89 protein-coding genes and 2 pseudogenes (1 of these 91 running past the window's edge) are annotated in these 115,343 nt (G+C 72.7%); 48 read left to right on the plus strand and 43 right to left on the minus strand.

Going from position 1 to position 115,343, the window contains the following annotated elements; all coding sequences use genetic code 11:
• The 9 genes and pseudogenes from AAFN69_RS06260 to AAFN69_RS06300 form a co-directional block, all read right to left on the minus strand.
• Positions 1-166 (minus strand): annotated as a pseudogene (locus AAFN69_RS06260) (sulfate adenylyltransferase small subunit); the annotation flags it as partial.
• The gene (cysC, locus tag AAFN69_RS06265; protein ID WP_347727292.1) at positions 163-723 is read right to left on the minus strand and encodes an adenylyl-sulfate kinase; all 561 of its coding nucleotides are present in this window, start codon (positions 721-723) and stop codon (positions 163-165) included. The gene cysC and the pseudogene AAFN69_RS06260, both read right to left, overlap by 4 nt.
• 44 nt (positions 724-767) lie before the next feature.
• Positions 768-2,144 (minus strand): MFS transporter, encoded by a 1,377-nt coding sequence (locus tag AAFN69_RS06270; RefSeq protein ID WP_347727293.1) that lies wholly within the window; start codon positions 2,142-2,144, stop codon positions 768-770.
• Between the two features lie 60 nt (positions 2,145-2,204).
• Positions 2,205-3,062, minus strand: a complete 858-nt coding sequence (locus tag AAFN69_RS06275) for a methyltransferase domain-containing protein (protein ID WP_347727294.1) — start codon at positions 3,060-3,062, stop codon at positions 2,205-2,207.
• 130 nt (positions 3,063-3,192) lie between these two features.
• Complete coding sequence (locus tag AAFN69_RS06280) at positions 3,193-4,341, minus strand: hypothetical protein (RefSeq protein WP_347727295.1); 1,149 nt, start codon at positions 4,339-4,341, stop codon at positions 3,193-3,195.
• 98 nt (positions 4,342-4,439) lie between these two features.
• A complete protein-coding gene (locus AAFN69_RS06285; protein WP_347727296.1) occupies positions 4,440-5,171 on the minus strand; it encodes an SDR family oxidoreductase in 732 nt (243 codons plus the stop codon).
• Positions 5,168-5,920 carry a hypothetical protein gene (locus AAFN69_RS06290; protein ID WP_347727297.1) on the minus strand — a complete coding sequence of 251 codons (753 nt, stop codon included), beginning with the start codon at positions 5,918-5,920 and terminating at the stop codon, positions 5,168-5,170. Before AAFN69_RS06290 ends, AAFN69_RS06285 begins: the two co-directional genes overlap by 4 nt.
• 64 nt (positions 5,921-5,984) lie before the next feature.
• On the minus strand, positions 5,985-7,211 hold the full coding sequence (locus AAFN69_RS06295; RefSeq protein WP_347727298.1) for a transaldolase family protein: 1,227 nt from the start codon (positions 7,209-7,211) through the stop codon (positions 5,985-5,987).
• 47 nt (positions 7,212-7,258) lie between these two features.
• A complete protein-coding gene (locus AAFN69_RS06300; RefSeq protein ID WP_347727299.1) occupies positions 7,259-7,939 on the minus strand; it encodes an HAD-IA family hydrolase in 681 nt (226 codons plus the stop codon).
• 344 nt (positions 7,940-8,283) lie between these two features.
• Here AAFN69_RS06300 and AAFN69_RS06305 point away from each other — a divergent pair, with 344 nt between their 5' ends.
• From AAFN69_RS06305 to AAFN69_RS06315, 3 genes are read left to right on the plus strand one after another with little or no spacing between them, the layout of a single operon-like run.
• On the plus strand, positions 8,284-9,108 hold the full coding sequence (locus AAFN69_RS06305; RefSeq protein WP_347727300.1) for an AfsR/SARP family transcriptional regulator: 825 nt from the start codon (positions 8,284-8,286) through the stop codon (positions 9,106-9,108).
• Between the two features lie 52 nt (positions 9,109-9,160).
• Positions 9,161-10,585 (plus strand): MFS transporter, encoded by a 1,425-nt coding sequence (locus AAFN69_RS06310; RefSeq protein WP_347727301.1) that lies wholly within the window; start codon positions 9,161-9,163, stop codon positions 10,583-10,585.
• A gap of 7 nt (positions 10,586-10,592) precedes the next feature.
• Positions 10,593-11,687 carry a transaldolase family protein gene (locus tag AAFN69_RS06315; protein ID WP_347727302.1) on the plus strand — a complete coding sequence of 365 codons (1,095 nt, stop codon included), beginning with the start codon at positions 10,593-10,595 and terminating at the stop codon, positions 11,685-11,687.
• 1,000 nt (positions 11,688-12,687) lie between these two features.
• Here the strand turns inward: AAFN69_RS06315 and AAFN69_RS06320 are convergent.
• Entirely contained in the window at positions 12,688-13,452 is a 765-nt protein-coding gene (locus AAFN69_RS06320; RefSeq protein WP_347727303.1) for a methyltransferase domain-containing protein, read from the minus strand.
• Positions 13,453-13,724: 272 nt separating this feature from the next.
• Between AAFN69_RS06320 and AAFN69_RS06325 the strand changes: the two genes are divergently transcribed.
• The gene (locus tag AAFN69_RS06325) at positions 13,725-15,689 is read left to right on the plus strand and encodes a helix-turn-helix domain-containing protein (RefSeq protein ID WP_347727304.1); all 1,965 of its coding nucleotides are present in this window, start codon (positions 13,725-13,727) and stop codon (positions 15,687-15,689) included.
• Here the strand turns inward: AAFN69_RS06325 and AAFN69_RS06330 are convergent.
• Positions 15,629-16,798, minus strand: coding sequence for a transposase (locus tag AAFN69_RS06330; RefSeq protein ID WP_347727305.1), 1,170 nt, complete (start codon positions 16,796-16,798; stop codon positions 15,629-15,631). The genes AAFN69_RS06325 and AAFN69_RS06330 overlap by 61 nt on opposite strands.
• 209 nt (positions 16,799-17,007) lie before the next feature.
• Positions 17,008-17,622, minus strand: a complete 615-nt coding sequence (locus AAFN69_RS06335) for a CGNR zinc finger domain-containing protein (protein ID WP_347727306.1) — start codon at positions 17,620-17,622, stop codon at positions 17,008-17,010.
• A gap of 601 nt (positions 17,623-18,223) precedes the next feature.
• Between AAFN69_RS06335 and AAFN69_RS06340 the strand changes: the two genes are divergently transcribed.
• The 7 genes from AAFN69_RS06340 (at position 18,224) to AAFN69_RS06370 (ending at position 25,961) form a co-directional block, all read left to right on the plus strand.
• Complete coding sequence (locus tag AAFN69_RS06340; protein WP_347727307.1) at positions 18,224-19,066, plus strand: methyltransferase domain-containing protein; 843 nt, start codon at positions 18,224-18,226, stop codon at positions 19,064-19,066.
• 627 nt (positions 19,067-19,693) lie between these two features.
• Positions 19,694-20,158, plus strand: a complete 465-nt coding sequence (locus AAFN69_RS06345; protein ID WP_347727308.1) for an NUDIX domain-containing protein — start codon at positions 19,694-19,696, stop codon at positions 20,156-20,158.
• Positions 20,159-20,301: 143 nt separating this feature from the next.
• Positions 20,302-21,276, plus strand: a complete 975-nt coding sequence (locus AAFN69_RS06350; protein ID WP_347727309.1) for a Gfo/Idh/MocA family oxidoreductase — start codon at positions 20,302-20,304, stop codon at positions 21,274-21,276.
• Positions 21,277-21,353: 77 nt separating this feature from the next.
• On the plus strand, positions 21,354-22,643 hold the full coding sequence (locus AAFN69_RS06355; protein WP_347727310.1) for a DegT/DnrJ/EryC1/StrS family aminotransferase: 1,290 nt from the start codon (positions 21,354-21,356) through the stop codon (positions 22,641-22,643).
• Positions 22,640-23,413, plus strand: a complete 774-nt coding sequence (locus AAFN69_RS06360) for a methyltransferase (RefSeq protein ID WP_347727311.1) — start codon at positions 22,640-22,642, stop codon at positions 23,411-23,413. The genes AAFN69_RS06355 and AAFN69_RS06360 overlap by 4 nt, the downstream gene beginning before the upstream one ends.
• 51 nt (positions 23,414-23,464) lie before the next feature.
• Positions 23,465-24,310, plus strand: coding sequence for a histidinol-phosphatase (hisN, locus tag AAFN69_RS06365; protein WP_347727312.1), 846 nt, complete (start codon positions 23,465-23,467; stop codon positions 24,308-24,310).
• A gap of 85 nt (positions 24,311-24,395) precedes the next feature.
• Positions 24,396-25,961 (plus strand): carbamoyltransferase C-terminal domain-containing protein, encoded by a 1,566-nt coding sequence (locus tag AAFN69_RS06370; RefSeq protein ID WP_347727313.1) that lies wholly within the window; start codon positions 24,396-24,398, stop codon positions 25,959-25,961.
• 27 nt (positions 25,962-25,988) lie between these two features.
• Here AAFN69_RS06370 and AAFN69_RS06375 read toward each other — a convergent pair whose 3' ends face one another.
• The gene (locus AAFN69_RS06375; protein WP_347727314.1) at positions 25,989-26,936 is read right to left on the minus strand and encodes a LysR substrate-binding domain-containing protein; all 948 of its coding nucleotides are present in this window, start codon (positions 26,934-26,936) and stop codon (positions 25,989-25,991) included.
• Positions 26,937-27,132: 196 nt separating this feature from the next.
• On the opposite strand from AAFN69_RS06375, the gene AAFN69_RS06380 reads away from it, so the two are divergent.
• The 11 genes from AAFN69_RS06380 (at position 27,133) to AAFN69_RS06430 (ending at position 38,760) form a co-directional block, all read left to right on the plus strand.
• Entirely contained in the window at positions 27,133-28,548 is a 1,416-nt protein-coding gene (locus AAFN69_RS06380; RefSeq protein ID WP_347727315.1) for a 2-hydroxymuconic semialdehyde dehydrogenase, read from the plus strand.
• On the plus strand, positions 28,545-29,390 hold the full coding sequence (locus AAFN69_RS06385; protein ID WP_347727316.1) for a fumarylacetoacetate hydrolase family protein: 846 nt from the start codon (positions 28,545-28,547) through the stop codon (positions 29,388-29,390). The genes AAFN69_RS06380 and AAFN69_RS06385 overlap by 4 nt, the downstream gene beginning before the upstream one ends.
• Positions 29,387-30,139: a fumarylacetoacetate hydrolase family protein gene (locus AAFN69_RS06390; RefSeq protein WP_347727317.1), complete on the plus strand. Its 753-nt coding sequence runs from the start codon at positions 29,387-29,389 to the stop codon at positions 30,137-30,139. Before AAFN69_RS06385 ends, AAFN69_RS06390 begins: the two co-directional genes overlap by 4 nt.
• Positions 30,136-30,555: a RidA family protein gene (locus AAFN69_RS06395; protein ID WP_347727318.1), complete on the plus strand. Its 420-nt coding sequence runs from the start codon at positions 30,136-30,138 to the stop codon at positions 30,553-30,555. The genes AAFN69_RS06390 and AAFN69_RS06395 overlap by 4 nt, the downstream gene beginning before the upstream one ends.
• Positions 30,552-31,124, plus strand: a complete 573-nt coding sequence (locus AAFN69_RS06400; RefSeq protein ID WP_347727319.1) for a 3-hydroxyanthranilate 3,4-dioxygenase — start codon at positions 30,552-30,554, stop codon at positions 31,122-31,124. The genes AAFN69_RS06395 and AAFN69_RS06400 overlap by 4 nt, the downstream gene beginning before the upstream one ends.
• Complete coding sequence (locus AAFN69_RS06405) at positions 31,121-32,143, plus strand: amidohydrolase family protein (RefSeq protein WP_347727320.1); 1,023 nt, start codon at positions 31,121-31,123, stop codon at positions 32,141-32,143. Before AAFN69_RS06400 ends, AAFN69_RS06405 begins: the two co-directional genes overlap by 4 nt.
• Complete coding sequence (locus AAFN69_RS06410) at positions 32,140-33,054, plus strand: acetaldehyde dehydrogenase (acetylating) (RefSeq protein ID WP_347727321.1); 915 nt, start codon at positions 32,140-32,142, stop codon at positions 33,052-33,054. The genes AAFN69_RS06405 and AAFN69_RS06410 overlap by 4 nt, the downstream gene beginning before the upstream one ends.
• Positions 33,051-34,139, plus strand: coding sequence for a 4-hydroxy-2-oxovalerate aldolase (gene dmpG / locus AAFN69_RS06415; RefSeq protein WP_347727322.1), 1,089 nt, complete (start codon positions 33,051-33,053; stop codon positions 34,137-34,139). The genes AAFN69_RS06410 and dmpG overlap by 4 nt, the downstream gene beginning before the upstream one ends.
• Positions 34,133-35,368: a kynureninase gene (gene kynU / locus AAFN69_RS06420; protein ID WP_347727323.1), complete on the plus strand. Its 1,236-nt coding sequence runs from the start codon at positions 34,133-34,135 to the stop codon at positions 35,366-35,368. Before dmpG ends, kynU begins: the two co-directional genes overlap by 7 nt.
• Positions 35,369-35,444: 76 nt before the next feature.
• Complete coding sequence (locus AAFN69_RS06425) at positions 35,445-37,211, plus strand: hypothetical protein (protein ID WP_347727324.1); 1,767 nt, start codon at positions 35,445-35,447, stop codon at positions 37,209-37,211.
• A 100-nt stretch (positions 37,212-37,311) separates the two neighbouring features.
• Positions 37,312-38,760 (plus strand): amino acid permease, encoded by a 1,449-nt coding sequence (locus AAFN69_RS06430; protein WP_347727325.1) that lies wholly within the window; start codon positions 37,312-37,314, stop codon positions 38,758-38,760.
• A 91-nt stretch (positions 38,761-38,851) separates the two neighbouring features.
• On the opposite strand, the gene AAFN69_RS06435 is transcribed toward AAFN69_RS06430, so the two are convergent.
• The 8 genes from AAFN69_RS06435 to AAFN69_RS06470 form a co-directional block, all read right to left on the minus strand.
• Positions 38,852-39,115 (minus strand): Trm112 family protein, encoded by a 264-nt coding sequence (locus AAFN69_RS06435; RefSeq protein WP_347727326.1) that lies wholly within the window; start codon positions 39,113-39,115, stop codon positions 38,852-38,854.
• Positions 39,112-40,059, minus strand: a complete 948-nt coding sequence (locus tag AAFN69_RS06440; RefSeq protein WP_347727327.1) for a hypothetical protein — start codon at positions 40,057-40,059, stop codon at positions 39,112-39,114. Before AAFN69_RS06440 ends, AAFN69_RS06435 begins: the two co-directional genes overlap by 4 nt.
• A 3-nt stretch (positions 40,060-40,062) precedes the next feature.
• Positions 40,063-40,830 (minus strand): class I SAM-dependent methyltransferase, encoded by a 768-nt coding sequence (locus tag AAFN69_RS06445; RefSeq protein WP_347727328.1) that lies wholly within the window; start codon positions 40,828-40,830, stop codon positions 40,063-40,065.
• Positions 40,827-42,188 (minus strand): condensation protein, encoded by a 1,362-nt coding sequence (locus tag AAFN69_RS06450; RefSeq protein ID WP_347727329.1) that lies wholly within the window; start codon positions 42,186-42,188, stop codon positions 40,827-40,829. The genes AAFN69_RS06445 and AAFN69_RS06450 overlap by 4 nt, the downstream gene beginning before the upstream one ends.
• Positions 42,185-46,543, minus strand: coding sequence for an alpha-(1->3)-arabinofuranosyltransferase family protein (locus AAFN69_RS06455; protein WP_347727689.1), 4,359 nt, complete (start codon positions 46,541-46,543; stop codon positions 42,185-42,187). The genes AAFN69_RS06450 and AAFN69_RS06455 overlap by 4 nt, the downstream gene beginning before the upstream one ends.
• On the minus strand, positions 46,540-47,325 hold the full coding sequence (locus tag AAFN69_RS06460; RefSeq protein ID WP_347727330.1) for a class I SAM-dependent methyltransferase: 786 nt from the start codon (positions 47,323-47,325) through the stop codon (positions 46,540-46,542). The genes AAFN69_RS06455 and AAFN69_RS06460 overlap by 4 nt, the downstream gene beginning before the upstream one ends.
• Before the next feature lie 6 nt (positions 47,326-47,331).
• Positions 47,332-48,597 (minus strand): glycosyltransferase family 4 protein, encoded by a 1,266-nt coding sequence (locus AAFN69_RS06465; RefSeq protein ID WP_347727331.1) that lies wholly within the window; start codon positions 48,595-48,597, stop codon positions 47,332-47,334.
• Between the two features lie 587 nt (positions 48,598-49,184).
• Positions 49,185-50,180 carry a DUF3068 domain-containing protein gene (locus AAFN69_RS06470; protein WP_347727332.1) on the minus strand — a complete coding sequence of 332 codons (996 nt, stop codon included), beginning with the start codon at positions 50,178-50,180 and terminating at the stop codon, positions 49,185-49,187.
• A gap of 317 nt (positions 50,181-50,497) precedes the next feature.
• Here AAFN69_RS06470 and AAFN69_RS06475 point away from each other — a divergent pair, with 317 nt between their 5' ends.
• Complete coding sequence (locus tag AAFN69_RS06475; RefSeq protein ID WP_347727333.1) at positions 50,498-50,650, plus strand: hypothetical protein; 153 nt, start codon at positions 50,498-50,500, stop codon at positions 50,648-50,650.
• 75 nt (positions 50,651-50,725) lie between these two features.
• Positions 50,726-51,967, plus strand: coding sequence for a helix-turn-helix domain-containing protein (locus AAFN69_RS06480; protein ID WP_347727690.1), 1,242 nt, complete (start codon positions 50,726-50,728; stop codon positions 51,965-51,967).
• Positions 51,968-51,991: 24 nt separating this feature from the next.
• On the opposite strand, the gene AAFN69_RS06485 is transcribed toward AAFN69_RS06480, so the two are convergent.
• Both AAFN69_RS06485 and AAFN69_RS06490 read right to left on the minus strand, forming a co-directional pair.
• Positions 51,992-54,643 (minus strand): SpoIIE family protein phosphatase, encoded by a 2,652-nt coding sequence (locus AAFN69_RS06485; protein WP_347727691.1) that lies wholly within the window; start codon positions 54,641-54,643, stop codon positions 51,992-51,994.
• A gap of 225 nt (positions 54,644-54,868) precedes the next feature.
• A complete protein-coding gene (locus AAFN69_RS06490; RefSeq protein WP_347727334.1) occupies positions 54,869-55,327 on the minus strand; it encodes an STAS domain-containing protein in 459 nt (152 codons plus the stop codon).
• 441 nt (positions 55,328-55,768) lie between these two features.
• Here AAFN69_RS06490 and AAFN69_RS06495 point away from each other — a divergent pair, with 441 nt between their 5' ends.
• Positions 55,769-56,626 (plus strand): GAF and ANTAR domain-containing protein, encoded by an 858-nt coding sequence (locus tag AAFN69_RS06495; protein ID WP_347727335.1) that lies wholly within the window; start codon positions 55,769-55,771, stop codon positions 56,624-56,626.
• A 28-nt stretch (positions 56,627-56,654) separates the two neighbouring features.
• Here AAFN69_RS06495 and AAFN69_RS06500 read toward each other — a convergent pair whose 3' ends face one another.
• The 6 genes from AAFN69_RS06500 to AAFN69_RS06525 all read right to left on the minus strand — a co-directional run bounded on the left by AAFN69_RS06500 (position 56,655) and on the right by AAFN69_RS06525 (position 64,756).
• On the minus strand, positions 56,655-58,976 hold the full coding sequence (locus AAFN69_RS06500; protein ID WP_347727336.1) for a N,N-dimethylformamidase beta subunit family domain-containing protein: 2,322 nt from the start codon (positions 58,974-58,976) through the stop codon (positions 56,655-56,657).
• Positions 58,977-59,031: 55 nt separating this feature from the next.
• Positions 59,032-60,261, minus strand: a complete 1,230-nt coding sequence (locus tag AAFN69_RS06505; protein WP_347727337.1) for an aminotransferase class I/II-fold pyridoxal phosphate-dependent enzyme — start codon at positions 60,259-60,261, stop codon at positions 59,032-59,034.
• An 80-nt stretch (positions 60,262-60,341) separates the two neighbouring features.
• A complete protein-coding gene (locus AAFN69_RS06510; RefSeq protein ID WP_347727338.1) occupies positions 60,342-60,953 on the minus strand; it encodes an HAD family phosphatase in 612 nt (203 codons plus the stop codon).
• Complete coding sequence (locus AAFN69_RS06515) at positions 60,946-62,499, minus strand: GMC family oxidoreductase N-terminal domain-containing protein (RefSeq protein WP_347727339.1); 1,554 nt, start codon at positions 62,497-62,499, stop codon at positions 60,946-60,948. Before AAFN69_RS06515 ends, AAFN69_RS06510 begins: the two co-directional genes overlap by 8 nt.
• Positions 62,500-62,795: 296 nt before the next feature.
• Positions 62,796-63,587, minus strand: a complete 792-nt coding sequence (locus AAFN69_RS06520) for an SDR family oxidoreductase (RefSeq protein WP_347727340.1) — start codon at positions 63,585-63,587, stop codon at positions 62,796-62,798.
• Positions 63,587-64,756: a sedoheptulose 7-phosphate cyclase gene (locus tag AAFN69_RS06525; protein WP_347727341.1), complete on the minus strand. Its 1,170-nt coding sequence runs from the start codon at positions 64,754-64,756 to the stop codon at positions 63,587-63,589. The genes AAFN69_RS06520 and AAFN69_RS06525 overlap by 1 nt, the downstream gene beginning before the upstream one ends.
• A gap of 895 nt (positions 64,757-65,651) precedes the next feature.
• Between AAFN69_RS06525 and AAFN69_RS06530 the strand changes: the two genes are divergently transcribed.
• On the plus strand, positions 65,652-66,902 hold the full coding sequence (locus tag AAFN69_RS06530) for an ROK family transcriptional regulator (RefSeq protein WP_347727342.1): 1,251 nt from the start codon (positions 65,652-65,654) through the stop codon (positions 66,900-66,902).
• An 84-nt stretch (positions 66,903-66,986) separates the two neighbouring features.
• Here the strand turns inward: AAFN69_RS06530 and AAFN69_RS06535 are convergent, their stop codons facing one another.
• Entirely contained in the window at positions 66,987-68,282 is a 1,296-nt protein-coding gene (locus AAFN69_RS06535) for an MFS transporter (protein ID WP_347727343.1), read from the minus strand.
• 462 nt (positions 68,283-68,744) lie between these two features.
• Between AAFN69_RS06535 and AAFN69_RS06540 the strand changes: the two genes are divergently transcribed.
• On the plus strand, positions 68,745-71,600 hold the full coding sequence (locus AAFN69_RS06540; RefSeq protein WP_347727344.1) for a BTAD domain-containing putative transcriptional regulator: 2,856 nt from the start codon (positions 68,745-68,747) through the stop codon (positions 71,598-71,600).
• A gap of 226 nt (positions 71,601-71,826) precedes the next feature.
• On the opposite strand, the gene AAFN69_RS06545 is transcribed toward AAFN69_RS06540, so the two are convergent.
• The 3 genes from AAFN69_RS06545 to AAFN69_RS06555 all read right to left on the minus strand — a co-directional run bounded on the left by AAFN69_RS06545 (position 71,827) and on the right by AAFN69_RS06555 (position 74,565).
• The gene (locus AAFN69_RS06545; RefSeq protein WP_347727345.1) at positions 71,827-72,369 is read right to left on the minus strand and encodes a hypothetical protein; all 543 of its coding nucleotides are present in this window, start codon (positions 72,367-72,369) and stop codon (positions 71,827-71,829) included.
• Positions 72,370-72,949: 580 nt separating this feature from the next.
• Positions 72,950-73,492, minus strand: coding sequence for a class I SAM-dependent methyltransferase (locus AAFN69_RS06550; protein ID WP_347727346.1), 543 nt, complete (start codon positions 73,490-73,492; stop codon positions 72,950-72,952).
• Positions 73,493-73,578: 86 nt separating this feature from the next.
• The gene (locus tag AAFN69_RS06555) at positions 73,579-74,565 is read right to left on the minus strand and encodes a LacI family DNA-binding transcriptional regulator (RefSeq protein ID WP_347727347.1); all 987 of its coding nucleotides are present in this window, start codon (positions 74,563-74,565) and stop codon (positions 73,579-73,581) included.
• A gap of 129 nt (positions 74,566-74,694) precedes the next feature.
• Between AAFN69_RS06555 and AAFN69_RS06560 the strand changes: the two genes are divergently transcribed.
• From AAFN69_RS06560 to AAFN69_RS06580, 5 genes are all read left to right on the plus strand, one after another.
• On the plus strand, positions 74,695-75,615 hold the full coding sequence (locus AAFN69_RS06560; RefSeq protein WP_347727348.1) for a ribokinase: 921 nt from the start codon (positions 74,695-74,697) through the stop codon (positions 75,613-75,615).
• Positions 75,616-75,657: 42 nt separating this feature from the next.
• Positions 75,658-77,004 carry an NtaA/DmoA family FMN-dependent monooxygenase gene (locus tag AAFN69_RS06565; protein WP_347727349.1) on the plus strand — a complete coding sequence of 449 codons (1,347 nt, stop codon included), beginning with the start codon at positions 75,658-75,660 and terminating at the stop codon, positions 77,002-77,004.
• 34 nt (positions 77,005-77,038) lie between these two features.
• Positions 77,039-77,563: a flavin reductase family protein gene (locus tag AAFN69_RS06570; protein WP_347727350.1), complete on the plus strand. Its 525-nt coding sequence runs from the start codon at positions 77,039-77,041 to the stop codon at positions 77,561-77,563.
• Positions 77,556-78,014, plus strand: a complete 459-nt coding sequence (locus AAFN69_RS06575) for a riboflavin kinase (protein WP_347727351.1) — start codon at positions 77,556-77,558, stop codon at positions 78,012-78,014. The genes AAFN69_RS06570 and AAFN69_RS06575 overlap by 8 nt, the downstream gene beginning before the upstream one ends.
• A 120-nt stretch (positions 78,015-78,134) precedes the next feature.
• Positions 78,135-78,920 carry a nicotinamide mononucleotide transporter family protein gene (locus AAFN69_RS06580; RefSeq protein ID WP_347727352.1) on the plus strand — a complete coding sequence of 262 codons (786 nt, stop codon included), beginning with the start codon at positions 78,135-78,137 and terminating at the stop codon, positions 78,918-78,920.
• 125 nt (positions 78,921-79,045) lie between these two features.
• Here the strand turns inward: AAFN69_RS06580 and AAFN69_RS06585 are convergent, their stop codons facing one another.
• The 5 genes from AAFN69_RS06585 to AAFN69_RS06605 form a co-directional block, all read right to left on the minus strand.
• The gene (locus AAFN69_RS06585; RefSeq protein WP_347727353.1) at positions 79,046-79,915 is read right to left on the minus strand and encodes a phosphatase PAP2 family protein; all 870 of its coding nucleotides are present in this window, start codon (positions 79,913-79,915) and stop codon (positions 79,046-79,048) included.
• Complete coding sequence (locus AAFN69_RS06590) at positions 79,905-82,478, minus strand: FtsX-like permease family protein (RefSeq protein ID WP_347727354.1); 2,574 nt, start codon at positions 82,476-82,478, stop codon at positions 79,905-79,907. The genes AAFN69_RS06585 and AAFN69_RS06590 overlap by 11 nt, the downstream gene beginning before the upstream one ends.
• A gap of 94 nt (positions 82,479-82,572) precedes the next feature.
• Positions 82,573-83,340, minus strand: coding sequence for an ABC transporter ATP-binding protein (locus tag AAFN69_RS06595; protein WP_347727355.1), 768 nt, complete (start codon positions 83,338-83,340; stop codon positions 82,573-82,575).
• A 185-nt stretch (positions 83,341-83,525) separates the two neighbouring features.
• Positions 83,526-84,254: a response regulator transcription factor gene (locus AAFN69_RS06600; protein WP_347727356.1), complete on the minus strand. Its 729-nt coding sequence runs from the start codon at positions 84,252-84,254 to the stop codon at positions 83,526-83,528.
• Positions 84,251-85,978 carry a histidine kinase gene (locus AAFN69_RS06605; protein WP_347727357.1) on the minus strand — a complete coding sequence of 576 codons (1,728 nt, stop codon included), beginning with the start codon at positions 85,976-85,978 and terminating at the stop codon, positions 84,251-84,253. Before AAFN69_RS06605 ends, AAFN69_RS06600 begins: the two co-directional genes overlap by 4 nt.
• Before the next feature lie 221 nt (positions 85,979-86,199).
• Here AAFN69_RS06605 and AAFN69_RS06610 point away from each other — a divergent pair, with 221 nt between their 5' ends.
• The 3 genes from AAFN69_RS06610 to AAFN69_RS06620 all read left to right on the plus strand — a co-directional run bounded on the left by AAFN69_RS06610 (position 86,200) and on the right by AAFN69_RS06620 (position 89,032).
• Positions 86,200-86,883, plus strand: coding sequence for a response regulator transcription factor (locus AAFN69_RS06610; RefSeq protein ID WP_347727358.1), 684 nt, complete (start codon positions 86,200-86,202; stop codon positions 86,881-86,883).
• 80 nt (positions 86,884-86,963) lie between these two features.
• Positions 86,964-88,400, plus strand: a complete 1,437-nt coding sequence (locus AAFN69_RS06615; protein WP_347727692.1) for a HAMP domain-containing sensor histidine kinase — start codon at positions 86,964-86,966, stop codon at positions 88,398-88,400.
• Positions 88,397-89,032 (plus strand): hypothetical protein, encoded by a 636-nt coding sequence (locus AAFN69_RS06620; RefSeq protein ID WP_347727359.1) that lies wholly within the window; start codon positions 88,397-88,399, stop codon positions 89,030-89,032. Before AAFN69_RS06615 ends, AAFN69_RS06620 begins: the two co-directional genes overlap by 4 nt.
• 85 nt (positions 89,033-89,117) lie before the next feature.
• Here the strand turns inward: AAFN69_RS06620 and AAFN69_RS06625 are convergent.
• Positions 89,118-89,713, minus strand: a pseudogene (locus AAFN69_RS06625) (TetR/AcrR family transcriptional regulator); the annotation flags it as partial.
• Here AAFN69_RS06625 and AAFN69_RS06630 point away from each other — a divergent pair.
• Positions 89,708-90,328, plus strand: a complete 621-nt coding sequence (locus tag AAFN69_RS06630; protein WP_347727360.1) for an SRPBCC family protein — start codon at positions 89,708-89,710, stop codon at positions 90,326-90,328. The pseudogene AAFN69_RS06625 and the gene AAFN69_RS06630 overlap by 6 nt on opposite strands.
• A 106-nt stretch (positions 90,329-90,434) precedes the next feature.
• Here the strand turns inward: AAFN69_RS06630 and AAFN69_RS06635 are convergent, their stop codons facing one another.
• Positions 90,435-90,686 carry a DUF4190 domain-containing protein gene (locus AAFN69_RS06635; RefSeq protein WP_347727361.1) on the minus strand — a complete coding sequence of 84 codons (252 nt, stop codon included), beginning with the start codon at positions 90,684-90,686 and terminating at the stop codon, positions 90,435-90,437.
• Positions 90,687-90,939: 253 nt separating this feature from the next.
• Here AAFN69_RS06635 and AAFN69_RS06640 point away from each other — a divergent pair, with 253 nt between their 5' ends.
• From AAFN69_RS06640 to AAFN69_RS06650, 3 genes are all read left to right on the plus strand, one after another.
• Positions 90,940-91,290: a PRC-barrel domain-containing protein gene (locus AAFN69_RS06640; RefSeq protein WP_347727362.1), complete on the plus strand. Its 351-nt coding sequence runs from the start codon at positions 90,940-90,942 to the stop codon at positions 91,288-91,290.
• A gap of 310 nt (positions 91,291-91,600) precedes the next feature.
• A complete protein-coding gene (locus AAFN69_RS06645; protein WP_347727363.1) occupies positions 91,601-94,972 on the plus strand; it encodes a S8 family serine peptidase in 3,372 nt (1,123 codons plus the stop codon).
• Positions 94,973-95,241: 269 nt separating this feature from the next.
• Positions 95,242-96,327, plus strand: coding sequence for a M4 family metallopeptidase (locus AAFN69_RS06650; RefSeq protein ID WP_347727364.1), 1,086 nt, complete (start codon positions 95,242-95,244; stop codon positions 96,325-96,327).
• 139 nt (positions 96,328-96,466) lie between these two features.
• Here AAFN69_RS06650 and AAFN69_RS06655 read toward each other — a convergent pair whose 3' ends face one another.
• Positions 96,467-97,786: a hypothetical protein gene (locus AAFN69_RS06655; protein WP_347727365.1), complete on the minus strand. Its 1,320-nt coding sequence runs from the start codon at positions 97,784-97,786 to the stop codon at positions 96,467-96,469.
• A gap of 418 nt (positions 97,787-98,204) precedes the next feature.
• Between AAFN69_RS06655 and AAFN69_RS06660 the strand changes: the two genes are divergently transcribed.
• The 7 genes from AAFN69_RS06660 to helR all read left to right on the plus strand — a co-directional run bounded on the left by AAFN69_RS06660 (position 98,205) and on the right by helR (position 109,734).
• Positions 98,205-99,137, plus strand: coding sequence for a hypothetical protein (locus AAFN69_RS06660; protein WP_347727366.1), 933 nt, complete (start codon positions 98,205-98,207; stop codon positions 99,135-99,137).
• A gap of 53 nt (positions 99,138-99,190) precedes the next feature.
• Positions 99,191-99,559 (plus strand): hypothetical protein, encoded by a 369-nt coding sequence (locus AAFN69_RS06665; RefSeq protein ID WP_347727367.1) that lies wholly within the window; start codon positions 99,191-99,193, stop codon positions 99,557-99,559.
• A 43-nt stretch (positions 99,560-99,602) separates the two neighbouring features.
• Complete coding sequence (locus AAFN69_RS06670; RefSeq protein WP_347727368.1) at positions 99,603-100,910, plus strand: hypothetical protein; 1,308 nt, start codon at positions 99,603-99,605, stop codon at positions 100,908-100,910.
• Between the two features lie 3 nt (positions 100,911-100,913).
• A complete protein-coding gene (locus tag AAFN69_RS06675; RefSeq protein WP_347727369.1) occupies positions 100,914-101,942 on the plus strand; it encodes a polyprenyl synthetase family protein in 1,029 nt (342 codons plus the stop codon).
• A gap of 67 nt (positions 101,943-102,009) precedes the next feature.
• Positions 102,010-103,716, plus strand: coding sequence for a hypothetical protein (locus tag AAFN69_RS06680; RefSeq protein ID WP_347727370.1), 1,707 nt, complete (start codon positions 102,010-102,012; stop codon positions 103,714-103,716).
• Between the two features lie 67 nt (positions 103,717-103,783).
• Positions 103,784-107,329 carry a hypothetical protein gene (locus AAFN69_RS06685; RefSeq protein ID WP_347727371.1) on the plus strand — a complete coding sequence of 1,182 codons (3,546 nt, stop codon included), beginning with the start codon at positions 103,784-103,786 and terminating at the stop codon, positions 107,327-107,329.
• A gap of 254 nt (positions 107,330-107,583) precedes the next feature.
• A complete protein-coding gene (helR, locus tag AAFN69_RS06690; RefSeq protein WP_347727372.1) occupies positions 107,584-109,734 on the plus strand; it encodes an RNA polymerase recycling motor ATPase HelR in 2,151 nt (716 codons plus the stop codon).
• A 73-nt stretch (positions 109,735-109,807) separates the two neighbouring features.
• Here helR and AAFN69_RS06695 read toward each other — a convergent pair whose 3' ends face one another.
• Positions 109,808-112,891, minus strand: a complete 3,084-nt coding sequence (locus AAFN69_RS06695) for a BTAD domain-containing putative transcriptional regulator (protein ID WP_347727373.1) — start codon at positions 112,889-112,891, stop codon at positions 109,808-109,810.
• Between the two features lie 141 nt (positions 112,892-113,032).
• Here AAFN69_RS06695 and AAFN69_RS06700 point away from each other — a divergent pair, with 141 nt between their 5' ends.
• Positions 113,033-113,941, plus strand: coding sequence for an NAD(P)-binding domain-containing protein (locus AAFN69_RS06700; RefSeq protein ID WP_347727374.1), 909 nt, complete (start codon positions 113,033-113,035; stop codon positions 113,939-113,941).
• Complete coding sequence (locus tag AAFN69_RS06705) at positions 113,934-114,854, plus strand: NAD(P)-binding domain-containing protein (protein WP_347727375.1); 921 nt, start codon at positions 113,934-113,936, stop codon at positions 114,852-114,854. The genes AAFN69_RS06700 and AAFN69_RS06705 overlap by 8 nt, the downstream gene beginning before the upstream one ends.
• A gap of 20 nt (positions 114,855-114,874) precedes the next feature.
• Here AAFN69_RS06705 and AAFN69_RS06710 read toward each other — a convergent pair whose 3' ends face one another.
• Positions 114,875-115,343 carry the 3' portion of a siderophore-interacting protein gene (locus AAFN69_RS06710; RefSeq protein WP_347727376.1) on the minus strand. The gene runs 422 nt beyond the window's last position, so only the last 469 of its 891 coding nucleotides appear in the window; its start codon lies off the right edge, out of view — the gene reads right to left on this strand; its stop codon occupies positions 114,875-114,877.

The raw sequence follows: 115,343 nt of genomic DNA on the forward strand, positions 1-115,343 counted from the left end.
GCGCCAGATGGAGCATGACGATGGAGTCCTTGCCGCCGGAGAAGAGAATCACCGGCCGCTCGAACTCACCCGCCACCTCACGGAAGATGTGCACCGCCTCGGATTCGAGCGCGTCGAGGTGGCCGAGGGCGAAGGACCCGCTCTCGGTGGTGACAGTGATCGTCATGCCAGACCCCTCACCGTGAGCAGCGCGTGCAGTGCCGCCGCGGACTCCTCGACGGACTGCGTGTGCGACGCGATGCGCAGATCCGGGTGGGTGGGGGCCTCATAAGGGTCGTCGACCCCGGTGAGCCCCGATATCTCCCCGGCGGCCTGCTTGGCGTACAGGCCCTTCACATCGCGTGCGGAACACACTTCGACCGGCGTCGCCACATGTACCTCCAGGTAGGGAGTGTCACTGCTCCGGTGCCGCCGGCGGACCGCTTCACGGCTGTCGGCGTACGGGGCGATCACCGGGACCAGGGTGGTGATGCCGTTGCGTGCCAGCACTTCCGCCACCAGGCCGATCCGCTGCACGTTGGCATGCCGGTCCGCGCGGCCGAAGCCGAGCCCGGCGGAGAGGACGTGGCGGACCTCGTCCCCGTCCAGCACCTCCACACGGCGCCCCTCGCCGCGCAGCCGCCCGGCGAGTTCGCGCGCGAGGGTGGTCTTGCCCGCGCTGGGCAGCCCGGTCAGCCATACCGTGGCGCCCGGCCGGCAGGTGCAGATCGCTTGCTGTTCCATCGGTTCCCTTCCGATTACGGTCGCTTCGCCCGCGGTGCGGTGCCTCAACCGCGCTGCGCGGCGGCCTCCTTGTGGGACTCCGGTGCTGCCGGCTTCCCGCCGATGACGCTCTCCGCCGATCCCTCGCGGGGCAGTTGAAGGGTGAGGAAGACGAGAATCACCGCGACCGCTGCGACCACGACGTAGTACCACATGAAATCTCCGGTGACGTTCTTGAGGAATCCAGCGGTGTAGTTGCCGACGATTCCGCCGACTCCCTGCGTCACATTGGTGACGCCGAAGACGACCGTGGCCGCCGCACCCGATGCCATCTTCGACACATAGGCGGGAACCAGTCCGTAGATGGGGTAGAACGCGAGCGCGAAGAGAACGCCGGAGATCATCGGAAGGAATCCCACCGGAGCGAGAACCAGCAGCATGGAGGAGATGAAGAACATGATGTAGCACATCACCAGTGAGGCGCGTACACCGATCCGGTCGGAGAGCCAGCCGACGGCGAATCCGGCGAACATTCCGATGACGCCGATGGCACCCCAGACCCGGGCGGCGAAATCGATGTCGAACCCCAGGCCCTCACGCAGATACGGCGAGAGGTAGTTCTGAAACGGCATGCAGGCGAAGCCGTTGAGGAACTTCATCGTCCAGACGATCACCACCCAGCGCACCAGCACCATGCGCCAGCCGGCGCGGGCGCTGTCGTCCCCGACCGGATCGGCCGCGGGCGGGGTGTGCCCGTCCCCGGCCGTGCCGGCGGGCCCGGGCGCGCCGGTGCCGTCGCGCGTGCCGCGGGCCGCCTCGGCGGCCACGGCCTCCTCGCCCCGGAACAGCCCCAGCCGGTGGAAGGTGAAGGCGGCGACCGCGGTCACCATCAGAGTGCCGAGGCCCACCGAGAGCCACAGCCCGCGCCAGTTGTCGTCCCGGACGAAGCCCGGCACGAGGAGGCTGTTGACGAAGACTCCGTAGCTGGTTCCGCTGGACACGAGCCCCAGCACCTTGCCGCGGTGCCGGTAGTCGATCACCCGGCCCACGATCTCGACCAGCGGCACATACACGGAGGCTGCCGTACCGCCCATGATCGTCAGCAGTACGGCGATCAGGACGATGCTGTCCGTCGCCGGCAGCAGCACCAGGCACAGACCGCACAGCGCGACCGAGCCGATCATGACCTGGCCGCCGCCGACGCGGGTCGACAGCCAGGTGCCCAGGAGGGCGAACACCAGGAAACCGAGCTGCCCTGCCGCGGTGATGGTCCCGACCATCGTGTAGTCGAATCCGAGATCCCTGCGCATATCGGTGACGAGCTGCGCGAAGAGGTAGAAGCCGAATCCGTAGGTCGCCGCCACGAAGCTGGTCAGCAGTACGGTGGTGGCGAATCCGGCGATCGTACGGCTTCGCTTGCTGTTGGTCTGCTCGGTACTCACTGCCGTTGTGGCCTTCCTGGCTGTTTCATTTCGGCCGGATCGAATCGGGCGCTCCGCGGTTCACGGCTTCCTGGCGACATGGATGACGAAATCCACCCCGGTGATGTCGAATTTCTCCTGGAAGTCGCCGAAGGTCTGAATGGTGTCGAATCCGGAGTCCATGAGCAGGGACACGAGCTCCGCCGAGAGAATGGGGTAGACCTCCAGGTGGTGTGTGCCACCGTCCTCGAACGCGTACTGGAATCGGCAGAGTTCCTCGTCGACGTGGGCCACGGTCACGGTCGCCCCGGTGCCGCAGTAGTAGTAGTTCCCGGTGCTCCGGTACCGGTGCCGGCGGATCGCGTCGAAGTTCCGGTGGTCGACGATGAGGATGCCGCCCGGGTTCAGCGCCTCGTAGAACTCCGCGAGCACCGCCCGGCGGTCGGCCTCGTGGAAGAGGTGCGGGAACGAACTGCCCAGACAGACGATCGCGTCGTAACGGCCGTCGATGTGCCGGCGCAGGCCGCGCCAGTCGGCCTGGAGGACCTCGAAGGACTGCCCGTGCCGCTCGGCATTGCGCCGGGTGCGCTCGATCATCCGGGCGCTGCCGTCGGCCGCGGTGACATCGAAACCCTGCTGGGCGAGGGTGACCGCGTGGTAGCCGGTGCCGGTGGCCACGTCCAGCACCCGCCGGGCCTCGGCGCCGTTCAGGATCTCGACGAAGAAGTCCTGCTCGCTCGCCCTGCGCCGTTCCCAGTCGATCAGCTCGTCCCAGACGTCCACGAGCGTGGGGATGTACTGGCCCTCGAAGTCGTCGGGGGCGGTGCTCCGCGGACCGGCCGGTACGGGCGTGCCGGGCGTGCCGGCCGCACTCCGAGCGCCGTGCGCGCTCCCTGTGGCGGGGATCGTGCTGCTGACCCGGGTTGCGGGCGTGGTCATGGTGGTCCTCCGGCTCTCTTGGGCGGTTGGGGTCCGCGCGGCCCCGCGAGCGGGTCGGGGGCCGTGCGGACGGAGGGCGGGCGTGCACAGGGGGGCGGCCGGGGACGGAGGCTTCCGCCGCCGCGCGCGTTCAGCGGTGCTTCGCCGCGAACGCCGCGTACTTCCGGCCGAGCTCGTCGGCCCATGCGCCGGCGTCGTCGAGCCGCATGCGCCGGCACTCGTAGCCGAGCAGCCGTTTCATGACGGCCATCTCCGGTTCGGTGAAGTGCACCGTCCCGTCGTCGTCGATGTGGTCGATGCCGTCGGCGCGCTGGCACTCCTCGTTGAGCCGGATCGCCTCGTCGCGGTCCAGCCCCTCGGGGAGGTCGAGCGTCCCGCCGTCACGGCTGACCCGGACCGGATAGCCGCCCGGCAGGCCGTCCGGGGCGGGGGCGTGCGCGAGGACTCCGCTGTCGGTCGCCATGCCCCTGAGCACTCGTACGGCGGAGGAGGCGGTCAGCAACTGGCCGTCGATGCCGCCGAGCCGCTTCAGCCGGCCGCCGAGTTGGGCGAAGAGCGCGCCGTGGTCCAGCTCCGCGGTTCCGGGCCGGCCCCGTACCGTCGCCGCGAGGTGGTACGCGCCCCGTCCCGCGTCGCCGAAGCGCGGCACATAGTGACTGAAGTAGTGCTGTGCGGTGAGCCGGAGTTCTACCCGCGAGGGGTGCGTGTCCAGCAGGTGCGCGGCGCCCAGGGTGAGCGCGGGAACGATGTTGGCCACATTGCCCACGCCGATCGCGGGCGCCAGACCCACCTTGCCGAGGATCGGGCCGACCGCGTCGGGAAACGCCGCGTTGACCACCCTGGTGTCGACGCCCGAGTCCCGCACCGCCCGCATCAGCAGATGATTGAGCGTCAGATGCATCGGCAGCCACGGCCCGAACTGTGCCTCGTCGAGATCCTTGAAGACCGCCTCGGGCAGTGCGGTGATGACGCGCCAGGACTGGAGCGAACCGCCCATGAAGATGATGTCGGGGCGGACTTCCGCGAGGGTCTCGGCCGTCGCGCCGACATCGCGCAGATCGATGTGGACGGTGTCGACCGTGCCGTGCAGGCCGAGGTTGGCGGCGGTGAAGAGGGCCAGGTTGCCGCGCCTGCGGATGGCCTCGGTGTCCCGTCCTGCCAGGACGACCCGGTTGGTCGCCGGGTCGCCGAGGAGCATGCTGAGCACCCTGGCGCTCAGGTCGCCCATGCCCAGCAGCATGATGCGGGGCTTGTCGGAGCCGTCGGTCGGGGGAGTCAAGGGATGCCTCCATGGCGTGCGGAGAAGGAGAGCCGCGGCGGGGGAGCGGGGTGCGCGGCGGGGCGCGGGTGCCGGGGCCGGACCGGAGTGGTCCGCGGTCAGCGCGGGTAGCAGCCGTTGTCGGCACGGAGCAGGGCGCCGGTCAGGGTCCGGGCCCCGTCGCCGAGCAGATAGGCGCACACATCGGCCACGTACTCGGGCAGGATGTCGCCGTCCAGCTGTTCCTGGCGCTTGTACTCGGCGTAGCGGTAGTCGGGTATCCGGTCGGCGATGGCGGTGTTGACGATGAGACCGGGGGAGACGGCGTTGACCCGGATGTACGGGGCGAAGTTCATGGCGTTGGACTTGGTGAGGCCGATGACACCGGCCTTGACCGTGCCGTAGAGCGCGTCGGAGCTGCCGACCTCGCCCGCGACCGAGGCGAGGTTGACGATGGCACCGCGCCGCCCGGCCGGCAGCAGGTGGTCCGCGAACCGGCGGGAGAGCCACACCGGGCCCTTGATGTTCACGGCGATGACGCGCTCGATGGTGGCGTCGTCGTAGTCCCAGACGGGCTGTCCGAGGTAGAGACCGGCGTTGTTGACCAGACCGTCCACCTCGGGGTGCGCGGTGACGACCCGGTCCATGAAGGCGTCGCAGTCCTCGTGCGAGGCGACGTCGGCGATGTGTGTCTCCAGGGCGCGGCCGGCGTGCTCTTCGGCCAGCGACTTCAGTCCCGGCCCGTCGATGTCGCAGGTGATGACGGTCTTGCCCGCGTCCAGCAGGCGGCCCGCCAGGGCCCGGCCGACGCCGCTCGCCCCGCCGGTGACGATGACCGTGTTGACGCTCATGCGGTTGCCTCCTCGGCCGGCTGGAGCCGGTACTGGTCCAGGTGTTCGTAGAAGGGACGGCAGTGGCGTTCGAAGTCGCGCAGCTCGGGCCGGCTCTCGTAGGTGAACCGGTAGGAGCGCTGCGGCCTGGTGAAGCCGCTGCTGGCGGCGACGTCCGTGTGCCAGCCGCTCCAGGTGGCCCACTGGGGCTGTTCGCCGGCGTCCCACCGCAGGGCCTCGGGTACGAAGGGGATCCCGGCCGCGGCGCAGTAGGCGGCGACGGTGGCCTCGGGGCGGGCGGCGAGATCCGCGGCGTTGATGACCACCGGTGTGCTGCCGGTCAGTTCGCGCACGAGATCGAATGTCCTGGCCAGCTGCTCGTAGCCGAGCACCTCGCGGGTGAGTCCGGGGTGCACCGTGGCATGCGAGAGGACGGCTTCCCCGGGATCGCGGATGAGGAAGGTGTTCGTCTGCCCCAGCAGATAGCCGGGGTCGTCCAGCAGATGATCAAGGCAGTGGTAGGGGAAGTCCTTGTGGAAGACCGGGCCGTCGAGCCGCGCGTCCTCCATCATCGCCTTGACCTCCGGATAGGTGCGCGGGTGCGCGGGGTCCGGGTTCTTGTGCGGGATGGCGGCCCGCTCCTCGTGCATGAAGAACACATAGGCGAAGGCTTCGTGGAAGACCGTGAAGTCGCGCCGCTCGATGAACGAGCGCTCCAGCGCGGTCGACATCGACCGGGGATGGCTCCAGAGTGCGATGGACTTGTGCATGACACCACCTTGTCGAGGGGTGCGGGGCGGGGGCCGCCCGCGGAGAGGCCCTGAACCGGATGGCTCAGACCAGCAGCAGGGGCCGCGCCGGGGAGGTGACGGCCTGGAACTGATGGGCGACGAAGTCGATCAGCCGCCGGGTGTTCGACATGACCTCGGCGTATGTCGACACGAACGGCCCGTAGTGCGCGAACTCCTCGGGGCGCATGCCCTCCGGGTCGTACGCCCGGTGGAAGGACGGGAGCCACATCAGCTTCTCCAGGACATCGGCCGGCACCTCGTGGTCGATGGCTCCGGGGTCGAAGACCGGCAGTTCGCTCTCGCGGCGCATCACGTCCGCGATGAACTGCGGCTTGCAGGTGTAGGCGACCGCGCCTCCCGCGCTCTGCTCCAGATGCATGCTCAGCGTGCCGCCGTCCCGGCGGGGTTCGTCGACCTCCAGGCTGGACAGCAGTGGCTTGAGGGGATGACCGTTCTCCCGGATGAGCCGGTGGATGCGCTTGAGGACGGCGATCTCGGCCCAGCGCAGGTCGGTCGCGGTGAGCTCGATGTCGCGGATGGCCGCTTCCCACCGCAGATCCTTGCTGGCGCCGAAACGGCCGATCATGTGGGTGAAGACGGCACGCCAGCGTCCGGTGCCGATGCCCTGGGCGTGCGCCTCCGCGAGCCCCGCCTCCACGGCCCGGGCGCAGGCGGCGAACTGGGGGACGGTGTAGGAGAGGGTGGAGTTGACGGAGATGCCGCGAGCCACCAGTTGGCGTATCACCTGGTATCCCTGCCTGGTGCCCGGGACCTTCACCATCAGGTTCGGTGACACCCGTGCGATGCGCAGGGCCTGCTCCAGCATGAGATCGGCGTCGAGCACATGGCGGGGGTCGAGCTGGCCCGACACCCAGCCGAACCTGCCGCCGGTGGCGTGCCACATCGGCAGCATCTCGCGGGCCGCCCGGCGCAGGGCCTCCTCGTAGACGAGCGCGAAGGTGCTCTCCACGCCGGGGCTCAACTGGTACCGGATGAGCTCCTGGATGTCGTCGCGCCAGCTCTCGGGGGAGGCCAGGACGCTCTGCGCGACCAGGGAGGGGTTGGTCGTGATGCCGCGTACCAGGGACTGGCCGGGCGTCGAGGGACACAGGAACCGCTCCAGCTGCTCCTGCCACCGGTTCCTCGTCTCCTGGTCGGGTGCGCTGTCCAGCTGGCGCCGGCGCCAGCGCGGGAAGTCCAGGGGGGAGGAGTCCCACCAGATCTCCGCCGACTCGCCGGTCTGCTGCAGCTCGTGAAGAACGCTCGGCATGGGGATCGTGCCTTTCGACTCGGTCTCTCGGGAGGACGGGGCAGTGATCACCGGAGGGCGCGGGCGGACGGCATCGCGGCGGCCCGCTCCTCCAGCAGCGAGGGGAGTTCCCTCATCGAGCCGAAGGTCACCGCTCCCTCGGCGGCGAGCTCCGCCGCCGTTCCGTTCCGCGGCGGGGCGTACCCGAACACCGGCATGCCGGCCGCTACGCCCGCCCGGACGCCGACGACACTGTCCTCGACCACCGTGCAGTGCTCGGGGAGCACTCCGAGATCGGCCGCCGCATGCAGGAAGAGGCCGGGGTCCGGCTTCCACGCACCGACTTCGTAGGCGCTGTAGACGCGGCCCCGGAAGTGGGGCAGCAACCCCGTCAGTCCGAGAGTGCTGAGGATCTTCTCGCGCGGTGCGCTGGACGCCGTGCAGAAGGGCTGCGCGAGCCCCTCCAGGACCTGCCGCACCTGGGGGACCGGCCGCAGTTCGGCGGTGAACAGCTCCGCGCATCTGTCCCGGAACTCCGGGACGAAGCCGGCCGGCAGCGCCCGGCCCAGCAGCACCTCCAACTGCCCCACCCATTCGGCCACCTTCCGGCCGCGAATGAACGCGAGTGCCCGCTCCGCGGAGAGGACATACCCTTCGCCGGCGGCCATCTCCCGCATCACCCGCGCACTCAGTATTTCGCTGTCGACCAGGACTCCGTCGCAGTCGAATATGACCAGACCCTTCGTCATGAGGATTCCTTTCGTCTTCGTGCGTGCCGGTGCCGATGTTCTGCGCACGGGCCCCGGTGCAGGATTCCGGGACCTTCCGGCGGTGGGTTTCTCCAGTGAAGCAAGCCGTTCTTACGATTCGCTCACCACTCGATACCGAGGAATCCGAAACCATGGCCATATGGGGGCGATTCGGACGCGTGTGACAGAGTGCGGGATCCTTGCTGGATCGATGGCCACCGTAGGGATAGCTTCATCGCAGGGGAATGCGGAGATCGCCCGGCAAGCGTGCTCCGCCCCGCTGTCACACAGATCATCGTGGCCGTTGGATTCTTTGATCAGGCATCCTGGCGAGAGGGAGTTCAATGAAGTTCGCAGTTCTGGGCCCGCTGTCCATGACCGGCGGAAACGGTTCCCCGCTTCCGACCGCCCCCAAGACGCGTCAACTGCTGGCCCTGCTGCTGCTCCATGCGAACTCCCTGGTCACGCTGGACACCTGTGTGCACGAGCTCTGGGGTGAATCCTCGCCGCGCAGCGCCGTGCAGAGCGTGCACACCCGGGTCTTCCAGATCCGGCAGGCACTCGCGGGCGACCCGTCCGGGCGGACGACGGACGAGAGCAAGCGCATCCTGGAAACACACCACCAGGGCTACTCGCTCCAGGTCGAAAAAGGCTCGCTGGATCTGGATGTACTCGAAACATATAGGGCGGAGTTCCGCCGTGCTCAATCGGACAAGGACGACGCCGAAGTCTCCGCGGTGCTCCGGTCCGCACTCGGTCTGTGGCGCGGGAAAACGCTGCTGGACATTCAGCAGGGGCCGAGCATCCGGGCCTGTGCGGCCGGGCTGGACGATCTCCGTGCGACCCTGCTGGAGCAATGCATAGAAGCGGAATTGCGACTCGGTATGCACCACCGATTGCTCTCGGAATTGAGTGCGCTCGTCTCCCGGCATCCGGTGCGGGAGAATCTCCACGCCCAGTACATGATCGCCCTGTACCGGTCGGGCCGTACCGCCGAATCACTCCAGGTCTACCACCGGCTCCACAAGACCCTCGCGGAGGAACTCGGCATCGAGCCCTCCCACCGCATCCGGCAGTTGCAGACGGCCGTACTGACCGAGAGCACGGAACTCGATGTGGTCGCCCAGGAAAGGTCGGTCCTCTCGATGGACCTCATGACGAGCCGATAGCCGGGACCCGCCCCTCTGGCGGCCCGGGGTCCTTCGACGGAGGGGAACGTACATGTCAGCCGTGGATGTGCCCCCGGCGCCGGGCCGCGGGTCCGGCCTCTCCAAGGCCGAGGACAGGCGGGTCCGGCGGTTCGAGACCCGCATCGCGGTCTGCGCGGGCGGCGGCGAGGTCTGCGACGGCTGGGTGCTCGGCGTCGTGGGAGCGGCGCTGCCACTGGCGCGCGACGACCTCCACCTCACCCCGGTGTGGGCCGGACTGATCGGCTCGGCGTCGCTGATCGGCATCTTCTTCGGCGGGCTGGTCTTCGGATGGCTCACCGACAAGGTGGGCCGCCAGAAGATGTACCTCATCGACCTGCTGGTCTTCCTCCTCGGCTCCCTGCTGCAGCTCGTGGTCCAGGACCCCGCCCAACTGCTCGCCGTACGCCTGGTCATGGGCGCGGCGGTGGGCGCCGACTACGCCATCGCCGGGGCGCTGGTCGCCGAGTTCGCGTCGCCCGCGCGACGGGGACGGCTGCTCTCCTCCCTCATCGTCTTCTGGTACGTCGGCTACACCCTGGCCACCGGCCTCGGACTCCTCATGACCTCGCTCACCGACGACCCGTCCGCATGGCGGTGGATACTCGCCAGCAGCGCGGTCCCCTCCCTCGTGGTGTTGCTCGCCCGGCTGGGCACCCCCGAGTCACCGAGCTGGCTGGCGAGCAAGGGACGGATCGCGGAGGCGGAGGCGATCAGCCGGCGCAGGCTCGGCCGCGGTCTGGAACGGGCCGCCGCCGGCCACACACCGGTCCGCACCGGCCATGCCGCCCTGTTCTCCCCCGTCCACCTCCGCCGCACCCTGTTCACCAGCCTGTTCTGGTTCTGCCAGGTGACGCCGTTCTTCGCCATCTCCACCTTCGCGCCCCAAGTGCTGGAGCTGCTGGGCGAGTCCGGCGCCGGCCTCGGCGAGCTGCCGCTGAACATCTTCCTGCTGCTGGGCTGCGTGACCGGCATGGCCGTCATCAACAAGGTGGGGCGCCGTGCCCTGCTCATCCCGCCGTTCTGGGTCACGGCCGCCGCTCTGCTCGTTCTCGGGCTCTGGCCCCGGGCGCACCCGGGCGTCATCGCACTCTGCTTCGGCGTCTTCGCCCTCTTCCACGCGGGGTCGAGCGTCCTTCAGGCCGTCTATCCCAGCGAGGTGTTCCCCACCGAGATCCGGGCCACCGGCATCGGATTCGCCGCCGCGGTCAGCCGGATCGGAGCGGCCGCCGGCACCTTCCTCGTACCGCTGGTGCTCCAGACCCGGGGTGTCGGCGCGGTGATGCTCTTCGGCTGCGCCCTCTCCGTGCTGGGCGCGCTGGTGTCGGTCATGTGGGCACCGGAGACCGGGACCCCGGACCCGCCGAAGCCCGGCCGCCCGGCCGCCGGCACTCGCGCGCACGCCGGCGACGCCGGGGCCGCGATGCCCGCGCCGGCCGCGGGGCGAAGGGAAGAGTGAGCGACCGGTGGCCGAGGCAGGGACGGCTCGTGGCGGCTCCGCGCTGGTGGATCTGGCGCACGAGGGGGTCTCCGTCTGGCTGGACGGAGTCACCCGCCGGTCTCTCGTGGACGGAACCCTGAGCCGACTGGTCACCAGGGCCCCGGTGACCGGCGCCCTGCTGCCGCTGCGGGACCTCGGGCGCGAGGTGCGGGAGGGCACCGCCTACCGCGAACAGCTCGACGCGCTCGGCGAGCGGGGCGCCGGTGCCGAGGCGGCGCTGTGGGCACTGCACCGGCACGACGTCCGCTTCGCCTGCGACGTGCTCGCGGAGCGGTTCGCGTCGACACGGGGCGCGGACGGCTGGGTCTGCGCCGAACTCGACCCGAGGTCCGCCGACGACGTCCCCGGCTCGCTCGCCGGGGCACGGGCCCTGACCGACGCGGTGAACCGCCCCAACATGCTCATCACGGTGCCCGGCACAGCGGCCGGCCTGCACGTGGTGAGCGGCTGCCTGGCGCAGGGGATCGCGGTCAACATCAGCCACCTCTACTCGCCGCGTGGTTACGAGGACGCCGCCGACGCCTACTTCGAGGGGCTCGGCCGGGCCCTGGCCGCCGGATGCCCGCCGGCCCGCGGCTCGGTCGCGTCCTTCGACGCGGCCAGGACGGAGGCGGCGCTCCACGAGCGGGCGGACACCGTCGTACCGCGCGGCGCGTCCGCGCTGGCTCTCGCCCGCGCCGCGTACCACCTGTACGAGGAGCGCCTGGGCACGCGCGACTGGCGCAGGCTCCGCGGCGCGGGGGCCACTCCGCAGCGGCTGCTCTGGCCGGACGCCGGTGAGACGGACCGCACGGCGGCGGTTCGCCGGGTGGAGGACCTGGTGGCCTGGAACACCGTCCACACGATGTCGGAACGGACCCTCGACGCGGTGGACCGGCTGGGCAGGCCGCACGGCGACACGCTCTCGGGGGAGTCCGCGGCCGCGCGGGCACATCTGACGGAGCTGCGGAGCAGGGGCGCGGGCGTCGAGGAGGTCGCCGCGGAACTGAGCGCCCGGGAACTGCGCGAGCGGGCGCGGGACACGGCGGCGCTCGTCGGCTCGCTGCGGGAGCACCGCTGAGGGCGGCCTTGCGTTCCGGTGGCCGTCGCAACCCCCGGGTCGGGCGCGGGCCGCGGCGCGGGTGCTGCGCCTCCCCGGTCGTCACCCGGGCGAGCGGCCGGAGGCGTCACCCATGAACGAGAACCGGCCAAGTTCACCGGCGGTGCTGCCGCTGTCCGGCCGGAAGGACCGGTCCGCCGCCGTGTACAGGTGCCGGAAGACGGCTTCGGCGTCCCACCGGGTCCGCAACCGCTCCGTACGGACACTCGGAATGCGTCGCGGAACGGGTCGCGGCGCCCTGCCGGCGGTGTTCTCCCGGGGAGCGGCCGGAGCCCCGCGAGGCCCCGGAATCCCGCCGCCGGACGCCGCCGGGCGCGCCCGGGACCCGTGGTCTCCGGCCCGGCGAAAGATCCGCGAAATTCCTGAGGAGCAGCATTCCCCGTTCCGTCCCGATCGACTCCGGGTGGAACCGCACCCCGTGCGGTGGACGGTCTCGGTGCCGCATTCTCATGAGAATTCCGTCGGGCGTCCACGACGTCGCCTCGATTTCTCCGGGCAGCCGGATGACGGCGAGCGGATGACAGCGCGTGGCGTCGAAAGGAGAGGGCAGTCCGGCGAAAACCCCTGTTCCCGTACTCAATACGGGGGAGATGCGCCCGTGCCGGGGCTCCGGTGCCGGGGAAACGTCTCCACCACTGGCCAGAGCGATTCCCCGATGCGCGGGACAGGCTCCGAGCGGAGGAATCCGTGTCTCGCGGACAATTTCCTCGCAGATGCCGAAATCGGCCGGGCGTGCGGCGCTTCCCGGTCCCGGTGGAATGACCACCCGGTCGAATTCCCCGAGGTGTGCGACACGCCGCCGCGCGTCGTCGTCGCGGACGACCGCCGACTCCTCTCCGGGAATCCGCGCCGGACAGTCGGACAGGTCGTGGGTGAACGAGTCGTGGTTGTCGTCCGGCGGAGCGCGCATCGTGCCGAAGCCTCCCGGAAGGCGTGGCGGGCGGGCCGGCGCCGCGGCAGGTCAGGCCCGTACCGGCCGGCCGGGGCCGGTGTCACGGCCGGAGCTCCCGGAGGGCCGGCTCCGCGCCGGAACCACTTCGAGCAGGAAGTGCTCGATCGGATCGGATCCCTCTAGGACCGTACGGCGGCGCAGCACCCGCAGTTCACGGCCGCACTCCTCGGCGATACCGGTCAGCTCGGCCGCGTCGCCCCGTTCACAGAAGTGCAGCAGGGCGGAGCCGGTAGCGGTCAGACGGCGCACCGCCTCTTCGAGGTACCGGCGGTGGGTGCGGTATCCGGCGTCCACATAGGCGCGTTCGTGGACCGACCCGTAGGAGTAGTCCGGTGGAGCCAGCACGTAGTTGGAACTCCAGAAGATCCGGTCGAACCGGGCGGCGGGGTCGAGTGCGTCGAACAGATCGCTGTGCAGCACCTTCAGACGGTGGGCGACACCGTGCCGCTCGGCGTTCATCCCGGTGTTCTCGACGGCATGGGGATTGATGTCCGTCGCCACCGTCGTGCAATTCGACAGCGCGGCCTGGACGGAGATGACACCGGAGCCGCAGCCGATCTCCAGGAAGGAGGAGGGCGCGGCCCCGGGATTCGGCTCGGTGAGCCCGAGAAAGTCGAGGGCGATGCCGGTCGAGGGGGAGTGGACCGGTGCGAACACCTCGTCCAGCAGATCCCATTCACGACCGGAATGGGAGAAGACCGCAGGGCGGTCCGGGTCGGTCATCGACCGTTTCCCGCGTTCCAGCGACTTGAGATGACTTTGCACTTCGTGCATGGGACCTCCGGGGCCGGGCGAGTGAATCCTGGCCATCCACCCTTCTACGGCCCGGGCCGTCCGGGAAGGTGCCCCGGTGACCGGTCCGGTCGCGGAGACGGTGACGCGAACACCGCCCATTGCGTGTGACGCTCGCCACATACGGCGATATCGATGGACGCCGGGGAAGGCGCCCGCCGTGACAGCCGTGCTGGTCAGCGGGCGCGAGCGGGAAACGCGCACGCTTTATTGGATAGGGCAGCCAATAGATGAATTCAACCGAACATTCCGGTATGCGAGAGATGCTCAATGTTCTTGAACTGCTCGCCGCGGAGGCGCCGCCGGCCGAGATCGAGGATCTGCTCCGGCGGGCGCGGCAGGGTGTCACGGGAGCCGATGAGATGCGGCACCTGGAACGCGCGGGGCTCATGGCCGCCGACATCCAGGCCCTGTTCTCGCGCCGTCAGCGGCGCGAGGCCGAACTGTCCGCGCTCGTGGACACCGTGCGCGATCTGACCCTTCCGTACGATCTCGACGCCCTGCTGGCGACCATCACCCGGCGCACCCGGACGCTGCTCGGGCTCGACATGTCGTACATCAGCTTCCGCGACACCGAGGCGGGGGACAGCTTCGTCCGCACGGCGGACGGCCACGCGTCCGCGCTCACCGTGGGCTACCGGATCCCGTGCTCCGCGGGTCTGGGCGACAAGGCCATCAAGGAGTCCCTGCCGATCTGGAGCGCCGACTACCTCGCCGACGACCGGATCGCGCACACGGCGGTCCTGGACGAGGTGGTCAGGGCCGAGGGGCTGCGGGCCGTCATCGCGGCGCCGCTGAGGTTCGGCGACCACACCTTCGGAGTGCTGTACGCCGCGGACCGCGATGTCCGGCACTTCACCGCCGGCGAGGTCTCCCTGATGAGCTCGCTGGGAGACATGGCCGCGGTGGCCATCGAGAAGACGCGCGCGCTGGAGAAGAGCCACGCCGATCTGGTCAGCCTCCGGTCCGGCACGTCGCGGATCACCTCGCAGCTGGAGGTGCTCCGCGAGCTCGCGGAGCGGCATGCCTCGCTCGTCGACCGCGCTCTCGGCGGAGGCGGCCTGAGCGCCCTCGCCGGCGGGATCGCCGAGGTGTTCGACGGCGCGGTGCGGGTGCGCGACATGGAGTACCGGCCGCTCGCGGGCTCCGGGACGATTCCCGCGGTGGGCGAGGCCGAGGTGTGGGAGGCGTCCCGGGCGGCGTCCGCCCGGCGCGTGCCCGTCGTCCTCCCCACGGGCACCTGGGTCGTGCCGGTGACGGCGGGGGGCGAAGAGCTCGCCGTCCTGCTCGTGCATCCCCGCGAGCCGGTGGACGGGCGGAGCGGGACCTCCTTGCGGCTGGCGGCCCAGTCGGTCGCGGTGCTGCTCCAGCTGCACCGCGCCGAGGCGGCCGCCGCGAGCCCGTTCCGGGACGAGCTGTTCGAGGATCTGCTCGTCGCGCCGCACCGGTCCGCCCGGCAGTTCCTCCAGCGGGCCGGGAGACTGGGCATCGACCTCGAACGGCCGCATGTCGTCGTGGTCGTACGGGCGGAAGGCGGCGCCCGGGCCAGAGCCGCCGGCTGGGCGGCGGCCTACGCGCGGCGAATGGACGGGCTGCGGAGCGTCCAGAACGGCTCCATCGCGCTGCTGCTGCCCTCCGCCGACTCCAGTGTCGCGGCGGCCGAGGTCTCCGGCGAACTCTCGCCCCTGCTCGACCACCCGGTGACGGTGGGAGCGGCGGGCCCTGTCACCGGCCCCGCTCCGATCCAGCAGGCCCATCAGGAGGCGCTGCGCTGTGTGGACGCGCTGGTCTCCCTCGACAGCGCCGGCGGTTACGCGTCCACCGAGGACCTGGGTTTCCTCGGCGTGCTCCTCTCGGACGACCGGGACGCCGCGAGCTTCATCGACGCCACGATCGGACCGGTCCTCGACTATGACGCCCAGCGCTCCACCGAGCTCACCCGGACCCTCGACGAGTACTTCGCCGCCGGCGGCAGTCCCCGGCACGCGGCGGACGCGCTCCACGTCCATCCCAACACCGTCTCCCGCCGGCTGGAGCGGATCACCGAACTCCTGGGCGCCGAGTGGCTCAGGCCGGAGCGGGCGCTCGATGTGCAGGTGGCGCTCCGGCTGCACCGCACGCACGGCTTACTGCTGCGGAAGAGGGACGGCGCGGGCGTTCAGGCGGCCGGGGAGAAGCCGCCCGAAGCCCCGGCGGACCGCAACTCCGCCATCGCGTAGGCGCAGGACGCCAGAGTCATGTGCCGGTGCCACCCCTGGAAGGAGCGCCCCTCGTAGTCCCGCAGTCCCACGTCCCTGCCGCGAGTGCGCCACCCGGTGTCGACCCGGTGGGCCAGCCGGGTCACGCGCAACAGGGCCTGCGGAGAACGGGGTTCGGCATTGGTGAGCCAGAACTCGTCCGGCTCCCCGCGCGGTTCGTGCCAGACACCGAGAAGGGAGATCTCGGACGGCGTGCCCGGACGCGCTGTCCCGCGCGGGCCGGGAAGACGCACTCTCGCGGTCGCGGCCGAGTCCTCCCCCCGCGACGGGAGGCGCGCCCGGCGCGCCCGGTCGAGAACCGAGCGGGCCGGGGCGAGACGCTCGGCGCTCCCGGCCCCCCGCCGCCGGCCGGTCACGGCGAGCAGTGTGTGCCCGCTGACGCGCACGGCCACCGGGGACGGACGGCTCAGCAGCCGCGTCAGTTCGGCCCGACCGCCGCCCCGGGCGTCCGTCACGATCAGCCGCGGGTCGCCCCGCCATGAAGGGACCTCGTCCAGGAGGTCCGCCATACAGCCCTGGACGGCGGAGGCGCCGGGTTCGTCCGGGAGTTCCCGCGGTGCGGGGGAGGTGCCGGGCAGGCCGAGCCGCCAGCTGACCGGCGCGACCAGGCGCTCGGAGGCGTACCACATGCCCCAGGCCCGCTGCCCGGTGATCCGCCGGCCGGCCTCGGCGGAGAAATGCGAGGACACCCCCGCCATCCGCCTGCCCGTCTTGGGGATGGACACCGGCAGGGCCACCCAGGCGGCGGCGGTGTCGATTCCGCCGAGATACGCCGCCAGTGCTCCGCGCACCGGGCTCACCGCCCAGCGGGAGCTGTTGACGAAGTGGTGCAGCCGCTGTTCGTCGCCCGGTACGCCGACCGAGGCCGCGATGTTCGCGATGGACTTGCGCCCCTCGGCCCGCAGGAGCCCGTCCATGTACTGGCGCGCCCGAACGCGCTGGTCGTAGCCGCAGAGCCTGGCGAACAGCGCGGCGCAGAGGTCGGTGACGATGTCGCAGGAGACGGCGGCGTGATGCCGTGCCGGGCGGGTGCGGCGGACGGGTTCCCGGATCGACGGGGTGTCGGACATGGCGGTACCTCCTGGTGCACGGGGTGTTCTACGCACTCACACCAGGCTTCGCGGGGTGGGCCGTCCGCGGCGAGGTGTGAGGGCGACACCGCACCCGGGCCGGGTGGTGACGGGATCACCATCGGCGGCTCCGATCGCTTCCGCGAACGCGGGGACGGCGCCGCACGGGTGGTGTCCGGGTCACCATCTCCGCGCTGCCCGCCGCCGGTTCACCGCGTACCGGTGACGCTCCCGGGGCCCGGCTGCGCCTCCTCCTGGTGGCGTGCCCGGTAGTTGGCCACGTTCTGCCGGTTCCCGCACAGGCCGGGCATGCAGTAACGGCGGCGGCCCGCCTTGCTGGTGTCGACGAACATGCCCGCGCACACCGGCGAGGCGCAGTGCCGGAAGCGCTGGTGGCCGAGGGTGTGCAGCACGCCGAGCAGTCCGATGCCCACGAGGGCGCCGAGCTCCTCGGCGAGGGAGATCCGCGCGCCGGTGGCCGCATGCCACGCCCACTTCCCCTCGGTGTCCCGGAGCAGCGCCGGACCGGTGAGCGCCCGCGCGGTCAGCTCGTTCGCGCCCTCGGCCACCTCGTCCTCGTCGCCGCTCTCCAGCAGCACGCGCGTCCGCGTGCGCAGGGCGAGGACTTCGGCGAGGTCGCGGTCCGCGGGCAGGGCGCCCCGGGGCAGGGCGTCGAGCCGTACTTCGTGCTCCTCGAGGAAGCACGTCAACGCCTCCGGATCGGTGAGGACTTCACCCGTGCCGATCCGGACGAGGGCCGAGGTGTTGACGAGGCCGGTGGCGACGCCCGCCCCGAAGCTGTAATTGGAGAAAACTGTCTTCATGCCTTACCCCATGTTAATGTAATCCGTGAAACTCGATTATATCCATTACGGACCTTGTGGCGCGGAATCGGATCGATCGACGGGTACCGGTTCCGCTCGGTCGCTCAGGAAGGAAACGCCCCGATGCGCACTCTTCTCCGTTTCGTACGGCGGGTCGTCGGAGACATCGCGTACGGAGTCAACGCCGGGCACGCGATCAGGCACGGTCTCACGGCACCCCCGCGGCGGTGCCCGACCCGCTGAGACCGCTCCTCCGGTCCGGGCCGCCGCGTTCGCGCCTCGGGGGCCTCCTGCTGGGGACCACGCGGTGTACGCGGCGGATCGGCCGGGGTTACGGGTGCCCAGTGCCGAGCCGCCACCTGCGGCGGGCACCCTGGACGAAGCGTGCGTCCAGCCGGGACAATGGCCGCCCGTGGCCACCACCACCGCCGGACAGCGGCCGGCGAGCGCCCGCGCCGCACATCTCCCTTACATCCTCGGCTCCTCGGGCCCGCACCCCGTGGCGAGCACCTCCATCATCCGGATGCACCGCGCGGGCTCTCCGGGGCGCGGAGCTCAGGGCTCCGGCGGCCGGCACACCCCTCACGCTCGGGAGACCTCGATGACCGACGACCCATCCGCGCACCACACCCTCCCGTCGTCACCGGACACCGGCCGGCGCCGTGACGAGCCGGCCGAGACCGCCGACGGCGCGGCCGTCGACGGGAACATCCATGTCGGCTACTGGGACGGCGCCGCGGACGACCGCTCGCTCGACCAGGCCACCGACCGGCTCACCGACCTGGTGGCGGAACGCCTGGGCGCCGCCCCCGGCCGGCGGCTGCTGGACGTCGGCTGCGGAACCGGCCGGCCCGCCCTGCGCATCGCCCGGGCCACCGGCGCCCGGGTGTCGGGAATCTCGGTCAGCGACGAGGACATCGCTCTCGCCCGGACCCGGGCGGACGCCGCCGGGCTCGCCGGCCACGTGGACTTCCGGTACGCGGACGCCCGCGCACTGCCCTTCGGCACCGCGTCCTTCGACGGTGCCTGGGCGATCGAGTCCATGATGCACATCGCCGACCGGACCGCCGCGCTCACCGAGATCGCCCGGACCCTGCGCCCCGGCAGCCCGCTGGTCGTCACCGATGTGCTGCTCCGCTCGCCGGTGACCGGGGAGGCCGCGGAGCTCGTCCGCCGGACCTGCCGGGCCTTCGGGTCCCCCGCGCTGCCCGAACCGGCGGAGCTCCGCACCGCCCTCGGCCGCGCCGGTCTGGAGGTGGTGGAGTTCGGCGACATCGGAGAGCATGTCCGGCCCACCTACCAGGCGTTCGCCGATGCCTTCGACGGCGTGGCCCCCTCCGCCGATGACCCCCATCACGAATTCTTCGGCTTCACCCGCTCACTTCCCCGGTTCGGCGCACTCCCGCAGATCGGTTACGTCTTTCTGGTCGCCCGCCGCCCCTGACAGGCCGGTGAGCGGCCGGTGGCGAGGGCCGGCGGCGGGCGGTGAGCGGCCGAGACGGCGGCCGGCGGGCGGCGTCACCGAGCCACGGCCAGTGGTGAATCCGGCCAACGTATGCGGCCGTGACGAGCCGGCCCTGGCAGGAAATCGCGGTTCGGGCATGCGCGGCGCCGGAACCCGCCTCACCGGCGGAGCGGGGGCGAGGGAGGTGACACCGGTCCGGCGATGGGAAATCGCCCGCCGGGGTCGTGCCGGGGCATCCGCTCCATGTCCGATTCAATGCCGTGTCAAGGGGAACCCGGGTGTCCGAAGTCGTATGCGAACCCATGTTCCCCCTGGGGTGTCAGGTCATATGGGGTGGAAATTTCGGTACGGTGAAAATCGCGATCCGGTGATAATGCGAGCCGTTTGAATTCGCTGCCCGGGTCGCTCGGCTCGACTCTTTTCATATTTTCTCCGGCGTATGGCACATGTGCATCTCATGTGCAGGTGAAATGAGGGAAGAATGGCCCGTGCACCCGTCGCCCGCACCCCGGCGAACCATCCCCGCCGGCTGAACCCGGAACGGCCGGTCCGCCCTGATCGGCCGTGCCTTGAACAGACGTCCCCCGAACGCCCGGCGTGGCCGGGATGACCGAACCCGGGCCGGTGGTCGGCGCGCTGATCCGGGACCCGTACGACCGGATCTTCGTCCAGCGCCGCTCGGCCGGCCGGCGTCTCTTCCCCGGGTGCTGGGATGTCGTCGGGGGAGCCGTGGAGGAAGGCGAGTCGCTGCTGGACGCCCTCCGCAGGGAGACCGCCGAGGAGACCGGGTGGCGGCTCCGCCGGGTTCTCGCCCGGGTGGCGCACCAGGAGTGGACGGCCGGCGGAGTACGGCACATCGAGTCGGACTATGTCGTGGAGGTGGACGGAGACCTCTCGTCCCCCCGGCTCGAACGGGACAAGCACACCGAGTTCGCCTGGATCGCGGCCGGGGAGACATCGCTGCTCGACGAGAACGCGGAGCGCGGCGGAAGCACCTTCATCAAGGACATCGTGACCGCGGCACACGCCTGGCTCGCCGATGCCTCCGGAAGGAGCGGCGAAGCTCGCTGAATTGCCGTCGGCCGGAATTCCGGCCGGGATCCCCGCGAGCCCCTCCGGCTGCCCGGATCATCCTCGAACACTCTTCTGTGAGGGGGGTATTCCGCATGCCCGGCGACCGGTTGAAGAAATTGCGTCCGCGCTCGCGAGTACTGATGGTCGGATTCGCCGGAAAGCAGGGAAGAGAGTATCTGCCGATCGTGCGGGAGAGCGCGGATATCGCCGGCGGGGTCGATCCCGCCCCGGCCGCCGCATCGCTCGCGGGCGAGTGGGGATTCCCGCATTACGGCCTCCTCGGTGAGGCGCTGGAGAAAGCCGACTTCGACGCCGCGGTGGTCACCGTGCCGCACAGTGAGCACTTCCCGGTCTGCGCGGAACTCCTGGCGCACGGCAGGCATGTCATCAAGGAGAAGCCGTTCGCCGTCACCGAGCGGGAGGCCCGGCAGCTGATACACCTCGCGCAACGGGCCGACCGCGGTGTCCTGACCCTGCTCCAGCGGAACTTCGACCCCGTGTTCCGGTTCGCCCGGGAGAACCTCGCGCGGATCGGGCGGCCCTACTGGTTCTCCTACGACTACCACTTCAACCTGGCGCACCCCACCACCGGGTGGCGCGCCTCCAGGGAGCAGGCGATGGGCGGTGTGCTCCTCGACATGGGCTACCACCTCATCGACGTACTCACCGGGATGTTCCCCGAACCGGAACCCCCCAGGGTGTACTCCGCCTTCGTCCACCACTACCCGGAGATGCGGGACCGCCGGCTGGAGGATCTCGCCGGCCTGATGTGCAGCTATCCCTCCACCGGACTGGTGGGCTCGGTGCGCGTCTCCCGTCACCACTACGAGAAGAGCGAACACCTCTGTGTGCTCGGCACGGAGGGCGCGCTGAACGTCGGCCCCGGGGCCGCCGTCCTGCACTCCACCGGCGGGCTGCCGCTGGCCCGCTGCACCCGGGAGGGCCCCGGGACCGACAGCGTGCGTTCCATGTTCGCCCACCATCTGGGGCACTTGGACGACCGCGACTACCGCCGGGAGCACCTGCGCCGTCAGCTCACCGTCGTCCGCACGATCGACGGGATCTACCGGGACCGGCTGCGCGAGCAGGCCGGACTCGCCGACCGGTGTGCCTGACCCCACCCCTCCGCGGCACACGGGGACACGGGGAGGGGACGGAGAGGGACACCCACCCGCGAGAACAGGAAGGACACATGACCACCGCCGACCGACTCGCCCTCCTCGGAGGAGCGCCCGCCATCGAACAGCCGCTGCCGCACGAGGTCTGGCCGCCCCCCGCCGACGAGGCGGAGCTGACCGAACTGGCCGCGCAGCGGAACACCGACATCTCCATCAAGGGCAACAGCGGCCCCATCGGCCGGCTCGAATCCGACTTCCTCGCCTTCCTCGACGGCGGGGCCCGCTTCGCGGTCACCTTCAACTCCGGCACCAGCGCCCTTCTCGCCGCCTACTTCGCGCTCGGCGTGCGCGAGGGCGTGGACGTCGTGGGACCCGCACTCACCTACCACGCGGCGCTGAGTCCCGTCTTCGCGCTCCGAGGCGATGTGGTCCTGGCCGACATCGACCCCGGCACCCGGGGTCTGGACCCCAGGGCACTGCATGCCGCGCTCACCGAGGACACCAAGGTCGTCACCGTCGTCCACCAGTGGGGCCACCCCTGTGACATGGACGGGATCCTGCGGGTCGCCGAGCAGTACGGGCTGCGCGTTCTGGAGGACTGCTCGCACGCCCACGGCAGCCGCTACAAGGGCAGGCCCGTCGGCACCTTCGGCGACGCCGCCGTCTTCTCCCTCCAGGCCAACAAGGCCGTCTACGCGGGCGAGGGCGGCATCCTCGTCACGAACGACCCCGGGGTGCACGACCGCGCCACCCTCCTCGGGCACTACCGGGACCGCTCCCGGGACGCCGTCCTCGACGAGGACCTGCGCGCTCACTGGGTCACCGGCTTCGGGCTCAAGCTGCGCATGTCACCGTTCAACGCCATCGTCGCCCGGCATGCGCTGGCGGCCTTCCCGGCGCGCAAGGAGGCCCGGCACCGCTGTCTGCGCCACCTCGGCGAGCTGCTGGCGGACGTGACCTATCTGGAGCCCGTACAGGTGGCCGGCCATGTCGACATGGGTGCCTGGTACGGCTACAAACCGCTCTACCGGCCCGAGGCGCTGGGCGGCGTCCCGCGCTCCGTGCTCATCGAGGCACTGCGCGCCGAGGGCATGGAGGTGGGCGCCCCCTCCGGCCCCCGGCTGTCGACCCTGCCGCTCTACGCCCGCCCGGAGAACCCCCTCTTCCCCGGGACGCCGAAGAAGGGCATCGCACCGGAGGCCGGCTCACACGCCGAGCATGTCGAGCGGCATGCGCTGTCCCTGCCCACCTTCACCGACTGGCCCGGGGACCGGACCCTCATCGGCCGGTACGCCGGGGCATTCCGCAAGATCGGCCGGCACCGCGAAGCGCTCGTGCGGTACGCGGCCGGCCCGGCCCGATGACCGACACCACCGGAGAGGCGGCGACCATGACGTACCAGGAGTCCCCCGAGGACGTGGCCCGTGCCCTGCGGCATGCCCTCGCCGGTGACGATCTGCCGGACTCCTTCACCCTGCTGGGGCGGGAATGGAGCCTGCACCGAGGCGTCTTCCCCAGCACCCTGAGCGCCGCGACCGAGGTGCTGGCCTCGATCGTGCCCTACCCCGCGGGCGGCTCCTTCCTGGAGGTCGGCTGCGGCACCGGCGTCATCGCCGTGACCGCCGCGCTGAGCGGCTGTGCCTCCGTCACCGCGCTGGACATCAATGAGGCGGCGGTGGCCAACACGGCCGCCAACGCCGCGCGGCACGGGGTGAGCGACCGGGTGCGCGTCCTCCACAGCGACATGTACACGGCCCTTGAGCCCGCCGAGCCCAATGGGTCCGCCGGGTCCGCCGGGTCCGCCGAGCCCAATGGGTCCGCCGAGCGCTTCGACACCATCTTCTGGAATGTGCCCTGGACCTATGTGGAGGACGGCTTCCCGCTCTCCACCGATCTGCACTCCGCCGTCTTCGACCCGGGCTACCGGGGCCAGGCCCGGTACATCTCCGGCGCCCACGCGCATCTGGCCGACGGCGGCCGGCTGCTGCTGGGCACGGCCGACCTCGGGGACCGCGAACGGCTCGACGCCCTCGCCGGGGAGGCCGGCCTGCGGATCGAGCTGCTGCACAGCGTCCGCCGGATCGAGGAGGTACGGGTCATGGAGTACCAGATGCTCGAACTCCACCCCAAGTGATCCGCCGCCCCCGGTACCCCCGTACCCGCGATATGCGCAGTGAGGTGTTCCATGCCACCCCATGCCGATCTCGAACTGGCCCTGCGACTGGCCGATATCGCCGACGGCATCACCAGCCGCCGCTTCCGCGCCCGCGACCTGCGGATCCGTGAGAAACCGGACCGTACGCCCGTGACCGACGCGGACACCGCCGTCGAGGCGGCCGTGCGCGAGGCACTGGCCTCCGTCCGCCCGGACGACGCCTTCGCCGGGGAGGAGACCGGCGGATCCGTCACGGCCGGGCGCACCTGGATGGTCGACCCCGTCGACGGCACCAAGAACTTCCTGCGCGGGATTCCGGTCTGGGCCACGCTGATCGCCCTGCTGGAGGACGGCCGGCCCACCGTCGGTGTGATCAGCGCCCCCGCCCTGCACAGCCGCTGGTGGGCGGCGGCCGGACGGGGCGCCTGGCTGCGGCGCGGGCCGGCCGGCCGGGACCCGCTGCCGCTGCGGGTCTCCGGCGGCACCCGCCTCGCCATGGCCTATCTCTCCACCACCAGCACACGCACCTGGGACATCTTCCACTCGCGCGACGCGTATCTGCGCCTGGCCGAAGCCTGCTGGGAGGACCGTGCCTTCGGCGACTTCCTCCAGCACTGCATGGTCGCCGAGGGAACCCTCGACATCGCGGCCGAACCGGTGGTGAGCCCGTGGGACATCGCCGCCGTGCAGATCCTGGTGGAGGAGGCCGGCGGAGTCTGCACCGATCTGCTGGGCGGCTCGCCCCGGAGCGGCACCGGCGCGCTGTCCGCCAACCCCCGGCTGCACGGGCTCGCCCTGGAAGCCCTCTCGGCCCCGCCCCCGGTCACGGCACCCAACCTCCCGGCGGCCCCGGAGACACCCCATGAGCGCGGCTGATCCCGGCCCCGGAGACCCCGTATGAGCGCGGCTGATCCCGGCGCCCGGCCGCCGGGCCCGGAAATCCACAGAGAAACGGACCATCATGCTGATTCTTTCCCTCAAGGAAGGCCATGACGGGGCGGTGGCGGCCGTCGAGGACGGCAGGCTGCTCTTCTCCCTGGAGGCCGAGAAGGACTCCTTCATCCGCTACAGCGGCCTGACCGCCGAGGTGTTCGCGGCGGCGGCGGACCGGCTGGGCGAACAGCCGGACGTCATCGCCCTGAGCGGCTGGATCAAGGGGACCCAGGCCACCGACCAGCCCTCGCGCAGCGGGTACTTCGGGGTGGGCGAGTCCGCGATCTCGGACGAGGCCGGCCGGTTCTTCGGGAAGTCCGTGCGCGTCTTCTCCTCCACACACGAGCGCTCCCACATCATGACGTCCTATGGCATGTCGGCGTTCAGCCGGGACCAGCCCTTCTACAGCCTGGTGTGGGAGGGGAACATCGGCTCCTTCTACCGCATCGACGAGCACGGGAAGGTGACCCATCTCCGGGAAGTGCTCAACCACCCGGGCAACAAGTACTCCTACGGCTTCGCCCTCGCGGACCCCACCTTCAGTCCGCGCCAGGAGTTCGTCCGCTTCCAGGACGCGGGCAAGCAGATGGCCCTGGCCGGATTCGCCGGGGACCGGCCGGCCACCCGGGCGGAGCAGGAGGTCATCGACTTCGTACTCGGCCAGAAGCAGGTCATCACCGGTGAGCTGAAGGACCGGATGACCGATTCCCCCTTCCACAACATCGGTGTGGAGACGGACGCGTACAAAAGCCTCGCCGCCCGGCTGTCGGACGCCGTCTTCGACCGGTTCCACGCCTATGCCCGGGAGCATCTGACGGAGGGCCTTCCGCTGCTCATCTCGGGCGGCTGCGGACTCAACTGCGAGTGGAACCGCCGCTGGCGCGAGTGCGGGCTCTTCCCCGCGGTCTTCGTGCCGCCGTGCCCCAATGACAGCGGCTCCGCGATCGGGACCGCCATCGACGCCCAGCACTTCTACACCGGCTCCGCCGATCTGGAGTGGGACGTCTACGCGGGCGGCGAATTCGTCGAGGACATGGAGTTCGACCCGCTGCGCTACACCGTCCGCCCGGTGAACCACGGCGAGATCGCCCGCCGGCTCCGCGACGGGGACATCATCGGCTGGGCGCGGGGCCGCTGGGAGATCGGGCCCCGCGCGCTGGGGAACCGTTCGATCCTGGCCGCCCCCTTCACCGAGGAGACAACCGTCCGGCTCAACAGGATCAAGCAGCGCGAGAGCTACCGCCCCATCGCCCCGATCTGTCTGGAGCGGGACGCGGGCCGCTGGTTCGGCGGCGGGGTCCCCGATCCGTACATGCTCTACTTCAGCCGGGTCGGCTCCGCCGATCTGCGGGCGGTGACCCATGTCGACGGTACGGCGCGCACCCAGACCGTCGACCCGGCCGCGAACCCGGAGATGGCCGCGCTGCTCACCGCCTTCGGCGCACTGACGGGATTCAGCGTCCTCTGCAACACCTCGCTCAACTACTCGGGGCGCGGGTTCATCAACCGCACCAGCGAGCTGATCGCCTACGGTGAGCTCCATGGCCTGGATGGATATGTTGTGAATGACACCTTCATCACCCCGCGCCGATAGGGGCCGGGACGGCGGCGCCGATGCCGGTCAGCCGGCCGGGGGAGTCCCGCCGAGAGTTTCGCGCAGCAGGACCGCCTCCCGGTCGAGGTGGTGGAGCAGCGCCTGGAGGGCGGGGGTACGGGTGCGGTGGGCCGCCTCCGTGGTGCCCACGGTGCGGCCCACCGAGGGAAGCTCGACCGGCAGCGCGGCGAGATGCTCGTCGTCGCGCAGCACCAGCTCGGGCAGGAGCGCCACCATGTCCGTCTGGAGCAGCAGCGCCCGCATGGTCAGGATGGAGGTGCACTCGACGCGGTCGGCGGGGAGCGCGAGACCCCGGTCCACGAAGAGGGCGCCGAGTTCCTGGCGCAGGGCGGTCTGCTCGACCGGCAGGATCCAGGGGAACCCGAGCGTGTCCGTGAGCGCGACCTCCGCGGCGCCGAGGAGCGGGTGGCCGGAGCGGACGGCGAGCCGGATGGGCTCCCGGTAGAGCATCCGCTGCCGCAGTCCGTCCCCCTCGGCGGGGGCCGATCCCACCCGGCCGACGATCACATCCAGCTCGCCGGCGAGCAGCGCGGGGTGGAGAACGTCGGGGGTGCCCTCCCGGACGACCACGGTGAGCCGGGGCCGTTCCCGCTTGAGCCCGGCGACCGCCCGGGGCAGCAGTACATTGGCGCCGGCCAGCAGGGTGCCCACGGTCACCGTGCCGTCCCGCCCCTCCCGCAGTCCGGTGAGGTGGTCCCCGGCCCGCCGCACCTCGGCGACCACCGCACGGGCGTGCTCCGCCAGCGCCTCGCCGTAGACGGTGGGCCGCATGCCGCGCGAGACCCGGACGAAGAGCGGCAGGTCGGCGATGGCCTCCAGTTCGTGGAGGGCCCGGGTCGCGGCCGGCTGGGTGAGATGCAGTGATTCCGCCGCCCGTACGACGCTTCCGTGCTCGTGCACCGCTATGAGCAGGGTCAGATGCCGGAACTTCAGCCGGCCGTCCAGGAGGTCCATCGCGGCGGGCTCCTTCCGGGAAGCGGGGCGGTGCCGGGGCACCGCGGCACCGCGACATACCAGGATCGCTATACCTCTCGCGCCGATGGGCATTGGATCGGCATAGCTGGGTGGGTGCACTATACCGGCACACCCCGGGGGCGATTTTCGGACAGCACCCGGCCCGGTAGCGGAGGTCTGCAAGTTGAGTTCACCCGTGCGGCATTACGTGGGAGGCGATTTCGACGCCTCCGGCGTGCCGTTCCCGCTCGTCGATCCGGTCACCGGCCGCGCCGTCGGCGAGGTACCCGCGGCACCCCGGGAGGTGGTCGACCGGGCGGTGCGAGCTGCGCGGGAGGCGCTGCGCGGGCCATGGGCCGGATGGAGCCCGGCGGAGCGGTCACGGCTGCTGCACCGGATCGCCGACGGGATCGAGGAGCGCTTCGAGGAGTTCGTCGCCGCCGAGTGCGCCGACACCGGCAAGCCCCGGGAGCTCGCCTCCACGGTCGACATCCCGCGAGCGGTGGCCAATTTCCGCTCGTACGCGGACCTCCTGGCCGGGCGGAGCGAGCGCTCCTGGCACACCGCCACCCCCGACGGCCGCGGCGCGCTGAACTACACGGTGCACAAGCCGCTCGGCGTCGTCGCGGTGATCTCGCCGTGGAACCTGCCGCTGCTCCTCCTCACCTGGAAGGTCGCGCCGGCCCTCGCGACCGGCAACACGGTGGTGGCCAAGCCCTCCGAACTCACCCCCGGCACGGCCTGTCTGCTGGCCGAGGTGATGGCCGGGGCCGGTGTCCCGGCGGGTGTCTTCAATCTGGTGCACGGCCCGGGCGCGGACGCGGCCGGCCAGTGGCTCACCGAGCACCCCGGCGTGGACGCGGTCGCCTTCACGGGCGAGTCGCGCACCGGGTCGGCGATCATGCGGGCCGCGGCGGACCGGCTGGCGCCGGTCTCCTTCGAACTGGGCGGCAAGAACGCCGGACTCGTCTTCGCCGACGCCGACCTGGACCGGGCCGTCGAGGGCACCCTCCGGTCGGCCTTCACCCACAGCGGCCAGGTCTGCCTCTGTACCGAGCGGCTCTATGTGCAGCGGCCGGTCTTCGACGCCTTCGCCGCGGCGCTGGCCGCCGGCGCGAAGGAGCTCTCCGGCTACGGCCCGATGGTCTCCGCCGCCCACCGGGACAAGGTGCTCGGCCATCTGGAGCGGGCCGCCGCCGACGGCGGGGTTCTGGCGGGCGGCGGGGTGCCGCGCTTCGGCGACGAGCGGGACGGCGGGTTCTGGGTGGAGCCCACCGTGCTGACCGGGCTCCCGGAGGACCACCCGGCGGTACGGGACGAGATCTTCGGCCCGGTCGTGCACCTGGCGCCGTTCGACACCGAGGCGGAGGCACTGGCCCTCGCCAACGCCGGCCCGTACGGGCTGGCCGCCACGGTGTGGACCGGCGATGTGAGCCGCGCCCACCGGGTCGCCCCCGCGCTCGACGTCGGCACCGCCTGGGTCAACACCTGGAACCTGCGCGACCTGCGCACACCCTTCGGCGGTGTGAAGGCGTCCGGGATCGGCCGTGAGGGCGGCGACCACTCCCTCGACTTCTTCTCCGAACCGATGAATGTGTGCGTGAAGCTGTGAGCACCACCGACAGGACAGGGAACGCGGCGGGTACGGCGCCCGACGCGGTGACGAGGGCGGCCGAGCGCCTCGCCGGGGCACACCGCACCGGTGTCCCCTGCGCCCCCGTCCGCGACCTCCTCGGCGCCGGCGACCTGGACGCCGCCTATGCCGTCCAGTCCGTCCTCACCGGCCGCCGCCTCGCCGAGGGCCGCCGGGTCACCGGCTGGAAGATCGGTCTGACCTCGGCCGCGGTCCAGCGCCAGCTCGGCGTGGACACCCCCGACTTCGGTGCCCTGCTCGACGACACCGCCGTGCCGGACGGCGCCGAGATCCCCTGGGGCTCGGTGCTCCAGCCCAGGGCCGAGGCCGAGGTCGCCCTGGTCCTCGAACACGACCTCCCGCACGAGCGGCACACGGTGGCCGATCTGATCCGGGCGACCGCCTTCGCGCTGCCCGCCATCGAGGTGGTCGGCAGCCGGATCCGCGACTGGGACATCTCGGCCGCCGACACCATCGCCGACAACGCCTCCAGCGGCGCGTATGTCCTGGGCACCCGGCCCGTGCCGCTGCGGGAGCTCGATCTGCGGACCGCCGGCATGGTGCTGGAGCGCCGCGGCGAGCCCGTCTCCACCGGCGCGGGCGTCGCCTGCCTGGGGAACCCGCTGCACGCCGCCGTCTGGCTGGCCGACACGCTCGTACGCCTCGGCCGCCCGCTGCGCGCCGGGGACACCCTGCTCACCGGCGCGCTCGGGCCCATGACGGCCGTCGAGCCCGGTGATGTGTTCGAGGCCCGTATCGACGGCCTCGGCTCGGTGCGCGCGGCCTTCGGGCCCGCAGACTCGGAAGGAACGGTCCGATGAGCATCGCGACACTGGCCCACTCCCTCGACACCGCGGCGCTGGAGGCGCGCCCGCTGCCGGGCGGCGGCAGCGGCCTGACGGAGACCGCCGAGGCGTACGCCGTCCAGGACGCCCTGCTCGCGCGGCGGCTGGCCCGCGGGGAGCGGCTCACCGGCGTCAAGCTGGGCTTCACCAGCCTCGCCAAGATGCGGCAGATGGGCGTGAGCGATCTGATCCACGGCCGGCTGACGGACCGGATGGAGATCGCCGACGGCGGGGTGTACGACCTCTCCGGACTGATCCATCCCCGGGTCGAACCGGAGGTGGCCTTCCTGCTGGGCGCCACCCTGCGTCCCGGCGGCGATCCGGCGGCGGCGGTCGCGGCCGTGGCACCGGCCCTGGAGATCATCGACTCCCGTTACGACGGTTTCCGCTTCTCCCTCCCCGAGGTGATCGCCGACAACACCTCCGCCGCCGCCTACGCGGTGGGGCCCTGGCGCGGCCCCGGCGCCCCGGACGGCCTGGACAATCTCGGCGTCCTGCTGGAACTCGACGGGCGCCCGGTCCAGACCGGATCCACCGCCGCGATCCTCGGGCACCCGCTGCGCGCCCTCGCCGCCGCGGCCCGCCTCGCCGGTCCGCTGGAGGCCGGCACCGTGATCCTCGCCGGCGCGGCGACCGCCGCCGTGCCCCTGCCGCCCGGCACCCATGTCCGGGCCACGATCGGCGGCCTCGGCGCCGTCCGCTTCACCACCGGGGAGGGCGCGTGATCGTCCCCGGCGCCGCCCCGCCCCGCGGCCGTTTCCCGCACCTGCGGCGCGCGGGCGACCTCGTCTTCGTCTCGGGTACGAGCTCCCGCCGCCCCGACGGCACCTTCGCCGGCGCGAGCGCCGACCCGATGGGTGTGACGGATCTCGACATCCGCGTCCAGACCCGGGCCGTGCTCGACAACATCGCGAGCCTGCTGGCCGCGGCCGGCGGCGGCCTCGGCGACCTGGTCTCGGTCACCGCGTACCTCGTCAACATGAACGACTTCGGCGGCTACAACGAGGTCTACGCCGAGCACTTCGACGAGAGCGGACCGGCCCGCACCACCGTCGCCGTCCATCAGCTTCCCCACCCCCATCTGCTGATCGAGATCAGCGCCGTGGCCCACCTCCCGCAGAGCAAGGAACAGCACCGATGACCATGAGACCGTTCAACCTCCAGTCCTGGATCGAGGAGAACCGGCACCTGCTCAAGCCGCCGGTCGGCAACGTCCAGATCTGGCAGGACGCCGATCTGATGGTGACGGTCGTGGGCGGTCCCAACCGGCGCACCGACTTCCACGACGACCCGATCGAGGAGTTCTTCTACCAGCTCAAGGGCGACATGGTGCTCCGCGTCATGGAGGAGGAGGGCCGCCCGCCGCGCGACATCCACATCCGCGAGGGTGATGTGTTCCTCGCCCCGGCGCATCTGCGGCACTCCCCGCAGCGGCCGGAGGAGGACAGCATCGGCCTGGTCGTCGAGTTCGCCCGGCCGCAGGGACACCTCGACGCCTTCGAGTGGTACTGCATGGAGTGCCACCACCTGGTGCACCGCAGCGAGGTCCAGCTCACCTCCATCGTCGACGACCTGCCGCCGGTGTTCGGCGCCTTCTACGCCGACGACGCCGCCCGCACCTGCCCGCGCTGCGCCGCGGTGCACCCCGGCCGGGACTGGCCCGCGGAACTGCGCCCGCGCACCCGCCGTGACGGGGAGGCCGGCGCGTGACCGTCGTCGATGTGCACGCCCATGTCTTCCCGGAGATCGGCCTCGCCGAGTCGCGGCGGCTCACCGGCTCCGACGACGCCCCCTGGCTGCGCACCACGGACGGCCCGGACAGCGGAATGATGATGGCCGGCTCCGCCGAGTACCGGCCGGTGCGGCGCACTCTGTGGGACCCGGCGGAGCGCGTCGCCGACCTGGACCGGCTCGGTGTGGACATCCAGGTGCTCTCCAGCACCCCGATGCTCTTCGGCTACGGCCTCGAACCCGCCCGCGCCGCCGACTGGTGCCGGACGGTCAACTCCCATCTGCTGCGGTACGCCGCGCACGCGCCGGACCGGCTGGCCCCGCTGTGCCAGGTGCCGCTCCAGGACACCGGGGCCGCCTGCGAGATGGTCGGCGAGGCGATGCGGCAGGGCTTCCGGGGCGTCCACATCGGCAACCACCTCGGCGACCGCGACCTCGACCACGGGGCGCTGCTCGAATTCCTCGCGCACTGCGCCGAGAAGGACGCGGCCGTCCTGGTACACCCCTGGGACCTGCCGTCGGGGCCCCGGTTCTCCCGGTACATGCTGGCCTGGCTCGCGGGCATGGCCGGCGAGACCCATCTGACCATCCTGTCGCTCATCCTCTCCGGCGCCTTCGAACGCCTCCCGGCCTCACTGCGGCTGATGTTCGCCCACGGCGGCGGCAGCTTCCCCTACCTCCTGGGCCGGGCCGACAACGCCTGGCGCCGCCGCGACATCGTGCGCGCCGACACCCCGCACCCGCCCTCGCACTACACCAGCCGCTTCTCCGTCGACTCGGCCGTCTTCGACCCCGGCGCGCTGCGGCTCCTCGTGGAGGTCATGGGCGCGGAGCGGGTGCTGCTCGGCTCCGACCACCCCTTCCCGCTCGGCGAGGAGGAGATCGGCCGGCTGGTGCGCGAGAGCGCGCTCTCCCCCGAGGAGCGGGCCGCCGTCCTCGGCGGCAACGCCGTCCGCTTCTTCGGCCTCGCCCCGCTCCCCAAGGAGGCCGTCCGATGAGGGCAGCCGTGATCGGATCGGGCAATATCGGCACCGATCTCCTCATCAAGATCATCAGGGGGCGGGGGGAAGTCACCGCCGCCGCGATGATCGGAATCGACCCGGAGTCGGAAGGACTCGCACGGGCCCGCCGGCTCGGCGTGCCGACCAGCCCGGACGGAGTGGCCGGCCTGCTGGCACTCGACGGCTTCGACGAGATCGACGTCGTCTTCGACGCCACCTCGGCCGCCGCGCACCACCGCAACGCCGCCGCCCTCGCCCCGTACGGCAAGACGCTCGTCGACCTCACCCCGGCCGCCATCGGCCCCTACGTCGTCCCGCCCGTCAATCTGGACGAGCACCTCGACGCCCCCAACGTCAACATGGTCACCTGCGGCGGCCAGGCCACGATCCCGGTCGTCGCGGCCGTCTCGGCGGTGACCCCGGTCCACTACGCGGAGATCGTCGCCTCGATCGCCTCGCGCTCGGCCGGACCCGGCACCCGGGCCAATATCGACGAATTCACCGAGACCACCTCCCGCGCCCTGGAACAGGTCGGCGGCGCGGCCCGCGGCAAGGCGATCATCGTGCTCAACCCGGCGGAACCGCCGCTGCTGATGCGCGACACCGTGCACTGCGTCGTCGACGACTGCGACACGGAGCGGGTGGCCGCCTCCATCCACGCGATGACCGCGTCCGTCGCCGCCTATGTGCCCGGCTACCGGCTCAAGCAGGAGCCGCAGTTCCGCGCCCTGCCCGCCGGCGACCCGCTGACGGGTCTCGCCGGCGGAGGACGGCTTCTGGTCTCCGTCTACCTGGAGGTCGAGGGCGCCGCCCACCACCTCCCGGCCTACGCCGGAAACCTCGACATCATGACCTCCGCCGCGCTGCGCACCGCCGAGCGCCTGGCCGAACGGAGCCGGGCCCGATGACCAAGGTCTACGTCCAGGACGTCACCCTGCGGGACGGCATGCACGCCGTCTCCCACCGCTACACCCTCGGCCAGGTCCGGGCCATCGCCGCCGCCCTGGAGGCGGCGGGCGTCGACGCCGTCGAGGTCTCCCACGGCGACGGACTGTCCGGCTCCTCCGTCACCTACGGCCCCGGCGCCCACACCGACTGGGAGTGGCTGGAGGCGGCGGCCGGGGTGCTCGACCGGGCCCGGCTCACCACCCTGCTGCTGCCCGGCATCGGCACCGCCGCCGATCTGCGCCGCGCCCACTCCCTCGGCGTCACCTCCATCCGCGTGGCCACGCACTGCACCGAGGCGGACATCTCCGCCCAGCACATCGGCCTCGCCCGGGAGCTCGGGATGGACGTGTCGGGCTTCCTGATGATGTCCCACCTCGCCCCGCCCGCCGAACTGGCCGCGCAGGCACGCCTCATGGAGTCGTACGGCGCGCACTGCGTCTATGTCACCGACTCCGGCGGCCGGCTCACCATGGACGGCGTGCGGGACCGGGTCCGCGCCTACCGCGACGCGCTCGACCCGGCCACCGAGATCGGCATCCACGCCCACCACAACCTCGGGCTCGGCGTGGCCAACAGCATCGTGGCGGTGGAAGCCGGGGCGCACCGCGTCGACGCCTCCCTCGCCGGACAGGGCGCGGGCGCCGGGAACGCCCCGCTGGAGCCGGTGGTCGCGGTCTTCGACCTGATGGGCTGGGAGCACGGCTGTGCGCTGTTCCCGCTGATGGACGCCGCCGAGGAGCTCGTACGCCCCACCCAGGACCGGCCCGTGCGGGTCGACCGGGAGACGCTGACGCTCGGGTACGCCGGGGTCTACTCCAGCTTCCTGCGCCATGCGGAGACCACGGCCGGGCGGCACCGTCTCGACACCCGCGACCTGCTGGTCGAGGCGGGCCGGCGGCGGCTGGTCGGCGGGCAGGAGGACCTGCTCACCGATATCGCGCTCGACCTCGCCCGGGACCGCGACGCCGCTCCCGCCCCGGCCGCCGGATCCGCCCCCGGCGCCGTACACGCACCCTCGCACGACAACGGAGACACCCCATGCTGACCGAACGCGCCGCCGCGCTGGACGCCGCCGATCCCCTCGCGCGTGTCCGCGACCGCTTCCTCCTCCCCGAGGGGGTCGTGTATCTCGACGGCAACTCCCTGGGCGCCCTGCCCTCCGCCGTCCCGGCGGCCGTCGAGGACGCCGTGCACCGCCAGTGGGGCACCGACCTGATCCGTTCCTGGAACGGCAACGGCTGGTGGGAGGCGCCGATCCGGACCGGCGACGCGATCGGCCGGCTCATCGGCGCGGCCCCCGGCCAGACGGTGGCCGGGGACTCCACCAGTGTCCAGCTCTTCAACACCCTGCTCGCCGCCGCCCGGATGCGCCCCGGACGCCGGCTGCTGCTGACCGACCCCGACCACTTCCCCACCGACCAGTACATCGCCGACTCGGTGGGCCGGCTCCTCGGGCTCGACGTCCGCCGGGTGCCGGCCGGGGAGGCCGCCGAGGTGCTGGCCGCCGAGGCCGGGAATGTCGCCGTCGCCGCCTACGCCCCGGTGGACTACCGCACCGGCGAGCTGTACGACATGGCCGCGCTCACCGCCGCCGCGCACTCGGCCGGGGCCCTGATGCACTGGGACCTCTGCCACGCGGCGGGCGTGCTGCCCGTCGAACTCGACGCCATACAGGCCGACTTCGCGGTCGGCTGCGGCTACAAATACCTCTCCGGCGGCCCTGGGGCACCCGCCTTCGCCTATGTCGCCCGGCGGCACCAGGCGGAGTTCGACCACCCCATCACCGGCTGGCACGGACATGCGGAGCCGTTCGCCATGGCGGGCACCTACACCCCGGGCGAGGGCATCAGCCGGGCCCGGATCTCCACCCCGCCGCTGCTCTCGCTGCTCGCCATGGAGGCCGCGCTGACGGCCTTCGACGGAGTGGAGATGACGGCCGTACGGGAGAAGAGCCTCTCCCTGACCGGCTTCTTCCAGGAGTGCGCCGACACACTGCTCGACGGTCTCGGCTTCACCCTGGCCACCCCGCGCGACCCCGCGCGCCGCGCCGGCCAGGTCGCGCTGCGCCATCCGGAGGCGTATCCGCTGGTCGCCGCGCTCACCGCGCGCGGCGTGATCGGCGACATGCGCGTACCCGACCTGCTCCGCTTCGGATTCAACGCGCTGTACGTCAGCCACACCGACGTACTGCACGCCGTGACGGAGCTGCGGGCCGTCGTGACCGCCGGCGAGCACCGCGCCGCCGGCTTCCGGGAGCGCCCCACCGTCACCTGATCCCGCCCGTACCCGCCCGCCCCAGGGGCACACCGTGCGCACGTCCCGCTCCTTCCCGCTCCGAAAGGACCGTCAGATGCGTTCCCTCCGAAGAAAAGCCGCCCTGGCCGCGGTGGTCGCCGCCGCCACCACGGCCACGCTCCTCGCCCCCGGTGTGTCCGGCGCGGACACCGCCGCCGCCGGCACCGACCCGGACATCCTCGATGTCTGCGCCGACCGGCGCCCCGGCCCGGCCGACCCCGGCTCGTACGGCATGCAGCTGGACGGCAGCTTCCGGCACCCCGCCCTCACCCCGGTCGACGAGGGATCCGACCACCCCTTCCCCGGCCTCAACGCGGAGTACGACACCCGCTCCTACATCAAGAACATGAAGGTCGAGGCCGCCTACGAGGGCGACGCCTTCACCCCCGACTACTTCCACAGCTGGCAGAACATCGTCGACTTCGACGGCCGCCGCTATCTCTTCCAGTACGGCCGCTCCGAGGGCCGTGTCTACGACATCACCGATGTCAAGAAGATCAAGGTGGTCGAGCGGCTGAGCCGCAAGGACGTGGGCGGCGACGAGACCCGGGCGAACGGCGACTGGGCGGCGCACGACTACTGGGGCGCCTCCACCATCCAGTGGAACAGGAAACTCAACGCCTATGTGATGGTGCAGAGCTTCGAGAGCAAGCGGCAGATCTCGGAACTCTCCGACCAGCCCCCCGGGGACAAGTACAACAACCCCGAGGGCGTGCGGAAGGTGCGCGCCAAGCCGGGGCTCAAGGGCTTCAAGGTGTACCGCCTGGACGGCCCGCGCAAGAAGGACTGGAAGCTGCTGACGACGGTCTCCACCGACGCCACCCTCGCCAACCCCGTCAACACCGACCCGGCGAAGGCGCAGCAGGGCTCCGGCTCGATCGACGTGCCGCACTGGACCGGCGAGAAGTACATGTTCATCGCCACGGCGCCGGACGACACCTGGTCGGGGACCGAGTACCCGACCAATCTGCACTCGGCCGGCTACCAGTCCTATGACATGTCCGACCCGGCCCGCCCGAAGCTGCTCGACACCTGGCACCTGCCGGGCCAGCGGACCGGCGAGGACGCCGCGTACCGCACCAACCCGCGCTGCGGCAACCGGACCAGCTGGATGGGGGCCCGGATGCCGCTCTTCCTCCCCAAGCCCGTGGAGAAGGGCGGGCGCTACGCCTTCGCCGCCATGGGCGGTTACGGCCTCACCGTGCTGGACGTCTCCGACCCGTCGAACATGCGGACCGTGAGCCGGCTGGAGCTGCCGGGATCCGTCGCGGGCACCGAGGGCGACAACATCGACGTCTCCCAGTACGAGAAGACCGGAATGATCTACTTCTCCGGCTACCCGCTCACCGAGGACTGCTACGAGCCGTACAAGGACGTCTACCAGATCGACGCCCGGGACCCGAAGAACCCCCGCGTCGTCGGTGTGCTGCCCCGCCCGACCCCGCCGAAGGCCGCCGGCTTCACCGACTACTGCCAGCGCCGCGGCAGCTTCGGCCCCAAGCGCACCGGCTACTACACCAACCCGGGCACCCACAGCGCCGGTGTCCTGAGCTACGGCTTCTACAACGCGGGCGTGCAGTTCTTCGACGTCTCCAAGCCCGCCGAGCCGGAGATCTCCGCCTACTTCGTCCCCAAGGCGTACGGCGCCGAGACCGCCGAGTACGCGTACGGCAACCAGACCCACGGTGTCTATGTGGAGTGGGACCGCAACATCGCCTGGACCCTGACCAACCACGGCATCTACGCGCTGTCCGCGCGCAAGGTCCTGGGCAAGCCGGATCTGGACGCGCCGTCGAAGCCCTTCCGCAACAGCGAGTTCTGAGCCGCCGCACCCCTTCCGCGGCACTCCTCCGCCGCACCCCGCCCGTCCCCGTCCCCGCTCCCGCTCGCACTTCCGTCACTTCCAGAAGGGCACCACCGCCATGGCCGCACCCGGCGACTCCGCACCGCCCGCCCCCACCTCACCCTCCGAGGCCGACGGCGCCAGACCGGCCCCGGCCGGTGAAGGACTGGTCCGATCCCTCACCCACCGGCAGACCACCATGATCGGGCTCGGCTCCGCGCTCGGCACCGGTCTCTTCCTCGGCTCCAGCACCGCGATATCCGTCGCCGGGCCCGCCGTGATCATCGCGTACGCGATCGGCGCGGTCCTGGTCGCCATCATCGCCGTCCTGCTCGGCGAGATGTCCGCCGCCCACCCGGTCCAGGGCTCGTTCGGCACCATCGCGCACCGCTACCTCGGCGCGTGGGCCGGGTTCCTCAGCCGGTATCTGTACTGGTTCAGCGCGGTCGTCGTCATCGGGACGGAGGTCGTCGCCTCCGCGCTCTACATCCGCTGGTGGTGGCCCGAGGTGCCGATGTCGGTGGCGATCCTGGTGATCGCCGCGATCGTCCTCGCGGTCAACATCATCAGCGTGAAGTCCTTCGGCACCACCGAGTTCTGGCTCTCCACCATCAAGGTGGTGGCGCTCTGCGCGTTCATCCTCTGCGCCGCCCTGCTGGTCTTCTTCGGCCTCCCCGACACGGAGGCGTCCGGCTTCGCCAACCTCACCGACGACGGCGGATTCATGCCGCACGGGGTGAGCTCCGTCTGGCTGGCCATGTCCGTGGTGATGTTCGCCTACGCCGGTTTCGAGGTGGTCGCCATCGCGTCGGCGGAGGCGGTCGACCCGCAGCGCACCATCCGCACCGCGATGCGCCAGCTCGCCTGGCGGCTCAGCTTCTTCTACCTTCTCGCCATCACCCTGGTCCTCGCGCTGATCCCGTGGCGCAAGCTGGCCGAGGGCGACGGAAGCGTCGAGACCAGCCCCTTCGTGCGGGTCTTCTCGGAGGTCGGGGTGCCCGCCGCGGCGACCCTCACCAACGCGGTGGTGCTCATCGCCGCCATGTCCGCCGCCAACGCCCATCTCTACGGCGCCTCCCGGCTGCTCCACTCGCTCGGTGACGACGGTCTGGCCCCGGCGCCGATGGCCAGACTCAGCAAGCGCGGTGTGCCGGCCATCGCCCTGGCCGCGTCGTCCATGGGCATCGTGGCCGCCGCCCTGCTCGCCTTCTACGACGTCAGCGGCCTCTTCGGCATCATGATGTCGATCGCCATCTTCGCCGTCCTGCTGGTGTGGCTGCTGATCCTCGCCTCGTACATCGCCTTCCGGCGCCACCGGAAGGCGAACCCGGAGGAGTTCACCGGGTTCAGCGTCCCGGCCGGCGGAAAGCTGGCGATCGTGGCGGCGGTCGGTGTGCTGGGCGTCGCGGCCACCGCCGTGGAGGTCCCCGACATGCGCCAGGCGGCGGGCATCGGCCTCGCCTTCACCGCGGTCCTGGTCGCCTGCTTCTACGGCCTGACCGCGCTCCGCCGGGCCCGGCAGGAGTAGCGGCCCGCCCGGTATCCGATGTCCGGTCCCCCGGGGCGCCGCCGTTCCACGGCGGCGCCCTTCGGCACGGTGCCGGTGTCGCCGCCGGATGTCACGCCCGGTGGTGCGCGGGACCGTTCTCCGGTGGCGGGGCGGCCCCGGCCTCGCGGGTCAGGCGGGCGTGGTCCTCGTCGGACACCCGCGCACCGGAGGCCGGGCGCAGATGCGGGACGCCGTTCACGACGGGGTAGAGGCGCCGCAGCCGGGGGTTGTACAGGGCGTCACCGGCAGGGCCCGCGCCGGAGGTCACCAGGCGCAGGGGGCCCTTGTCCAGCGGGCAGACGAGGATGCGCAGCAGCGGGTCATCGGGGTTCACGGGCGGTCGGCTCCTTGGCGGGTGTTGTCGGGGAGTGCGGGGCCCGAGGGGTCGGCCGGGGCCGCCGGGTCGTGCTTCGGCATCGCGAGGAGTACCGACACGGCGAGCAGGGTCCCGGCGATCCGCAGTGCCAGCCGCACCGGATCGCCGGGCAGGGCCTCGCCGAACGCGAACGTGCCCAGGACGGCCGCGAACACACACGACACCGTCGTGCACACCGGCACGATCAGCGAGACCCGGCAGCGCTGCAGGGCCGCCTGCGACATGACCAGCCCGAACACGCCGGTGAACAGCAGCAGATACGGATACGGGGAGCCCAGCACGGTGAGCAGTACGTCACCGGGGCGGTCGAGCAGACCGGCCGACCGCCCCGACAGCCCCTTGATCGCCAGCGAACTCACCCCGTACAGCAGCCCCAGGGCGACCCCGTACCCGACCCCCGCCGCCGGCTTCCGGTGCGGGCGCCGCGACCGGCGCTCGGCGACGGCGTACAGACCCACCCCGGCCGCCAGCGACGGCACACAGACCAGCAGGATCAGCGGCACCGGAGCACCGGCGCCGACGGTGTCGGTGTCCGGGGAGAGGGAGAGCACCACCATCACGAGGGCGGCGAGGATCGCCCCGGTGGCCAGCCGCTCCCGCCCCGGGATCCGTTCCCCGAGCAGCCGTGCCGACAGCAGCAGGAGCAGTACCAGACCGGAGACGAAGACGCCCTGCGCGGCGGCCATCGGCAGGGTCCGGTAGACGACGAGCTGCGCCGCGAACCCGCCGGCCAGCGCCAGCGCGCCGCCGATCCACAGCGGATTCCCGAGGACCAGCCGCACCAGCCGCGCGGGCCGCCGCACCGATATCGCGGGCATGCTCCCGAGCGCCCGCTTCTCCAGCACGAAACCCGCGCTGTAGAGCACATTCGCCAGCAGCGCGGCGGCCACCCCCCACCACATCGCCTATGTCCTCCGCGCATGCAGCAGCAGGATCGAGGAGAGCGAGGGGGCCGCGCACGCCAGCCGGTCCAGTGGCCGCAGCGGGCGGGGGACCCCGTGGAAGGGCGCGCCCGCGATCCGGACCACCTCGAAGCCCGAGGCGGCCACGAACTCCCGCAGCGCGCGGGCCGTGTAGAGCCGCAGGTGCCCGACGACCTCCCGGCCGGGCCGGCCGTGGATGGCGCGCAGGCTGACCTCGGAGAAGACGGGCTGGACACCGGCGAGCAACAGGGCCCGGTTGTACCAGGCGGCCAGATTCGGGGTGGACAGCATCAGATGGCCGCCGGGACGCAGCACCCGCCGCAGTTCGTCCAGGGCGCTGTCCGGGTCGACCAGATGCTCGATCACCTCACTGAACAGCACGGCGTCGGCCGCGCCGGACCGGAACGGCAGACGTCCGCCGCCGAGTTCGCCGCGCACCACATCGGTGAGCCGGGTCCTCGCCCGCCGCAGGGCGTCCTGCGACCAGTCGACACCGATGACCCGGTGCCCGGCGAGCAGCGGTGCCGCGGTGGCCGCCGCCGTGCCGTCACCGCAGCCGACATCGAGAACGACGGCGGGCCGCGCGGCGGCCGGGCCGAGCGCGGCGGCGAGCATCCGGGCCTGCCGCAGACTGCGGGCGTCCCCGGAGGCGACGGGCACCGAGGGGTTCTCGTAGAACTCCCGGAGCCCCCGGGGCACGCCGGCGCCCGCGGGCCCCGTGTCCGTCGCCGGGCGAGCGGTCGCCGTCATCCCGCACCTTCCTCCGCCGCCCCGCCGTTCCCGGCCGGGGCGGTCTCCGTCGCGTCCAGATACCGCTCGAACAGTTCCAGCAGCCGCGCCCCGTCACTCCGGTCGAGCAGCGTCCTCGACCAGCGCAGCGCGAGATGCAGCCGCCCGGCGGAGGACGCCGCCGTCACACTGAGCCCCCGGGGCATCCGGGCGGGCGCCGAGAACCACACGGCGTCCGCGCGGCCCGCGTCGCCGAAGTCCAGGGCGTACGGAACCCGGCCGATATTGCTCAGCAGCGCCGTGGAGGTCCACGGCCCCGCCGCCCGCCGCAGACCGCGGGTGACGGCCGCCCGCCAGGCCACCGGTGCCACCGGGGCCGTCAGCAGGAGCGCGCCGTAACCCATTTGCGGGCCGGGTGCGGCCTTGAGGGCGCGGGTGCGGCCGGCGGTGCGGCGCAGCAGCTCACCCAGGGTGTCCGGGTCCCGCGTGCCGGAGGCCGCCTCGGCCGCGGTGAAGGGGACCTCCACGAGCCGGGTGCCGTTCCCGATGGGCATCTCGGCGTCGCGCGGCCGGTCGTCCACCGGCATCGTGATCCGCATCGGGCGCGGCCGGACGCCGCGCTCCCGGTTCCACTCCGCGATCGTCAGCGCGGTGGCGACCAGGAGCTGATCGTTCACCGTGTACGCGGCGCCGGGCGGACGGCGCGGTACGGCCAGGTCGGCCACGAGCAGGCCATTGCCCGGCAGACCGGACGGCGAGCCGCGCGCCACCCGGGCCGGCGGCACCCACGGGGGCGGCCCCGCCGCCCGAGCCGCGCCGTCCACGGGGACGGCGCGGACCGGGGCCGCCGCCGGGGCATCCGCCCGGCCGCCGTACAGCTCGGCGGCGGTCGCCAGGACCCGCAGACACGCGGGACCGTCCAGCGCGGTGTGGTTGACGGTGAGGAACAGTGCCGTGCCCCCCGGGCGTCCGGGGTCCCGGACGATCTCCAGCCGGACCGGCGGGGAGGCCGAGAGCGGGGGAGCGCAGGCCAGAGACCGCTCCCTGGCCCGCTCCAGCGCCCCCGGCTCCGGCTCCGGAACGGCCACCACCGCCACGCCCGGGTCCGGCTCCCCGGTGAGCTCCCAGAAGTAACGCCGCCGGTACCAGCGGCCCGCCGCCTGGCGCACCTGGGCACGCGGGTGACGGCGGAGCGCCTCGATGAACGCCCGCCGCAGCCGCGCCGGGTCGGGCCGCCCCGGCAGCCGGATCTCGATGTGGATGGTCTCGGGCTCCTCCTCCCGGAGGCAGTGCCGCGCGACCTCGTCGACGACGGGGAACGGCACGCGCACGGGCCGGCCGGCCCGTGCGGAGCGCACGGGACCATCCACAGCGGTCACTTGACGTCACCTCCGGGGGGACCGGCCGGGCGGGGGCCGGCCGGATCCCCGGGTCCGCCGGGAGCGTCCGGGTGTCCGGCACTCCCCGGCGCATCCGGCTGCCCGGCACCGGACTCCGGGCCGGCACTCGCCCGGGTTGCGGACTCCTCGCCGGCCCCGGACTCCGTACCCGTACCCGCTCCGGAATCCGCCGCGCGGACCCGGCCGCGCGCTCCGGGCCTCCCCACGGTCACCAGGGCCGCGAACAGCGCGATGAACGCCAGGAGCTGGGCCGTGTACCCGAAGGCCCCCTCCCCGGCGGCCGGCGCCTCCCCGGCGCCGAACGCCGCCGCGATCCCCGCCCCCGCCATCGCGGCGAAAGCGATCGGCACCAGCAGCGCGTGACGCCGCAGGGCGATCAGCGCGAGCGCCGGGACCAGCAGCGCGAACCAGCCCGCGACCACCACGGCCACCAGGGTCAGCGCCGCCAGCCCGAGAATCGTCCCGGGCCCGTCCGGCACCGGAGCGGTCCCGGCCGCGCGCTCGGGATTCTCCTCGCGCCTGCGGAACAGCACCAGACCGATCAGCGCGAGCAGGGCGACACCGCCGGCGACCAGCCCGGTCCGGTACAGCCCGGTGGGCTCGTACGACAGCTCGACCCTGCCGCCCTCGCCCTCCGGGATCACAAAGCCCTGCTGCCAGCCGTCGAGCCGGAGCGCCGAGAGCTCCTTGCCGTTGAGAGTGGCCTTCCAGCCGTCGTTGAAGTTCTCGTATGTCGTCAGATACGAGACGGCGCCCGCGCCGACCGTCACCTCACGGCGGTCGCTTCCCCAGTCGCCGGTGGTGAGCTCCCGGCCGGTCACGGCCGGCGCGGCCGGCTCGCCCCGGGTGAGGGTCACATCGGTGATCGCCAGCGGACCCTCGTCCCCGGCCTCGACCCGGTGCTCGCCCGCGCCGAGGGCCAGCTCCGGCTGCCGCTGCCCCTCCTGACAGAGCGTCACCTCAAGGGGACGGCGCTCCACCAGGTCCCGGACCGTGCCCGCCGCGGCGGTCGCGTGCAGAGTCCCGTCGACCGCCAGATCCGGCCCCTCACCGCACTCCAGGGTGAACGGACGGTCGGCCGCCGGCTGTGCCGTGCGGTGGTCGGCGAGGGCCGGCACATGCAGCTCGGTGAGGCCCACGGGGAGCTGGAGCGCGTCACCGGCCAGCGGGTTGTGCAGGGTCAGCGGCGCGGTGCGGGTGACCGTGATGTCGAGCCGGTCGGTGGTGATCGCCTCGAAGCGGGCCCAGCCGTTGTCGTCGACATTCGCGATGGCCGCGCCGTCGGGCGAGCTGATCTCGATCTTCGCGGGCCGGGCCGAGAGCCCGCCCGCGCCGGCCAGTACCAGTGAGTCCACGGCCTTCTTGCCGGTCCAGCTCAGATGGATGACCGGCTCGCTCCCGGCGATCCACGCGGTCGTGAGGTCGCCGTCGGTCAGATTCCGCGGCGAGAGCTCCGTGCCGAGCCGGGCGGTGGAGTCGGCGGTGGCGATGATCTGCCCCCGCTGCTCCGGCGCCGCCTTGTACAGCAGCTTGTCCAGCGCCTCACCGGGCACCGGCACCGCGCGGGCCCTGACGTCGTACGCTCCGGCCGCGCCGGTGGTGAAGGAGCGGTGCAGCCCCGACTCGGTCCCGGCCGGGGAGAGCCCGCCCGGGTCGGAGGGCCGGTGCAGCGACACCGTCTCGGCCGCCGCGTCCGCGTCCACGCCGTCCGCGGGGAGCTTCAGCATCCGCGTCACGGTGACATCGGGAATCGAGATCTCGGCGAACCCGGCACCGACCAGCCCGGGCCGGCCGGCCTGGGTGTCCAGGATGGTGAACTTCACCCAGCCCGACTCACCGGCCGGGGCCTTGATCTCCTGCGTCCGGCCATTGGGCGACAAGGGGCTGATCTCGCTGCCCTGTTCGGTCTCCACCCGCACCCGGGTCGCGGCGGAACGCACCCCGTCCTGGGGGAGCGGGGTCACCTCCAGCGAGGACGGCAGCCGCTTCTTCCCGTCGAGGGCGATGCGCAGCCACTGCCCCTTCGCGCCGTCGGGCGAACCCTCGGCCCACGCCGTGTCCGGGTTCCCGTCGAAGGCGTTGACCGGATCGTACTGCGGCAGATGGAACAGCCAGTTGCCGCTGGAGGACGCCGTCACCTCACGCGCCCCGCGCAGCTCCGCGACCGTCTGGCGCCCGGCTCCCGTCACCGGCAGGATCTGGCGCGGCGCGTCCCCGGGGTCCTGCACGCTGCCGGGGTGATTGCGCTCGTCGGCGGTGTAGGTGTACGAGGTGTTGGTGTTCACCAGGCCGAACCGGGTGTCGGCACGCCGCAGCCCGTCGGCGGTGACCCGGAGCGCCGGCTTCTCGATGCCGGGGTGCCGGTCCCCGGCCAGCACGGTGGGCCGGCCGAACAGCGTGGGGTCGGCGGAGAGCGGCAGCAGCGACTCCGGCCCGCCGGACACCACGGCCGTGTCCGCGGCGGCCCGAATCCCGGCCGGGCCGGGCCGCCGGGAGCTCTCGTACGGCGCGTAGATCTCCACCGCCCGCTGCCGCGGGTACAGCCCCTCGACCTGGAGGGGGGTGTCGTCCGCGATCCGCCCACCGGTCATGACCGGTCCGAGACCCTTGACCCGCTCGTACCCGGACTGCTCCAGCGCCCGCTTCACGGTCGTGGTGGGCACATAGCCGAGCTGGTCGGGATCCAGGTCATTGCGGACCACCACATGGTGCAGCCCCGCCCGGCTCAGATAGTCCCGCAGCCCCGGTATCTCGCCGCCGGTCAGCAGGGCCTGCTCCACGGCGTCCATGGCGCGCCGGTTCCCCGGCGTGCCGAACGGCACATAGTCGCGCTGCGCCCAGGGCGAGCCGGCGAGCACATCGAGGGGCTGGTCGATCGGCGAGCCCCAGGTGTAGATGCCGTGCGCGGTCGCCGGGACCACCAGGGCCCGGCTCTCGGGGGAGTACCGCTCCAGCCAGTCGGCCGTGGCCCGCCAGTACGCCGGCAGCTCCTTGAACGAACCCGGCTGGAGAATCGCCCCGTTGACATACGGCAGGGCGAGTCCGGGCAGCACCAGCACTCCCGCGATCAGCGGAGCGTACCTGCGGCCCCAGCGCACCCCGTGCCCCGGCCGCGCCCCGCGCTCCCGCTCCGCGACGGCGGTGAGATGGACGAGCCCCAGCACCAGGGCGAGCGCCAGGCCCGGCTGGAACTTGTAGATGTTCCGGAACGGCGCCAGCGTTCCGTCCAGCAGACCCTGTACGGGCCCGGCGAAGGGCGCGCCGAACTTCCCCGCGTATCCGGCGAGGGTGAGCAGCACCACCGTCAGCACGGTCAGCACCAGCCAGCGGCGCTCCGGCAGATCCCGCCGGGCGAGCCCGCCGAGCCCCAGCGCGGCGGCCAGCGCCGAGCACACGATGACCAGGCCCGAGGTCGCGACACTCCATCCGGCGGGCAGCCACGCCTCACCGAAGTTCAGATACGCCACCCAGTTGCCGGCGCCGCGCAGGGCCTCGGTCGCCGCCATGGTGTCCGTGGTGACCTGCGACGTCTCGATGTACGGGAGGAAGTTCTCCCCGTACACGCTGAACAGCAGCAGCGGGATCACCCACCACAGCGTCGCCAGCAGAACCCCCAGCACCCACCAGGCGATGAGCCGCGGCTTGCGCGGACCGTTCGGCCGGGAGAGCAGATACAGCGCCACCGGGAGCAGCGAAGCCAGGGTCGACACCGCGTTGACCCCGCCCATGAAAGGGATCAGCAGGGCGGAGCGCAGCGCCGCGACCCGTGCGCTGTACCGGTCGTCGGTGAGCGGCAGCAGCACCCACGGCAGCAGCGCGCCGGGCAGCGCGGCGGCGGATGTGGACCCGACGACGATGGTGAACGTCGGCCACAGCGCGTACGCGACGGCTCCGAGCAGCCGCGTCGAGCGGGTGCCGGCACCGAGGCGTTCGGCCAGCCGCAGCGCACCCCAGAAGGCGGCGGTCACCACCAGCGACAGCCACAGCCGCTCCGCCAGCCACACCGGCAACTGCACCAGATCGGCCAGGGCGTGGAAGGGGAGCATCGGGAACGCGTACCCGATGTACTGATTGGTGAGCCCGCCGAAACCGCCGGTGTCCTGCCACAACTGCCCGAGATCGGCCAGGAACCGCCAGGGATCGGCGGCGACACCGAGCTTGGTCTCGAAGGTCATGCGTCCCGGCGACACCGCCAGGAAGAGCACGAACACCACCGCCCAGAAACCCAGCAGCCACCGTCGCGACCGGGGCCCGTCGGGAGGGTCCTGGGCCGCACCGGTGGTCCGGACGGCAGCCGGAGGGGGAGCCTGGGCCGCTGGGGCCGTACTGGTCATGGACACCGCCGAAGGATGAGGAGGAGATTCCAGGTAGCGAACTCACGCAGGCCCGGCACCCGGGTGACCGCCCCGGCCAGGAACGGCCAGTAGCGGGAGCGGGCGGAGACCACGGTGATGTCGGTCCTGGCCCGTACCTGGCGCAGGGTGGGACCGATGTGCACGGCGAAGAGGTTCTCGCCGAGGGTGTGCTTGGCGGGACGGCCGGTGCGCCGCTCATAGCGGGCCCGCGCCCTCGCCGCGCCCAGATAGTGCCAGGGCGCCCACTCATGACCGCCCCAGGGGGAGAGCCAGTTGGTGAACGAGACATAGATCAGCCCGCCGGGGCGGGTCACGCGGATCATCTCGCTGAGAAAGGTCTGCGGATCGTCCACGTGCTCGAGGACATTGGAGGAGACGCACACATCGGCGGAGCCGTCCGCGAGCGGCAGCAGATAGCCGTCCGCGACGACCGCCCCCTCGGGCGGTGCCTGCCCCAGCTCCCTCACATCCGGCTCGAAGAGGAAACTGTGCGCGCCGCGTCGGCGGAACTCCGCGGTGAGGTGTCCGCCGCCGCCGCCGATGTCGAAGACGGTCCGCCCGCCGACCGGCCCGCCGTACGCCTCGATCTGATCGGCGGCGTCCCGGGCCAGCAGCGTGTAACACGTCTCGGGGTCGGTCTGCTCCCGCATGAAGGCCCGGAACAGGGCCAGCGAGCGTCTGAAGGACGGGTCTCTCGGCGCGCCGCGCGGGACACCCGGGGTCACCGCGGCGGCGCCGATTCCTGGAACGGGGGCCGTCATCGATCCTCACTTCCGCCGGGAGGGAGCGGTGGGCCGCGGGGCTGTCCACGCGGGGCGCGGGCTCTCCCGGGGAGGCGCGTCCGGCCCGGAGGAGGGGAACGGACCGGCGGCGAACCCGCCGCCCCGGCCCTGCGCGGCGGCCTCAACGGCGACATCGCGGAACGCCCGTACCGTATTGGCCCAGGTGTATCCGGCGGCCAGCTCCCGTGCCGCCCGGCCCATCGCCGACCGGCGCTCCCGGCTGAGCGCCAGCGAGCACCAGGCGGCGGCGAACGAACTCTCCCCCCGGGCCAGCACCCCGCTCACCCCGTCGTCGACCGAGTCCCGCAGCCCCGGCACATCGAAGCCGATCGCCGGTGTCGACCGGATCGCGGCCTCGGTGACCACCAGGCCCCATCCCTCCACGGCCGACGGATGCAGCAGCAGCCAGGCCGAGCAGAGCAGCCGGTGCTTCTCCGCCTCCGTGACATGGCCCGCGAACTCCACTCCGGCGCCGGCGAGCGCCGTCAGCCGGTCCCGCTCCGGGCCGTCCCCGACGATGACGAGCCGGCCGCCGGTCACCGGCCTGACCCGCTCCCACAGCCGCAGCAGCAGATCGATGCGTTTGTACTCCACGAGCCGGCCCAGCGCCACGAACAGCGGCTCGGGCGAGCGCGGATGGAGCGGCCCCGGCTCCTCGACACCGTTGTGCACCACGCGTATCCGCTCGCGGTCGACCCCGATGTCGCGCAGCGCCCCGGCCGTGGACGGGGAGACCGCGACCATCAGATTCCGCCGCTGCGCCTCCTTCAGGGCCCAGTGCTCCAGCCGGCGCCCGAGCAGGCCGGCGGGTGCGAGGGCACGGCCGCCGAAGCGCATGTCCCACAGCTCGGTGTGGACATGGTTGACCAGACAGAGCGTCGGACCGTGATGCCACAGCGGCGCCAGATACGGCATGCCGTTGCAGACCTCGACCAGCAGATCGCAGTCGCCGACCTCGCGGGCCAGCGTCCGGCGGGCGCGCAGGAAGTGACCGAGGTCGCCGCCCGCCGACACCACGCGGTAGTCGCGGCGGGCCGCCGGGCCACCGCAGACCAGGGTGACCTGATGGCCGAGGCGGGTGAGGCCCTCGGCCAGCCGGTCCACCAGGAGTTCGGAACCGCCGGCGGCGGGATTGCCGAGGTCGCGGCGGGAGAGGAACACGATGCGGCGCGGCTCGGCGGGCGGCGCCCCATGGGGCTGAGCGGGCCGGGAACCGGCCGTGCGCAGCGAAGCGGGCACGTGCTGGGGCATTGGTGCTCCGACTCGTCTCAGGGTGTGGAACGTGCGGTGTTCGCGGTGCGGGGATCACGTCCGGCACGGGAGGGCGGGAGGGCGGGAGGGCGGGAGGGCGGGAGGGCGGATGGGAGGTCGGGGACGTACAGGGTGAGGTGCGGCGGTACGAGGTGGCGGCGGTACGAGGGGAACCGGTACCGGGGAGGCGGGCGGCGGTACGCGATCGGGCGGTGCGGGGTTCGGGCGGTGTCCGGTTGCTGCGGTACGGAGTTCGGGCGGTGCCTGATCGCGGTCGTGCGGGGTTCGGGCAGTGCCTGATTCCAGCGGTGCGGATTCGGGCGGTGCCTGATTCGAGCGGTACGGGGTTCGGGCGGGCCGGTCCGGAACCGTGCCGGGGAGCGATGTCCGGCGGCGCGGTTCCGGCGGGGTTCCGGCCGGGGGCCGAGACCGCCCCGGAGGATGCCGGGGCCGCTCGGATGTGCTGAGGAGGTCTCGCACGGATGGTGTGTTCGGGTGGGTGGTGGGATGGACAGTTTTCGCCCAGTGGTCCGCTTCGGCTACTCACCGGGGTGACAAATTACTGACGGGTTACCAGCCGTACCCCGTCACCGGGTGAGTGTTTCCGGCACCCGGGCCGGGGCCGGGAGCCCGGCGGTGTCCCCGGGACGCCGCCGGAACACCATGACCGTGCCCGCCGCGGCCAGCAGCAGGCCCAGCGCGCCCGCTCCCACCGGCGCCGTCAGCCCCACCAGCCGCAGCTTGCGGTTGTCCGCCCTGGCCAGCTCGACCTGCGCCTTCTGCGTCTCCTCGGTGAAGGCGATGCGGTCGCTGCGCAGCAGCACCACCTCGTTCTCGGCGGTGGTCGCACCGGGTGCCCGCAGGGTCTTCCGCGGTCCGATCGCCGCGAACAGGATCCGCCCGGTGCGCTGGTCGGCGACGAGCTCGATACCGCTGTTGGCGTACCACTCCTCGGCCAGGACCTGGCCGCGCTCCGGCTGTCCGACGAGGACTCCGGGCACCTGCCGCGTCCCGGTCCGCACCGGGTCCACGGTCCCGGTGAACCGGTATCCCTCGTGGCCCTGGATCTTCTTCCCGCCCTTGAAGGCGAGTTCCACGGTGGCGCCCAGCGTGCTGTCCCACCAGCGGTAGGCGCGCTGCTCCACATTGAACGGGAACTTCAGATACGCCTCGCCCTCGAATCGGGGGCTCTCCTCGCAGCAGTGCACGGGGGCGTTGGTCTTCCGGTCGGTCACCCAGCGTTCCACCGTCCACAGGAACGAGTCGTGCGTGGCGGACGCGGGCAGGGTGCCGGGGGTGTCGACGCTCGTCGACACGTCCCAGATCGCCCGGCCGCTGGCCTCGCTGTCGGCCACGTCACCGCGGACCTTCCGGGTGATGGTGAGCTTTGTCTCATCGACGGTTTTGACCTTCTTGGCGTCGAAATAGCTCCCCTGACCAGTGAAGACGGTGGTCGCGTCGGTGTCGATCGGGGTGCGCTGGGAACGCGGCTCGACATACCAGGCGAGCATGACGGCCAGCACCAGCAAGAAGGTGCCGATGCCCAGCAGAACGAGCGAAACGGGTGAGGCGGTACGTCGCATCCGGGCACTCCAGAAGGGTTCGAGGCGGCTCGACACGGTGTCGGGAAAGGGCGGTCACAAGGTGACGGAACGTGAGCGCGCGCGGGGCGAAAGCGCAGGCGCGGTATGGGCCGGGAACCGTAGGCGCACCCTTGACTAGGTGTCAATGCATTGCCGAGACTGACTCCAGCCGGTCGGGGCCGGCATGCGTCACCGCGGGAAGGCCGCACCGGCGACCCGCGACCGCTCACGATCAGGGGCTCGTGGGCACTGGCGCGGATCGTGTGGATCACCCAGGGTGGGGACGACCTTTCGACCGGAAAGGCTGGATCCCCAGCATGCCCAGACTGCTCGCCGCCGCACTCACCGTCGTGGCCTCATCGGCCCTCGCCGTGGGCGCCGCCTTCGGTGTCGTGGCCCTGCTCAACGCCACCCCCGACCAGCCCAACACCCCGCTCATCACCCATGAGACGGCCTCCCGGGAGCGCTGATCCGTGTCCTCCCCCACTCCAGCCATCGGCCCGCCGGGCACCGGCGCGGCCTCCGGCACGACCGGGGACCGCACCGTGCCGCCCCTCGGTGCCCGCTCGGCCTGGCACGACGTACCGCGCGGCCAGGTGCGCCGGTTCGCCGCGCTCGCCATGGCCGAGGCCCCCACGCTGGCCGAGGAGATCCTGCGGGAGATCCGCCGTGAGTACCCGCAGGTCCCGGTCATCCTCGACGACTCCGGGGAACCCAAGTCCCTGATCGGCATCCGGCGTGCCATCGAGGTCTTCGTCATGCATCTGGAGACGGCCGAGGACCGGCCCCGCGTCCACCCCGAGGTCTTCCAGGACTTCGGCCGGGGCGAGGGAATCGGCGGTCGCAGCCTCGACTCCCTCCAGGCCATCTACCGGCTCGGTGTCCGCCTCGCCTGGCGGCGCCTCGCCGAGATCGGCCAGCGCGTCGACATCCCGCCGCCGGCCATGTACGAACTGGTCGACGCGGGTTACGAATACCTCGACGGCCTCGTCGACCAGTCGGTGCGCGGCTATGCCGAGGCCGCCGCCCGGCAGGCCGGTGAACGCCTCCGGCTCCAGCGCGAGCTCATGGATCTCCTCCTCGCCGAGCACCACACCCGCCCCGCCGCCGGCCCGCACGAGATCACCGCCGCCCTCGCGGAACGCGCCGCCCGGATCGGCTGGCCGCTGCCCGCCAAGGTCGCGGCCGGGGTGCTGCTGCGCCCCGCCCGCCAGGCCGTCGCCCCCGCCGTGGACCAGGGCGTCCTCCTGGACATGGAGACCGAGCGGCCCCGCATGATCGTGCCCGACCCGGACGCGGCCGGCCGGCCCGAGCTGCTGCGGCGCACCATGACCGGCTGGACCGGCGCGATCGGGCCGCCGGTGCCGCTGGTCGACGCCGCCAAATCACTGCGCTGGGCCGAGGCCGCCGTACGCCTGATGGAACGCGGACTGCTCCCGGCGGGTGAGGTGCTGCACTGCACCGAGCACACCGAGGCCCTGGTGCTGCTCCAGCCCGAGGAGCTGATCGACGACCTGGCCCGCCGCACCCTCGCACCGCTCGCGCACTGCGGCCGGACCCCCGCCCGCCGCCTCGCCGAGACCCTGCTCGCCTGGCTGGAGACCCGGGGCGGCGCCCCCGAGGTCGCCGGACGCCTCGGAGTCCACCCCCAGACCGTCCGGTACCGGCTCCGCCGGATCCGGGAGCTGTGGGGGGACGAGATCGACGACCCCGACCGGCGCTTCGAGCTCGAACTGGTGCTGCGCGCCCAGCGGCTGCGCGGAGAGCTGGGCCGCTTCACCCCCTGACCCGGACGGCGCCCGCCCGGTGCCTCACAGGTCCCACTGCTCCAGGAGCGCGCCCACCGGGTCGGGGCCGCCCGGGGCGGCCGGGCCGTTCAGGGACTGCTCCGTCCAGATCACCTTGCCGTCGGCGGTGTAGCGGGTGCCCCAGCGGTCGGCGAGCTGCGCCACGAGGAAGAGCCCCCGCCCGCCCTCGTCGGTGAGCTGGGCCCGGCGCAGATGCGGGGAGGTGGCGGATCCGTCGAAGACCTCGCAGATCAGGGAGGTGCTGTGGATGAGGCGTACGGTCACGGGCTGGCGGGCGTAGCGGATGGCGTTGGTGACGAGTTCACTGAGGATCAGCTCCGTGGTGAAGGCGATCTCCTCCAGACCCCACTCCCCGAGCGTCCGGGTGCACCGGGCGCGCACGATGCCCACGGCGGCGCCGTCGGAGGGGACGTTCCACTCCGCGATCCGCCCGGGGGCGAGACGTTCGGTGCGGGCCACCAGCAGGGCGATGTCGTCGCGGGGCCTGGCCCCCGGCTGCGCGGGCAGCAGCAGCTCGCAGGTCTCCTCCGCGCCGATGCCGGGCTGTCCGGCGACCGCGGCCCTCAGCAGGGCGAGACCCGTCTCGATGTCGTGGTCACGGCTCTCGATCAGCCCGTCGGTGTAGAGGATCAGCCGGGAGCCCGCCGGGAGGCGGAGCACCGCGGTCTCGAACGGCAGGCCGCTGCCGGTGCCGAGCGGTGGTGAGACCGGTACGTCGGGAAACTCGACCCGGCCGTCGGGCAGCGCCAGCCCGGCCGGCGGATGCCCCGCCCGCGCCATGGCGCAGTCGCCGGTGACCGGGTCGTACACCGCGTACAGACAGGTCGCCCCGGTGACGTCGAGACCGTCGCCGCCCGCTCCGTGCTCCTGGTCCATCCGGCCCACGAGCTCGTCCAGATGGCCGAGGATGTCCTCGGGCGGCAGATCCAGCGCGGAGAAGTTGTGGACCGCGGTGCGCAGCCGTCCCATGGTGGCGGCGGCGTGCAGCCCGTGGCCGACGACATCACCGACGACCAGGGCCACCCGGCCGCCCGACAGCGGGATGACGTCGAACCAGTCGCCGCCCACCCCCGCCTCGGCCGGCAGATAGCGGTAGGCGACCTCGACGGCCTCCTGCACGGGCAGATAGCGCGGCATCAGACTGCGCTGGAGGGTGACGGCCATGGTGTGCTCGCGGGTGTAGCGGCGGGCGTTGTCGAGGGAGACGGAGGCCCGGGCCGCGATCTCCTCGGCGAGGGCGCGGTCGTCCTCGTCGAAGGGCTCGGGCCGCTCCGAGCGCCAGAAGCTGACCACGCCCAGCAGGACCCCCCTGGCGTTCAGGGGTGCGCTGATCAGGGAGTGGACGCCGTCGCCGACGATCCGCCGGGCCCGGTCGGGGGCCTGCGCCTGCCAGCCCGGGGCATCGGCCAGAGCCGGTTCGAGGATCGCCCGGCCGGTGATCAGTCCCTGGGCCTGCGGGGTGGAGGAGACCGGCCGGATCAGCTCGCCCTCCGGGTAGAACGGCGGATTCCCGCGGATTCCCTCCACACACACCCGGCGCAGCTCGCGCTCCGTCCCGTGGACCTCCTCGCCGCGCAGTACGGGCTCCGCCAGATCGACGGTGACGAAGTCGGCGAACCGGGGGACGGTGCTCTGGGCCAGTTCCTGCGCGGTGCGCGGCACTTCCAGGGTGGTTCCGATCCGGGTCCCGACGTCGTGGAGCACCTCCAGACGGCGCCGGGCCGTCTCCGCCCTGGTGGAGGCGTCGAGGAGTTCGGTGGTGTCCCGCACCGTGGCGACCCGGCTCCCCCGCGCGGTGCCGGCCCCGGTGGGGCGCTGGCTGATCAGCAGGGTGCGTTCCCCGACGGTGCGGAACTCATCGGTCGCCTCCCGGCCGGAGGTGAGGAGTTCCGCGATGTCCGCGGGCAGATCCGTCCGGGCGACGGTGCGTCCCTCGACATCGGCGGGCAGGTTCAGCAGCCGCTGCGCCTCGTCGTTGGCGAGCAGGAACCGGCCGTCGGCGTCGAGGATCAGCACCCCCTCCCGCACGGAGTGGAGCACCGCGTCGTGATGCTCGTACAGCCGGGTGATCTCGGCGGGGCCGAGGCCGCGGGTCTGGCGCAGCAGCCGCCGGCTGAGGAGCGCGGCGCCGCCGGTGGTGAGCACCACGGCGGCGCCGGCGGCCGTCAGGACGAGCGGCAGCCGGTCGGCGGCGGCGGAGTTGATCCGGGCGATGGTGACACCCGCGCCGACGGCACCGACCACTGTCCCGTCCGCCCGCCGGACCGGCACATAGGCCCTGACCTGCGGACCGAGCGAGCCCGTTCGCTTCTCGATCACGGTCTCGCCCCGCAGCAGCAGGGGCAGTCTGGCCGAGCTCCGCTTGCCGATGCGGTCGCTCAGCGGGTGGGTGAGACGGGTGCCCCGGCGGTTGAGGACCACCACGAAGTCGACATCGGCACCCTTGCGGGCCTTCTCCGCGCGGGGCTGGAGGATCGCCGTCGGGTGGTCGGATTCGATCGCCGCGGCCGTGCCGGGGGCGTCGGCGAACCCCTCGGCGAGGGCGAGCGAGCGGCTTCCGGCCTCCCGCTCCTTCTCCTGGCGCGACATCAGCAACAGCAGCAGCACCGCTCCGCCGGCGAGCAGCAGCACGACGGCGAGCTGGAGCAGGAACATCTGCCCGACCACACTGCGTGCTCCCCAGAGCAGCCCCGCTCTCCCGCTCCGCGCCGGCCGCCGCCTCCCGTTCGCCGCAGGGACACCCTCAGAACGCCCGTTTCCCGCCATATTGCACTTATACCGCCGTGTTCGGGTGACTCCGGCCGCAAGCGGGTGTGTCGGACGTGAACGGTTCAACGGGTCCGCGCGCGACGGGGGCGACCGGAAGCTCCGATACCGGTCTCAGGCCGTCTCGGCCACGGCCAGCAGAATCGTGGTGGCGGAGGCGGTGAGCACGGACAGGCGGAGCAGCCGGGCCCAGCGGCCGGGCGCGGCGGCCGGCCGGGAGGGGGTGTCCTCCCGGGGGGCCGGCAGCGCGCCGAGCGGGGTGCCGGTGAGCTGGAGGACCCGGCCGACCATCGGCTGCGGGCTGCCGGTGAGGGTGAAGCCGGCGCCGGCCAGCCTCGCGGCCCGGGCGGCCCGGTGGAGCTGGCCGAGGCCGCCGCAGTCCATCAGTGTGAGGTCGCTGATGTCGACCCGGACACCGGTCGGGCGGGACCGCAGACACATCTCCACGACCTCGGTGACCATCGCTCCCGACACCATGTCCAGTTCCCCGCTGAGGGTGATGACCACCCGCTCGCCGCCGCCCGGCTCGGTGACGAACACGGTGCGGTGCGAGAGGAAGGGGACAGCGGGCACGGCCGCCCCTGTGTCCGCCGGAGCCGCCCGGTACGGAGGGGGGCTGCCCTTCCCGCTCCGCGGGCGGTCCGGCTCCCGTGCGGCGGCCGGGCCGCGGGTAACCTCTCTGCCGGAGACGTCCTCGGGAGGGGAGGCGTCGCGGGGAATGCCGTGTGTGCTCATGAGACCTGCTTCTCAGGGAAATTTCGGGGGTCCCGTTCCCCGCGGGCGCACGCGTACGGCGGTCACCGGCCATGCGCCGATGACCGGGAACACGCCGGTGCCCACGGCTGACCAGGACCGCCCCACTTCCCGAGGCGGTGCTGCACCCGTGTCCCTGCCCGCCGCCCCCGTGCCCAAACCCCCGCCCTCGCCCGACCGCCCGTCTGGCAGGATTGCGCGGTCGGATGGCAGTGCCGGGGGTGTGTCCCGGTACGTCGCGTCGGTGAAGGAGCGGTCACAGTGGATCAGGAATACGGCGCGGAAGCCGACACCACACCGGAGCCGAGTGTCCGCGATGACGAACTGCGGCAGTTGCGGGAGGAGAATCTCGCCCTGCGCAATCGGGCCCTCGCCCATCCATCGGTGTCGGCGGCCCAGGGAATCATCAAGGAGCGCTACCGGCTGGCCGCTCTCCAGCCGGCCTTCGAGCTGCTGCGCGGCACCTCGCAGCGGTACAACATCAGACTGCACACCCTCGCCGACGCGGTCATACGGATTCCCGGGCCGGCCCACCGGTCCCCCGTCTGGTTCCCGGGACGGGCCCGTACCAGCGCCCCCGCGCTCACCTCGATCACCCCGCCCCGCCACGGCGACGGCGAGGTGACCCAGGGCGCCGTGCTCGGCGCGGCACTCCGGCAGGTCCTGGACATCACCGGGACGGACATGGGCAATGTGCAGCTGGCCGAGGGGCAGCTGCTGCGCCTGGACAAGCACCAGGGGCTCGACCGCCCGTTCACCGACTACTTCGCCTTCGTCGACCACACCACCACCTCCTGCGCGGAGGCGGCCCAGACCCGCAGTCAGGTCACCGTCCGGGACGTGGCGACCGCGCCGGTCTTCGACGAGGAATCCCGGCGGGTGATCCTCCAGGCCGGCAGCCGTGCCTGCCACAGCGTTCCCCTTCTGGACGAGCACGGCATCCTGCGCGGAGTCATCTCCTCACACCACTCGAAACCCCTCACGGGCCTCACCCGGATCCAGCTCGAAGCGCTGCAGACGACCTCCGCCACCGTCGGCCGCTGGCTCTCCTGGCACCGCCGGACCGTCCTGCTGGACGCACTGGAGCATCTGCACAGCGCCGCCCGGCAGACGGCCTGAGCCCCGGCGCGCGGCCCCGCCGCCGGGATCAGGCCGGGAGCGGCGGTCCGGCCCCGGCGGTCCTCCTCGCGTCGGCGTCCGTGCCCGCGTTCACGTCCGCGTCCACTCCCGCCTTCATGTCCGTGTGCGTGTGCGTGTGCGTGTGCGTGTCCGTCCGTGCGGCCGGGGCGCCGCCGGGAGTCCGCCCGGCGAAGTTCCGCAGCACATTGGAGAGCAGCCGCGACACATTGTTGCGGTATCCGTTGTGGGGCAGGCTGCCGACGAAGGAGATGGAGCCGGCGGAGAAGACCGCCCCGCCGGATTCGAGCTCCCGGATCACCAGATCGGAGCGGACCTCGCCGCGCGTGGTGGGGGTCAGGTCGGGGCTGATGCTCCACACCCGTTCGACGGCGAGCTGATAGGCCGTCCCGTGGGGCAGCGAGGAGGCGAGGACCACGGCATCGGCGGGGCTGCCGTGCTCCACTCCGTGACTGTCGAGTTCATCGCCGCTGGCACCCCCCAGGATGAGGCCGAAGTCGCCGATGGTCTCCTCGGATATCCCGTCGAAGACCCAGGACCACTCGGGGCGGTAGGACGCCGCGGTCCGCGCGTAGCCGCGCCCCTCCCCCCAGCCCTGGCCGCTCATGCCGACCCCGGTCAGCGCGTGCGGGGGACGGCCCCGCCAGTGCCAGAGGCCGCCCGGTTCGCCATTGGTGTGGTGCTGTTCGCCGGGCTCGATCTCCCAGGCCCGGACCCCCTGGGACCGGCGGACCTCGATGCAGTGCGGGGACTCCTCGTGCACGGTGGTCACCCAGTAGAAGCCGTTCCCGCCCAGATAGGCGAGACAGCCGCCGGAGTCCAGATGCCCCTGGAGCGCGTCCAGGGTCCGGGTGGTGTGGTACTCGGGGTGCGAGGCGGTGAGCACCACCCGGTAGCCGGCGAGCAGCCCGGCCGGGTCCTCGTGGAGGTCGTGATCGCAGACGACGTCGAACCCGGCCCCCAGCCGGCTGTTGAGCCAGCCGATCAGCAGCAGGTCGGCGGAGAGATGGCGCGGCCCGCCGTACATCCAGGTCCGGTAGTCCGGCCGCATGCTGAGGATGGGCCGCAGAGCGCTGGAGTGGGCCACCCCCGATCCGTCGGTGTGCCGGTCGTAGAGGCTCTTGCCGATCTCGGGGTGCTCGCCGATGGCCCGGTCGTGCGCGCCCGGCACGACCCGCTGTCCGCTGCCGGTGTCCGGGACGAATCCCGGCTCGTGGATGGTGCGTTCATTGGCGTACGCCAGATAGGTGAAGGTCGGCATCAGCAGCACCGCGGACGCCTCGGCGCCGGCCGCCGGGCGCACGATCAGCGGGATGTGGTCGGCGGCCTCCCCCTCCGGGGTGCCGGCCCGCAGCCGTACCGCGTAGACCCCGCTGGGCAGCCGCTCGGGAAGCGTCAGGGTGACACTGGTGTCCCAGCCCGCGTCGGCCAGGTCGTCCTCGTGGAAGTGGACGGCACCGTACTCCTCGGGTGCCGCCCGGAAGTCCAGCCGGCGGCCGGACCAGTTGTGCCCGGTCACCGCGCGGTGCGGCAGATTGACCAGGGTGCCGTGGCGTTCCCGGCCGGAGACATCGACCGTCCGGGAGCCGGCGGGACCGAGCTCCAGCGCCCACTCGGCGAGCGGGGCGTCCCCGCCGGCGACCGCGGGGCGCTCGAGTTTGCCGTTGAAACACTCCCGGGGGGTGAACCGGCGCCCGTCGTGGGGACACTCCCGGGCGGCGAGCACCACATCACGGGCGCCCTCGACACCGATCGCCGGGCCCTCGGCGGCCCGCTCCCGTGGAGCCGGCCCCGCGGCCGGGCGGCCCCGGGCCGGGGGCGGGGGGAGGAGTACCGAGGTCAGCCGCGAACCCCGGGGCGTGAGACGGGCGGTGAGGCGGTACCAGCGGCGGTCGGACAGCGGCTGCTCCAGCCGCAGCACGGGCCGCCCGCCGCCGTCCAGGAGACAGGGGCGGCCCAGCTCGTCCAGTGCCAGCGTGGCCACCGGACCGCTCTCGCCGGTGAGACCGAGAACGCCCTGGACGCGGCCCGCCGCCGCGGTGGTGGGCCCGGCCAGTACCGAGAGGGTCAGCTCGGAGGTACCGGCCGGGACCACGTCCGCCGCGTGCATGCAGGACCCGGGCCAGGTCCGCTGACGGTCCGCGGTGGGTGTCCACTCGCCCGCCCCGGTGACGCGTTCATGGGCGAATCCCGGACCGCCGGGATCTCGTCCGCCGTCGGTGAGGCGGATCAGATCCACCGTCACCCGCTGCCGCCGCGCGGTGCTGATCATGCAGCGGACCTGCTCGCCCGGACGTGCGGAGAGCCGGTCGAGGTAGCCGAGCACATGCATGGGCCCATCCTCACTTCCAGAACTGTTTCACCGGGGGCGGTTCAGCGGGGTGTGCTCAGCCGAGGACTCCGTCCAGCGTGCTGGAGAGACGGTCGGCCGCCTTGGCGATCTCCTCGTCGTCGCTGCGCACCGTCACACCGAAACCGGCGCCCAGATAGCTGTCGGAGACACCGATGGCGACCGCGACGGACCGGGCGAGGACATCGTCGGTACGGGGGAGACTGCCCGGCAGATAGGAGTGTCCGCCCTCCTCGCCGCCCCGCCGGAACGGGCTGGGCCGGCCGCCGGGCTTCGAAAGCTCCGCGAGCTGCGGCATGTTGGCGTAGTGATGACGCCCTGAGTCGACCAGCGTCTTCGTGTCCAGCGCCGCCGCCACCGACTGCGCGTCGGCGACCCGGTCGAAGACGTAGACCAGCAGCGTTCCGCACTCACCGGCGGCGTCGTGCAGCACCCTGCGGCGCACCCCCGGCCGCTCCGGGACGGCGTCGGCGAGCTGCTTCTTGACCCGGCGGGTCTCCGACAGCACGTGGTCCAGCTTCTCCCACTGGGCACAGGCGACCGCTCCCGCCAGATCGGCCATCCGCAGATTGAGGCCGAAGAGCACGTCCCCGCTGCCGATGTCGGTGCGCCCCGGGAACCAGCCCTGGTCCTGGAAGGAGTAGCCCCGCTGATGTGTGTGGTCGTCATTGGTGAGGAAGAAGCCGCCCTCACCACTGGTGATCACCTTGAAGGGGTTGAGCGAGAAGGCGCCGGCCGCGCCGATGGTTCCCAGCCGCCGGCCCTCGTGGGAGGCCCCGCAAGCCTGCGCGACATCCTCGATGAGCAGCAGCCCATGGCGTTCGGCGAGCCGGGTCAGGGCGTTCATGTCGCAGGGCGCGCCCAGCATGTGGACGGCCATGATCGCCTTCGTCCGCGGGGTGATGCGCCGCTCGACATCGGCGGGATCGAGGGTGAGGGACTCGTCCACCTCGGCCAGGACCGGGGTCGCGCCGGAGTAGATGATGCTGCCGATGGACGCGACGAAGGTGTAGCCGGGCACGATCACCTCGTCCCCCGGGCCGATGTCCAGCGCCGCCAGCGCGGTGAGCAGCGCGGAGGTGCCGCTGTTCACGGCGACGCAGTGGGCCGCGGAGAAGGACCGCTCCACCAGCCTCTCGAAGACGTCGACGAAGGAGGGATTGTTGGGGTTGTCCCGCTTGAAGCGCGTCAGCTCCCAGCTCTCCAGCACCTTCTCGACGTTCTCGCGCTCCTCGTGGCCGAGGAAGGCGTAACCGGGACCGGGCATGGGTTTCTCCCTGTGGTGTGTTCGGTCGGGTGTGGGGATGTGTCGGCGGCTCGGTGTGTGCCGGGCGGCGGCTCCGGGTGTCAGGGACCGCCGGGGGCGATCGGACGGATGTCCACGACGGGCATGCCGGCCCGGTGCGCCGCGAGGCAGCCCTCGTCGCTGTCCTCGAGGACCAGACACCGCGCCGGTTCCGCGCCCAGCCGGCGGGCGGCCAGCAGGAACAGCTGGGGGGAGGGCTTCCCCGCGTCGACGTCCTCACGGGTCACGAGGACCGGGAAGAGTCCGGCGAGACCGAGTGCGGCCATGGTGGCCTCGATGCCGGCCCGCCGCCCGCCGGAGGCCACCGCGATGGGACGGTGGGCGTTCTTGCGCGCGAGGTCGCAGACCCAGCCGATCTCCCGGACGCGGTCCAGCCGGCCCAGATACGCCGTCTCGCACTCCGCCGCGAGCTCCTCGGCGGGGCGGGGGAGCGTGATGCGGTGCTCCTCGGCCGCCTGAACCAGCGTCTCCGCGCTGGAGGTTCCGGTGCGCGCGGCGTACCACGACCAGGGCACGGAGACCCCGAGCCGGCCGAGCACATCGTTCAGGGCCGCGTAGTGCGCCTCGTGGCTGTCGACGAGGGTGCCGTCCCAGTCGAAGATCAGCGCGTCGTACGCGTCGGTGTCGGGGAGTGGGTTCAGTACGTCAGACACGGGCGTCTCCGGGGAGGGTGGTCGCGGTCCGCGCGGGGTGGCGGTCCCGCCCGCCGATCATCTCGGCGGCCTTCTCGGCGATGGCGTAGACCGCCGCCGCGGTGTTGCCGGTGGGAACGGCGGGCATGACGGACGCGTCGGCGACCCGCAGGCCCGCGACACCGTGGACGCGCAGCTCGGGGTCGACCACGGCCCGCGGGTCGGTGCCGAGGCGGCAGGTGCCGACCGGGTGGTACTGGGTCTGGGCGTGCTGCCGGATGAAGGCGGTGATCTCCTCCGCGGACGGGCCGCACGGGTGCGGGGAGCGGGCGGCCCGGTGGACCCGCAGACCCGGCGCGTCCGCGAGGGAGCGCGCCAGCCGGACACCGGCGATCAGGGGTTCGATGTCCTCGGGCTCCGTGAGATACCCGGGGTCGATCGCCGGCGCGGTGAGCGGGTCGGCGGAACGCAGGCTCAGACGCCCCCGGCTGCGGGGCCGGGTGACGGCGGGGCCGATGGTGAACCCCTCACCGGGCCGGGCGCCCTGGTTGAGGCCGGACATCGGGGCGAAGGACAGCTGGACATCGGGCCCGATCAGCTCGGGCGAGGTGCGGACGAAGCCCCCGGCCTCACCGAGATTGGACCCCGGATCGACCGGATATGTCCGCTCGGTGGCCCAGGAGAGGGAGACCTGGAGGTGATCGTGGAGATTCTCCCCGACACCGGGCAGGTCGGCGGCGGCTTCGATCCCGTGGCGGCGCAGTTCGCCGGCCGGGCCGATGCCCGAGAGCAGCAGCAGATGCGGCGAGCCGATGGTGCCGCCCGCCAGGATCACCTCGCGCTCGGCACGCAGCGCCGTCCGTCCGTTCTCGCTCCGTGTCTCGACCCCGATGGCCCGGCCGGCGTCGAGGAGCACCCGCACGGCCCGGTGCCCGGTGAGCACCGTGAGGTTGGGCCGGCCGAGGGCCGGGCGCAGATAGGCGGTGTACGCGTCGCAGCGCCGGCCGCCCGCCTGGGTGACCCGGTAGAGACCGACGCCCTCCTGCACCCCGAGGTTGAAGTCCGGATTGTGGGCCAGGCCGGATTCCCGCCCGGCGCGGACGAAGGCTTCGGCCAGCGGGTGGTGCCGCAGCCGTTCGGAGACCGTGAGCCGGGCCGGGGGAGCGTCCCCGCCGGCGCCGTCCCGCCCCTCCAGCCGGTCGAACCAGGGGCGGAGCGCGGCGTGACTCCAGCCCTCGCCGCCGAACTCCGCCCAGTGGTCGTAGTCACTGGACCGGCCGCGGATGTGCACCATGGCATTGACCGCGCTGGAGCCGCCCAGCAGCCGCCCCCGGGGCCAGGCGAGCCGCCGGCCGTCGAGCTGCCGCTGCGGCTCGGTGCGCAGGGCCCAGTCGAGCGGGCCGCCGAACAGCTCCGGCCAGCGGGAGGGCTGGTCGACGCGCTCGTCCCGCGCGGAGCCGCCGGTCTCCAGCAGAAGGACGGACACGGACGGGTCCGCCGAGAGCCGGTCGGCCAGGACACAGCCGGCCGTACCGCCGCCGACGACGATGTAGTCGTGAACGGTCATGGAACCTCCAGGGAAGCGCCGCGGACACCGGTCGGCGCGGACCGCGGCGGGGGGAGTGCGGGCCGGCGTACTCCGCCGGGGCGCACGGCTTCGGGCGCCGCGGCGGAGGGCCGGCCGGCGTTGGCGGGCAGTGAGTGATGTCATGTCACGCCGGGCGAGGTGAAACGGGGGCGGCGCGGGACACGGTGTTTGTCGCGCATCGGCTCGGACGGGTGTCGGACGGATCTCGGACGGGTGCCAGGCGGTTCGTCAGGCGGGTGTCAGGCGGTTCGCCAGGTGGGTCGTCGGGCGGGTCGTCAGGTGGCGAGGAAGCCGCCGTCCACGCCGAGCACCTGACCGGTGACATAGGACATGGCGGGGGAGAGCAGGGCGAGCACCACGCCCGCCACCTCGTCCGGGTCCCCGATCCGGCCCGCGGGTATCAGCCGGCGCCAGTCGGCGGCCCCGTCCAGGTGCTCCGCCGAGCGCCGGAACATCTCGGTGTCGATGGGCCCCGGGGCCACCCCGTTGACCCTGATGTCCTCGGCGGCGTTCTCCACGGCCGCCGCCCGGGTGAGGGCCACCCCCGCGCTCTTGGTGGCGGTGTAGGCGCCGACTCCCGCGAAGACGGGCCGGAAGCCGTGCACCGAGAGGTTGTTGACGATCGCACCGCCGCCCCCTCGGTCCCGCATATGGCGGATCTCCTGCCGCATGCAGAGCCACAGACCCCGGAGATTGACGGCGACGGCCTCGTCGAAGACGTCCTCGCCGAGTTCGGCGACCGTGCCGTCGGCGGAGACACCGGCGTTGTTGAAGGCGCAGTCCAGCCGCCCGTACCGGTCCACCACCGAGCCGACCAGCCGCTCGACGTCGTCCGCGGCGCGGACGTCGGCGCGCACGAAGGCCGCGTCGTGGCCGCGGGAGCGGAGCTCGTCAGCAGCCTTCCCGCCCTCGGCCTCCCGCCGTCCGGCGAGCACCACCTTCATTCCCGCCGCCGCCGCGGCCCCGGCGGTCGCCAGGCCGATGCCGGCGGTGCCGCCGGTGACGAGGAGGACCTTGCCGGAGAGACCGGGGCCGCCCGGCCCCGTCCGCGCCGCGTCCCCGGACATCACGCGGCCCGCTCGCCGACCAGTGGTGTGTCATCGCCGAGGGTGAAGGCCCGGAGCCCGCGGGCGGCGCGCTCGATCTCCCCGGGGGTGACGTCGTTGAGGAAGGTGTACTCGCCGATCCCCGCCATCACCGGCAGGTTCTGGGCCCCGTTGCGGTGGCGCACGGTGTCCTCCAGCGCCTCCGTCAGTGCGGCCGGGTCGAAGAACTTCGGGTGTGAGCACCGCAGTCCCAGACCCTTCGCGGTGCGGATGACCCGGCGGACCTCGTCCTCGCGGAGATAGCCGCGGTGGTGGGCCAGCACCGCGGAGAAGACACAGTCGATGGCGACGGCCTCACCGTGCAGGAGATCGGGCAGTGAGGACATCTCGATGAGCGGGCTGAAAGAGTGTCCATAATCCACGCACCGGCGGAGGTTCTTCTCCCAGAGATTGTCCTTGAGCTCCTCGTGCATCCCCCGGATTGCTTTCCGGATGACCTGGACCGGCTCGATGCCGTTCTGGAACCTGGTGCGCAGGAGTTCCGGTCCGTGGCTCTCCAGGAGTTCGAAGAGGGAAATGTCTTTGATCATCCCCATCTTGAGGATCTCGCCCGCTCCATTGCTCAGGTGGCGCTGGGGGAGAGTGGCCAGAAAGGATGAGTCGATGAGGGTGAGAGGCGGTGGGCTGTAGGAGCCCAGCCGGTTGCGGAATCCCTGGAAGTTGACCCCGGTCTTCGCCGCGACACTGACATCCACCAGCGAGAGAAGGGTGGTGGGGACACGGATGTGAGGAATGCCCCGGCGGTAGAGATTGGCTGCGAGACCCACGACATCGAGCAGCACTCCGCCGCCGATGGCGATGGGCGGATTACTGACACGCAGGGTGCCCGTCGCATTGAGGGCGGCCACGATCTGGAAGACGGTACCCATGGTCTTGTTCGGTTCGTCGCCGTCCAGCGTCAATATCTGGTGTGCGACGCCGTTCTTCGATAAATAGTTCTCGATGCGCGCCCCGTAGTGCCGCGCCACCTGGGTGTCCACAATGACCAGACGGGGGCCCGTCGCGCCGCCGTCCGGTGTCTCCAGCAGTGCCGGATTGTCCGGGTCGAGCACGTCGACGGACTCCCGGACCTCGTAATTCACATTCAGGGTGGCATTGACGCGCCATGAAGACAGCTCGGTTGTACTCACGGTCTCGTACCGTCCTTGCTCTGCGTCGGGGCAGACTCGATTGCCGGGGGTGCGGCTCCGGCTCCGGCCGGCTGCCGGGGCGGCAGCCGTATCGGCACATATCTGGATCATTCGCCTTGTTCATGCGGCAGTTGGGTGAGACAGCCGAGAATGAGCAGGCGAAAGAGCACGCCGTGCGGATGAAAGTGAAGGCAATCGGCCCGGCGGGATTCGCGGCCGGACCGGATTCTCTCAGGTGGGCGGAGTATGACGGGCAGCACAAGGGCAACCCTCATGGCTCTGCGCCCGTGGCGGGAAACGCAGAGGCCGGGAAGCGGGGGAATACCGGGAGGAGTCCCGCGGCAGATCGGTGCGCTTGTGCGGCGCGCCCGGCGGACGGCCGGATGCCGTCCCGTCACATCGGTCCGGACACTCCTGTCCGAAGCCGTGAAAAGCCCTGGCTCATCGCGGTGTTTCCGATGCGTGCTGCCGGTTCATTCACACGGCGGACATCATTGTCCGCGCGTCACTGCCTTGTGGTGTGCGGCGATGTCGGCGCCGTGGGCGGGACAAAGGGATGGTGGTGGCAGGGGTGACATCCGGATCCGCCGCAAGCGGTTTGTGTATTGCTCTCCGGGATTGTCGGGCGGAAAACCCACTCCCCTGGCCTCCTTCGCACTGATGCGGCCCGTGGGCGCGCATGACTGACAGGACGCTCCGGGCCGGACCGCCCATGACGGCGATGCGGTGCCCGTTTGTGCCGTGTGCTCGGTCATTGGTGCGCGGCAGCCGTTTCCGGCGATGGCTTCGCCGGTCCAGCGGTGCCTGGAAAAATCCGAACCACCTACTTACGTAGGCGGCTTTACTAAGTATGAAACACTGCTCCCCCTGACGAGTCAAGGAAAACTTCGGACACATGACAGTGAACAGATTGCAGCCCGGCGGGATACGGTCCGTCACCTTGCGAACGGTCCTGGACGAGCTCCGTGTCTCCGGGCCGCTGCGCGTCGCCGACCTGGCCGGCCGGACATCGCTCTCGCGGCCGACCGTGATGCAGGCCGTCGCCGCGCTGGAACAGGCCGGATACGCGGCCTACCTCGCCGAACAGGAGGACGACCCCGGCCGGCCCCGCATGGGCCGCCCGGCCCGGCGCGTCCGGTTCCGTACCGAGTGCGGATACGCGGTCGGTGTCGACATCGGCGCGCACAAGATCCTCGCGGTGGTGTCCGACCTCGCCGGCACCCGGGTCGGCTGTGTGCGCACGGTGCTTCCCGGCCGGGCGGCCGGGGACGAACTGCTGGCGGCCACCGTCGGCACGATCCGCACCCTGCTGGAGTCCGCCTCCGTTCCGGTCACCCGGCTGCGCGCGATCACGGTGGGCACCCCCGGTGTGGTGGACGCGGCCCGGGGCACCGTGACACAGGCGCCGCACCTCAACGGCTGGCCCGCCGTGCCCCTGACGGCCGAACTCACCGAGGAGTTCGGCTGTCCGGTGCACCTCGACAACGATGTGAACCTGGCCGTCCAGGGGGAACGCGCGCACGGGGTGGCCGGCCGCGCCGACACGGTCGTCTATGTCCTGTGGGGCGCCCGGCTGGGTGCCGGGCTCGTGGTCAACGGAGTGCTGCACCGCGGCTCCTCGGGAGCCGCGGGCGAGATCGGCCACATCGACCTCGGCCGGGACGGGGCCCGGGGGTCCGGGGGAGACGGCCTGGGCGATCTGGAGAAGTCGGTGGGGGCCGCGACCATCGCCCGCCTCGGCCGGGACGCCGCCCGCCGCCCCGGTGGGCGGCTGCTGCTGGAACGCGCGGGCGGGGACCCCGAGAACCTGGACGCCGCGGCCGTGTTCGCCGCGGCGGCGGACCACGACCCCGCCGCGCTGGAGGTGGTGACGGAGGTGGTGGGCCGGTTCGTCACCGGGATCGCCCCGCTCTTCCTGATCCTCGATCCCGATCTGGTCGTCCTGGGCGGCGGCGTCTCCCGGGCCGGACCGGTACTGCTGGACCTGGTCCACCGGGAGCTCGCCGGCCGGGTACTGGTCCCGCCGCGCCTGGCGCTCTCCTCGCTCGGCGAGGAGGCGGTGGCCACCGGGGCGGTCCATATGAGTGTGCAGTCCGCCTACGAGACCTTCCTGGCCGGACTCGCCGGCGGCACCGGATCCTCGTAGCCGGGGAGCCGGGCCGGCCGGTGGGGACCGTACCCGCCGCCCGGCCCGGCGCCCCGGCCTCCGGGCGGTACGCATGCGGCCGGCTCAGCCGGCGGCCGGCGCCGGCGGATCCTCCAGCGCGCTGTGCCGTACGGCGAAGGCCACAGCGGCGGCCAGCGCGGCGAGTCCCGCGGTCGTGGTGAGGGCGATGGTCAGGGAGAACCAGTCGGCGAGGAACCCGATGGCGACGGGCCCCAGCAGAATGCCCCCGTAACTCATGGTGGACGCGGCGGCCACCCCGCTCGGCCCGGCCAGCGCCCCGGAGCGGGCGATGGCGATCGGGATGATGTTGGCCAGGCCCAGCCCGCTGATGACGAAGCCGGTCAGCACCGCCGGCACGCTCGGCCCCAGCGCGCCGGCGAGCATCCCGACGGCGGCGACCACACCGCTCGTGACCAGCACCCTCGACTGTCCGAAGCGTTCCAGGAGCGCGGTGCCCGAGAGCCGTCCCACCGTCATGGCCAGGGAGAAGACCGAGTACCCCATGGCCGCGGTGCCGGCGCCGGCCCCCAGATCGGCCGAGAGGTGCAGGGCGCTCCAGTCGGCGAGGGCGCCCTCCCCGTACTCGGTGCACAGGGCGATCAGACCCAGGATCAGCACCAGCCGGCGGGCCCGCCCGGCCATGGAGCGGCCGTCCTTCTCCCCGCCGCCCGGGTCCGATTCCCTGTGCTCGGCCGCGGCCTCGCCCTCGGGCACGGCCGGCGCGGGGATCGCATGCGCCAGCAGGGGCCGCGCCGCGACAGCGGTGAGGGCCAGCCCCAGGGCGGCGAGCAGCAGCAGATGCCGGGTGGCGCTGAGCTGGCCGGCGACCAGCCCGCCCAGTCCCGCGCCGAGCATGCCGCCGAGGCTGAACGCCGCGTGGAATCCGGGCATCACCGGACGGCGCAGCACATCGACCAGCTCCACCGCCGCCGCGTTCACCGCGACGCTGATCCCTCCGTACGCGGCGCCGAAGACCAGCAGGACCAGTCCGAGGGCGAGCGCGGACGCGGTCAGCGGCGGAAGCACCACACTGCACGACAGCAGTACTCCGCTGACCACGATCACCCGGTGGCTGCCGAAGCGGCGGCAGAGCCGTCCGGTGAGGGTCATGGTCACCACCCCGCCCACGGACACACCCAGGAGGGCGAGACCGAGTGCGCCGGCGGAGGCGCCCGTCTGTTCCTTGATGGCCGGAATGCGGACGACCCAGCCCGCGAAGATGAAGCCGTCCAGGGCGAAGAAGGCGGTGAGGGCGATCCTCAGCCGCCGCAGAAGCAACTCGGGAGACTCGTCCGGGGGCCCGTCATCGCGCTCCCGCTCCCCGGCCAATACGGAACGTACTTTGTTTAATGGCTGCATAAAAGCAGGCTAGGGGCGTGCCTTCGGCCCGCACAATGACCACTATCGGCCGTGTCACCTCCGCCGGGCGGGGGATCGCCACCGGATCGCGCGGTTCCGGCGGCCCTTCGTGAACGCCCGCCGGGGTGTGCACGGGCACCCTCCGGACCCGTCCCGAGGCGCCCTGCGGACCCGTCCCGCAGTCGGGAACAAGCCGCGTCGGGCGGGGATCACCCGTCGGCCCGGCCCGGCTGTCCCCTCCCCGCCGGAGCGGGAGCGCCACTCCGCCCGCCGGGGGCCGGTTCGGGCCACTTCCGCCCGTTCCGCGCCCCCGCCGGCGACACGCCGGGGAAACAGGTGACTCCCGGGGCGAATTGACTGTAGACCTCACGCAGTGCGCGGAGGGGCTGTACGGGCCGGTCGACGGGCCCGCCCCCGACCGGGCGGCGCACGCGGGCACGGGGGAAGACCGAGAGGAATCAGGTGCCGGATGATCCGGGGTGCTCCGACTTACACCGGGACGCGGGCGGCGGGCTCCGCTTCGGAGTGCTGGGGGCGGTACGGGCATGGCGCGGTGACGAACCCGTACCGCTGGGCACACCCCAGCAGCGTCTGGTGCTGGCGGTACTGCTGCTCGCCGGGGGCCGGGTGGTGGGCCGCGAGCGGCTGATCCGGGCCCTGTGGGAGGACCGGCCGCCGGCCACCGCCGTGCGCACCGTGCAGACCTACATTTCCCAGCTGCGGCGGCTGCTGGGGCCGGAGGCCGTGCGGCGGGAGGGTGAGGGGTACGCGATACCGGCCCGGCCCACGGATCTGGCCGAATTCCTCGCGCTCTGCGACCGGGGGAAGCGGGCCGAGGCGCTGGCACTCTGGCGGGGCGAGGCCCTGCTCGGACTGGCCGGCCGCTGGGCCGCGGCCGAACGCGCCCGCCTCGCCGGACTGCGGCAGAACGCCGTGGAAGCCCTCGTCGAACAGCGGCTCGACGACGGGGACGCGGCGGGGGCGGGAGCCGAACTCGCGGCACTCTGCGCCGAACAGCCGCTGTGCGAAAGGCTGCACGGACTGCTGATGCGCGCCCTGTACGCGCAGGGGCGGCAGGCCGGGGCAATCGCGGTCTACACGGACCTGCGGCAGCGGCTGGACGAGGAGCTGGGGGTGCGGCCGACCGCGGAACTCGCCTCGCTCTATTGGCGGATCATCTCGGGCGAGGGGACGGGCGGTACGCCCGCCGCCCGCGCGGACCGGCACCGTACCGGCGGAGACGCCCCGGCGGACCGTGCCGGCGGCGGGCCCGGGGAGGAGTCCGACCCCGGCGGCGGCGACCGGACGTCCCCGCCCGCCCAGCTCCCCGCCGACATCCGGCACTTCACCGGCCGCGCCGCGTCCGTCCGCCATCTCGCCGAGCTGGCGGCACCCGGACCCACCGCCTCCGCGGTCGCGGTGGTGGGTCTCGGCGGGGTCGGCAAGACCGCGCTCGCGGTCCATGTCGCCCACCGGCTCCGGCAGCGGTACCCCGATGGCCAGCTCTTCGCCGACCTCCGGGGCGCGGGCGGCGAACCGGTGTCCCCGGGCGCGGTGCTCCACGGATTTCTGCGCGCCCTGGGCGCCGCCGCGTCGGCGGTGCCGGAGTCCACCCGGGACCGGTCGGCGGCCTTCCGGTCACTGCTCGCCGGCCGGCGGGTCCTGATCGTCCTGGACAATGCCCGGGACTTCGCCCAGATCCGCCCGCTGCTGCCCGGGGCCCCCGGCTGCGCGGCCATCGTGACCAGCCGTTCCTGGCTCGGCGGCATCGCCGACGGGCGGACCGTCGCCCTGACCGCGCTGAGCCCCGGGGAGTCGCTGGCCCTCCTCACCGGCATCACCGGGGAGCGGCGCACCGGGGCGGAACCCGCGGCGGCGGCGGCGATTACCGAGCTCTGCGGCCATCTTCCCCTCGCCGTGCGGATCGCGGCGTCCCGGCTCTGCTCCCGGCCGCGCTGGCCCCTGGAGTGGCTGCGCCGCCGCCTCGCCGACGAACACGGGCGGCTCGCCCAGCTCCGGATGGCGGATCTGTCCGTGGAGTCGGTGTTCGCCCTCTCCCACGACCGGCTCTCCCCGGAGCGGGGCCGGGCCTTCCGGCTGCTGTCGCTGGTGGAGGGCGACACCTTCTCCGGGGCCGCCGCCGGCGCGGTGCTCGGGGTCTCCCCGGACGAGGCGGAGGAGATCTGCGAGGAGCTGGTGGATCTGTCGCTGCTGTGCTCTCCCGCGCCGGGCCGCTACCGCTACCACGATCTGATGCGCGACTTCGCCCGGCAGCGGTGCGCGGAGCGGGAGACCCCGCCCGAGCGGGAGGAGGCGCTGGAGCGGCTGCTCGATCTGTGGCTGGCGACCGCCCGCGGCCTGGACCGCTTTCTCTACCCCGGGGACTCGGTGCCCGACGGTGTCGCCCCCACCCGGCTGCCGGAATTCGCCCCGGCGGATGCCCATGGCGCGGTGGACCGGCTGCTGGCCGAGTCGGAGGGGATCCTGCGGCTGCTGCGCACCGCGCTGACGCGGCCGGGGACCGATCTCGTCTCCGTGGCCGAGATCCTGACCTGCCTGGAGTATCTGACCGAGTCCGGCGGCGACCTCGTCCCGTACACCGGTGTCGTACGGCTGCTGGTCGGGACCGCCGCGGCGCGCGGCGAACGGCGGGCCGAGGGCTGGGGCCGCTATCTGCTCGGCTACACGCACTACCGCCGGGGTGATCCGGACGCGGCGGCGGCGGAGTTCTCGTCGGCACGGGACGCGAGCCGGGAGTGCGGGGACGCGGTCACCCTGGGGCGTGCGCTGAACCGGCTCGGGATCGCGGCGCGTTCGGCCGGCCGGGCGGCGGAGGCCGTGGGGCACTTCCGCGCCTCGCTGGCGGTCTGGTACGAGCGCGGCGACCGCTTCCCGCAGGGCAGCGCGCTCGGCAATCTCGCACCCGCGCTGCTCGATCTCGGCCGCAGGGACGAGGCCGTCGCGGCGGCGCGGGAGAACCTCCGCATCAAGGAGGGACTCGGCGGCGACGGCACCACGGCCACCGCGCGCTATCTGCTGGGCAGGGTGCTCATCGGCGCGGGCCGGCACGAGGAGGCGGTGGTTCAGCTGGAGGCCGCGATGGGCATGTTCCGGGTCCGCCGGCTGCGGGTGTGGCAGGAGGCCACCCGGCTGAGGCTGGCGCAGGCGCAGCTCGCGCTGGGACGCACCCAGCTGGCGCGGATACTGGCCGGGCGGTCCCTGGAGGCGTTCCGGCGCTGGGGGGAGCGCTCCCTGGCGGCGGAGGCGTCCGAGCTTCTGACGGGGGTGGGCCGGGGCACCGTCAACCGGGCGGGCTGAACGGCGAATCGGGCGGGCCGGCCGGTGGCCGGTGGCCGGTGGTGACGGTGGCGGGTTCGGAGCCGGTGGCCGGTGGCCGGTGGTGACGGTGGCGGTGAAGGCGGCGGGTTCGGAGCCGGTGCACGGTCACGAGCCGGTGGCCTTCGGTAGCGCGCCCGAGGGGTTCCGTGGGGGCGGGTGCCGGGGCGGAAGCCCCGGCACCGGCCCCGCGCGGGGTGATCCGGAATCAGCCGAAGGAGATCGTGGAGGTGCGGTCGTTCCACCAGCCGAGGTTCGACGCGGGGGACTTGTACGGCTCGCTCACGGCGCCGCCCCACTGGGAGTGCTGGTAGAGGGTGATCCAGCAGACCGAGCTGGGGGTGAGTGAGCTGATCTGGTCGTTCCAGCGGCTGCCGCCCAGCTCCCAGGCGTAGTCCTCGCCATTGCCGGTCGCGCAGGCGTGGTTGCCCCAGAAGTAGAGGGAGTCGCCCAGGTGGTCGGCGTCCCAGGAGGCGGTGCCGAGCCAGGTGCGGCCGGTGCCCCAGTCCTCGCGCGCCAGCGCGGCGGTCAGCTCCGCCGGGTTGTCGGCGGTGGTGACGGCCCCCTTCGAGCCGGCCTTCGCCGCCTGGCGGAAGGTGTCGAAGCAGGTCACCTTCTTGGTGGTGACATCGGCGACGCACTGGTCGCCCCTGCCGGAGGTGCCGGGGGTGTCCGAGGCGGCGTTGGCCGGGAGGGCGGTGCCGAGGGCGAGGGCGGTGGAAGTGGCGAGCACGGCGATGATTCTGCGCATGTCGGGGGGTTCCCTTCGTGTGCGGGGCGGATCTCGCACCTGCGGAAACGACGATGCCCGGCGCCGTTCAACAACCGCACAATGTCCAGGGGGGCGCACGCTCAACGCCGTACGACGGCATCCGCCGGTGACGCCGCCGGCCCGGCTCCCCGCCTTCCGCGACCCGGCCGGGACCGGACCCGTCCCGGGCGGGCGGCCGGCTGTCGTCCAGTCGCGTTCGATGCATGGGGAGCCGTCGGCGGCGGCGGAGAGCGGGGAGTGGTCGCGGGCGGCGGCCCGCAGGCCGCCGGCGCGGCTGACGCCCCCGTCCCCGGGGGGGATTCCTCGACCCGGTCCCACCGGGGCCGACTTCGTCCGCCATATCCGGCGTGCCTCACCACCCCCGCCGTCCGCCGCACGTCGGGGCCCCCGCGTACGATCACCGACGGCACCGTGACGTACCGGCGGACCGGCGAGTGCCCGGCGAGCTCGCGGATCACACCACTGCGCGCATCCACGGCGACGGGTTGAGAAGCGGCGGCCGATGGAGCCGTGCCGGCCGAGGAGGAACCGGGGGCGCGGCGCATGGCGGGCCCCGTGGTCAGGGGCGGCGGTGCACCGAGACCGCGTAGTCGCCGCCGGCCCAGGGGTCACGCGCCCAAGTCGCGTATCTGGCTTCGAGGGTGAGCCCCGCCGCGCGGCAGTGGCCGTCGTACTCGTCCAGGGTGTAGCCGCGGCCGAGGGAGAAGCCGGCGATCAGATGACCGCCGGGCCGGACATGGCCCGCCACCCCGGCGACCAGATCCGCTTCCGTGCCCGGCGGGGTGAACAGGGGGACATTGCCCGCCATCACCACGACATCGAACGACCGCCCCAGCGCGAGGCCGGCCAGGTCCCGCCGGTGCCAGGTGATCTCCGGCGCCAGCCGCCGCGCGGTGGCGAGCATCGACTCGTCGATGTCCACTCCGGTGACGGCGACTTCGCGCCGGGCCAGCTCGATCGCCACCCGCCCCGTGCCGCACCCCGCGTCCAGCACGGTCCCGGGCGCGAGGGAGAGCACCAGCTCCGCCTCGCCGTGGACATCGTCCCCGCTCGCCGCGAGGCGGTCGAACCTCGCCTGGTATTCGTCACCGTTCCACGTCATGCGGCCACCCTCGCACAACGGCCGCCGGCCCTCCGCACGGGCACGCCTTCGGATCCGTACCCGGCCGCGGCCATGCTGACCACTCGTCAGAGTTCGCTGGTCGACGCGCGGACGACGAGCTCCGGGGGGAAGCGCTCGATCCGCTCGCTCCGTTCGCGGGCGGACGCCTGAAGCAGCGTCAGACCGCGTTCGGCCATGGCGGACAGCGGATGGCGGATGGAGGTGATGGGCGGGTCCAGGAGTTTCAGCATCTCGGTGTCGTCGAAGCCGGTGACCGCTATCTGCCGGGGCACCGCGACCGATGAACGGTGCAGTGTGCTCACCAGGCCCACGGCGAGGACATCCGCTCCGCAGACGACCGCGTCGACCCGGTCGCGCTGTTCGATGATGCGGCGCGCGGCCGTCCGTCCGGCGTCGGTGGTGAAACTGGGCAGCAGGATGGTGGTGGCCCCGGGGCCCCGCGCCTCGGTGAAGGCCGCCAGCCGCTCGGCACCCGCGGAGGACGTCTGATCGGCGACAAGAGCGATGCGCCGCCTGCCGATGCCCTCCAGATGATCGACGAGAAGCCCGACCGCGGACACATTGTCGAGCGTGACGGCGACCGTGCCCGACCCGGTGGCCCACCGGTCGAAGAGGACGACGGGACGGCGGGCCGCGGCCTCGCGGATGGCGGGTCCGGACGCGCCCGCCGACACGGGGACCACGAACAGGCCGTCCACCCGGCCGGCGAGCAGTGTGTCGATCTGCTCCGCCTCTATCGCGGTGTCGTTCGCCGCGTCGGAGACCACCAGGGTGCCGCCGGCGCCGCGCACCTGCTGCGCGATGGCGTCGGCGAGCTGGACGAAGTAGGGGTTGGCGAGCGTGGGCACGATGACGCCGATGGTGCCGGTCGCGCCGGTGCGGAGCGCCCGGGCCGAATGGTTCGGCTGGTAGCCGAGCCGGTCCGCGGCCTCCTCGACCCGGCGCGCGAGGTCCGGGTCGACATTCCGCCGGGTGCCCGCGAGAACACGTGAGGCCGTCGCACGGGAGACGCCGGCGGCCTCGGCCACATCGATGAGTCGGGGCGCTGTCACGTGGGTGTCCTTGTCGGTCGGTGGGCGGGGAGCGTCACGGCCGCTGGGTGATCGGGCAGCACGAGGCTACTTGACGGCACGGGTGAGCTGGTACAGCATGTCGGAAATCGATCTCCCAAAGGAGCTCACATGTCGCTCATCACCGTCGTCGGTTCGGTGAACCGCGACTTCGTCCTGACTGTCGAGGACCTGCCGCGCCCCGGTGAGACCGTGCTCGCACGGCGTTTCGTGGAGGGGGTCGGCGGCAAGGGCGCCAATCAGGCCGTCGCCGCCGCCCGCCTCGGATCACAGGTGCGTCTCGTCGCCCGGGTCGGCGGGGACGCGGCCGCCATCCTCGACGCGCTCGTCTCCGAGGGCGTGGACATCACGGCGGTGCGCTCGGACGAGCGGACCACGACCGGGATCGCCGCGGTGGTGGTCGACAACGCCGGCGAGAACACCATCGTGGTGAATCCGGGTGCCAACGCGGGCCTCGGTGTCCAGGACCTGCCGTCCCGGCTCGTCCGCTCCGCGGGGGAGATCGTCCTCGTGCAGAACGAGATCGCCTCCGACGTGGTCGAGCTCGCGATCCTGCGCGCCAGTGAGCAGGGCGGGGTCGTCGTCCTCAATCCCGCCCCCGCCCGCCCGATCGGCGCCGGGGCGCTGGCCGCGGTGGATGTCCTCGTACCCAACCTCGGCGAACTCGCCTCGCTCCTGGGCACCGGCCGGCCCGCCGGTCTCGACGAGGTGAGAGACCTGCTGGAGAGTGCCGGGCTGCCGTGCCGGGCCGTCGTGGTGACGGTCGGCGCGGACGGCGCGGTCCTGAAGGAGGCCGGCGTCGCCGGCACCACACACATCCCCGCGCCCGCGGTGGACGCCGTCGACACGGTGGGCGCCGGCGACACCTTCTGCGGGGCCCTCGCGGACGCGCTGGGACGCGGCACCGGCCTCCGGGCCGCGGTCGAGCGCGCCGTGCGCGCGGCCTCGCACGCCACCACCGGTTTCGGCGCACAGACCTCCATGCCGTACGCGGCCCAGCTCGACGAACCCGCCATCACCTCCGCTCCCTGACACCCCCGCCGGGGCAGCCACCAGCACTACGGAGAACCACCCATGAAGAACCTCAAGATCGGCCTCTTCGAGAACGCGCAGACCAATGCGAGCGGCACCGCCACCTGGCGTCACCCCGACAGCCGGCGGCACCTCTTCGACACGCTGGAGTACTGGCGCGACCTCGCCGCGGTCTGCGAGGACGCCAAGCTGGACTTCCTCTTCCTCGCCGACGCCTGGGGCTGGTCCGAGATCGACGGCACCCGCCCGCCGATAGCCACCGAGGAGACCCTCGACCTGCCGCGGCTCGACCCGGTGGTCGTGGCGTCCGCGCTGCTGTCCACGACGACCCATCTGGGTCTCGTCATGACGGGCTCGGCCCTGGTGGAACCCCCGTACGCCTTCGCACGCCGCATGGCCACCCTCGACCAGCTCTCCGGCGGGCGCATCGGCTGGAACATCGTGACCACCGGCACCGCCGACACCGCGGTCAAGGCGTTCGGCATGGAGATGGTGGCCCACGACGACCGCTACCGGATGGCCGAGGACTTCCTGGACGTCGTCTACAAGTACTGGGAAGGGGCCTGGGAGCCGGACGCGCTGGAGAAGGACAAGGGCGGCCGGTTCGCCGACCCCGCCAAGGTCCACCTCATCACCCACAAGGGCCCGTTCTTCAGCTCGGAGGGGTACGGCAACACCGCGCGTTCCCCGCAGGGCACGCCCGTGCTCTTCCAGGCCGGGGCGTCGCCCGCCGGGCGCCGGGTCGGCGGCCGGCACGGTGAGTGCATGTTCATCGGGAGCGGCACGGCCGAGCAGCTCGCCGGGCACACCGCCGCCATCCGCCAGGAGGCGGTGAAGGCCGGCCGCCGGGCCGACGACGTGAAGGTGATGTCGGCGTTCTCCTGTGTCGTCGGCGCGACGACATCGGACGCCGAGCGGCGCTACCGGCAGATCCTCGACGCCCAGCGGTCCGAGGTGACCGTCGCCAGTTACGCCATGTTCACCGGTATCGACCTCTCCTCCCACGCGCCGGAGACACCGATGGCGGAGCTCTCCACCGAGCTGTCGCAGACCCAGGTGGCCCGCTTCGCGGACAAGACGGTCGGAGACGTCCTCGCCGACTGGCACACCCACGGTGTCGGCGCGCGGCCCGTGGTCGGCACGGCCGAGGAGATCGCCGACGAGATCTGCGGCCTCGCCCAGGGCGCCGACCTCGATGGATTCCTGCTCTCCCCGACCGTCCAGCCCGTGTCCACGACGGACTTCGTCGAGTCGGTCCTGCCGATCCTGCGGGCCCGCGGCGTCTTCCGCGGGGAGTACACGGAGGGCGAGAGCCTGCGCGAGCGCCTCACCGGGGCGTCGGACCGCGCACTGCCCGCCAGCCACCCCGCGGCGCGGTTCCGGCACTGAGAACAGAAATCGAGACGAGAGGATGTCGAAGACCATGGCCACGTCTGCCCACAACCCGCCCGAGGCGTCCGCGCCCGCGGAGCTGGACGCGGCGGCGCTGCGACGGGCGTTCGGGGCCTACCCGACCGGTGTCGTCGCGATCAGCGCGCTGCGCGGGAGCGAGCCGGTCGGGTTCGCGGCGAGCTCGTTCGTCTCGATATCGCTCCAGCCCCCGATGGCCGCGGTCAGTGTGGCCCGCACCTCGACCACCTGGCCGCGCCTGGCCGGCGCGTCCGAACTGGGGCTGAGCGTGCTCAGCCGCGGCCAGGGCGAACTGTGCCGCCGGCTGGCGTCCCGCGAGGGCAACCGATTCGACGGTGTCGCCTGGAAGAGGACGCCCGAGGGCGCCGTGCTGATCGAGGACGCGGCGCTCTGGCTGACCGCCAGGGTGAGCGCGACCTACGACGGCGGCGACCACGAGATCGTGCTCATGGAACTGCTCACGGCCGAGCTGTTCCCCGGCGTGGAGCCGCTCGTCTTCCACACCAGTCAGTTCCGCGAGCTCATTCCCCATGGATGACACCGAGGAGATCCTGGCGCACCTCACCGGCACGGTGGTGCGCGGCGCCGGCCGGGGTCACGGGCTCGGCTTCCCCACCGCGAATGTCGCGGCCGACCCCGGCTCGGTGGTCCCGCCGGCCGCGATCTACAGCGGCTGGGTCGTCCGCCACACGTCCGGCGTCGTCCACCCCGGCACCATCAGCATCGGTTCCAACCCGACCTTCTGCGACACCATCGAGGTACATGTCGAGGTGTACTGCCACGACACATCGGACGAGTTCTACGGCGAGCGCGTCGGAGTGTGGTTCGTGGCACGGATCCGGGACACGGTGAAGTTCGCCTCGTCCGACGATCTGATACGCGCGGCCCGCCGGGACGTCCTGCGGTCGGAGGAGCTTCTCGCCTCCGGCCGCGGGCGCCGCGTCCGTACCGGCGCGCTCGCCGCGTACGGGAAGACCCTCTCTCCCTGAGAGACCTCACTCCGCACGGAACCGGCGCCCACCGCCGGACTCCCTGCTTCACGACCGGCCCGGTACGGGTCCGCAGCCCCCCACTCCCAGCCTTGCTCCGAACGAACAAAGGTGTGAGTTATGAGTGCATTCGAGTGGCTGAATGAGCAGTTCAGCTTCTTCGGCCTGGCCGTCTACTGGTCCGACTTCCTCGGCAACATCCTGGCCCTGGCCACTGTCTGGCTGGCCCTGAAGCGCTCGCTCGTGGCCTGGCCGGTCCAGATTCTCGGTTCGGTGCTGCTGCTGATCGCGAGTCTGAACGTGGACCTCGGGGGCAACGCCGCCCGGCAGATTGTGATCATAGCATCGGCCTCGTGGGGCTGGGCGACATGGCGGCGCAGCCGGGAGAAGGAAGGCACGATCAACGTCCGCTGGGCATCGTGGCGGGAGCGCTCCGTACTCCTCGTCGCCATGGTCGCCGGCACCTTCGCCTTCGGCGCTCTGCTCAAGTCGACCGAGGCGTCGTTCTACCCGGGCGCTCCCTGGTGGATGGTGCTCGCGGACGCCTGGATCTTCGTGGGTTCGATCCTGGCGATGTACACCCAGGCCCGCCGCTATGTGGAGTTCTGGTTCGCCTGGCTCGCCGTCGACCTGGTCGGGGTGCCGCTGGCGATCCACTCCGAGCTGTACTTCTCCGGAATCGTCTACGCGATCTTCTTCGTGATGGTGCTCATCGGGATCCGCGACTGGGCGTCCCGCAGCAAGGAGCAGGAGATCGCCTCGCCGCTGGAGTCCGCCGTCGTCCTGGAGAGCCGCGGCGAGTCCGCCGTCGTCCCGGAGAACCGCGACGACATCCCGAAGGCGAGAGGACCGCAGGAGCCCCGGCCGGAAACGGACGCGGTGAGCGGGCCCGGGGCGGCCGGCTGACCGGTGACCGCGGCCGTGAGCGGGAACCCGCCGGTGACTCCCGGCCGCCCCGGCAGGACCCCGCCGTCGCACACGCGGCGTGCGGGGTCCTGCCGGCGTTCATCCGTCCGGGGCCGCCACGCCGTTCAGGGACGCGCTCCGGAGAGCTCCGGCACGGCCGGCAGGCGGTGCGGATGAGCTCCGTACCAGCGGCGGGCGGCGGTGTGACCGAGTGCCAGACACAGCACACCGCCGACCGCGTCCAGCCAGAAGTGATTGCCGGTCGCGACGATCACGAGGAAGGTGGCGAGGGGATAGAGCGCACCGAGGACCCTGACCGGGGCCGGGCGCGCCAGGAGCAGCAGGACCAGACCGCACCAGGCCGACCAGCCGATGTGCATGGACGGCATGGCCGCGTACTGATTGGACACCTCCGCCATCTCGTCGGAGGCCAGCGAGCCCCAGGTGCCGTGCACGAGGACGGTGTCGACGAACTCGGCGCCGTCGAAGAGCCGGGGCGGGGCGAGGGGAAAGAGGAAGTAGCCGATGAGCGCGGCGGCCGTGGTGAGGAAGAGCGCGGTCCGGACGGCCGCGTAACGTCCCGGCTGGGTGCGGTACACCCAGACGAGCACACCCAGGGTGACGGCGAAGTGCAGGGTGGCGTAGTAGTAGTTCATCGGCACGATGAGCCATTCGACGCTGTTGAGCGCGTGGTTCACCGAGCGCTCGAAGCCGAGACCGAGCGTGTTCTGGAGATCCCACACCCACTGGGCGTTCCGCTGAGCCGCGGACACCTGCTCTGGGACGGTGTTGCGGATCATGGAGTAGATCCAGTAACTCAGCGCGATGAGCGCGATCTCCGGCGACAGACGCGGCCGGCGGGGTGTTCTCGCCGCGGCGAGCAGAGCCCGTGCCCTTGACGGCCGGGTGACGGCCGTGCGGTCCGCCGAGGGGGTGGGGCCGGCCGTGCGGTCCGCCGAGGGGGTGGGGCCGGCCACCCGGGTGTCACCGCGCATTGACCGACTCCAGCATGTTCAGACGGACCGCCCGGCGGGCCGGCCACACGGCCGCCAGGACCCCGACCACCAGACCGAGCAGCAGATACAGGCCGAGCCGGGCCCAGGGCAGCTCCGTCCGGTACGCCGGGAGCGAGGATCCGGCGAGGCTGCCGCACGTCCAGGCCAGGAAGATTCCGGTGCCGATGCCCAGGACGGCGCCGAAGAGCGAGATCACCACCGACTCCAGACACACCATCCGTTTCACACCCCTGCCGCCGAGGCCGATCGCGCGCAGCAGACCGATCTCCCGGGTCCGCTCGAAGACCGACATGGCCAGGGTGTTGACGACCCCGAGCACCCCGATGACGACGGCCGTCCCGAGCAGCCCGTACATCATGCTCAGCATCTGGCCGACCGCACCGGACTCCGCCCTGGTCAGCTGCTCGTGGTTCCGCACCTGAAGGAGGGGACTGCTGCCGAGGGCCTCCCGGATCTCCCGGTCGAGGCCGCTCGCGCGCCGTCCGGGGTCCGCCTTGACCAGAACGCTGTCGTACGTCCCGCCCTCGGCGTGCGGCCGGACATCGGTCATGGTGCCCACGGCATGGCCGATGGCACGGCTGTACTCGTACACACCGGCGACGGTCAGCTTCTTCCGCAGGCCGTCGGAGCCGAGGGCGCCGGTGAAGGTGTCGCCCGTCGCCAGCCCGGTCCGCCCGGCCAGCGCGCCGGAGAGCACCACCTCGCCGGGGCCGAGTTCCGCCAGTGAGCCGCTGCCGAAGCTCATGTCGGACACCTTGCCGAACCGCCGCGGATCGGCGCCGGTCAGCGTGACGAACTCGCCCCGCACATCCAGGACCGCGGAGGCGACGGGGACGGCCTCCGCGACGCCCGGGACCTTCGCGACCCGCGCGCCCAGGGCGGGTTCGATGCCGGCCCGCGCGGCGTTGGACACCTTGTAGTCGGCGGTCAGCCCCCGTACCGCCTCGTCCCTGAGCGCCGCCTCCGTGGAGTCGCCGGCCACATGGAGACCGGTGATCAGGGTGAGTCCGATCATCAGCGCCGAGGCGGTGGCGGCGGTGCGGCGCGGGTCGCGCAGCGCGTTCCGGCTCGCGAGCTTCCCGGTGACGCCGGAGAACCGGGCCGTGACCGCGCCGGCGAGCAGGACCAGCGGCCGGGAGAGCAGCGGCGCGAGCACGATCACACCGGTCAGGGTGAGCACCGAGCCCAGCGCGGCCGTCAGAAGATGGGATTCGCCGCCGTTCTCCAGGGTGGAGATGTACAGCATGGTGAGGACCCCCGGGCCGGCCAGCAGTCCTCCGACGGTGTTGCGGAGCGCCATGCCGCGCGCCGACGGCGGTTGGTCGGCGGTGCTCAGCGCCTCGACCGGCGCGATCCGCGCGGCCTTGCGGGCCGGCAGCCACGCGGACAGCACGGTGACGCCGACACCGACCGCGAGCGACCAGGCCAGGGTGTTCACGGAGATCACCAGCGGACCGCCGGGGAGGCCCGCGCCGCTCATGTTGAGCAGTGGCCGCAGCCCGGTGGCGATCCCCAGACCGAGCGCGAACCCGGCGGCGGAGGCGGCGAGTCCGAGGAGAGCGGCCTCGGCGAGGACCGCGCGGACCACCTGGCGGCGGGAGGCCCCCACGGCGCGCAGCAGCGCGGTCTCCCGGCCGCGCTGGGCGATCAGCATGGTGAAGGTGTTGGCGATGATGAAGACACCCACGAAGAGCGCGATCCCGGCGAAGACCAGGAGCAGCCGGGTGAGCCCCTTGGTGTTCTCGGCGATCTGCTCCGCCTGCTCCTCCGCGAGCCGTGCCCCGGTGATCGCCTCGACGCCCTTGGCGGGCAGCAGTTCACCGATGGCCCGCGCGAGTGCGTCGTTGTCGGTGCCGGGGGCCGAGGCGACGGTCAGTTCGTCGAACCGGCCCGCCCGCAGGAAGAGCCGCTGGGCGGTCCCGGTGTCGAAGAGGGCGAGGGTCCCGCCGGCGGTCACTCGCGGATCGTCGGTCTCCACGATGCCGACCAGCTTCTTGGTGAGGGTGGGGCCGTCGACGGCGAAGCGCACGGTGTCACCGATGCCGTGGCCGGCCCGGTCGGCGGTACGGCGGTCCAGGGCCATCTCGCCGGGGCCGGCCGGACCGCGTCCGCCCCAGAGGGGGAAGCGGCTGTCCGGGCCGCTCCGTCCGTTGTCCGGTGAGTGGTTGACCGCCAGATTCTGCCAGCTGCTGTCGGCGTTCAGCGGGCGGCCGTCCCGCGCCGCCAGGGTGGCGGTGCCGTTGACGACCGGGTGCACCGAGGTGACACCGGGAAGGGCACGGATCCGGTCGGCGAGACCGGCGGTCAGCGCGGTGGACCGGCCCTCACCCGCCTCGCCGTCCTCCGTCCACTCGGACTCGGCCTGTACGGAGACGGCCACACCCGCGAGGTTCTTCGCGGAGGCGCCGCGCAGTGCCTGGACGACGGTGTCGCCGAAGACGAGCGTGCCGGAGACGAAGGCGACGCCGAGCAGTACGGCGAGGGCCGTCATGCTCAATCGGGCTTTGTGCGCGAGGACATTGCGCAGAGCGGTACGCAGCATGGTGGATCCCGGTCCTGGGGTGGGTGGGGGAAGTCCGGGCGGGTGAGCACGCCGGTCGGACCCTGTCGTGTGGGTGTGGGTGTGACGGCGGAGGTCAGGAGTCGAGGAACCGCATGCGGTCCAGGACGCGCTCGGCGGTCGGGTTGAGGAGTTCGTCCGTGATCCGGCCGTCGGCGAGGAAGATCACACGGTCCGCGTGGGACGCCGCCACCGGATCGTGGGTCACCATCACCACGGTCTGGCCCAGCTCCCGTACGGAATCGCGCAGAAAGGCCAGAATCCCGGCCCCGGCGCGGGAGTCCAGATTGCCGGTGGGCTCGTCCGCGAAGATGATCTCCGGGCTGGAGACCAGCGCGCGGGCCACCGCGACGCGCTGCTGCTGTCCGCCGGAGAGCTGGGCGGGGCGGTGGCTCAGCCGGCCGGCGAGGCCGACCTTGGCCACGATCGTCTCCAGCCACCGGGGTTCCGGCATACGGCCGGCGATGGCCATCGGCAGGGTGATGTTCTCCAGCGCCGTCAGCGTGGGCAGCAGATTGAACGCCTGGAAGACGAAACCGACGCGCTCCCGCCGTACCCGGGTGAGCTGACGGTCATTCAGCGCGGACAGATCGGTGTCACCGATGCGCGCGGAGCCGGAGGAGGCCGAGTCGAGCCCCGCCACACAGTGCATCAGGGTCGACTTGCCCGATCCGGACGGACCCATGATGGCGGTGAAACGGGCGCGTTCGAACTCCACCGAGACCGAGTCCAGGGCGACGACCCGGGCCTCGCCCCGGCCGTACACCTTGCTCAGGGCGGTGGCCCCGGCGGCGGAGACCACCGGCGGGACGGTGGGTGCGGACGCGGCTGCCGGTACCGACATGGCTGCTCCAGCGGTGAGAGGAAGGGGTGGGTGTGACTCCCATCCTCGGCGCGCCGGGCGCCCGGGCCATCGGCCTCAGGGGGTGAAGACGGCATCTGCCGGAAGGCGGGTTCACCGCCCCGCCTACTCCTGCGGGCGGACGGCCGGCTCTGTCCTTCGGCAGAGGCCGCGTGCGCGGCGGGGTCTCAGGAGAGCAGCCCCGCCCGGTACGCCAGCACCGCCGCCTGCACCCGGCTCTCCGTGCCCGTCTTCTCCAGGATGGCGCTGACATGGGTCTTCACCGTGCCCACCCCGATGCCGAGCCGGTGGCCGATCTCCAGATTGGCGAGACCGTCCGCCAGCAGCGCCAGGACATCGCGCTCGCGGCCGGTGAGGGCGGCCAGACGCTGATCGGCGCGGGTGTCCGGCGCCCGCCCGGCTCCCGGCGCGCCGGGGGCGGTGGTGAGCATCCGCTCGATGACGGCGCCGGTGACACCGGGGGAGAGGACCGCGTCGCCCGCGGCGGCGGCCCGTACCGCGCGGATCAGCTCCTGCGGGCCCTCGTCCTTGAGGAGAAAGCCGGTGGCGCCGGCCCGCAGCGCGTGCGCCACGTTCTCGTCGTCGCCGAAGGTGGTGAGCATGACCACCCGGGGCCGGGGCCGGAGCGCCAGCAGCGGTCCGATCGCGGCGAGCCCGTCGAGCACGGGCATCCGGATGTCGACCAGCGCCACATCGGGCCGGGTCCGGGCGGCGACCCGTACGGCCTCCTCGCCGTTCGCCGCCTCACCGACCACCTCGACGCCATCGGCATGACGCAGAATCAGCCCGACGGCATGCCTGATCAGCTCCTCGTCGTCGGCGAGCAGCACCCGGACGGGGCGGTCGGCGGGAGCGGAGTGCCCGGAGCAATCCGAGAGCTCTGAGAACGCGGTCACGGGGTCTCCCACGGTGGTGTCTGCGACACCACCGGCACGGTGAAGTGATCGATCACGGCCAGCTTGCCGTCGCGGAAACAGTATCGGGTGATCCTGAGGTGCCCGGAGCCCTCCGTGCTCTCCGCGGCCTCTCCGGCTCCCGGCGCGGCCGCTCCGGCCGCCGGTGTGACGACGCTGTCCACCCATGGATAGACACAGCTCGTCGCCGACCGGGGGCGGGCCGGCTCCCGGCCGGTCGCCGCCGCGCGGGCCAGTGGATGGTCACCGTCCCCGATCGCCTCCAACTCCTCCCGGGAGACGCCGATCCGGGGCGGCTCGTGGTAGTCGAAGGGCTCCGGGTCCGGCTGTGCCAGGCTGACCAGGATCATGCCGAGCATCATCATCACCCCCACACCCCCGAGGCCGAGCAGCCCGGTGAGAGCGCTCATCGCCCGGTGCCGGACACCGCGGACCGCCCGCTCGGGGACGGGCTCGGGCAGCGGTTCGGCCGGTGCGGTGTCCCCGGCGATCGCCGTCTCCGGATCCGGGCGCGCGGGGATGCGGGCCGTGACCGCGAAGCCCCCGACGGAGGTCGGACGTGCCTCCAGGGTGCCGCCGAGCAGGGACACCCGCTCCCTCAGCCCGACGAGACCGCGCCCGGTGCCCGGCCCGGCCGACCCGGCCGCGGTCACCGGCGGCAGTCCGTTCCGTACGAGGATGTCCACCCGGTCGCCGGCGTGGGTGACCGCCACGGTGACATGCGCCCCGGCGGCGTACCGGTGCACATTGGTCAGCGACTCGCGCACCACCCGGTGCACCGCGCGCCGTACCCGGGCCGGGCGGTCGGCGAGATCGGGGCCGTCCCAGCTGAGATCGAGGTGAACACCGCCGCGGCGTGACTCCTCGACCAGGGTCTCTATGTCGGACCGGGTGCCCGTGGTGTCGGTGAGGGCGCCGGTGCCGGTGTCCCGCCCCAGCGGACCGAGCACCCCGAGCACCTCACGGAGCTCGCGCATCGCGTCCCCGGCGGCCCGGCGCACCAGGGCCGCCTCGTCGCGCAGTTCGGGTGACTCCTTCCGCAGGGCCATCTCCAGGCCGCCGCTGTGCAGCGAGACCAGACTGAGCCGGTGGCCGACCAGATCGTGCATCTCGGCGGCGATCCGCGACCGCTCGTGGATCCGGGACTCGCTGTCCGTGAGCCGGCGGACCGCTTCCGCGGCGACGGCCCGTTCGCGCAGCGCGCTCAGCAGCCGGCTCTGCTGCTCGTTCGCGGTCCCGACCAGCGCCGGCACCATCAGCGCGGTGGCCGCGAGCACGGCGCCGAGGGCGAGCCCGAGCGCATGGCCGCCGAGGTTCTCGCCCGGCGCGCGGGCCGCCCAGATCACCATCGGCAGGACGGCCGAGGCCAGCAGCACGGAGGTCCGGCGCGGTTGCGACACCAGCCGCTTGGCGGTGGTGTACGCGATCACCGCGGCCGGCAGCCCGGCGGGCGGCAGCACCCCCAGCACCAGGGCCGCTCCGAGCAGGCTCATGACCGGAAAGCGCCGGCGGACGGCCAGCAGCGCGAGGACGACCGCGCCCAGCAGGATCTGCGTCTCGCCGGAGAGCGAGCCGCTCAGCCCCCAGTCGAAGACCGTGTTGGGGAGCATCAGCACCGCGCCGCCGATCACTTCGGCGAGCGCACGCCACACTCCCCGGCTCTTCTCGCCGGGAGCCGCGAATGGACCGCGGGAGGTGAAGGTCATCGGTCAATTGTGCGGGTGAGAATCCCGGGTGCGGTCCCGGGCCGCACCCGGGACCGCTTCCGCCGGTTCGCGGGCGGTCGCTCCGTCCCGCCGGGATCGAAGCCGCGCCGCCGCGCCGCCGCTCCCGCTCGCCGGGTTCGAAGCCGCTCCCGCCGCTCCCGCCCGGCGCCTTCGCGGCCGTCCCGCCCGGCGCCGGGACCGCTCTTTGCCATACTGCCCCCATGCCACGCGTGCTCCTCATAGAAGACGACCCCTCCGTGCGCGAAGGGGTCGAGCTCGGCCTGCGCCGCCGGGGGCACGATGTACGGACCGCCGCCACCGGAGAGGCGGGACTCGCGGTGCTCGGCGAATTCCGGCCCGATCTCCTGCTGCTGGATCTGATGCTGCCCGGGGTCAATGGCGTGGAGGTCTGCCGCCGGGTGCGGGAGACCAGCCAGCTGCCCATCATCATGCTCACCGCCCGGGGCGACGACTTCGACGTCGTCATCGGGCTGGAGGCGGGCGCCGACGACTACATCGTCAAGCCCGCCCGTACCCAGGTGATCGAGGCCCGGATACGGGCGGTGCTGCGCCGTATCGACGAGTCAGGCACCGGGCGGCAGACCATGCGGGTCCACGGCGATCTCGCCATCGACCGCGCGGGACTCACCATCACCAAGTCGGGCCGGCAGCTCGCCCTGGCCCCTTCCGAGCTGCGGCTGCTGCTGCACCTCAGCGCCGCCCCCGAGCAGGTGTTCAGCCGTCAGCAACTGCTGGAGCATGTGTGGGAGCACAGCTACCACGGAGACGCGCGACTGGTCGACGCCTGTGTCCGGCGGCTGCGCAACAAGATCGAGGACGTGCCCGGGAGCCCCCGCTACATCCAGACGCTGCGCGGCTTCGGCTACCGCTTCGGCCCGCTGTGAGCGGACGGAGAAGGCGCACCGCGAAGAGCGGGGCGGCCCCGTCCGGCGACCCCGGCCGCCGGCGCGTCACGCCCTTCGGGCTGCGCACCCGGCTGGTCCTCGCCTTTCTGCTGGTCGCCGCCGTCAGTGCCGGCACCACGGCCGCCCTCACCTATCGCGAGGCCCGCAGCTCGGTTCTCCAGGCCGCCCAGGACACCGCCGTCTCCTCCTTCCGCGACCAGATCCTCCAGTCCTCCTTCGGGCTCCCCGTGAAGCGGGACACCCTGCAAGCGGCCCTGCGGGAACTCGCCTACAAGGGCAAACCGCGTCCGTGGATCGTCTTCGCCGAGTACGGCACGATGCGCGTCTCGTCCGGCAACAGCCCCGTCTCCACCGTCATCACCCCCGAGCTCCGCCGCAAGGCCGTCGCCGGGAACCCGCACGGCAGCTTCGAGCGGGTGATCAAGGACGGGGTGCCCTATCTGACCATCGGCATGCCCGTGGTGTTCGCCCCCGCCACCTCCGAGGGCCGGGCCATGCCCAGTGGGCTCGTTCTCTACGCGGTGATGGATCTGAACGAGGAACAGGCCCAGATCGAGGCCCTGGTGACAGCCGCCCGCAATGGCGCGATACCGGGGCTGGCGATCGCCCTGATACCCGCGCTCCTCGCCGCCCGGAGCGTACTGCGCCCGGTCCGCGAACTGCGCCGGGCCGCCCACAGCATGGGCAAGGGCAGGCTGGACACCCGGATCAGGGTCCGGGGCCGCGACGAACTCGCCGGCCTCGCCCGTACCTTCAACGAATCGGCGGGTGAGCTGGAGCGCTCCGTGGCGGAGCTGCGGCGGGCCGAGACCCGGGCCCGGCGGTTCGCCTCCGATGTCTCGCACGAACTGCGCACCCCTCTCGCCGGAATGCTCGCCGTCACCGAGGTGCTCGACGAGGACGCGGACGGCCTGGACCCCGACACCGCCCAGGCCGTCCGGCTGATCAGCGCCGAGACCGGGAAACTCGCCGTGCTCGTGGAGGATCTGATGGAGATCTCCCGGTTCGACGCCCGCGCCGCCGAGTTGAACACGGACGAGGTCGATGTCGCCGAGACCATCCGCCGGACCCTGCGGACCCGGCACTGGAGCGACGAGGTCCGCACCGATCTGCCGGACGGCATCCGGGCACGGCTCGACCCCCGCCGCTTCGATGTGGTGATCGCCAATCTGGTCGGCAACGCACTGCGCCACGGCGGCGCGCCGGTCTCCGTACGGCTGCGCTCACCGGCCGGCCCCGGTGGTGAGCCACTGCTGGTCACCGAGGTCACCGACGGCGGGCCCGGCATCAGTCCCGAGGTGCTGCCGCACATCTTCGACCGTTTCTACAAGGCGGACGCGGCCCGTACCCGCTCCACGGGCAGTGGTCTGGGGCTCGCGATCACACGGGAGAACGTCCGGCTGCACGGCGGCACGGTCCGCGCGGGGAACACCCCCGGCGGGGGCGCGGTCTTCACCGTCGAGATCCCGCTGGGCACCGGAAGGGCGGCGGTGTGAGGGCGCTGCCCCCGGCGGGCGCCGGGGCACTGCTGCTCACCGCGCTGCTCACCGGCTGCGGTATCAGTGACACCGACCCCGTGGAGGCGGGGGACCCCGTCCTGATCCAGGCCACGTCGCCGGCCGAGGGGCGGGTGTTCCTCTTCTTCCGCTCGGCGGACGGCGCGCTGGTCCCGGTGTCCCGGCCCCGGAGTGCGAAGGATGCCCCGAGCAGGGAAGGTGTGCCGTCCGCCCATCTCATCTGGGCGCTCTTCGAGGGGCCTTCGGCCGATGAGCGTGCCGCCGGGCTGACCGGCGGACTGCCGGACCCGGCCTCGGGGGGCGGATTCATCGTGACCGGCGGGGACGGCGCCCTCACCATCGGCCTGCCGGTCGCCCTGGCCGACCTCGACGACCTGGCGATCCGTCAGGTGGTCTGCACCGCCGCCCACTCGGCAGGCCCGGACGGTCTGAGGCGGATACGTCTGAGCGGCACGGACGGGAGTACGGAGCCCTCCCGCTGCGACGCCGGCGTGACGGGTGGCCGGCCGGCCCCCCGGCCCGCGGTCTCCGGACACCCGGTGGAGCCGGACGCCGGCGCGCGATCCCCGGCCGCCGTCCCCCGGAGCGCGGCGACCGGCAGCGGACGCTGACCGGGTACGGATGCGGGCGCGGTCGGGGTGCGGGCACGGTGTCCGGCACGGCGTCCCGCCGCCCCCGGTCCCGCCGGGGGCCGGGTCAGTGTCCGGGAGCCAGCAGATCCGCCAGCTCGGCCTCGAAGTACTGAGCGGGGTCGAAGTCCATCCCGGCGAAGTGACCGGCCAGTTCCAGTGAGAGCAGGCCGTGCAGCCGGGTCCAGAACATCAGCGCCCGGTGGAGGGCGGCGGACGGGGCGGGGTGGTCCCCGGCCCACTTCCGATGGCTGTCCAGATGGGTGCCGAACGGCGTCGGAGGGGTGTCCGCGGTGAGTTCCGCGCAGGCGTCCAGCAGGGTTGCCATGATCCGGGAGGAGATCCCGGTGATGTCATCGGGCGCGTGGTAGCCGGGGACCGGGGTTCCGTAAATGAGCAGATACCGGTGGGGGTCCTCCAGGGCCCAGCGGCGCAGCGCATGCGCCGGCGCCGCCGCGCCGCCGCGCCGCCGCCGGCCGCGGCGGCCGTGCGCAGGGTTTCGGCCAGGCTCAGATACGCCTCGCGGATGAGCTCGGTGATCAGGTCGTCGCGGCTGGCGAAGTAGCGGTAGAGCGCCGGCCCGCTCATGCCCATCCGCTTGGCGATGGCGTTGAGGGAGAGCGCGGACGCCCCCGCCGTGGCGATCTGCTCCCAGGCGTGTTCCGTATCCCCGCCGCCCTGTTCGCCGTCCCCCTCCTCGCCGGTCCGATCGGCGCCTCGGCCGGCCCGGCCGCCGCCGCTCCGCCGTATCCCGCCGCCTCCCCGGCCTGTGAGGGGGAGGGGGTCGACCCCGGCGCGCCGGTCCGCCACCGGACGGAGACCGTGATTCACGCGCCGCTGCGCACCGTGTGGAAGCTTCAGGCCGATGTGGAGCGCTGGCCGTCCTGGCAGGCTCATGTCGAGACCGCCGACCGGCTCGACCACGGCCCCTTACGGGCCGGTTCCGTCTTCCGCTGGACGACCCCGGTGCCCCCCAACCCCGTGACTCCCGCCGGGCGGCTGGACATCATCTCCACCGTCGAACAGATCGAGCGCCACTCCTGCGTCCGCTGGACCGGGCCGGCGTCCGGTGAGGGGCTGCACATCGACGGCGTCCATGTGTGGACCTTCACCAAGGTCCGGGGCGGTGTCCGGGTGATCACCGAGGAGACCCACACCGGCCCGCAGGTCGACGCTTATGTTCCCGTCGCGACCGGGATTCTCCGCCAGGGCCTCGAAGGATGGCTGCGCGATCTGAAGGCGGCAGCGGAATCGCGCGCCCACCACCGGCCGCGCTGAGCGCCGGCCGGCCCGGGACCGCCGCGCTTCGGACGGCACTTCCGCACCGGGGCGCGCGATCCGGCGAGCCGGATGACGGCAGGGCTCACGGGTGCGCCGCGCCCGGTCAGGAACCGGCCACCATCAGTACGGCGTAGAGCACCAGAACACCGGCGCCGAGGACGATGCCCGCCTTCGCGAGAACCGCGCCGTCCCGGCCGCTCCGGCGCAGGGCGAGATATCCGGTCAGCACGGCGAGCGGCGCGAGCAGCAGGCTGAGGAAGAAGAATCCGAGCACCCCGAAGACGACACTGACCAGCGCGAGGGGCGAGGCGGCGGACAGCGGGCGAAAGCCGGAATGACTTCTGGAGGCGTACACGATCGTAACTCCCGTCGTCGATGCGTGAGTTGTGCTTCCGGCCTCGCGGCTACCCCGTCGGAGCCCGCGCACACCTCCCGCCGGGCGGTCGCCGGCGGAACCGGCCGGTGCCGAGGACGTACGCATGGCCCGTCGCAAGCGGGGCAGGCGGCTGACCGAGGCAGTGCACGGCCGGCCCCCGCCGGCCGTACTCCTCGGCACAGGCCCGTCAGGGCCCGCCAGCCATCACACAACCGCGGAAGGACTGCCCGTCATGAACGAGAACGCATGGAACTACGCCTCCACGTCCGGGTACACCATCGGATCCGACCTGACCGGATTCAAGGTCGAGGCCCTGGACGGCAGCATCGGCAAGGTCGACAAGCACACCGAGGAGGTTGACGCCTCCTGTCTGGTCGTGGACACCGGACCCTGGATCTTCGGCAAGGAGGTCCTCGTCCCGGCCGGGACGGTCATCAAGATCGACGCGGCGCAGGAGAAGGTCTATGTCGACCGGACCAAGGAGCAGATCAAGGACGCGCCCGAGTTCCACCGGGAGAAGCACTTCGGTGACTCCGGCTACCGCGAGCAGCTCGGTGCCCACTACTGGCCGCCGCGCGTCTGACCACCCGCCGGTGGGCGAATCCGCGCCGGGGCGGCCGTGACACGGCCGCCCCGGCGCGGTCGTGTGCCGTGCCCGGCCCCGCCGGCCTTGTTCGCCGCACCTCATTGTTCGGCGGATCGCCGCGTAAATCGCCGGGCCGCCCGAACCGGATCACCCCGTAACCGCCCAATCCGGCGCCGCATTGTCCGGCATCGGGCGAACGGGCTGACAGACGGAGACCCGGGGTGGGATTTTCCCCCTGCCGGGGGTGGACAGCGGGTGCCGCTCCGGGCCCCCTGTGACCCGTCACCCGCACTGGCAGGGGGAGTTCATGTTCTCCGGGAGACCTGAGAACCTCGGTGCCGCGGCGCTCACCACAGCGGTCGCGGCAGCGCTCATCGCGGGGCTGACCACCCCGATCTCATCCGCCTCCACCACCTCGCCGGACGGTACGGCCACAGCCGCCGCACTCGCCGGACCCGGGGACCGGGGCAGCGGGAACGCCGGCCCGCACTGGGTCACCCTGGTCACGGGTGACCGTGTCGGGGTCGACGCCCAGGGCAGGGCGGTCGCCCTCGACCGGGCCGAGGGCCGCTCGGACATACCCGTCCAGACCTTCACCCAGGACGGCGAGACCCATGTCGTCCCCGCCGACGCCCGCCCGCTGATCGCGGCCGGCCGTCTCGACCGGCGGCTGTTCAATGTCACCGAACTGAGCAGACCTCAGAGCCGCGCCGCCTACCGCGACGGCCTGAAGGTCATCGTGGCGTACACCGGCGACTCCGCACCCGCGGCCGGCAAGCGACTGCGCGCCGCCGGGGACGTCCGGGTCGGCCGGAACCTTCCCCGGCTGAACGCCGACGCGGTGACCATCCCGGGGCGGGAGCCGAGTGCCCTGTGGGACTCCCTCACCCGCACCGGCGGCGCTGACGCGCGGACCGTCACCGTCCCCGGCATCGAGCGCGTCTGGCTGGACGGGGTGTACACGGCCGCGCTCGACAGCAGCGTCCCCCAGGTCGGCGCGCCCACGGCCTGGCAGGCCGGGCTCGACGGCACCGGCGTCACCATCGCGGTCCTGGACACCGGTGTGGACCGGACCCACCCGGATCTGCGGACCCGGGTCGTCGCCGAGAAGAACTTCAGCGACGCCAAGAACGCCAAGGACGTGCACGGCCACGGCACCCATGTCGCCTCCACCGCGGCGGGGACCGGCGCCGGGTCGGGCGGCACCCACAAGGGCGTCGCCCCCGGCGCGGGGGTCCTCAGCGGCAAAGTGCTCAACGACGGCGGCTCCGGCACCGCGTCGGGCATCATCGGCGGCATCGACTGGGCCGTGTCCCAGGGCGCCGATGTCATCAATCTGAGCCTCGGCGCCCCCGACGGGCCGGAGACCGACCCGCTGGAAGCCCAGGTCGACAAGGTCTTCCGGGAGAAGGGCGTGCTCTTCGCCGTCGCCGCGGGCAATGAGGGTCCCCGGGCGGGATCCGTCGGCTCCCCGGGGAGCGCCGACGGGGCGCTGACCGTCGGGGCGGTGGACGACGACGGCGACACCGCCCTCTTCTCCAGCCGCGGCCCCCGGGCCGACGGCGGTGCGGTCAAGCCGGATGTCGCCGCCCCCGGTGTGGACATCCTCGCCGCCGCCGCGGCGGGCACCCCCTCCGCCCCCGGGGACCTCGCGGGGTACGCGGGCAAATCCGGCACCTCCATGGCGGCCCCCCATGTGGCGGGCGCCGCGGCCCTGCTGAAGCAGCGGCACCCCGGGTGGACGGGCGAGCTGCTGAAGAGCGCGCTGACCGGCTCCGCGAAGGACCTGGGCGGGCGCGTCACCGAACAGGGCACGGGCAGGATCGCCCTGGACCGCGCGATCGGGCAGAGCGTTGTGGCCGAGCCCTCGTCGGTGAGTTTCGCCCGGCAGCCGTGGCCGCACCAGGACGACACCCCGCAGACCCGGAAGATCACCTACCGCAATCTGGGCGGTACGGACATCACCCTTGATCTGCGGGCCACCGGACACGGCCCCAAGGGCACCCCCGCTCCCGCCGGTTTCTTCACCCTGAGCGCCCCGCGGGTGACCGTTCCCGCCGGCGGCACCGCCTCCGTCGATCTCTCCGCGGACACCCGCCTCGGCGGAAGGACCGACGGCTACTACACGGCATCCGTCGTGGCCGCCGGCGACGGGCAGAGCGTGCGCACCGTCGCGGGTGTGGAGCGCGGGACGGAGCAGTACACCCTCACGATCAAATACATCGGACGGGACGGCAAACCGACCCGGAAGTTCTCCTCGTTCCTCTACGCGCTGTACGACGACGGCGGGATGCGCATGTTCGACAACGCGGCGGCCGGCGTCTCGGTGCGCCTCGTCAAGGGGGAGTACGCCCTCAGCTCCGGCGCCCCGGTCGACCCGAGGGACATCTCCAAGGGCTACGACGAGCTGCTCCACCCCAGACTCTCCCTGACCCGGAACACCACGGTCACGGTCGATGCCCGCAAGGCGAAGCCGGTCTCCATCGCCGTGCCGGACAAGCGGGCCGTGCTGAGCGGCGTGGAGTTCGGCCATGCGGTGGGCAAGGGCGATCACCGGGCGGAGAGCGCCATCTCCTTCGGCTCGCTGAAGAATGTGCGCAGCGGGCATCTGGGTCCCGAGGTCACCGACGGCTCGCTGGCGGAGACCTGGGCCACCCGGTGGAAGCCGGCCGGCGGGGTGGAGTACGCCACCGTCACCGGCGGCACGGTGCGGAAGTACTCCACCGGCTACACCAGGAAGTTCAAGGCGGCCGACTTCGCCCGGGTGAAGGTCGCCATGGCGTCCTCGGCGAAGGGAAAGTACGGCCGGCTCGACCTGGTGAGCGTGCTCGCCGGGGTCCACTCCCACGGGCAGGGGATGTCCGGGCCCCTCCCCGGCACCCGGAGCCTGCTGCTCGCGTCGAGCCCGGGAACCCAGTGGTCCCTGATGGCCGACCAGACCCCGGCGAAGACCGAGGGCCCCTGGGGCGAGGAGATCTGGACCACCACCCGCAACAGGAGCTACCACGCGGGCAGGGCGTACACCGAGACCATCGGCACCGGGGTGCACTCCCCGCTGGTGCGCAAGGGCGTCAGCGGTGTGTACCGCGCGGGCAACAAGATCTACGGTGACCTGGGTCTCTTCAGCGACGGCCGGGGCCATCTGGCCCACTCCGCCGTCTCCTCGGCGCGCACCACACTCCACCGGGGTGCGGTGAAGATCGGCGAGAGCGAGGATCCGCTGAGGGGCTGGCACCCCTTCACGGTCGGTGACGCCCCGGCCGAGTACACCCTCGCCACCTCGGCCAAGCGGGACGCGAAGGTGGCCGCGACCGCGAGCCGGATCGACGCCCGCTGGACCTTCCGCTCGGCGCGGCCGGCCAGGGGCACGGTGGAGGCGCTTCCGGTCTCCTCGTTCCGCATCGACGCGAGGACGGCGCCGGACAACACCGCCCCGGCGGGCCGGCGGGTCACCCTCCCGGTGACCGTCGAGGGCCCGGCGGCCGGCAAGGGCCTCAAGTCCCTGACGGTCTCGGTCTCCCACGACGGCAGGACATGGAAGAAGGTGACGGTCGTCAAGGGCGGGATCACGATCACGAATCCGGCCAAGGGCAAGTCCGTCTCCTTCCGGGCGGAGATCACGGACACCGGGAACAACACGAGCACCATCACCGTGTACCACGCCTACCGCGGCAAGTAGCCGCCGGCGGAATCGCGGAACGCGAACCCCGAGAAACAGCCGCACGCGGGCCCCGGGACCGATCCCGGGGCCCGCTTGTGTCCGCGCGGCGCTCCCCACCGGAGCGCGGTCCGGGAGGAGTTCCGGCCAACGTTTGATGCGGCCCTGACAGGTGTGTGTCACTCCTGCAACTCTTTTCCCATCCGTCGCACTGTTGCTCCGTATCGCCCTGTCCGGGCGCGCGCGCCGCCACCGGGCCGCCCGGCACCCCCCCCGCAGAAGGAGTTCGCGTGAGAACCACACATCGCCGGCGTGCCATCGCCACCGGCGCGTTCATGGCCGCCGGCGCCCTGCTGGCCGCCGGCGTCCAGGCAGGACCTTCGGCGGCCCCGCGCCCCACCGCGCCGCCCCTCACCGCCCGGGGTGCCTTCGGCCCCGGCGCCCTGCCCATGAGCCTCACCCCCGCCGAGCGTGCCGCGCTGCCGCGCGAGCCGAGCGCCGGCACGGCGGCCACCGCCCGCGAACCGGGTCCCGGTGAAAGAGAGTTACTCGGCGTCCGGGATGTGAGCCGGGACCGGGACGGCACCACGCACACCCGCCGTGAGCGCACCTTCGCCGGGCCGCCGGTACTCGGCGGCGACCGGACGTACGACCTCGCCAAGGGGACCCCCGGCACCGCCGTCCTCTTCTCCGCGCCGGACGACCACTGGTTCTCCCTCCTCCCCGGGAGCGGCGGCGCCGGGACCGTGAACGGCGGCGGCCACCACTCGCCGGCCTCCGGCGGCCTGCCCGTGACCGGTATCGGCCGCGACAAGGCCGCCCTGACCTGGTTCAGGGCGCTGACGACCGGATTCGGCTCCACCACCGACCACGCGGGCGCGCGGGCGGCCATCCTCGCGGTCGCCGCCGAGATCTACGGGGCCGGCGGCCCCGAGGTCGCCGCCGTCGCCGATGCCTGGGCCGGAGTCAACGCCGGCGACCGCCCGGGCGGCACCGAGCCCGGCCCCCCGGGCACGGTCTTCGAGAACACCACGACCATCGCCGTCCCGGACCCCGGCCCGCCGGTCACCTCCCCGGTCACCGTCACCGGCATCCCGGGCGGCGCCCCGGCCGCGCCGCGTGTCGGAGTGGACATCGTGCACACCTTCCGCGGCGGCCCGGCGGTCGATCTGCCGGCACCCGACGGGACCGTGTACCCGCTCAAGGCGTCCAGCCCGCACGACTCGGCGCCCGACCTCGAGAAGTCCTGTACCGTCAACGCCGCGTCGGAGGCGGCCGGCGGGATATGGCGGCCTCGGGTGCGGGACACGGGCCGGCGGGACACCGGCCATGTCAACGGCTTCGGGCCGGCCTTCCCGGACGGCCGGCGGGTGTGACACCGTGCCCGGGAAGGCCGTCGGAGCCTCCCCGGGCACGGCGCACTCCCCGTGGCGGCCCCCCGGCGGGGCACCGGGACCGCGCCTCCCCGGGCACGGCACACTTCCGCGGCCGACCCCCGGCGGGGGACCGGGACCGCTAGCGGCTGGTGACGGAGACGTCGCCCTGGAGCGTGAGCGTGTCGCCGAAGCGGCCGAGGGTCAGATCCACCGGTGTCACATCGAGCCGGACCGGATCCACGTCGACGGTGACGGCCGGGAGCTCGCCCAGTGTGAACTCAACGCCCCGGAGCGCGTCCGCGACGAGCCCGCCGAGGGTGGACGAGAGCGCGTCGGCCACCCAGGAGGCGATGACGCTGACCAGGTCGTCGTGTGGATAGATCTCCAGATCGAAGGAGCTCACGCTGTCGGCGGTGGCCTTGAGGGTGGTTCCGGAGAGCGACAGGGTCAGGGTGATGACCGGGTCGGGCTCCAGCGCCAGATCGTAGAAGGCGTCCGTCGACCCGCCCCAGAGCCAGTCGATGCCCGCGCTTCCGCTGCCGGTGACGGCGGCCCGCACACTCACCGCCGGGATCTCGGTGTCCAGGACCTCGCACCGCACCTGGCTGATGACGACCGACGCCTGGTAGTAGCCGGTGCCGATCCCGAAGTCCATCGAGTCGCCGGCGGGGAAGCTCATCCCCTCCAGATAGGCGGTGGCCACCTCGCTGATCCGCTGGACCGTGTCCGTACCGATCAGCGCGAAGAACGGGCTCCGGGGCCAGGAGTCCGGGAAGGGCGGCCGCGGTGTGCCGTGCTCCACCAGATTCATCACCGCCACCGCCTGCTCCGGTTCGAGCACGGGGACCGGCGCCGACAGATCCAGCAGCGGGATGTCCGGCTTGGGAAGACTGATGCCCGACAGGATCCGGCGCGCCTGGTCGAGAACGGCCGGCAGCACCACATTGTCCAGAATCACCCTCTGGACATCACCGGTGTCGCTCGCCACGGCTCTGACCGGGTCCAGGGTGAGCAGGCCGGACACGGAGGTACTGGCCTGGACGTCCACCGTCACCGTCACCACCGCGTCCACCAGATTCTCGTCCTCCGCGTCGACGACGACCTCGACCTCGTTCAGGACGACCTGGAAGGTGCTCCCGTCCAGCGACTGGTGCAGGGTGCCGGCGTACTCCGCCACCTCGTCCTCGGTCAGCCGCCCCGCCGCGCCCCGCGCGAAGCGGTCCCGTAACTCCCGCGCCGAGTGGGCGGCCGGGGTGAGATCGAAGACCGGTGCGGCCTGGACGTCCCATGTCACCGTGACCGGCGTTCCTCCGGCGTCGTACGGCTGGGAACCGGTGAAGTACCGCGGATAGAGCCGGTCGTAGACCTCGTACGCCACCACGTTCACCGTGGCGGCATCGGCTCCGACTGCAAGGTCGTAGGTCATGTTCAGGCTTCCCCTGTCCGAAGTGAAGGTCATGTGCCCGAAGTGACGGACCCGGGGCCCCGCCCGAGGCGAGGCCCGGTTCCGCGGCGGATCACGCGGCCGCGGCACCGTGCCGGCGGCGGCGGCCTCACATCATCGACCGGTGCCGCCGATCCGGCAATACGGCCCCGCGGCGGCGGAAGCGGACATCACGGCAGGCGGTATGTCCGGTAACAGGGCCTTGATTCCCGCCGGGACGGCCGGAATCGGATGTGTGTTCAAGGCCGGGGGAGCCGTCGGCCGGGAGGCCGTCACCCCTGGTCGTACCGGTGGGCGCGGGCGTGTTCGGTGCCTTTTGCTCCGCTGGGCGGATGAGTGCGAAGTCTGACCTGTTCACCACCTCAAAGCGCCGGTTCGCGCCAGCGCGCGGCATTTTGTGGTGCGGTCCTCCGGGGTGCCTTTGGATGGCGGCGTGAGCGACTCAAATTTCGATCTCGCGCTCGGAGTCGGTGCCGACGCCATCAACTCCGGCCTCCGGAAGGCCCATGAGGGGCACCGCGACGCCTTCCGGGGAAGCGTCACCCCGGCTCCCATCGAGGGTACGTCCTACACCTTCGCCTGGGACTTCCTGGACGCCCCCTCCTTTGTGCTCACCCCGCCGGACCAGGACCTCTGGAACAAGATGATCAAGGCGGAGGGGGTCACCGCCCTCCCGGACTCCGGTGTGCTCCAATTCGTCGCCCAACAGCTCAAGGCGGACTGCACGGTGGGGGACACCCCCCTCCCCTCGGTCACCGGCAAGGTCACGGTGGCCCTCCGGCTGACCCTCGGCGGCGGCGGTCTCACCGTCGTCCCGCTCGGGGCCTGGCTGGAGAATCTGCCAGCCGGCCCGACCAGCGTCATCATCCGGAACGTCGTGGTCCCGACCCTGCTGAACCAGGGCGCCGGCTGGCTCCAGGGGCTGAGGATCCCGGCCCAGGACCTCTTCGGCCAGAAGGTCACCCTGAATCTCGTACAGGTCGACGTCATCCCCACCCATCTGGTCCTCGCGTCGAAGGCGGCGGTGTCACAGCCGGCGGCCGTGCGCACCGAGGCCGTGGAGTGGCCGACCGGCAAGCAGGTGTTCACCCTCATCAGCAAGGGCCTGCTCACCACCCTGCTGACCGCCGCGGTCAAGCGGTTCGAGAACAAGCAGCTGGCCAATGACAGCAAGACCGTCCAGTTCGTCGCCTCGGCGAAGTGGGACGCGACCTTCCGGCGGGCCGTCAATCTGACGGTCGGCACCGACCCGACCACCGCGTCGGCCGGCGTCGACATCGACTGGCACGCCGAGCTCGACCTCGTCCCCACCTCCCCGGACGGCAGCGGCGGCTGCGCCCTGGGCAAGGCGGGCCACGAATCGTGACCCGGTGACCACCGGACCGGCAGGCGCACCGACCAGCGAGGAGAGACACCACCGTGACCGCACCCGTCGTATTCGATGTCAGCTATGTCCCGGACCCGCCCGTCGTCACGGTCAGGGCCACCGGTCTCACGGACACCGCGCTCACGGTCGAGGTCACCGGCCTCGACCTCCGGAAGGTGACCTTCAAGCCGAAGACCGCCCTGGCCGCGGTGCTGTCGGACCTCGTCAACAGCCTCGCCGAGGCGGCCCCGGCCATCGTCCGGCAGAAGACCGCCGATCTCTCCCCCGACATCCCGCTCGGCGAGCCGATCGGCTGTTCCATCCCGGCCGGCGGCTCGGCCGTCCGGATCCGGCTGGCGTCACCGGAGCTGAGCGCCCATGGCGACATGCTCATGATCAGCGGGACCGCCGACGTCTCCTGACCCGCCACCCGTCCACCGGTCCGACTCACCGCAGGAGACGTACGTGAGCACTCCGTACCCCGAAGTCCGGCCCCTGTACCTCGCGGACACCCCCGGCTACCCCCTCGCCCGCACCGTGGAGATGCCCGGCACGGTCGGCTACCCCACCGGCGCCCTCAGCATCCGCTTCGGCGCGCTCCGGGTCCGCGCCGAGGGGCGGCCCGAGGCCGTCCCCGGAGAGGAGGGCGCGTACCGCATCCCGGCGCTCGTCCTCACCGGCCGGTACGCGCTCGACGCCCGCCCCGACGAGATCCGCGACCTCGACACCGCCGGCGATCTGCGCCCGCTCTCCGAGGAGTCGCGCCGGCCCACCCTCCCCGCCGCGAGCCGCCCCTCCGCCCCGCACGAACCACCGGACGACGAGACACTCCGCCAATGGCACGACCGCGCCGACGCCCACCGCGACAAGCTCATGCAGACCGAGAAGGGACAGCAGCTGCTCATCACCTACGGGCAGAACAACGAGACCTTCTACGGCATCTTCGACACCTCCAGCACCCTGCGGAAGAACTGGCGCCGCGACGGTGTCACCCGCCGCATGTCCGAGCACACCTTCACCACCACCGATCCGCAGGCACCCGCCGCCGGCGCCGGCGCCGTCAACGACTGGACCGACCCGGACCAGGGGACCGGCTACAACGCGCACGCGTTCATCCAGTACGTGAATGTCACCAGCGCCCTCTCCTTCGAGATGAGCCTCGCCACCCCCGACGACCAGAGCAAGTACGGCGACGCCCTGGACGCGGCCCAGCAGTTCGCCACGGCGGTGAACGACACCGGCAACACCTCCGAACGGACCACCCCGCTCAGCCAGCACGAGGTCTACTCCGCCATCGACCGGCACTCCGGCGAGGTGCGCGCGACCACACCCGAGGAGGTGCAGCGCTACATCGGCCTCGTCCACGGCACCTACACCACCGCCCCCGAGGACGAACCCGAGGAATGGCTCACCCTGTCGCGGGAGCACCGGGACCACTACCGGGAGTTCGGCCGGCAGGCCTACGCGGACCGGGCGCGGGAACAGCCGGCGGCGACCGACACCCTGCACTGGGGAGAGTGCCACGCCCGGCTGGAGGACATCCGGATCACCACCGGCCCCGGCCCGGGCGACGCCGCCGTGACCCTGCCCGCCCTCGCCCTGCACATCGACGACAGCGGCTGGGAGGGCCCGGCCGGTGAACTGGCCAGGGAACGGCTGCGCTCGATGCGCCTCGTCCGCGAACTCCTCCGCGACACCGTCGCCGAGACCCTGCGGCATGCCGTGCTCACCGGCACCGAGGGCTTCGTGCTCCCCGCCGACGGGCGGTCCTGACCCGTGCTCATCCTCGATTCGGGCACCCCCGCCGAGGACATCACCAGCGGACTCTGGGACGGACTGCTGGCCGGCGACCGGCCGCACTTCGACTCCATCCTCGACGAGGCACTCGCCCCGCAGCGGGAGTACCTGAGCGACACCGAACACGCCCTCTACCGGCAGGGCAAACGGCTCCGCCCGGCGGTGATGCTGCTCGCCGCGCACATGGTCTCCGGAGCCGCGCCGCTGCCCCGGAAAGTGCTGCAGGGGGCGGTCTCCCTGGAGATGCTGCATGTGGCGACGCTGATCCACGACGATGTGATCGACGGCTCCGCACTGCGCCGGGGGCTGCCCTCGGTCAACGCCGCGCGCGGCACGGAGACCGCCGTACTCGTCGGTGATCTCCAGTTCGTCCAGGCCATCCGGGGCTTCGTCCGCACCATCGACCGGGACCGCGACATGGCGCTGATCGAGCTGGTACTCGACACCGCCTTCCAGATCGGCTGCGGTGAACTGGACGAACTGCGCACCGACCTGACCCAGGAGCCCGCCCGGCTGATCGAGCGCTACTGGCGGACCGCCGACCGCAAGACCGCCGTCCTCTTCGGCCTGGCCGCCGAGGCCGGCGTCACCCTCGCGGGCGGACGCTCCGCCGACGCCCGCCGCGCCGGATTCGCCGGCCGCCGGCTGGGCCGCGCCCTCCAGGTCATGGACGACCTCTTCGACCTGGCCCAGGACGAAACCGCATCCGGCAAGCCGCGCGGCATGGACCTGCTGCGCCGCCGTGCCTCGCTGCCCCTGGTGTACGCGATGGAGGAACTGGGGCCCGGCCACCGGGTCAGCCGGGTCATGCGCGGCGAACCGCTGGACGCCGCCGGACTGGAGCGATGTGTCGCCCAGGTGCGGGCGACCACCGGCTTCGCCCGCGCCTGGGCGGACGCGCGCGCCCAGGCACTGGAGGCCATCGAGCTGCTGCGGCCCTTCCCGGCGGGCGACCACCGGCACGCGCTGGAGGATCTCGCCCTCCATGTCGTCGACCGGCGGCCCTGACCGGCTCCCCCGCACACACCAACCCGCACGCCCGAGACCTCCCGGACTCCCGAGAAGGAGCACCGCCATGACCGCGGCCCTGGTCGACTTCCTCCACGCCACCATGCGCAAGCGGGCGAACGACCCCGACAGCCCCTACTGGCTCCCGAAGATCCTCGAACCGGTCCGCACCCCCGACGGACGCACCCTCTCCCCGCTGGAGGTCGACTCCTGGGAACTCGGCGCACTCGCCGGGGACGCGGGCACCACGGTCGCCGACTCCATCGCCGTCGCCTGGTGGAACTTCGTGGGCAACGCCTGGGAGCGGGCGAGCCGGGACGGCGCGAGCGGAATCCCGGACGACCTGGACGACTTCGACAGCCAGCGCGACCGCGACGACCCCTACCCGGCGCTGACCCTGCTCTCCGTCACCGTCAGCGGTCTGGCCAACGCCTCACTGGGCGAGCTGAGCGATGTCGTCGCCACGGAGAACGGCTACCGGGCAACCGTACGGATCACGGCCGCCGCCTACGACACCCACGGCTACCAGCCGCGGATCACGGTCGAGGGCTCCTACCGGCTCGTTCAGCACGTCGTGGTGATCGACGACCCCGACTCGGAGACGGCGGCCGGCGGGCAGGTGCTCGCCGAGTCGCTGAAACCGCCCACCTCGGTCCCCGCCGGCGGCCTGAGCGAGTACGGGGTGGACTGGCCCTCCCAGACCATCGAGGGCCACGGGGAGTTCCTCTTCACCATCGAGGACATGGCGTTCGACGTCCGGCTGACCATCGAGCCGGCCGGGTCGGGCTCCGCGCGCACGCCCCGGGCGGTCGTCGAGTCCGTCGCCATCGTCTCCACCCCCGTGTACACCCTCGACCCGGACCGGCTCACGATTGACGGCGACACGGTCACCGACGCCAATCGCAAGGCGTGGAAAGGGGCGGCGGTGCTGGCCTTCAACAGCCCCGACGCCGCCACCACCCTCACCACCAGACTCGCCGGCACCGTCGACGCCGAGGACTTCCGCACCCAGTTCTCCGGCTCCGTCACCGACGAGCTGGCGACCGCGCTCGACGGTGTGCTCGGCACCGGCGCGCTCCCGTCCTCCGGCGGCCGTCCCCCGGCGGGCGACGGACCCCTGGAGGTCTACCTCTTCGACCGGGTGCGGGCCTCGCTCAACGACAGCGGCTCCGGCTTCTGGCCGCCGTCCGTCGTCCGCTCGGCCGACGATCCCCCGCTCGAACCCCTGGCGATCGACACCATCGACCTCGGCGACCATCAGATCCTGGGCACCCAGGTCAATTTCACCCTCGACGACGTCACCGTCGACGGCATCTCCGATGTGCTCATCCCCGACGACGACGCCGCTCTCGCCGCCGGGGGTGCCGACGCCACCCTGCGGTTCGGCCGGATCTCCCGCACCCCGATCACCGTCGCGGCCTCGGTGACGGCCACCTTCGTCAGCAGCGGCGACCGGCTCGACGGCACCATGACCACCACCGCCCAACAGCCCTCCGTGGCCCTCGGCCTCTCCTTCTCGGGACCCGACGCCGACAGCCTCACCATCGGGATCGGCTCGCTCACCGTCGACATCGACCCGGACGGGCTGGACATCGGGGTGCATGTCGAGGGCCTGCCCGACGCGGCGGTGCACACCATCCTCAACACCGCCGACATCAAGGACGGCTTCATCAAGGGCGTCCGGGACGGCGTCGGCGCGCGCCGGGACGACATCGCCGGGGCCCTCACGGAGAACGCCCGCAAGGTGATCGCCGCGAAGCTGGCGGGCGGCTGATCACCGCCCCGCCGAGCGGCCCGTACGCCCGCTTCCGTACGCCCGACCCCGCCCGGAAGGCCATCCCATGCGGTTCACCGAACTCCAGGCCCTGCTCGACCGGTACACCGCCGGCGGCACCCTCGCACTCCCGGCGGCCGGTCTCGGCAGCGGGCCGGCCGCCGCGCTGATCAGCGGCTGGCTCGACGACGCGGTGCTCACGGTCGGCGCGCCGCACCGCGAGGACCACCCGGAGACCGCCACCGTCGTGATCGGCGGTGAACTCACCGTCCTCGGCATCACCGGCGCACCGGTCACCGGCATCGAGTTCGGCCTCGACCCCGTCGACGGGGACCCCACCCTCCACATCCCGCTCACCACCCCCGCCGGCTGGACCCTCGCCGTCTCCTTCCCCGACACCGCCGGAAGCGACCTGGCCGGCCTCGCCTTCGGCGACCGCCTCCCCCTGCTCCTGCTCACCTCCGTGCCCCGCCCCGCCCGCGACGGACTGCCCGCCCTGGACCGGGGCGTCACCCTGTACGCGCCCGAGGTCCTGGACCCGGCGCCGCTCGGCGGCCTCGCCGCACTGGTGCGCGGTCCGGGTGCCGCCCTCTCGCTCACCGGCCCCGTACAGCGCCGTCCGGCCGGCGGCGGGACCGTCACCGACATCGCGCTGCGCTCCGTACCCGAACCATGGGCCGGGACCGGCGGGTACTTCTCCCTGTGGGCCGGGTCGCGGGGCGACGGCCCGCCCCTCGCGTACGGGCTGCGGCTGATCGCGGACCTCGACCCGGCGCCGGGCGTCACGGTCTCCCTCGGCGCTCCGGTCCCCGCGGCCGGGACGGAGATCGTGCTCGGCGCGGAGGTGCTGCCCGGCGGCGCGGTGGACACGAGCGCCCTCCGGGAGTGGTACGGCAGCGGTGCGGCCCTCGACCGGCTCACCGGCGCGGGATTCACTCTCGGGGACGCCGTCGGGATCGCCGGGCTCGACGCCGTCATCGACACGACGGCGGCCGGCCGGGGCGCGGCCGAGGCCCTGACCGCGATCACCCTCCGGGCCGCCGCGGAGCCCGGGGTCTCCTGGCCCGTCGCCGGGGACGATCTCGCCGTGACGGGCGTCGGCGCCGAACTGACCGTCACCGCGCCGCTCCTGCCCACCCGGTCCGCCGGTGTCACCGGATACGGGGACTTCACCGTGGCGGGCCCGGTCGCCCTGCATGCCCGCGCGGCGATCCCGCCCGGCAGCTTCGAACTGACCCTGGACGAGGAGACACCGGCGCGGCTCGCGGATGTGCTCCGGCACTTCCTCCCGGGGGCCGACCTCAGCGGCGCACCGGATCTGACGCTGGCGAAGTTCCACGGCACCGCCGTGCCCACCCGGGGCGAGTACGGACTCTCCGCCACCGTGATCACCGACTGGCACATCGGCATCGGAGCCGCGCGGCTCGGGCTCGACCGGGTGACCCTGGAGCTGAAGCGCGGCAAGGACGAGGCCACCCCCGGGGGCGAGGACGCGCGCACCACGGGCACCCTCGCCGCGCGGGCCCGGCTCGGCCCGGCCGAGGGCGACGGCGGCATGGTCTTCGACGCCGCCTGGCACCTCCCCGGCGGCTTCGAACTGGGCGGCACCTTCCCGGACACCGATCTGACCGCACTGCTCGAAGGGCTCGCCTGCCGTGCCGATGTGCCCCTGCCCGACGGTCTGCCCGCGGTCGGACTGCGGGGCGCCTCGGTGCGGGTGCGCCTCGGCGGCGCGGAGGCGGGGGAGTTCGACGCCGGCGGGGGCCATGAGCTCACCGTCGGCGGCACGGTCGACTTCGGCGGCTCCACGGCGCTGACGGTCGCCGGCAAGGCGGCGAAGGGCGGTTCCGGCACCCTGTTCGCCGCCGCCCTCTGGCAGGACGGCTGGACCTGGGCACCGAACCAGGTCCCGGGCTGGTCCGGAGTGCTGGGCATCCTCGGTGGCATCACCTTCGCCAAGTCGGGTCTGGCCGTCTGCTCGGCCGACGGTGTCGCGCTCGACGCGGACTCCGCCCCGGACACTCTCCCGGCCGCCCTGGACAAGGGCCTCACCTTCTTCACCGAGATCGCCTTCACCGGACCGCTGGAACCGCTCGGCGCGCTGTTCGAGGGTGCCGCCGACGGTGTCCGCCTGGAGGCCGTGCTGGCGTCACCGGTGCGGAATTCGGTGTTCAGGGCATCCGTGGCCGAGCAGCGGCTGCGCTCGGGCTTCGGCGGCCTGGAGGTGGAGATCCAGCCCGCCCAGCCGCGGATCGCGCTGAGCGCCTCATGGAACTTCACCGTGCCCGCGATGGGTTCGGCGCCCGCGACACTGCTGCGGTTCGCGGCCGGCGGAGCCGTCTCGGAGGAGGGGTTCTCCCTCTTCCTCACCCTTGAGGCCGCCGCCGGCCCCGGCGCGTTCGCCGGCCGGCTCCCTCCGGACCGGTACGCCTTCGCACTGGAGAAACAGGGCCGCGCGATCCTGCCCGCCCCGCCGCTCCCCGGTGCCGCCGCCCGGCCCGTCCACGGCGCGGCCCCCGGTCCGGACGGGCCCGCCTGGAGGAACGCCTTCGGTATCGAGGGCTTCGACATCGAGGCGTTCTGGGCCCAGATCGGCGGCGGTACGAGCGGGCTCACCCTGGGCATCGGCGGCTCCATCACGGTCGGCCCGGCCGCACTGGAGCTCGATGTGGTCGGCGGCTTCGAACCGGAGCCCTTCGTGACGGTCTTCCGGTTCTCCCTCGCCGCCGCCGACAGCGGGAAGGGGGTCTCGCTCCTGGACATCCTGGCGATCGTGTTCCCGCCGCCGGAGGCGCTCGGCTTCCTGGCGAAGATCGTGCTGCACGAGCTGATGTTCTGCGCCGTGACCGTGCCCGGCGGCTGGACCAGCCCGCTGGGGGAGCACTGGGACCAGGGCTGTCAGGGCAAGGGGAACATCGACTTCTTCGGCAACAACTGGCGTTTCGAGGTCGGCGTCGGCAACGACGGGCTGTACGCCGCCGGCGCCATCGCCCAGCCCCTCACCATCGGGAAGTGGTTCACCCTCTCCGACAAGGACGGCACCAAGGGCCCGCATTACCTCCTGGACACCCGGGGCATCAAGGAACACCGGCTGCCGGAGAAGATCCTCTCCCTCTCCGGCAGGGTCGCCCTCCTCGGGGCATCCGCCGCCGTCGAGGCGGAACTCGGCTCCGACGGCTTCGCGTTCACTCTCGACGCCGGCCTCCTGGGCATCCTGGAGTCGGAGGTCGGCTGCACGCTCGACACCGGGAGCGGTCTGCATGCCACCGCGAGCGTCGGACTGGACTTCGGTGTCGAGCTGCCCCGGGGCGCCCTCCTCGGGGGCATTCCCGTCGCCGGCGGCACCCTGGTCGGCATCAAGGCGCACGGCGGCTTCGATCTGAGGATCGACGGCACCGGCGCCGGTCTGCGGCTGAGGGCAGGCTGCGACGCGTATCTCGCCGGTGTCCATCTGGTCGGCTTCGACCTCGACCTGACCTTCGGCGTCGAGAAGTGGGACGACATCGTGGGCTATCTCCGCGACCACCCGGAGAAGCTCTTCGAGAGCCTCGGTGACGGCATCTGGGACGCGATGAAGCACTGCGCCACGAGCAGAGCGGCGGAGCTCACCTAGGCCGATCGTGGGGGAGGGAGGGGAAAGGGGGAGCACCCGCTCCTTTCCGCTCTCAAGGTATAGCTCACAGGGGGCCTTGCGGCAAGGCCCCCGTGATGCCGCAGAATCAGCGGCCGAAGCCGGGACCTGCGGAAAGAGCCCGGCGATTCGAACCGCCGACCGCTCTGGCCCCCCTGCGCCCACCGGCCGGGGCGGCGGTTCGGACGCCTTGCCGTGCGCGAGGGCCCCCGCGGCCCCAGATCGGAGTCAACACCGTGCGACCCCCCGTCACCACCACCGCGTTCGACCTGCCCGAGCGTCTCTCCGCCAAGGCCGACCCGGCGCTGATCGCCGCCGACGAGCGGCACTTCGCGGCCGTCGCGGAGTGCCTGGACCAGACCGTCGCCGAGCTCACCGGCCGGCTCGACGCCGAGCGGAGGTCCCCCGGCGGCAGCGGCCGGCAGGCCATGGACCGCGACGCCGAGATCCACCGGCTCGCCGCCCGGCTGCGCACCCTGCGCCGCTTCGGTCTGGATCTCTGCCTCGGTCACATGGCGGGCGCGGACGGCTCCGGGCCCGTGTACATCGGCCGGCTCGGACTGACCGACGGCACCGGCCGCCGGCTGCTCCTCGACTGGCGTTCGCCCGCCGCCGAACCCTTCTTCGGGGCCACCCACGCCAACCCGATGGGTCTCGCGAGCCGCCGCAGATACCGCTGGACCGGCGGCCGGATCAGCGACTACTGGGACGAGGTGTTCACCCCGGACGGCTTCGCCGGACATGCCGCGCTCGACGACCAGTCCGCCTTCATCGCGAGCCTGGGCGGCGACCGGTCGGCACGCATGCGCGATGTGCTCGCCACCATCCAGGCCGACCAGGACGCCGTCATCCGCGCGGGATCCGGCGGCGCGCTCGTCGTGGACGGCGGGCCGGGTACGGGCAAGACGGTCGTCGCCCTGCACCGCGCCGCCCATCTCCTCCACTCCGACCCGCGACTCGGCCGGCGCCGCGGCGGTGTGCTGGTCGTCGGTCCGCACCAGCCCTATCTGGGGTACGTCTCCGACGTCCTGCCCGGCCTCGGCGAGGACGGCGTACGGATCTGCACCCTGCGGGACCTCGTCCCCGAGGGCGCGGACGCGGCCGTCGAGACCGATCCGGCGGTCGCCCGCCTGAAGTCCTCCGCCGACCTGGTGCGGGCGATCGAGCCGGCCGTCCGGTTCCACGAGGAGCCGCCCGCCGGGGAGATGACGGTCACCACCCCCTGGTCCGACATCCCGTTGAGCGCCGGCGACTGGGCCGCGGCGTTCGAGGCGGCGGGACCCGGGACCCCGCACAATGAGGCGCGCGAGCAGATCCGGGAGGAACTCCTCGCCATCCTGGCGGAGAAGCACGACGGAGAGGCCCCGGCCGAACTCCTCCTCGGGTCGCTCCGGCGGAACAGGGAGCTGCGCACGGCCCTGGACCGCGCGTGGCCGCTGCTGGAGGCGGCCGACCTGGTGTCGGACCTGTGGTCGGTCCCCGCCTATCTGCGGCTGTGCGCTCCCGGGCTCGGCCCCGCCGATGTGCGGCGGCTGCGGCGCGAGGACGCCCGGGCCTGGACGGTGTCCGATCTGCCGCTCCTGGACGCGGCCCGGCAGCGGCTCGGCGACCCGGACACGGCGCGGCGCCTGCGCCGGCACGAGGCCGCCCGCGCCGCCGAGCGCGCGCGGATGGCGCAGGTCGTCGACGCCCTGCTCGAAGCCGATGACGACGGCGAGGGCGTGGTGACGATGCTGCACGGCAGGGACCTCAGGGACGCCCTGGCCGACGACTCCGCACCTGCCGGATCCGAACCGGATCCGCTCGCCGGACCGTTCGCGCACATCGTGGTGGACGAGGCCCAGGAACTGACCGACGCCGAGTGGCAGATGCTGCTGGCCCGGTGCCCGTCCCGGAGCTTCACCATCGTCGGGGACCGCGCCCAGGCCAGGGGCGGGTTCACGGAGTCCTGGCGGGAACGGCTGGAACGGGTCGGCCTCGACCGGATCCGGCTGGCCTCCCTGACCGTCAACTACCGCACACCGGAGGAGATCATGGCGGAGGCCGAGCCGGTCATCCGCGCCGCGCTCCCGGACGCCAATGTGCCGGTCTCCATCCGCCCCGGCGGGATCCCCGTCGCCCGTGGATCCGCGGCCGGGCTGAACTCGGTCATCGACACCTGGCTCGCCGCCAACGCCGACGGGACCGCCTGTGTCATCGGCGATCCCGCCTTCCGGCCGACGTCCCGGGTGCGGTCGCTGACCCCGGAGCTGTCGAAGGGGCTGGAGTTCGATCTGGTCGTCCTCGTCGACCCGCACAGGTTCGGCGAGGGCGTCGAAGGAGCGGTGGACCGCTATGTGGCGATGACCCGGGCCACCCGGGAGCTCGTGATCCTCACCAGCCCCTGACCCGGGCGGGCGCCGCCGCACACCGGTGCCGCCCCCCCCGTCACCCGCCGCGCTCCCGCCGGTGCCGGCCCCGTCACCCGCCGGGCTCCCGCCGGTGCCGCCCGGCGGCGAACTCCGCGGTGAACACCTCGCGGCCCAGCGCCGCGAGGACCCGGGCGGTGACGCGGTCCACATCATCGCGCTCGCCCGCCGGCAGCGGGGCGCCGGACCGGACACGGGCCCGGGCCGCCGTGCCCAGCAGCCGGGCGGCCCGCACCGGCCGCCCGGCGAGGGCATGGGCGCCGGCCAGGCCCTCCTGGGCGAGGGCGACCGCCCGCGGGTCGCCACTGGCACGCGCCGCGGCCAGGCCCCGGCGGTGGTGGGCGAGGGCCGCGGCGCTGTCGCCGCGCTGTTCGGCGAGGAAGCCGAGTTCCGCGAGAAGGAGCGCGGGTCCCGGCCCGAAGTCGGCCTCCCGGTGCCAGGCGAGGGTGGTGCGGAGATGCCGCTCGGCGCGGTCGAGGTCGCCCGTGCGGCGGGCCCCGAGCGCGAGACCGATCTCGGCGTGGATCCCGCCTGCCGCGTAACCGTGACGGACGGAGCGCGCCATCGCCGAACGGTGGAGGGCCTCGGCCCGCGAGAAGTCACCAGTCAGCAGCGCGACCCGGCCGAGTCCGGTGAGCCGGTCGGCGGCATCCGTGCCCAGGTCGAGCTCCTCGGCCAGCCGGAACCCGGTCTCGTGCAGCCGGGCGGCGTCCGTGTAGTCACCGGTGATCGCGGCCAGCGTGGCCAGCGGATAGGAGGTCTGCAGCAGCCCCCAGGCGTCGCCGAGTTCCCGGAAGAGCGCATCGGCCTCGGCCGCGCCGCTCCGGGCCGCGCCGAGGTCGCCCCGCAGCAGCGCCTGGCCGGCCCGGGTGCTCAGCGCCGCGGCGGTTCCCCAGCGGTCACCGGCCGGGCGGAAGCACGCCAGGGCGCGCTCCACCAGCACCTCGCTGCGCGCCAGATCCTCCCCGGCCCGCAGACAGGCATGCCCGAGGAACCACACCACCCGCGCATGGCCCGCCGGGTCGCCCTCCGCCGCCGGCACGGGTGCCGCCGGTTCGCTCCGGGCCTCCCCGGCGAGCAGGGCGAAGCCCCGGTGCCACAGAAGAAGCCGGGACCGCGGACCGGCCCGGTCCTCACCGGTGATCCGCAGGGTCTCCCCGAGCGACCGGCGGGCCTCGCTCAGCCGGCCGCGCAGAAACCAGTACCAGGCCGAGCCGAGTGCGATGCGCGCGGCCCCGGCCGCGTCCTCGGTGCGCACCGCCCACTCCAGGGCGACCCGCAGATTGGCGCTCTCGGCGTCGAGACGGGTCAGCCAGTGCCGCTGCTCCGGACCGCGGAGGCGGTCCGCCGCCCGCTCCACCAGCCCGGCGCAGAAGGAGTGGTGGCGCTCCCCGACGGCCCCGGTCTCGCCCGCCTCCGCGAGCCGTTCCAGGGCGTACGCCGCCACCGACTCCGGCAACCGGTACCGGGGGCCGTCGTCCACCGTGACCAGGGAGCGGTCCACCAGCCGGATCAGCGGATCCAGCACATCGAGCCCGGAGCCGCACACCGTCTCCGCCGCGTCGAGGGTGCAGCCGCCGGCGAAGACCGACAGCCGGCGCAGCACCGCCCGCTCGTCGTCGCCCAGGAGTTCCCAGCTCCAGTCGATCACCGCCCGCAGTGTCCGCTGGCGGGCGGGCACCCCGCGCCGCCCGCCCGCCAGCAGACGGAACCGGTCGTCCAGCCGGGCGGCGATCTCCCGTACGCCCAGCGCGCGCACCCGGGTCGCGGCCAGCTCAAGGGCCAGCGGGAGCCGGTCCAGACGGCGGCAGATCTCCGCGACCGCCGCCGCGTTCTCCGCCGTCACGGCGAAACCGGGCGCGGCGGCCGCGGCCCGCCGGGCGAACAGCCGCTCGGCGTCGGACTGGGACAGCGGCGGCACCGTCCACACGGTCTCCCCGGCCAGCCCGATCGGCTCCCGGCTGGTGGCCAGGACGGTGACCCCGGGAGCGGCGGCCAGGATCCGGCGCATCACATCCGCCACCGCGTCGACGACATGTTCACAGTTGTCGAGCAGCAGCAGGAGCCGCCGGGAGCGTAGCGCCTCCACCGGGCCCGCCGCGCCCTCCTCGCGTATGCCCAGGGCCGCGCTCAGCTGTTCGGCCGGCTTCATGGAGCCGGCCAGCGGCACCATCCGCACGCCGTCGGGAAAGCCGTCGGCGACCCCGGCCGCCACCGCCTCCGCCAGCCGGGTCTTGCCGACCCCGCCGGGGCCGGTCAGGGTCACCAGCCGTGCTGTGGCGAGCAGTCCGGTGATCGCGGTCACCGCCGCGTCCCGGCCGGTCAGCTCCGTGAGCGGGGCCGGCACCGGACCGCCGCCCCGGCTCCGGCCGGCCGGAGCCGGCACCAGCGTGCCGTCGTGTTCCAGGATCGCCCGGTGCAGGGCGGTCAGTTCCGGGCCGGGATCCACCCCCAGCTCATCGGCGAGGAGTCCGCGCAGCTCCCGGTGGGCGGCCAGGGCGTCGGACTGCCGCCCGGCCAGATACAGCGCCCGGATACGGGCGGCGCCGAGCCGCTCCCGCAGCGGGTGGCGGGCCGTCGCCTCGCCGAGCTCATCGGCGAGTGTGTGGTGTTCGCCCAGTGCGAGCCGGGCCTCGGCGAGTGTCTCCAGCGCCGTCAGCCGCTGTTCCGCCAGCCGGTCGGCCTCGGCGCGCAGGAACTCGGCATCGCCCAGACCGGCGAAGGCGGCGTCCCCCCGCCACAGCGCCAGGGCCTCGGTGAGCAGATCCGCCCTGGCGCGCGGGTCGTCGGTGCCGTGCGCGGCGGCGGTCAGACCGGTGAACCGGCGCAGATCCACGTCCTTCTCCCCGGCCCGCAGCGCGTACCCCGGCGCTCTCGACTCCACCAGCTCCCCGGCCCCGCTCTCGCCCCGCTCCAGGGCGCCGCGCAGCCGGGAGACCTTGGTGTGCAGCGCCCCGGCCGGATTGCGGGGCACCCGGTCGCCCCACAGATGGTCCACGAGCAGGTCCGCCGGGACCGTCCGTTCCGCGTGGATCAGCAGGGCGGCGAGGAGTGCGCGCACCTTGGCCTCGGGGACGGCGACCGGGTCGCCGGCGGCGGTGCGGACGGTGAGCGGGCCGAGTACGGAGAAGTACATGGCCGCACGGTATCCGCCGCCCTCGTGGGGGAGGTCCGACAGCCGGCCGACAGAACTCCGACAGCGCGGACGGCCAGAGTGAGAACACGGCCGGAGACACCGGCCCGGCGACAGCGGCCGAGTACGAATCAGGAGCCGGACATGACCACGACGGAGCACGGGAACGGGAACCACGGGCCGAGCGCGGTGTCGGTGATCGGCCTGGGACAGCTGGGGACCCGGCTCGCCCAGGCGTTCCTCGCCGGCGGTCACACGACGACGGTGTGGAACCGCACCGGGGCGAAGGCCGCCGCGCTCGCCGCGCAGGGCGCGGCCCCGGCGGCCGATGTGGGAGCCGCGGTCGCCGCGAGCCCGCTGGTCGTGGTCTGCCTGCCGGACTACCCGGCCGTCGAGGCACTGCTGGCGCCGGTGGCGCACACGCTGCGCGGCCGGGTGCTGGTGAATCTGACCTCCGGCACCCCCGGTGAGGCGACCCGGATGGCCGGCTGGGCGGCCGGCCACGGCGCCGGCTATCTCGACGGCGCCGCCATGAGCGGTACCCGGCTGGTCGGCCGCCCCGAGGCGCTCTTCGTCCTCAGCGGTTCCCCCGCGGACTTCACCGCCCACCGGGACGTGCTGTCGAGCCTGGGCAACACCGTCCACCTCGGCGCCGATCCGGCGCTCGCCCCCGTGTACGACACCGCGCTGTTCGGCGTGATCTGGGGCGCGCTGGCCGGCTTCTACCACTCCGTCGCCCTGGTGGGCACGGCCGGTGTCGAGCCCACGGCCTTCGCCGAGGTGGTACGGGGACACCTGCCGTTCGTCCTCTCGCTGATGACCGAGCACGCCCGCCAGATCGAGGACGGCCGCTTCCCGGACGACGACGGCACCGTGGAGGTGCACGCCGCCGCGATGGACCATCTGCTGGAGACCAGCAGGGCCGAGGGCATCGGCACCGATGTGCCCGGCCTCTTCCGGACCCTGCTGACCCGGGCCGCGGCGGACGGCTCCGGCGCGAGCGGCATCGCGAGTGTCGTGGAGACGATCGCCAAGGGCGGCACCCGTGTCTGAGCGCCCGAAGCAGCCCGTGACCGTCCTCGGCCTGGGCCGGATGGGCACCGCGATAGCCGGCGCGTATCTCGACGCCGGCCATCCGGTGACCGTGTGGAACCGCACCGCCTCGAAGGCCGGACCGCTCGTCGCCCGGGGCGCCGTGCGGGCGCCCGGCGCCGCCGAGGCCGTGGCGGCCGGCCCGCTGGTGCTCGCCCCGCTGCTCGACCGTGACGCGGTCCGCCGCGCCCTCGCCCCGGCCGCCGCCGAGCTGCGCGGACGCACCCTGGTCAATCTCGCCAACTGCGCCCCCGAACAGGCCCGGGAACTGGCCGAATGGGCCGCCGCCCACGGCGCCGGCTATCTCGACGGGGCCATGCTGGCCCTTCCGCGGACCGTCGCGACCTCCTCGGGCTTCTTCCTCTACAGCGGTGCCCGCGACACCTTCGACCGCTTCCGGGCCGCGCTCGAAGTGATGGCCCCGGCGCACTGGTCCGGCCCGGACCCCGGAGCCGCGGAGATCCACAACCTCGCCGTGCTGGGCACCGGATACGCGGCGCTCGCCGGATTCCTGCACTCCGCCGCCGTCCTCGACGCGGTGGGCACCTCCCCGGAGACCCTCGCGCCGCTCGCCGCCCAATGGCTGCGGGGCATGGCCGACTTCCTGCCCGACCTGGCCCGGGAGGCGGCATCGGGGGCGTACGCGGACGGGGTCTCCACGATCGACCTCAACCGCGCCGCGGTCGACGCCCTCATCCGGCTCGGCGGGGCCCATGGTGTGGCCGGGGACGTACACGCCCCGCTGAAGGCGCTGCTCGACCGGCGGGCGGCCGACGGCCGAGGGCAGGACAGCTTCTCCGCCGTGTTCGAGCTGCTGCGGGCCGGGGCACCCCGCCGAACTGAGCGCACGGCCGGGGAGCGGGCCCGCCCGTGACCGGCGGGCCCGTCTCCGGGTCAGAGACCCAGATTGCTCAGCCGGTCCTCGTAGACGATCGTGACATCCTCCAGATCGTCCGTCGGCGCCTCCCACAGGGCTTCCAGCTCCGCCCGCACGGTCGCCGGGAGAGCTTCCCAGCGCTCGGTCCAGGTGTCCGAACCGGGGACCCAGTAGCCGACCACCTTGAAACGGCTGGAGTCCAGGCCGAGCGTCCTGCGGAGGTGCTTGCGCACCGAGCGCAGAGCGGTGGTCTCGCCCGCCGTCCAGAGATAGGTCCCCGTGAGGTCGCTCTCCCCGGGCAGTGCCGTGGTGACCAGTTCGGCCAGCCGGCTGGGGGAGTGGCCGTTGCCCCCGTGGGTCCAGGTGACCCTGGCCCGGGGGTGGGCCGGAAGCGCCTGCTCCGATGCCTTGTCCGGCACCTCCAGGATCACCCGGGTGGCGATGTGCTCCGGGGTGTTCTCCAGGATCCGCGCGACAGCTGGCAGT

Source organism: Streptomyces sp. CAU 1734, assembly GCF_039888735.1.
GTDB lineage: Bacteria > Actinomycetota > Actinomycetes > Streptomycetales > Streptomycetaceae > Streptomyces.

What these genes read in the sequence shown, in the direction of transcription:
- cysC (WP_347727292.1), bottom strand. Translation starts at nt 723, where the DNA reads ATGGAACAGCAAGCGATCTGCACCTGCCGGCCGGGCGCCACGGTATGG.
- AAFN69_RS06275 (WP_347727294.1), bottom strand. Translation starts at nt 3,062, where the DNA reads ATGACCACGCCCGCAACCCGGGTCAGCAGCACGATCCCCGCCACAGGG.
- AAFN69_RS06285 (WP_347727296.1), bottom strand. Translation starts at nt 5,171, where the DNA reads ATGAGCGTCAACACGGTCATCGTCACCGGCGGGGCGAGCGGCGTCGGC.
- AAFN69_RS06290 (WP_347727297.1), bottom strand. Translation starts at nt 5,920, where the DNA reads ATGCACAAGTCCATCGCACTCTGGAGCCATCCCCGGTCGATGTCGACC.
- AAFN69_RS06295 (WP_347727298.1), bottom strand. Translation starts at nt 7,211, where the DNA reads ATGCCGAGCGTTCTTCACGAGCTGCAGCAGACCGGCGAGTCGGCGGAG.
- AAFN69_RS06300 (WP_347727299.1), bottom strand. Translation starts at nt 7,939, where the DNA reads ATGACGAAGGGTCTGGTCATATTCGACTGCGACGGAGTCCTGGTCGAC.
- AAFN69_RS06305 (WP_347727300.1), top strand. Translation starts at nt 8,284, where the DNA reads ATGAAGTTCGCAGTTCTGGGCCCGCTGTCCATGACCGGCGGAAACGGT.
- AAFN69_RS06310 (WP_347727301.1), top strand. Translation starts at nt 9,161, where the DNA reads ATGTCAGCCGTGGATGTGCCCCCGGCGCCGGGCCGCGGGTCCGGCCTC.
- AAFN69_RS06320 (WP_347727303.1), bottom strand. Translation starts at nt 13,452, where the DNA reads ATGCACGAAGTGCAAAGTCATCTCAAGTCGCTGGAACGCGGGAAACGG.
- AAFN69_RS06325 (WP_347727304.1), top strand. Translation starts at nt 13,725, where the DNA reads ATGCGAGAGATGCTCAATGTTCTTGAACTGCTCGCCGCGGAGGCGCCG.
- AAFN69_RS06330 (WP_347727305.1), bottom strand. Translation starts at nt 16,798, where the DNA reads ATGTCCGACACCCCGTCGATCCGGGAACCCGTCCGCCGCACCCGCCCG.
- AAFN69_RS06335 (WP_347727306.1), bottom strand. Translation starts at nt 17,622, where the DNA reads ATGAAGACAGTTTTCTCCAATTACAGCTTCGGGGCGGGCGTCGCCACC.
- AAFN69_RS06340 (WP_347727307.1), top strand. Translation starts at nt 18,224, where the DNA reads ATGACCGACGACCCATCCGCGCACCACACCCTCCCGTCGTCACCGGAC.
- AAFN69_RS06345 (WP_347727308.1), top strand. Translation starts at nt 19,694, where the DNA reads ATGACCGAACCCGGGCCGGTGGTCGGCGCGCTGATCCGGGACCCGTAC.
- AAFN69_RS06350 (WP_347727309.1), top strand. Translation starts at nt 20,302, where the DNA reads ATGGTCGGATTCGCCGGAAAGCAGGGAAGAGAGTATCTGCCGATCGTG.
- AAFN69_RS06355 (WP_347727310.1), top strand. Translation starts at nt 21,354, where the DNA reads ATGACCACCGCCGACCGACTCGCCCTCCTCGGAGGAGCGCCCGCCATC.
- AAFN69_RS06360 (WP_347727311.1), top strand. Translation starts at nt 22,640, where the DNA reads ATGACCGACACCACCGGAGAGGCGGCGACCATGACGTACCAGGAGTCC.
- hisN (WP_347727312.1), top strand. Translation starts at nt 23,465, where the DNA reads ATGCCACCCCATGCCGATCTCGAACTGGCCCTGCGACTGGCCGATATC.
- AAFN69_RS06370 (WP_347727313.1), top strand. Translation starts at nt 24,396, where the DNA reads ATGCTGATTCTTTCCCTCAAGGAAGGCCATGACGGGGCGGTGGCGGCC.
- AAFN69_RS06375 (WP_347727314.1), bottom strand. Translation starts at nt 26,936, where the DNA reads ATGGACCTCCTGGACGGCCGGCTGAAGTTCCGGCATCTGACCCTGCTC.
- AAFN69_RS06390 (WP_347727317.1), top strand. Translation starts at nt 29,387, where the DNA reads ATGAGCATCGCGACACTGGCCCACTCCCTCGACACCGCGGCGCTGGAG.
- AAFN69_RS06400 (WP_347727319.1), top strand. Translation starts at nt 30,552, where the DNA reads ATGACCATGAGACCGTTCAACCTCCAGTCCTGGATCGAGGAGAACCGG.
- AAFN69_RS06410 (WP_347727321.1), top strand. Translation starts at nt 32,140, where the DNA reads ATGAGGGCAGCCGTGATCGGATCGGGCAATATCGGCACCGATCTCCTC.
- dmpG (WP_347727322.1), top strand. Translation starts at nt 33,051, where the DNA reads ATGACCAAGGTCTACGTCCAGGACGTCACCCTGCGGGACGGCATGCAC.
- kynU (WP_347727323.1), top strand. Translation starts at nt 34,133, where the DNA reads ATGCTGACCGAACGCGCCGCCGCGCTGGACGCCGCCGATCCCCTCGCG.
- AAFN69_RS06425 (WP_347727324.1), top strand. Translation starts at nt 35,445, where the DNA reads ATGCGTTCCCTCCGAAGAAAAGCCGCCCTGGCCGCGGTGGTCGCCGCC.
- AAFN69_RS06430 (WP_347727325.1), top strand. Translation starts at nt 37,312, where the DNA reads ATGGCCGCACCCGGCGACTCCGCACCGCCCGCCCCCACCTCACCCTCC.
- AAFN69_RS06440 (WP_347727327.1), bottom strand. Translation starts at nt 40,059, where the DNA reads ATGTGGTGGGGGGTGGCCGCCGCGCTGCTGGCGAATGTGCTCTACAGC.
- AAFN69_RS06445 (WP_347727328.1), bottom strand. Translation starts at nt 40,830, where the DNA reads ATGACGGCGACCGCTCGCCCGGCGACGGACACGGGGCCCGCGGGCGCC.
- AAFN69_RS06455 (WP_347727689.1), bottom strand. Translation starts at nt 46,543, where the DNA reads ATGACCAGTACGGCCCCAGCGGCCCAGGCTCCCCCTCCGGCTGCCGTC.
- AAFN69_RS06460 (WP_347727330.1), bottom strand. Translation starts at nt 47,325, where the DNA reads ATGACGGCCCCCGTTCCAGGAATCGGCGCCGCCGCGGTGACCCCGGGT.
- AAFN69_RS06465 (WP_347727331.1), bottom strand. Translation starts at nt 48,597, where the DNA reads ATGCCCCAGCACGTGCCCGCTTCGCTGCGCACGGCCGGTTCCCGGCCC.
- AAFN69_RS06470 (WP_347727332.1), bottom strand. Translation starts at nt 50,180, where the DNA reads ATGCGACGTACCGCCTCACCCGTTTCGCTCGTTCTGCTGGGCATCGGC.
- AAFN69_RS06475 (WP_347727333.1), top strand. Translation starts at nt 50,498, where the DNA reads ATGCCCAGACTGCTCGCCGCCGCACTCACCGTCGTGGCCTCATCGGCC.
- AAFN69_RS06485 (WP_347727691.1), bottom strand. Translation starts at nt 54,643, where the DNA reads ATGTTCCTGCTCCAGCTCGCCGTCGTGCTGCTGCTCGCCGGCGGAGCG.
- AAFN69_RS06500 (WP_347727336.1), bottom strand. Translation starts at nt 58,976, where the DNA reads ATGCATGTGCTCGGCTACCTCGACCGGCTCTCCGCACGTCCGGGCGAG.
- AAFN69_RS06505 (WP_347727337.1), bottom strand. Translation starts at nt 60,261, where the DNA reads ATGCCCGGTCCCGGTTACGCCTTCCTCGGCCACGAGGAGCGCGAGAAC.
- AAFN69_RS06515 (WP_347727339.1), bottom strand. Translation starts at nt 62,499, where the DNA reads ATGACCGTTCACGACTACATCGTCGTCGGCGGCGGTACGGCCGGCTGT.
- AAFN69_RS06520 (WP_347727340.1), bottom strand. Translation starts at nt 63,587, where the DNA reads ATGTCCGGGGACGCGGCGCGGACGGGGCCGGGCGGCCCCGGTCTCTCC.
- AAFN69_RS06530 (WP_347727342.1), top strand. Translation starts at nt 65,652, where the DNA reads ATGACAGTGAACAGATTGCAGCCCGGCGGGATACGGTCCGTCACCTTG.
- AAFN69_RS06535 (WP_347727343.1), bottom strand. Translation starts at nt 68,282, where the DNA reads ATGCAGCCATTAAACAAAGTACGTTCCGTATTGGCCGGGGAGCGGGAG.
- AAFN69_RS06545 (WP_347727345.1), bottom strand. Translation starts at nt 72,369, where the DNA reads ATGCGCAGAATCATCGCCGTGCTCGCCACTTCCACCGCCCTCGCCCTC.
- AAFN69_RS06550 (WP_347727346.1), bottom strand. Translation starts at nt 73,492, where the DNA reads ATGACGTGGAACGGTGACGAATACCAGGCGAGGTTCGACCGCCTCGCG.
- AAFN69_RS06560 (WP_347727348.1), top strand. Translation starts at nt 74,695, where the DNA reads ATGTCGCTCATCACCGTCGTCGGTTCGGTGAACCGCGACTTCGTCCTG.
- AAFN69_RS06565 (WP_347727349.1), top strand. Translation starts at nt 75,658, where the DNA reads ATGAAGAACCTCAAGATCGGCCTCTTCGAGAACGCGCAGACCAATGCG.
- AAFN69_RS06570 (WP_347727350.1), top strand. Translation starts at nt 77,039, where the DNA reads ATGGCCACGTCTGCCCACAACCCGCCCGAGGCGTCCGCGCCCGCGGAG.
- AAFN69_RS06575 (WP_347727351.1), top strand. Translation starts at nt 77,556, where the DNA reads ATGGATGACACCGAGGAGATCCTGGCGCACCTCACCGGCACGGTGGTG.
- AAFN69_RS06580 (WP_347727352.1), top strand. Translation starts at nt 78,135, where the DNA reads ATGAGTGCATTCGAGTGGCTGAATGAGCAGTTCAGCTTCTTCGGCCTG.
- AAFN69_RS06585 (WP_347727353.1), bottom strand. Translation starts at nt 79,915, where the DNA reads ATGCGCGGTGACACCCGGGTGGCCGGCCCCACCCCCTCGGCGGACCGC.
- AAFN69_RS06590 (WP_347727354.1), bottom strand. Translation starts at nt 82,478, where the DNA reads ATGCTGCGTACCGCTCTGCGCAATGTCCTCGCGCACAAAGCCCGATTG.
- AAFN69_RS06595 (WP_347727355.1), bottom strand. Translation starts at nt 83,340, where the DNA reads ATGTCGGTACCGGCAGCCGCGTCCGCACCCACCGTCCCGCCGGTGGTC.
- AAFN69_RS06605 (WP_347727357.1), bottom strand. Translation starts at nt 85,978, where the DNA reads ATGACCTTCACCTCCCGCGGTCCATTCGCGGCTCCCGGCGAGAAGAGC.
- AAFN69_RS06610 (WP_347727358.1), top strand. Translation starts at nt 86,200, where the DNA reads ATGCCACGCGTGCTCCTCATAGAAGACGACCCCTCCGTGCGCGAAGGG.
- AAFN69_RS06640 (WP_347727362.1), top strand. Translation starts at nt 90,940, where the DNA reads ATGAACGAGAACGCATGGAACTACGCCTCCACGTCCGGGTACACCATC.
- AAFN69_RS06645 (WP_347727363.1), top strand. Translation starts at nt 91,601, where the DNA reads ATGTTCTCCGGGAGACCTGAGAACCTCGGTGCCGCGGCGCTCACCACA.
- AAFN69_RS06655 (WP_347727365.1), bottom strand. Translation starts at nt 97,786, where the DNA reads ATGACCTTCACTTCGGACAGGGGAAGCCTGAACATGACCTACGACCTT.
- AAFN69_RS06680 (WP_347727370.1), top strand. Translation starts at nt 102,010, where the DNA reads ATGACCGCGGCCCTGGTCGACTTCCTCCACGCCACCATGCGCAAGCGG.
- AAFN69_RS06685 (WP_347727371.1), top strand. Translation starts at nt 103,784, where the DNA reads ATGCGGTTCACCGAACTCCAGGCCCTGCTCGACCGGTACACCGCCGGC.
- AAFN69_RS06695 (WP_347727373.1), bottom strand. Translation starts at nt 112,891, where the DNA reads ATGTACTTCTCCGTACTCGGCCCGCTCACCGTCCGCACCGCCGCCGGC.
- AAFN69_RS06700 (WP_347727374.1), top strand. Translation starts at nt 113,033, where the DNA reads ATGACCACGACGGAGCACGGGAACGGGAACCACGGGCCGAGCGCGGTG.